At 58.7% G+C, this 115,343-nt stretch carries 102 protein-coding genes and 5 pseudogenes (2 of these 107 running past the window's edge); 68 read left to right on the top strand and 39 right to left on the bottom strand.

The genetic code is table 11. The annotated features are described in order from the left end of the window. The 12 genes from JZX89_RS21590 to JZX89_RS21645 form a co-directional block, all read right to left on the bottom strand. Positions 1-787: the 5' portion of an ABC transporter permease gene (locus JZX89_RS21590; RefSeq protein ID WP_010974859.1), read on the bottom strand. Its footprint begins 248 nt before the window's first position; only the first 787 of its 1,035 coding nucleotides appear in the window; its start codon is at positions 785-787; the stop codon falls past the left edge of the window. A 10-nt stretch (positions 788-797) separates the two neighbouring features. Then, positions 798-2,378 carry a sugar ABC transporter ATP-binding protein gene (locus JZX89_RS21595; RefSeq protein WP_233279039.1) on the bottom strand — a complete coding sequence of 527 codons (1,581 nt, stop codon included), beginning with the start codon at positions 2,376-2,378 and terminating at the stop codon, positions 798-800. Positions 2,379-2,380: 2 nt separating this feature from the next. Continuing rightward, positions 2,381-3,688 carry a sugar ABC transporter substrate-binding protein gene (locus JZX89_RS21600; RefSeq protein WP_172694250.1) on the bottom strand — a complete coding sequence of 436 codons (1,308 nt, stop codon included), beginning with the start codon at positions 3,686-3,688 and terminating at the stop codon, positions 2,381-2,383. 133 nt (positions 3,689-3,821) lie between these two features. After that, entirely contained in the window at positions 3,822-4,652 is an 831-nt protein-coding gene (gene aiiB / locus JZX89_RS21605; protein ID WP_010974862.1) for a quorum-quenching N-acyl homoserine lactonase AiiB, read from the bottom strand. 79 nt (positions 4,653-4,731) lie between these two features. Then, positions 4,732-5,946 (bottom strand): acyl-CoA dehydrogenase family protein, encoded by a 1,215-nt coding sequence (locus JZX89_RS21610; RefSeq protein WP_010974863.1) that lies wholly within the window; start codon positions 5,944-5,946, stop codon positions 4,732-4,734. A gap of 88 nt (positions 5,947-6,034) precedes the next feature. Continuing rightward, entirely contained in the window at positions 6,035-7,630 is a 1,596-nt protein-coding gene (locus tag JZX89_RS21615) for an ABC transporter substrate-binding protein (RefSeq protein ID WP_010974864.1), read from the bottom strand. Positions 7,631-7,687: 57 nt separating this feature from the next. Beyond that, entirely contained in the window at positions 7,688-9,358 is a 1,671-nt protein-coding gene (locus JZX89_RS21620) for a dipeptide ABC transporter ATP-binding protein (protein WP_045023436.1), read from the bottom strand. Then, the gene (locus JZX89_RS21625) at positions 9,355-10,260 is read right to left on the bottom strand and encodes an ABC transporter permease (RefSeq protein WP_233278971.1); all 906 of its coding nucleotides are present in this window, start codon (positions 10,258-10,260) and stop codon (positions 9,355-9,357) included. Before JZX89_RS21625 ends, JZX89_RS21620 begins: the two co-directional genes overlap by 4 nt. A gap of 35 nt (positions 10,261-10,295) precedes the next feature. Next, a complete protein-coding gene (locus tag JZX89_RS21630) occupies positions 10,296-11,282 on the bottom strand; it encodes an ABC transporter permease (RefSeq protein ID WP_046033748.1) in 987 nt (328 codons plus the stop codon). Then, the gene (locus JZX89_RS21635) at positions 11,279-12,718 is read right to left on the bottom strand and encodes a SidA/IucD/PvdA family monooxygenase (RefSeq protein ID WP_244423877.1); all 1,440 of its coding nucleotides are present in this window, start codon (positions 12,716-12,718) and stop codon (positions 11,279-11,281) included. The genes JZX89_RS21630 and JZX89_RS21635 overlap by 4 nt, the downstream gene beginning before the upstream one ends. A gap of 58 nt (positions 12,719-12,776) precedes the next feature. Then, on the bottom strand, positions 12,777-14,003 hold the full coding sequence (locus JZX89_RS21640) for an LLM class flavin-dependent oxidoreductase (protein WP_010974865.1): 1,227 nt from the start codon (positions 14,001-14,003) through the stop codon (positions 12,777-12,779). Further along, on the bottom strand, positions 14,000-15,292 hold the full coding sequence (locus JZX89_RS21645) for an NtaA/DmoA family FMN-dependent monooxygenase (protein ID WP_010974866.1): 1,293 nt from the start codon (positions 15,290-15,292) through the stop codon (positions 14,000-14,002). The genes JZX89_RS21640 and JZX89_RS21645 overlap by 4 nt, the downstream gene beginning before the upstream one ends. Positions 15,293-15,463: 171 nt before the next feature. On the opposite strand from JZX89_RS21645, the gene JZX89_RS21650 reads away from it, so the two are divergent. The 11 genes from JZX89_RS21650 to JZX89_RS21700 all read left to right on the top strand — a co-directional run bounded on the left by JZX89_RS21650 (position 15,464) and on the right by JZX89_RS21700 (position 28,242). After that, positions 15,464-16,426 (top strand): LysR family transcriptional regulator, encoded by a 963-nt coding sequence (locus JZX89_RS21650; protein WP_010974803.1) that lies wholly within the window; start codon positions 15,464-15,466, stop codon positions 16,424-16,426. 81 nt (positions 16,427-16,507) lie between these two features. Beyond that, positions 16,508-17,101, top strand: coding sequence for a DUF6088 family protein (locus tag JZX89_RS21655; RefSeq protein WP_010974802.1), 594 nt, complete (start codon positions 16,508-16,510; stop codon positions 17,099-17,101). Positions 17,102-17,350: 249 nt separating this feature from the next. Further along, a complete protein-coding gene (locus tag JZX89_RS21660; protein ID WP_012655016.1) occupies positions 17,351-18,337 on the top strand; it encodes an AAA family ATPase in 987 nt (328 codons plus the stop codon). Between the two features lie 3 nt (positions 18,338-18,340). Beyond that, complete coding sequence (locus tag JZX89_RS21665) at positions 18,341-20,851, top strand: S8 family peptidase (protein WP_010974867.1); 2,511 nt, start codon at positions 18,341-18,343, stop codon at positions 20,849-20,851. A 351-nt stretch (positions 20,852-21,202) separates the two neighbouring features. After that, positions 21,203-22,555, top strand: coding sequence for an LLM class flavin-dependent oxidoreductase (locus JZX89_RS21670; protein WP_010974868.1), 1,353 nt, complete (start codon positions 21,203-21,205; stop codon positions 22,553-22,555). A gap of 22 nt (positions 22,556-22,577) precedes the next feature. After that, positions 22,578-23,510, top strand: a complete 933-nt coding sequence (locus JZX89_RS21675; protein WP_207135310.1) for an aliphatic sulfonate ABC transporter substrate-binding protein — start codon at positions 22,578-22,580, stop codon at positions 23,508-23,510. Positions 23,511-23,528: 18 nt separating this feature from the next. Next, positions 23,529-24,329, top strand: coding sequence for an aliphatic sulfonate ABC transporter permease SsuC (gene ssuC, locus JZX89_RS21680; protein ID WP_010974869.1), 801 nt, complete (start codon positions 23,529-23,531; stop codon positions 24,327-24,329). Positions 24,330-24,338: 9 nt separating this feature from the next. Continuing rightward, the gene (locus JZX89_RS21685; protein ID WP_178128821.1) at positions 24,339-25,157 is read left to right on the top strand and encodes an ABC transporter ATP-binding protein; all 819 of its coding nucleotides are present in this window, start codon (positions 24,339-24,341) and stop codon (positions 25,155-25,157) included. Then, a complete protein-coding gene (locus JZX89_RS21690; protein ID WP_010974870.1) occupies positions 25,154-26,101 on the top strand; it encodes a LysR family transcriptional regulator in 948 nt (315 codons plus the stop codon). The genes JZX89_RS21685 and JZX89_RS21690 overlap by 4 nt, the downstream gene beginning before the upstream one ends. Before the next feature lie 31 nt (positions 26,102-26,132). Further along, positions 26,133-27,734: a rhodanese-related sulfurtransferase gene (locus tag JZX89_RS21695; protein ID WP_065664466.1), complete on the top strand. Its 1,602-nt coding sequence runs from the start codon at positions 26,133-26,135 to the stop codon at positions 27,732-27,734. Between the two features lie 13 nt (positions 27,735-27,747). Continuing rightward, positions 27,748-28,242 carry a cupin domain-containing protein gene (locus JZX89_RS21700; RefSeq protein ID WP_012654853.1) on the top strand — a complete coding sequence of 165 codons (495 nt, stop codon included), beginning with the start codon at positions 27,748-27,750 and terminating at the stop codon, positions 28,240-28,242. Between the two features lie 291 nt (positions 28,243-28,533). Here JZX89_RS21700 and JZX89_RS21705 read toward each other — a convergent pair whose 3' ends face one another. The 3 genes and pseudogenes from JZX89_RS21705 to ligD form a co-directional block, all read right to left on the bottom strand. Beyond that, positions 28,534-28,677, bottom strand: coding sequence for a hypothetical protein (locus JZX89_RS21705; protein ID WP_174033148.1), 144 nt, complete (start codon positions 28,675-28,677; stop codon positions 28,534-28,536). Positions 28,678-28,839: 162 nt separating this feature from the next. Further along, positions 28,840-29,613: pseudogene (locus JZX89_RS21710) on the bottom strand (SOS response-associated peptidase family protein). A 55-nt stretch (positions 29,614-29,668) separates the two neighbouring features. Further along, positions 29,669-30,730, bottom strand: coding sequence for a non-homologous end-joining DNA ligase (ligD, locus tag JZX89_RS21715; protein ID WP_065664465.1), 1,062 nt, complete (start codon positions 30,728-30,730; stop codon positions 29,669-29,671). A 282-nt stretch (positions 30,731-31,012) separates the two neighbouring features. Between ligD and JZX89_RS21720 the strand changes: the two genes are divergently transcribed. The 6 genes from JZX89_RS21720 to JZX89_RS21745 all read left to right on the top strand — a co-directional run bounded on the left by JZX89_RS21720 (position 31,013) and on the right by JZX89_RS21745 (position 39,651). Beyond that, entirely contained in the window at positions 31,013-31,765 is a 753-nt protein-coding gene (locus JZX89_RS21720) for an ImuA family protein (protein WP_065664464.1), read from the top strand. Next, complete coding sequence (locus tag JZX89_RS21725) at positions 31,686-33,197, top strand: Y-family DNA polymerase (RefSeq protein ID WP_065664463.1); 1,512 nt, start codon at positions 31,686-31,688, stop codon at positions 33,195-33,197. The genes JZX89_RS21720 and JZX89_RS21725 overlap by 80 nt, the downstream gene beginning before the upstream one ends. After that, a complete protein-coding gene (locus tag JZX89_RS21730) occupies positions 33,194-36,460 on the top strand; it encodes an error-prone DNA polymerase (RefSeq protein WP_065664462.1) in 3,267 nt (1,088 codons plus the stop codon). The genes JZX89_RS21725 and JZX89_RS21730 overlap by 4 nt, the downstream gene beginning before the upstream one ends. 234 nt (positions 36,461-36,694) lie before the next feature. Then, on the top strand, positions 36,695-37,813 hold the full coding sequence (locus tag JZX89_RS21735) for a hypothetical protein (protein ID WP_065664461.1): 1,119 nt from the start codon (positions 36,695-36,697) through the stop codon (positions 37,811-37,813). Positions 37,814-38,334: 521 nt separating this feature from the next. After that, on the top strand, positions 38,335-38,511 hold the full coding sequence (locus JZX89_RS21740) for a hypothetical protein (RefSeq protein WP_045024681.1): 177 nt from the start codon (positions 38,335-38,337) through the stop codon (positions 38,509-38,511). Between the two features lie 216 nt (positions 38,512-38,727). Then, positions 38,728-39,651, top strand: coding sequence for a DUF3991 and toprim domain-containing protein (locus JZX89_RS21745; protein WP_065664460.1), 924 nt, complete (start codon positions 38,728-38,730; stop codon positions 39,649-39,651). Here the strand turns inward: JZX89_RS21745 and JZX89_RS21750 are convergent. Next, complete coding sequence (locus JZX89_RS21750) at positions 39,612-40,208, bottom strand: mobile mystery protein B (RefSeq protein WP_065664459.1); 597 nt, start codon at positions 40,206-40,208, stop codon at positions 39,612-39,614. The genes JZX89_RS21745 and JZX89_RS21750 overlap by 40 nt on opposite strands. Beyond that, positions 40,205-40,666: a mobile mystery protein A gene (locus tag JZX89_RS21755; protein ID WP_065664458.1), complete on the bottom strand. Its 462-nt coding sequence runs from the start codon at positions 40,664-40,666 to the stop codon at positions 40,205-40,207. The genes JZX89_RS21750 and JZX89_RS21755 overlap by 4 nt, the downstream gene beginning before the upstream one ends. A gap of 374 nt (positions 40,667-41,040) precedes the next feature. On the opposite strand from JZX89_RS21755, the gene JZX89_RS21760 reads away from it, so the two are divergent. The 3 genes from JZX89_RS21760 to JZX89_RS21770 all read left to right on the top strand — a co-directional run bounded on the left by JZX89_RS21760 (position 41,041) and on the right by JZX89_RS21770 (position 47,276). After that, entirely contained in the window at positions 41,041-41,643 is a 603-nt protein-coding gene (locus JZX89_RS21760; protein WP_065664457.1) for a DUF1419 domain-containing protein, read from the top strand. Positions 41,644-41,655: 12 nt separating this feature from the next. After that, a complete protein-coding gene (locus JZX89_RS21765; protein WP_065664456.1) occupies positions 41,656-42,057 on the top strand; it encodes a DUF3085 domain-containing protein in 402 nt (133 codons plus the stop codon). Between the two features lie 128 nt (positions 42,058-42,185). Continuing rightward, on the top strand, positions 42,186-47,276 hold the full coding sequence (locus tag JZX89_RS21770; protein ID WP_065664455.1) for a helicase-like domain-containing protein: 5,091 nt from the start codon (positions 42,186-42,188) through the stop codon (positions 47,274-47,276). Between the two features lie 95 nt (positions 47,277-47,371). On the opposite strand, the gene JZX89_RS21775 is transcribed toward JZX89_RS21770, so the two are convergent. After that, positions 47,372-47,731 carry a winged helix-turn-helix transcriptional regulator gene (locus tag JZX89_RS21775; RefSeq protein ID WP_045231734.1) on the bottom strand — a complete coding sequence of 120 codons (360 nt, stop codon included), beginning with the start codon at positions 47,729-47,731 and terminating at the stop codon, positions 47,372-47,374. An 82-nt stretch (positions 47,732-47,813) separates the two neighbouring features. Between JZX89_RS21775 and JZX89_RS21780 the strand changes: the two genes are divergently transcribed. From JZX89_RS21780 to JZX89_RS21805, 6 genes are all read left to right on the top strand, one after another. After that, positions 47,814-48,797 carry a zinc-dependent alcohol dehydrogenase family protein gene (locus JZX89_RS21780; RefSeq protein WP_207135311.1) on the top strand — a complete coding sequence of 328 codons (984 nt, stop codon included), beginning with the start codon at positions 47,814-47,816 and terminating at the stop codon, positions 48,795-48,797. 380 nt (positions 48,798-49,177) lie between these two features. Continuing rightward, a complete protein-coding gene (locus JZX89_RS21785; protein ID WP_045231732.1) occupies positions 49,178-50,938 on the top strand; it encodes a ParB N-terminal domain-containing protein in 1,761 nt (586 codons plus the stop codon). Between the two features lie 96 nt (positions 50,939-51,034). After that, entirely contained in the window at positions 51,035-51,508 is a 474-nt protein-coding gene (locus tag JZX89_RS21790; RefSeq protein ID WP_045231731.1) for a UCP036055 family protein, read from the top strand. After that, the gene (locus tag JZX89_RS21795; RefSeq protein WP_045231730.1) at positions 51,505-52,392 is read left to right on the top strand and encodes a DUF7007 domain-containing protein; all 888 of its coding nucleotides are present in this window, start codon (positions 51,505-51,507) and stop codon (positions 52,390-52,392) included. Before JZX89_RS21790 ends, JZX89_RS21795 begins: the two co-directional genes overlap by 4 nt. Continuing rightward, entirely contained in the window at positions 52,389-52,697 is a 309-nt protein-coding gene (locus tag JZX89_RS21800; RefSeq protein ID WP_045231764.1) for a hypothetical protein, read from the top strand. Before JZX89_RS21795 ends, JZX89_RS21800 begins: the two co-directional genes overlap by 4 nt. Further along, positions 52,694-52,903 carry a hypothetical protein gene (locus tag JZX89_RS21805; protein ID WP_045231729.1) on the top strand — a complete coding sequence of 70 codons (210 nt, stop codon included), beginning with the start codon at positions 52,694-52,696 and terminating at the stop codon, positions 52,901-52,903. Before JZX89_RS21800 ends, JZX89_RS21805 begins: the two co-directional genes overlap by 4 nt. A 19-nt stretch (positions 52,904-52,922) precedes the next feature. On the opposite strand, the gene JZX89_RS21810 is transcribed toward JZX89_RS21805, so the two are convergent. Further along, positions 52,923-53,228: an alkylphosphonate utilization protein gene (locus tag JZX89_RS21810; RefSeq protein ID WP_045024867.1), complete on the bottom strand. Its 306-nt coding sequence runs from the start codon at positions 53,226-53,228 to the stop codon at positions 52,923-52,925. A gap of 517 nt (positions 53,229-53,745) precedes the next feature. On the opposite strand from JZX89_RS21810, the gene JZX89_RS21815 reads away from it, so the two are divergent. From JZX89_RS21815 to JZX89_RS21830, 4 genes are all read left to right on the top strand, one after another. Beyond that, positions 53,746-54,345, top strand: a complete 600-nt coding sequence (locus JZX89_RS21815) for a hypothetical protein (protein WP_045231728.1) — start codon at positions 53,746-53,748, stop codon at positions 54,343-54,345. 313 nt (positions 54,346-54,658) lie between these two features. Beyond that, positions 54,659-55,585: an ArdC family protein gene (locus JZX89_RS21820; protein ID WP_045231727.1), complete on the top strand. Its 927-nt coding sequence runs from the start codon at positions 54,659-54,661 to the stop codon at positions 55,583-55,585. After that, complete coding sequence (locus JZX89_RS21825) at positions 55,585-56,523, top strand: hypothetical protein (RefSeq protein WP_045231726.1); 939 nt, start codon at positions 55,585-55,587, stop codon at positions 56,521-56,523. Before JZX89_RS21820 ends, JZX89_RS21825 begins: the two co-directional genes overlap by 1 nt. Before the next feature lie 671 nt (positions 56,524-57,194). After that, complete coding sequence (locus tag JZX89_RS21830; RefSeq protein WP_041699416.1) at positions 57,195-57,512, top strand: DUF736 domain-containing protein; 318 nt, start codon at positions 57,195-57,197, stop codon at positions 57,510-57,512. 91 nt (positions 57,513-57,603) lie between these two features. Here the strand turns inward: JZX89_RS21830 and JZX89_RS21835 are convergent, their stop codons facing one another. The 4 genes from JZX89_RS21835 to JZX89_RS21850 all read right to left on the bottom strand — a co-directional run bounded on the left by JZX89_RS21835 (position 57,604) and on the right by JZX89_RS21850 (position 60,839). Further along, positions 57,604-58,215, bottom strand: coding sequence for an ATPase (locus JZX89_RS21835; protein WP_162936981.1), 612 nt, complete (start codon positions 58,213-58,215; stop codon positions 57,604-57,606). Beyond that, positions 58,196-58,438 (bottom strand): hypothetical protein, encoded by a 243-nt coding sequence (locus JZX89_RS21840; protein WP_003524955.1) that lies wholly within the window; start codon positions 58,436-58,438, stop codon positions 58,196-58,198. The genes JZX89_RS21835 and JZX89_RS21840 overlap by 20 nt, the downstream gene beginning before the upstream one ends. 80 nt (positions 58,439-58,518) lie before the next feature. After that, positions 58,519-59,925: a HEPN domain-containing protein gene (locus JZX89_RS21845; protein WP_010974890.1), complete on the bottom strand. Its 1,407-nt coding sequence runs from the start codon at positions 59,923-59,925 to the stop codon at positions 58,519-58,521. A gap of 62 nt (positions 59,926-59,987) precedes the next feature. Then, positions 59,988-60,839, bottom strand: a complete 852-nt coding sequence (locus JZX89_RS21850; protein ID WP_045024638.1) for a DUF4160 domain-containing protein — start codon at positions 60,837-60,839, stop codon at positions 59,988-59,990. Between the two features lie 131 nt (positions 60,840-60,970). Here JZX89_RS21850 and JZX89_RS21855 point away from each other — a divergent pair. The 3 genes and pseudogenes from JZX89_RS21855 (at position 60,971) to JZX89_RS21865 (ending at position 62,729) form a co-directional block, all read left to right on the top strand. Further along, positions 60,971-61,455: pseudogene (locus JZX89_RS21855) on the top strand (NUDIX hydrolase). Between the two features lie 467 nt (positions 61,456-61,922). After that, the gene (locus JZX89_RS21860) at positions 61,923-62,240 is read left to right on the top strand and encodes a DUF736 domain-containing protein (RefSeq protein ID WP_045024646.1); all 318 of its coding nucleotides are present in this window, start codon (positions 61,923-61,925) and stop codon (positions 62,238-62,240) included. Between the two features lie 318 nt (positions 62,241-62,558). Continuing rightward, positions 62,559-62,729, top strand: a complete 171-nt coding sequence (locus tag JZX89_RS21865; protein ID WP_162936979.1) for a hypothetical protein — start codon at positions 62,559-62,561, stop codon at positions 62,727-62,729. Between the two features lie 41 nt (positions 62,730-62,770). Here the strand turns inward: JZX89_RS21865 and JZX89_RS21870 are convergent, their stop codons facing one another. Beyond that, entirely contained in the window at positions 62,771-63,049 is a 279-nt protein-coding gene (locus JZX89_RS21870) for an HU family DNA-binding protein (RefSeq protein ID WP_010891541.1), read from the bottom strand. Positions 63,050-63,187: 138 nt separating this feature from the next. Further along, positions 63,188-63,445 carry a WGR domain-containing protein gene (locus tag JZX89_RS21875; RefSeq protein ID WP_010974892.1) on the bottom strand — a complete coding sequence of 86 codons (258 nt, stop codon included), beginning with the start codon at positions 63,443-63,445 and terminating at the stop codon, positions 63,188-63,190. A gap of 431 nt (positions 63,446-63,876) precedes the next feature. Between JZX89_RS21875 and JZX89_RS21880 the strand changes: the two genes are divergently transcribed. Next, positions 63,877-64,203: a hypothetical protein gene (locus tag JZX89_RS21880; protein ID WP_045025118.1), complete on the top strand. Its 327-nt coding sequence runs from the start codon at positions 63,877-63,879 to the stop codon at positions 64,201-64,203. A 377-nt stretch (positions 64,204-64,580) separates the two neighbouring features. Here JZX89_RS21880 and JZX89_RS21885 read toward each other — a convergent pair whose 3' ends face one another. The 4 genes from JZX89_RS21885 to traC are packed head-to-tail and all read right to left on the bottom strand — an operon-like array spanning position 64,581 to position 67,455. Next, a complete protein-coding gene (locus JZX89_RS21885; RefSeq protein ID WP_045023315.1) occupies positions 64,581-64,982 on the bottom strand; it encodes a hypothetical protein in 402 nt (133 codons plus the stop codon). Positions 64,983-65,002: 20 nt separating this feature from the next. Next, positions 65,003-66,952, bottom strand: a complete 1,950-nt coding sequence (gene traG / locus JZX89_RS21890) for a Ti-type conjugative transfer system protein TraG (RefSeq protein ID WP_045231723.1) — start codon at positions 66,950-66,952, stop codon at positions 65,003-65,005. After that, on the bottom strand, positions 66,939-67,154 hold the full coding sequence (gene traD, locus JZX89_RS21895) for a type IV conjugative transfer system coupling protein TraD (protein ID WP_045231722.1): 216 nt from the start codon (positions 67,152-67,154) through the stop codon (positions 66,939-66,941). Before traD ends, traG begins: the two co-directional genes overlap by 14 nt. A 4-nt stretch (positions 67,155-67,158) precedes the next feature. Continuing rightward, on the bottom strand, positions 67,159-67,455 hold the full coding sequence (gene traC, locus JZX89_RS21900; protein ID WP_045023309.1) for a conjugal transfer protein TraC: 297 nt from the start codon (positions 67,453-67,455) through the stop codon (positions 67,159-67,161). 256 nt (positions 67,456-67,711) lie between these two features. Between traC and traA the strand changes: the two genes are divergently transcribed. From traA to JZX89_RS21925, 5 genes are all read left to right on the top strand, one after another. Further along, a complete protein-coding gene (gene traA / locus JZX89_RS21905; RefSeq protein ID WP_045231721.1) occupies positions 67,712-71,296 on the top strand; it encodes a Ti-type conjugative transfer relaxase TraA in 3,585 nt (1,194 codons plus the stop codon). Then, the gene (traF, locus tag JZX89_RS21910; RefSeq protein WP_045023305.1) at positions 71,293-71,823 is read left to right on the top strand and encodes a conjugative transfer signal peptidase TraF; all 531 of its coding nucleotides are present in this window, start codon (positions 71,293-71,295) and stop codon (positions 71,821-71,823) included. Before traA ends, traF begins: the two co-directional genes overlap by 4 nt. Continuing rightward, complete coding sequence (locus JZX89_RS21915; RefSeq protein ID WP_045231720.1) at positions 71,813-73,009, top strand: conjugal transfer protein TraB; 1,197 nt, start codon at positions 71,813-71,815, stop codon at positions 73,007-73,009. Before traF ends, JZX89_RS21915 begins: the two co-directional genes overlap by 11 nt. A 13-nt stretch (positions 73,010-73,022) precedes the next feature. After that, a complete protein-coding gene (locus tag JZX89_RS21920) occupies positions 73,023-73,652 on the top strand; it encodes a TraH family protein (protein ID WP_045023302.1) in 630 nt (209 codons plus the stop codon). 525 nt (positions 73,653-74,177) lie between these two features. Then, entirely contained in the window at positions 74,178-74,486 is a 309-nt protein-coding gene (locus JZX89_RS21925; protein WP_010891530.1) for a transcriptional repressor TraM, read from the top strand. A 162-nt stretch (positions 74,487-74,648) separates the two neighbouring features. Here JZX89_RS21925 and JZX89_RS21930 read toward each other — a convergent pair whose 3' ends face one another. The 6 genes from JZX89_RS21930 to JZX89_RS21955 all read right to left on the bottom strand — a co-directional run bounded on the left by JZX89_RS21930 (position 74,649) and on the right by JZX89_RS21955 (position 81,118). Further along, on the bottom strand, positions 74,649-76,388 hold the full coding sequence (locus JZX89_RS21930; RefSeq protein ID WP_045231719.1) for a methyl-accepting chemotaxis protein: 1,740 nt from the start codon (positions 76,386-76,388) through the stop codon (positions 74,649-74,651). 155 nt (positions 76,389-76,543) lie between these two features. Then, positions 76,544-76,819, bottom strand: a complete 276-nt coding sequence (locus tag JZX89_RS21935; protein WP_233278959.1) for a hypothetical protein — start codon at positions 76,817-76,819, stop codon at positions 76,544-76,546. A gap of 29 nt (positions 76,820-76,848) precedes the next feature. Next, entirely contained in the window at positions 76,849-77,553 is a 705-nt protein-coding gene (gene traR / locus JZX89_RS21940) for an autoinducer-binding transcriptional regulator TraR (RefSeq protein ID WP_045023300.1), read from the bottom strand. 217 nt (positions 77,554-77,770) lie between these two features. Beyond that, positions 77,771-79,228, bottom strand: coding sequence for a sucrose phosphorylase (gene gtfA, locus JZX89_RS21945; protein WP_045023299.1), 1,458 nt, complete (start codon positions 79,226-79,228; stop codon positions 77,771-77,773). Positions 79,229-79,279: 51 nt separating this feature from the next. Beyond that, a complete protein-coding gene (locus JZX89_RS21950) occupies positions 79,280-80,932 on the bottom strand; it encodes a Na/Pi cotransporter family protein (protein WP_045231718.1) in 1,653 nt (550 codons plus the stop codon). A 39-nt stretch (positions 80,933-80,971) separates the two neighbouring features. After that, a complete protein-coding gene (locus JZX89_RS21955) occupies positions 80,972-81,118 on the bottom strand; it encodes a hypothetical protein (protein WP_162936978.1) in 147 nt (48 codons plus the stop codon). Positions 81,119-81,473: 355 nt separating this feature from the next. Here JZX89_RS21955 and JZX89_RS21960 point away from each other — a divergent pair, with 355 nt between their 5' ends. From JZX89_RS21960 to JZX89_RS22040, 17 genes and pseudogenes are all read left to right on the top strand, one after another. Continuing rightward, positions 81,474-82,250 carry a DeoR/GlpR family DNA-binding transcription regulator gene (locus JZX89_RS21960; RefSeq protein WP_010974787.1) on the top strand — a complete coding sequence of 259 codons (777 nt, stop codon included), beginning with the start codon at positions 81,474-81,476 and terminating at the stop codon, positions 82,248-82,250. Positions 82,251-82,307: 57 nt separating this feature from the next. Continuing rightward, complete coding sequence (locus JZX89_RS21965) at positions 82,308-83,873, top strand: ABC transporter substrate-binding protein (protein ID WP_045231717.1); 1,566 nt, start codon at positions 82,308-82,310, stop codon at positions 83,871-83,873. Positions 83,874-83,906: 33 nt separating this feature from the next. Continuing rightward, positions 83,907-84,872, top strand: coding sequence for an ABC transporter ATP-binding protein (locus JZX89_RS21970; RefSeq protein ID WP_233279035.1), 966 nt, complete (start codon positions 83,907-83,909; stop codon positions 84,870-84,872). Beyond that, complete coding sequence (locus JZX89_RS21975) at positions 84,869-85,888, top strand: oligopeptide/dipeptide ABC transporter ATP-binding protein (protein WP_010974903.1); 1,020 nt, start codon at positions 84,869-84,871, stop codon at positions 85,886-85,888. Before JZX89_RS21970 ends, JZX89_RS21975 begins: the two co-directional genes overlap by 4 nt. Continuing rightward, complete coding sequence (locus JZX89_RS21980) at positions 85,885-86,811, top strand: ABC transporter permease (protein WP_045231716.1); 927 nt, start codon at positions 85,885-85,887, stop codon at positions 86,809-86,811. The genes JZX89_RS21975 and JZX89_RS21980 overlap by 4 nt, the downstream gene beginning before the upstream one ends. Beyond that, entirely contained in the window at positions 86,804-87,664 is an 861-nt protein-coding gene (locus JZX89_RS21985) for an ABC transporter permease (protein ID WP_010891520.1), read from the top strand. The genes JZX89_RS21980 and JZX89_RS21985 overlap by 8 nt, the downstream gene beginning before the upstream one ends. Positions 87,665-87,679: 15 nt before the next feature. Further along, a complete protein-coding gene (locus tag JZX89_RS21990) occupies positions 87,680-88,480 on the top strand; it encodes a glycerophosphodiester phosphodiesterase family protein (protein WP_045023290.1) in 801 nt (266 codons plus the stop codon). Beyond that, positions 88,473-89,291 carry an inositol monophosphatase family protein gene (locus tag JZX89_RS21995; RefSeq protein WP_010974906.1) on the top strand — a complete coding sequence of 273 codons (819 nt, stop codon included), beginning with the start codon at positions 88,473-88,475 and terminating at the stop codon, positions 89,289-89,291. Before JZX89_RS21990 ends, JZX89_RS21995 begins: the two co-directional genes overlap by 8 nt. A 101-nt stretch (positions 89,292-89,392) precedes the next feature. Next, a complete protein-coding gene (locus JZX89_RS22000) occupies positions 89,393-89,749 on the top strand; it encodes an NUDIX hydrolase (protein ID WP_246746777.1) in 357 nt (118 codons plus the stop codon). Positions 89,750-89,769: 20 nt separating this feature from the next. Further along, positions 89,770-90,753 carry an aldose 1-epimerase family protein gene (locus tag JZX89_RS22005; RefSeq protein ID WP_045023288.1) on the top strand — a complete coding sequence of 328 codons (984 nt, stop codon included), beginning with the start codon at positions 89,770-89,772 and terminating at the stop codon, positions 90,751-90,753. 34 nt (positions 90,754-90,787) lie between these two features. After that, the gene (locus tag JZX89_RS22010; RefSeq protein ID WP_198927928.1) at positions 90,788-90,883 is read left to right on the top strand and encodes an AAA family ATPase; all 96 of its coding nucleotides are present in this window, start codon (positions 90,788-90,790) and stop codon (positions 90,881-90,883) included. A gap of 639 nt (positions 90,884-91,522) precedes the next feature. Further along, positions 91,523-91,867, top strand: a complete 345-nt coding sequence (locus JZX89_RS22015) for a hypothetical protein (RefSeq protein WP_045231714.1) — start codon at positions 91,523-91,525, stop codon at positions 91,865-91,867. 2 nt (positions 91,868-91,869) lie between these two features. After that, positions 91,870-93,129 (top strand): cytochrome P450, encoded by a 1,260-nt coding sequence (locus JZX89_RS22020; RefSeq protein ID WP_010974908.1) that lies wholly within the window; start codon positions 91,870-91,872, stop codon positions 93,127-93,129. A gap of 76 nt (positions 93,130-93,205) precedes the next feature. Continuing rightward, positions 93,206-94,381 carry a cytochrome P450 gene (locus JZX89_RS22025; protein ID WP_010974909.1) on the top strand — a complete coding sequence of 392 codons (1,176 nt, stop codon included), beginning with the start codon at positions 93,206-93,208 and terminating at the stop codon, positions 94,379-94,381. A gap of 275 nt (positions 94,382-94,656) precedes the next feature. Then, positions 94,657-95,765 (top strand): annotated as a pseudogene (locus JZX89_RS22030) (IS110 family RNA-guided transposase). A 710-nt stretch (positions 95,766-96,475) separates the two neighbouring features. Continuing rightward, positions 96,476-97,414, top strand: coding sequence for a hypothetical protein (locus tag JZX89_RS22035; protein ID WP_010891511.1), 939 nt, complete (start codon positions 96,476-96,478; stop codon positions 97,412-97,414). Positions 97,415-98,314: 900 nt separating this feature from the next. Then, complete coding sequence (locus tag JZX89_RS22040; RefSeq protein WP_010891509.1) at positions 98,315-98,749, top strand: VirK family protein; 435 nt, start codon at positions 98,315-98,317, stop codon at positions 98,747-98,749. A 97-nt stretch (positions 98,750-98,846) separates the two neighbouring features. On the opposite strand, the pseudogene JZX89_RS22045 reads toward JZX89_RS22040, so the two are convergent. Next, positions 98,847-99,598: pseudogene (locus JZX89_RS22045) on the bottom strand (type II toxin-antitoxin system HipA family toxin); the annotation flags it as partial. A gap of 454 nt (positions 99,599-100,052) precedes the next feature. On the opposite strand from JZX89_RS22045, the pseudogene JZX89_RS22050 reads away from it, so the two are divergent. After that, a pseudogene (locus JZX89_RS22050) lies at positions 100,053-100,229 on the top strand (transposase); the annotation flags it as partial. A gap of 1,165 nt (positions 100,230-101,394) precedes the next feature. Here the strand turns inward: JZX89_RS22050 and JZX89_RS22055 are convergent. From JZX89_RS22055 to tzs, 3 genes are all read right to left on the bottom strand, one after another. Beyond that, the gene (locus tag JZX89_RS22055) at positions 101,395-102,105 is read right to left on the bottom strand and encodes a hypothetical protein (protein ID WP_045023280.1); all 711 of its coding nucleotides are present in this window, start codon (positions 102,103-102,105) and stop codon (positions 101,395-101,397) included. Positions 102,106-102,567: 462 nt separating this feature from the next. Further along, a complete protein-coding gene (locus JZX89_RS22060) occupies positions 102,568-102,810 on the bottom strand; it encodes a hypothetical protein (protein WP_045023278.1) in 243 nt (80 codons plus the stop codon). Positions 102,811-103,249: 439 nt separating this feature from the next. Further along, on the bottom strand, positions 103,250-103,981 hold the full coding sequence (gene tzs / locus JZX89_RS22065) for a (dimethylallyl)adenosine tRNA methylthiotransferase (RefSeq protein WP_010974913.1): 732 nt from the start codon (positions 103,979-103,981) through the stop codon (positions 103,250-103,252). 835 nt (positions 103,982-104,816) lie between these two features. Here tzs and virA point away from each other — a divergent pair. The 11 genes from virA to virB10 form a co-directional block, all read left to right on the top strand. After that, the gene (gene virA, locus JZX89_RS22070) at positions 104,817-107,318 is read left to right on the top strand and encodes a two-component system sensor kinase VirA (RefSeq protein WP_045231713.1); all 2,502 of its coding nucleotides are present in this window, start codon (positions 104,817-104,819) and stop codon (positions 107,316-107,318) included. Positions 107,319-107,862: 544 nt separating this feature from the next. Continuing rightward, positions 107,863-108,600, top strand: a complete 738-nt coding sequence (locus JZX89_RS22075; protein ID WP_045231712.1) for a type IV secretion system lytic transglycosylase VirB1 — start codon at positions 107,863-107,865, stop codon at positions 108,598-108,600. Beyond that, a complete protein-coding gene (gene virB2 / locus JZX89_RS22080) occupies positions 108,600-108,965 on the top strand; it encodes a pilin major subunit VirB2 (protein WP_010891502.1) in 366 nt (121 codons plus the stop codon). The genes JZX89_RS22075 and virB2 overlap by 1 nt, the downstream gene beginning before the upstream one ends. Next, on the top strand, positions 108,965-109,291 hold the full coding sequence (locus JZX89_RS22085) for a type IV secretion system protein VirB3 (protein WP_010891501.1): 327 nt from the start codon (positions 108,965-108,967) through the stop codon (positions 109,289-109,291). Before virB2 ends, JZX89_RS22085 begins: the two co-directional genes overlap by 1 nt. Then, positions 109,291-111,660 (top strand): type IV secretion/conjugal transfer ATPase VirB4, encoded by a 2,370-nt coding sequence (virB4, locus tag JZX89_RS22090; protein ID WP_045231711.1) that lies wholly within the window; start codon positions 109,291-109,293, stop codon positions 111,658-111,660. Before JZX89_RS22085 ends, virB4 begins: the two co-directional genes overlap by 1 nt. A gap of 16 nt (positions 111,661-111,676) precedes the next feature. Continuing rightward, positions 111,677-112,339, top strand: coding sequence for a pilin minor subunit VirB5 (gene virB5, locus JZX89_RS22095; protein WP_010891499.1), 663 nt, complete (start codon positions 111,677-111,679; stop codon positions 112,337-112,339). Between the two features lie 100 nt (positions 112,340-112,439). Continuing rightward, the gene (locus JZX89_RS22100; protein ID WP_010891498.1) at positions 112,440-113,327 is read left to right on the top strand and encodes a type IV secretion system protein; all 888 of its coding nucleotides are present in this window, start codon (positions 112,440-112,442) and stop codon (positions 113,325-113,327) included. Positions 113,328-113,361: 34 nt separating this feature from the next. Next, positions 113,362-113,529 carry a type IV secretion system lipoprotein VirB7 gene (locus JZX89_RS22105; protein ID WP_010891497.1) on the top strand — a complete coding sequence of 56 codons (168 nt, stop codon included), beginning with the start codon at positions 113,362-113,364 and terminating at the stop codon, positions 113,527-113,529. Beyond that, positions 113,516-114,229 carry a type IV secretion system protein VirB8 gene (locus JZX89_RS22110; RefSeq protein ID WP_010891496.1) on the top strand — a complete coding sequence of 238 codons (714 nt, stop codon included), beginning with the start codon at positions 113,516-113,518 and terminating at the stop codon, positions 114,227-114,229. The genes JZX89_RS22105 and JZX89_RS22110 overlap by 14 nt, the downstream gene beginning before the upstream one ends. Beyond that, positions 114,226-115,107 (top strand): P-type conjugative transfer protein VirB9, encoded by an 882-nt coding sequence (gene virB9 / locus JZX89_RS22115; RefSeq protein ID WP_010891495.1) that lies wholly within the window; start codon positions 114,226-114,228, stop codon positions 115,105-115,107. Before JZX89_RS22110 ends, virB9 begins: the two co-directional genes overlap by 4 nt. Next, positions 115,104-115,343, top strand: the beginning of a protein-coding gene (virB10, locus tag JZX89_RS22120; RefSeq protein ID WP_045231710.1) for a type IV secretion system protein VirB10. Its footprint extends 894 nt past the window's final position; the window shows 240 of its 1,134 coding nt (coding positions 1-240); the start codon lies at positions 115,104-115,106; its stop codon lies beyond the right edge, outside the window. The genes virB9 and virB10 overlap by 4 nt, the downstream gene beginning before the upstream one ends.

The following is a 115,343-nucleotide window of genomic DNA, read 5'->3' on the forward strand; positions in this document are numbered from 1 at the left end:
GGGTAGCGGAACCCAAACGCGACAACAGAAAGAACCCACCGATCGCAGCGAGTGTGCTTGAAAGCACAAACGCATAGGTCTTGTAGCGGTTGATAGCGATGCCGCTCAGTTTCGCGACACGCTCGCCAGCCCCTATCGCGACGATGTACCGGCCGAACCGGGTATGGGACGTTGTCAGGCTCAGCACGAGCCAAAGCAGCAGCGAAAGGAGAAGGACGTTGGGCACCCGCGGGATTATCTGCCCGTTGGCGAGCATCGAAAAGTCGTCGTCGTTGACGAACAGGGCAGTGCCATCAAGCACGTGCAGCATGATGCCCGTAAAGATGGAACTGGACGCAAGAGTTGCAATGAACGACGGCAGCCGCAGGACTGTCGAAAGAACGGAATTGAGCAGGCCGGCAGCGATGCCGAAACCGAGCACGGCGAGGAGGGCCGTTGTGTAACCCGTGCCAAATTTCTGCAGGAGAACGGCGCTGATCGCGGAGGCGAGCGCTGCGACAGCAGCAACGGAGAGGTCGATGCTGCCCATTAGCACGATGAAGGTCGCGCCGAGCGAGATCAAGAGCAGTGGCCCGGCCTGGGCTCCCATGACCGTCAGGTTGAGCGGCGACAAGAATGCGGGCTGCTGGAAAGCGAAGTAGCCAATAAGAATGAGAAGCGCCGATGCTGGCAGCCAGGTCGCCCGGTGTTCGCGCGAAACGATGGCCGTTGCAACACGCGCCTTCCAGGTTTCTATTTTGCCCGTTGCCTGCGGAACTTCAATTTCACTAATCTGCTTCGGGATCATAGGAATCTCTTCAAGGCGCAACAATCGGCGTCTTCTCGTTCGAGGCGGGACCAATCATATCGGCGACAAGGGCGTGCTCGGTCGTGAGCGTTTGGCGGTTGTCGATATCGCTGACGATCCGACCATCTCGCATGATCAGTATCCGGTCGCTGAGCGAGATCAGCTCCGGGAGATCATCTGTAACGTAAAGGATCGAGGTGCCATGAGCGGTAAGATCTCGCAAAAGCGCGTAGATTTCACGCTTGGCTCCCACATCCACGCCAGCGGTTGGATTCTCTATCAGAAGCAGCACCGGCTCGCGATGGATCCAGCGCGCCAATGATACCTTCTGCTGATTGCCACCGCTCAGTGTACGCAGGGGTTGACCTGAAACGGCCTTGATCCGCAGGGACACGATCATCTGTCTGGCGACATTTTGCTCACGAGCAGAACGCCAGATGCCGAATGCGTTGGAAAAACCGCGAGCGCCGGCATGACCGCTCGGCAGAGAAATGTTCGATGCGACATCCGCGGTCACGACTACCGCTTCGTTCGACCGATCACCGGGAATGAATGCGATGCCCTTTTGTTTCCGCTGGGCGATAGATCCTGCAAGCGGCATGCCCCCAAGCTCGACCGTGCCGTCCCGATGGGAGGTTACGCCCGCCAGAACGCGCAGAAGTTGCCCCTTGCCCGATCCCAGAAGACCGCCGATACCGACGATCTCGCCCTTTCCGACGTTGAAGGAAATGTCGGTGAGGTGCGTTAAGCGTTGCCCTGCCGACGGTCGGCTGGAACGTGAAAGCCCCTTGACGACAAGAAAGGGCTCTTCATTGAGCGTCGACCTCTTGCCCGGCGTCGTGCTTTCGAAAGCCCGGCCGACCATCAACCGGTGCAATCCGGCCTCATCGAACTGAGAAATCGGCCCTTCTCCGACGATCGCACCATCCTTCAGGACGATCAGCCGATCGCAGACGTCGAAAACTTCCTGCAGGCGATGCGAAACGAAGGCCACGCCCGCGCCTTGCCTGCGAAGCCTGCCCATGCTTTCCAGAAGCCGGACCACCTCGGCACGGCTAAGCCCGGTTGTCGGCTCGTCGAAGAGTACGAAACCGGAGGGCAACCCCAGCACTTTCGGTAACAGAATTGCCCGACAGACCTCCAGCGATTGCCGGGTGGCGAAGTCGTAGTTCAGCATCAGGTGCTTGACGTCGACCGCGATACCCATGGAACGCACGAGGTCGCGGGCAATATCAATCATCTTCGCCTTATTCAGCACCCCAAAGCGCGTGAAACGCTTTTCATGGCCGAGGAAAAGGCTCTCATAGACAGGCAGGGCCCCGATCAGCGCGGGATCCTGAAAGATCCGCCAGATCCCGCGCTGATTGGCCTCGTAATAATTTTCCAGGGCGACCGGCGTGCCGCCGATCGCTACGGTTCCTCTGGATGGTTTCAATGTGCCGGAAAGCACGTTAAGAAGCGTCGACTTGCCAGCTCCATTTTCCCCAACGATACCGACAACCTCTCCCGACCGGATCGCGAGGTTTATATCGCGAAGGGCGGGCGAAGGACCAAAGGAATGGGTGAGGCTCTCGACGCTCAGAATGGACATTCTCAGGCCTTGATGCCCTTGAAGCTGAAGTCGTCCAGCTTGAGTTTGTAGGCGCTCTCGTAGCGCTTCGTGACAGCGTCGAACTCGCCCGTTTCGATAGACTTGGCATAGTCTGCCTGAGGTCGGTAATCTGCAGGCTTCTCGATGCCGGTGGCAGTGAAGTAGTCGTCGTACCTGATCGGGGCGAGCGGCGCCTGAGGGTCCCATTTGTCGCCGCTGATGACATGCGACAGCAGCTTCGGATCGAAGGGCAGGTTCGGATTGTCCACGTAGCGCGCCAGAACACCATCAACATTGTCTTTGGTGACGAGAAGCCCATTGAACCCCACGAACCTTTCCGGGGCGGACGCCTCATAGCCGTTCAGAGCATCGAAGAGCCGGGCGACAGCCTGGACACCGTAATAGGCCGGAGACTGGAACGCGGTGGCCGCGACTTTTCCGGCCTTGATTGCCCTGAAGATATCGGTTGCGCCATCCGCTCCAACCGTGAGCACTTCCTCACCGGCCTCGATCTTGAGACCGCGCAGCGCTGCCAGAACCCCGGTCAGCGATCCATCATTCTGGGCGATAATGCCGTTGGGCACGCCGTGGCGGGCGATGAGGTCCTCGGTCGCTTTCTGCCCTTCCTCGGCGCTCCAATTGCCTGGCAGACTTCCGGCGATCGTTACACCGGGAAATTCGGCAAGCGCACGCTTCACGGCCGCCGTGCGCAGATTGTCGTAGGATGAACCCTTCGAACCGGTGATATGCAGGAATTTGGCGTCCGGCCCGAACTTCTTCACCGCCAGGCCAATGGTGTATTTGACGGCTTCATACATATTACCGCCGCGATTTCCGTCCTCACGCGCAACGATTGCCTGCGCAAAGCCGGTTCCGGCGTCAATCGGAGATGTCCAGGGAATGTTGTTGCCGACATTGACCACATAGCCGCCGCCTTCTTGCGCTGTCCGGGCAATCCGCTTCAGACTGCTCCCGTCGGCGCTGACGATGAGGAAGAGTTTTGCACCTGCCGCAGCGGCGGACTGCGCCTGCGTAACGGCCGTGCCATCGTTGAGGTTGAACGTCGCCGAACTATAGGGAAGGCCGAGAACAGCTGCGGCCCGCTTTGCCGCATCGTTGATGATGGTGTTCCATTCATTGCTCAGCAGCAAAAGCTGATGCAGCGGAGCGGATTTAAAACTCTGAGCGCGTGCTTCCCAGCTGGGCAGAAATCCACTTCCCGCCACGGCAAGACCCGCCCCTGCCTGGAGCAGACGGCGGCGAGAAAGCGAGCTTGATAAGGGTGAAGAAGTTACTTTAGATGAAGTCATTTGAAGGATCCTTTCATAGGGTGTATTGGCTTATGCGGTTTGAGGTAGAGGCAATTGGGCAGTTCTACTGGGGTAGTTGCCTTGGCGTTTTCACGGCCGCGGCGCGCCGCCAGTTCAAGTCCTGGCGAGCTCCTTATTCATAGAATCCGTCCGTGGATTTGATCAGGCTGGCAAACTGCTCCCGGTCGTGACCGAAGAGGACTGTGAGAGAACGGGATTCGGCGTATTGCCTGATATGGCTGACCGTCCGATCGTAACCGATCGTGTCGTGGAGAACGCCTGCTCGGCGGGCAGGGGGACCATAGTTCGTGGCGGTGTAACAAGCGTCTGAAACGAGCAGAAACCCGGGCTGCTTCTCAAGCCTGACAGCCAGGCCCAGCATTCCTGAAGCATGGCCGGTTCCGAAGTTGAGCAGGTTCACTCCGGGCGCGAGTTCTCTTTCCCTCTCATCGCGACCGACGAGATCCCAGTTTCGCGGGGTCGCAAGCCATGCCTCGATGTCCTTGACGATGTAAGGCGACGAATGATCGCCTGTCGCGAAATACCGGACTGCGGTTGCGAATTCATCTTCATGTGCAATCAGCCTCGACTTTCCGAAATACTCGACGCAACCGGCGTGATCATTGTGAAGATGCGACAGGACCACCGTCGAAATATCGTCCGGTGAAAGGCCGAGCTGCCTCAGCCGTTCCGGCAGATTGCATTCCGACGCCCCGATATAGGGCGCGTTCAGTTGCGATTGCGCGGGCCATCGGCCATTCGTTCCCATGCATTCCGGGTGACATCCTGTGTCGTAGAGGACCGTGGCATCGGTGCATTGGATGAGGTAGGCGGAGACCGGAATGTCGATCAGACGACTACTCACCGTCGGCTTCTGCGGCGTAACAAAAGTGGAGTTGGCGATGATGAAGTTTTCGTCGACACGAATTTCACCCAGGTCGAGAACGAACAGCTTATTTCCCATAAGATCTCCTAATTAAGTCACGCGATCTGGTTCAGCGCCGGCTGAGGTGAGGTTGACCAGCCTCGACGCGAAACATCCGCTAGGCCTTTCCAATGCCGGTGGTCCAAAGATCCGGCGGCAGGCTGCGGTTAACCGCGAAATCACCGATCTGACGCTCCTTGTAGATGACCGGATTGTGGGAGGAGATGGCGCGGGCGTTTCGCCAATAGCGATCCAGCCCCAACTCGTTGCTGAGCGCAGACGCTCCCAGTCCGTCGAAGAGGACGGTCGTCGCATCTAGGATGAGTTGGTGGACGACGACCTGTGCCTGGTAAATCTGCACCTCGAGTTTGCCGATCTCCGTTCTTTCCCTGCAGCCTTTAGCAACAGCGCGGTGATAGGCGTCGGCGGCTGAAAGTACGATCGAGTTTGCCCCGTGCGCATTGGCAAACACCTTACCGACGAGCTGGAGCACCTGCGGATCGTCGCTCGCGGTGCTGGCAGCCGCGTGGGAATATGTCCGTTTGCGTGACCGCACATAGTCCGCAACGGCAGTGGACGCCCCCCGCCCGATTCCGACAAGCGTTGCCAGATGGGCCAATTGAGCGAAGGCCGTCAGGAACGGCCACCGCGATGCCGATGGCGCAATATCGTCATCGTGCAGAAGGACCTGATCGAATACGGCGGTCCCACTGGCGGTCAGTCTCTGTCCGAAACCGTTCCAGTCATCGACAATGGACGTTCCTGGCGCCGTCGTTTTTATAAGCGCTATGATCAGCTCGTCAGCATTGTTCAAGCCGCTGACAGTCATCCATTCCGAGAACAGAGCGCCGGTCGTATAGAATTTCTGGCCGTTGAGACGATGGCCCTCATTGGTTTTTATGATGGAAGTCGAAAATTTGCCAAGCGTGGCATTTCCAACCTCCGTCGCTGCAGCGGAGATGATCTCCCCGGATCCGATGATGTCGATGCAACGCCTCGTCCAGGCGTTGGATGGTTCGTCGAGAAGCTGTCCGAGCAATCCGAAATGGGCGCGGAAGATCTGCGCGACATTCGAGTCTGCCTCTGCAAGCTCGACGAGCAATGCAAGGAGTTCCAGCGGTGTCGCTCCCAAACCGCCTTTATCTTTGGGGAGAAGCAGCGCACCGAATTTGAGCGCTTTCAGCCTTGCGACTTCATCGCGCGGGAGTGTGCGTGTCGCATCTCTTTGGCGCGAGCCTTCGGCGATTTCGGCGAACACCGGCCGGAAAATTGCCACGAGTGTGCGGAATGCGGGTGTGTCGATTGTCGGCCAGGTATGAGGATGATGGGTCAAGGGCGTTCACTTACAATTTGGAAATAATGACGGTGTTGTCGCGCTACGTGGCAGGCGGCGCCTGTGGAGCCCGCCTGCCGGATAAAGCTCAGCTTCCCAGCCACGCAGCGGCGAAGTCGACCGAATGCCCGGACGAATCCTCGGTGTGGTTGTGCAGCGTCTTGCGATAGAGCGTCAGGTTCTGGAACTGAACGAGGTTTACCGCCGGCAGATCGCGGTGAAGGATGTGTTGGAACCTGACGAAGTATTCTTTGCGCTTCGCCGGATCGATTTCGATCGATCCTTTCTCGAAGATTTCATCGACCTCGGCATTGCTGTAGCCGGAGTGATTGGACCACGGCACGCCCTTCTTGATGTTCTTCGACCAGTAGCCGCGCTGGATGCCGTCCGTCGGATCATAACCGTTGGCAAGATGCTGGAGGTCGATATCGAAGGCCGCGTCGGTATAGACGCTCTTGATGTAGGTCGCGTAGTCGTAGCTCTGGATCGCCACGTCGACGCCGATGTCGCCGAAGGCGGATCGGAGGAATTCTGCGCCGACACGGGTTGGCCCGTAGACAGGATTGTAGGTAAGGCGCAGCGCGAACCGTTTCCCATCACCACCACGCTTGTGGCCGGCCTCATCAAGAAGCGCTTCCGCCTTGGCCTTGTCGAAGGCATAGAAGCCGATACTTGGATCGTGATATTCTGCCATCGACGGTGCAATCGCGGTCGGGGACGGCACAGCATATCCCTTCCAGACGAGACGGATGTAGTCGTCGATATTGATGGCGTGAGCGAAAGCCTGGCGAACACGCAGATCGCTGAGAATCGGATGATCCAGACGGAAAAACAACTGGTTCAGACTGCCTTCAAGCTCGTAACCGCGAGTCTCGACGCCGAAGCGCGGATCGTCGCCAAGGCGCTTGATCTCGTCGAGCGGCACGGGTGTGTGATAGCCTACATCGACGTCTCCCGCCTCGAAAGCCGCCCCGCGGGCGCTGACATCAACGATAAACCGTGTCACCACAGCATCGAGCAGGGGCAGATCCTTGATCCAGTAATCGGGATTGCGTTCGAGCAGGATATGGCTGCCGCGTTCCCACTCCTTGAACACGTAGGGGCCCGTGCCTATCGGTTTTGCGTTATAGGGGTTCGCCCGAATATCCGTCTCTTCGTAGAGGTGTTTCGGGATGATGGGCGAAGCGATGCCGGAAAGGGCCGGCAACAGGAATGGAACCGGTGTCTTGAACTGGGCGACGACCGTCAGTGGATCGGGCGTGTCGATCTTTTCGAGCGATGCAAACGTCACACGCCGGCGCGGATGGGTTTCCTTCAACGTCAGCAGCGAGAATGCAACGTCCGCGGAGGTGAACGGTTGACCGTCATGCCACTTGATGCCCGGGCGCAGGTGGAAAGTGTAGGTCTTTCCATCCGCGCTGATATCCCAGCTCTCCGCAAGATGTGGTTTGAAGGTCCGGTCGAAACTGACCTTCAACAACCCTTCGATGACACGGGAACCGACGCCGGCGTTGCCGGTGTTCTGGAACAATTCGATGAGCATGGCGGGTTCGCTGGCGGCGACGATGCGGGCGGTACCGCCACGCACCGGCGTAGTTTGAGCGAACGAAATACCGGGTATGGCGGTACCCAATGCGCCGATTCCGAGGGCGGCGTTGAACGTCCGGCGCGACAGTTTGATCATGAAATTCTCCTGGCTCGTGAAGTTTCGGGTTCTGTTGTTTTAGGGAGTCCGTTGCCGTTACGAAGCTGCTGCGATCAGCTTCCTCGTGTATTCATGGGAGGGATTGCTCCATAAATTTTGGTGGTTGCCGCGCTCGATGATGTGTCCATCCTTCATGACCATGATCCTGTCCGAGATGTATTTCACGACAGCCAGATCGTGGGAGATGAAGAGATAGGAAAGACCGGCTTCCTCCTTGAGATCGGCAAGCAAGTTGAGAATTTGCGCCTGAACGGACACGTCGAGTGCCGATACCGGTTCGTCGCAGATGACGAGCGAGGGCCGCACGATCAGGGCTCTGGCAATCGCGATCCGTTGACGCTGCCCACCGGAGAATTCATGGGGAAAGCGCTCCACCGCCGAACGTGGCAGGCGGACCTGGTCGAGAGCTTCGCTTATGCGCGATTGCCTGTCGGCGGAATTGCGATACTTGTGTGCATGCAGCACGCTATCGAGAATATCTCCAACGGTCCGGCGCGGGTTTAGGGAAGAATAAGGATCCTGGAAGATCATCTGCACGCGCCCGCGGAAGGCGCGCAGGTCGGCTCCACCTGCGTGGGTGATGTCCTGACCTTCGAACAGGATCTGTCCGCCGGCAACGGGTATCAGACGGCTGAGCGCCTTTGAAAGCGAAGACTTGCCGCTACCGGATTCTCCGACCAGCCCGAGCGTTTCGCCGCGCAGGAGTTCGAAGGTCACACGATCGACGGCAGGCGGTGTCTTGCTAGCGGGGTCATAGCGAACCGTGAGATCCTCGACTTCCAGAAGCGCATCTGCCGTTGCATTGGTGCGCGGTTCCGCTGCAACCGGCGGGCTACGGATCTCGAAGCTGGTTGTGCCGTTGCTGTTCCTGTGGGTCCGGATCTCGTTCAGCCGCTCCGATGAAGCGTGGCGTCCATCGCCGAGACGGATCGATGCGCCGATCAGCCCTTTCGTGTAGGGATGCTGGCTTTCCTGAAACAGATGCTCTGCCTTGAGCTCTTCCATCCTTTTGCCGTTGTGCATGACGACCACGCGGTCGGTCCAGCGCGACACCAGTGTCAGATCGTGGGAGATGAGAAGCAGGCCCATGGACAGATCGCGCCGAAGACGATCGATCAATTCGAGGATCTGGCTCTGGATCGTCGAGTCGAGAGCCGTGGTCGGTTCGTCTGCGATCAGCAGGAGCGGCGTGAGCGCGATCGCCTGGGCGATCATGGCACGCTGTCTCTGGCCCCCGGACAGTTCGTGTGGATAGGACGCGATACGACGGTGTGGTTCCGGCATTGACACCAGATCGAGTAATTCCAGAACCCGCGAACGTGCAGCCTTCCGGGACAGCCGTTCATGGGCGTGCAGTACCTCGGCGATCTGGTCTCCGACCGTATAGACCGGATTGAGAGCGCTCATCGGCTCCTGGAAGATCATGCCGATCCGGGGTCCGAGAATGGGCCGCCATGCCTTGGGTGGGAGGCGGAAGAGATCCAGGCCATCGAAGGTCACCTCGCCGCTGCTGGACGCTTCGTCCGGCAGGAGGTTGGACAGCGCAAGGGCAGTCGTGCTTTTCCCGCAACCGGATTCGCCGACCAGAGCGACAGCCTCGCCGGCGGCGATGTCGAAGGAAAGGTTCTCGACGGCAACCGCTTCACCGCTCCGGCTGTGATATCGGACTGAGAGGTCGCGGACACCAAGCAAAGGTATCGCCATCATTCCACTGCTTTCCGCGAGCGGACTTTGCGCCTGATCCGCGGGTTGAGCGCGTCGTTGAGGCCATCCCCGATGAGGTTGAGCGCCAGCACGGTGAGGACGATGCACCCACCGGGCATGAGCGTGAGGTACCAGTGGCTGCGGATCACCTCGCGGCTGGCGCCGATCATTGATCCCCAAGTGACGGTATTCGGATCGCTAAGCCCCATGAAGGACAGCGCAGATTCCATCAGGATCGCCGAGGCAACCATGATCGATGAGACCACGATGAGCGAGGGCAGGGCGTTGGGCAGGATTTCCTGCAGAATGATCCGTGGCGCCGAAATGCCAGACGCCCTGGCAGCCATGACGAAATCCTTCTCCCGGATCGAGCGGAACTCGGCGCGGGTGAGACGCGCGATCATCGCCCAGGACACAAGTGCGATGCCGACGATGACCGTACCGATTGTCGGTGTCGCGAAGGCGACGAGAACGACCAGCAGGACGAAGCTAGGAATGGTCTGGAATATCTCGATGAACCGGACGATGAGATCGTCGATCCAGCCGCCGCAATAGCCGGCGATGGCTCCAATAAGTCCACCGAACACCAGACCGAGAATTGTTGCGGAAATCCCCACCAGCAGCGAGACACGGGCGCCATGTACCAGTCCCGCCCAGACGCTTCGACCGAGTGAATCCGTGCCGAGTAGAAAGTCCGGATTTTCTCCGGGCCAAAGACGCTCAGGGCCGACAATCGACTGCGGATCGCCCGGAGCCAGCCACGGGGCCAACAGCGCCAGGAGCATTATAATGCTGAGTGTCATGAGACCGGCTGTCGCGCCCGGGTTCGAGAGAAAGTCGCGCAGGACCGAGCGCGCAATGACAGGATTGCCGATGTTGCTCCAGGGGGCTTCACCGGCTGCCATGCGTGCGGTTGAGGATTCGATATCGAAGCCGCTCATCAGCGCACCTCGATTCTGGGATCGAGGGCAGCCTGGATGATGTCGACGATAGCGTTGACGCAAATCACCAGGACTGACGAGACCAGCATGATGCCGAGCAACAGCGTATATTCACGCGCCATGACGGCATCAAAGGCAAGCCGACCCATGCCTGGCCAACTGAAGACCGTTTCGATGACGATGGCGCCGCCAAGAATGCCGGCCACGTGGATACCGGCCACCGTGGTGATCGGGATGAGCGCGTTGCGCAGCACGTGGCGAAGGACAACCTGTCGTGGCGCCAGACCCTTCGCCTTTGCGGTGCGGACGTGATCCTGCCCGATGACCTCAAGGATAGAAGATCGGGTGAGACGTGCGTAGATCGCCATGTAATAGAGCGCCAGTGACGTCGCGGGGAGCAATGCATAAGAGACGCGGTCGATAAGCCAGCCAAAGCCCCCCGAGGAAGCGCCGATGGTTTTCATGCCGCCAGCCGGTAGCCAGCCGAGCTTCACCGAGAAGACGATGATGAAGATCAATCCGATCCAGAATGTCGGGACTGAGTAGAACAGCAGCGATGCCACCGAAAGAATGCGATCGGCCGCGCGCGTTGCGTTCAGTGCCATGATCGTGCCAGCTGCGATCCCCACCAGCAGGGCGATGACGATCGCAAGAACCATGAGCGTCAGGGTACCCGGCAGACGCTCCATGATGAGATCGGCGACGGGGACACCGTAGCGGGGAGATATGCCGAGACTGAAATGCGCCAGACTTGTATAGTAGTTCGCAAGCTGATCGAGCAGCGGCAGATCGAGCCCGAAAGCCCGGCGAATGTCGGCCACCGTTTCCTGCGTGGCGGCACCGGATTCGGCCGCCATGTAATCGGCGGCATCCCCAGGCGCGAGCTGCAGCACGAAGAAACCGAGCGTGACGATGACGAACATCGTCGGGACCGCCTGAATGAGGTTGCGTAGCAGACTGCGGCCAACCCGCGTAAGCCTCTTCATGGAGCTGCCTCCCAAGGTCCGGAGACGGGTGAGGGAGCGACGCGGTCGACCGCGATGGACGGCCCGAGGCTCGCAAGCCGCTCGTAGTCCGCGCGAGCATGGATAAAGAGTGAGCGAGCGACTGCCGCGATCAGGCGGGGCAGTGCGATCGCGGCGCTGCCGATATCGCCAGCATGGATGCCGTGACTGATGATCGCCGCGAAGGTATAGACATGGATACGCTTAAGCCATGGCGCCGAACCAGGCTCTATCTCCTGCAATTCAAAACCTTTCCCAAGATAGGGATGCGAAGACCAGCCGCTTTCCCCCTCCGCCGCCGCAACGCGGTCTTGCCAGAGGAGAATGTGGGGAGCCGCGGCGGTCAGTTCCGGCCGGGCATAAACGTTTTGCCTATAGCCGGTCGCGGCAATGACCGTGTCCAGCATTATATCGCCCGTCGTCGTTCTCGCTACGATATCGTCGCCAAGAGCTACAATCTGTTCTGCCGCAACGTTGAAATGGAGATAGTGGTTCGGATGCTGGCAGGCCCGGGCGATGGCCGCATCCGGCGCGGAGCTGCGTCGCCGGCGCTCCAAAATCAAACGCCATCGCATTGCATCATCGAATTCCGGAAAGAACAGCTTGTCAGCCGAGGGTCTGGCGGCGGCCTGATCGTTGGCCTCTACGAGATCGCCGTGTCGGACGAATTGATGCACACTCGCTGCACCATGTTCCAGCGCGACAGCCGCTGCGTCGAACGCGGATGCGGCCGCTCCGACCACACCCACGCTCAAGCCGCGAAGGCTAGAGAAATTAATGAGGTCGTTCGTGTGGACAAGGCGGTCGGGAGGAAGAGTGTGGGAAAGAACCGACGGTATATAGGGTTCGCCCAAGCCGTCCAGGCCAGTTGCCAGTACGATCGTCTGTGTTGACAGATCTATCACGCCCTTGTCCTGCAGTTCAAAGCGCAGATTGAGCGGTGCGTTTTCGGCGTCCGAACGCGGATCGATCGAAATCAGGCGATGCTGCCATCGCACGTCGATCCCCGCCGTTTCGCGATACCAGTTGAGATAGTCGAGCCAGACGGTGCGGGGTATTTCCGCCATTGCGGCAAATGCGGCGTCACCATGAAGCGCAACGTACCAGTGCTCGAATGTCAGTTCAGGGATGCCCTGTTCGAGACCGGTAAATCCCTTGCCCGCGCGAAGCGTGTGCATCCTGGCTATGGTATTCCAGACGCCCGCTGTTTCCGGCGTGGCGGCATCGAAAACCTGCACCCGTCGGATGCCGGCACGGCGCAGTCCAAACGCAATGGCAACACCACTCTGACCACCGCCGATGACGGCAACGTCCATATCTGTGGCGACCGGAGCAACCCAATCCAGAGTGACCGGTTCGAGCTGCGCGATTGCGCGACGCGTCTGTTCACTGAGCTGGTTGAGACGCTCTTGCGACACCGTTCTCCCGCTTGATCGGCCCGACGCGATTTTTTGTTGAACTGTCATCTCATCACCCCTAGAGCCGCAAACCGGCTGCCCGCATCAGCGGGAGAACGGTTCGTCCGAAATGGGTGAGGTCGGGCAGGTAGTCGAAGAAGGAGATGTGGAAACCGTCCACTCCTTCGGCATGCAAAGCGGCAAGCTGTTCGACGATCCGTTGAGGCGAGCCGACGAGCCGGACATTCCCCCCGACAGCGATCGCATCGACCGAGTTTACATCGTTGCTCTTCGCCCACGCCTGCGCGTCGCTGACCAGCCGTTTGTCGAAATCCTTCGTGTCAGCAATGTTATGCAGCCCGCCGACATTCCTCTGCTCGACGGCGGCAACAATCGCGCCATAGTATTCCTGAGCTTCCTGATCCGTGTCGCGACAGACGATGATTGGATTGAGGATGACGCGGATTGTGCGCCCGTTTCGAGCCGCAGCTGCCTTGACGGTGGCGGTATGGGCGCCGAGCGACGCCCGCGCTGCCTCGAAACTGCCCCCGCCGGGGCTAGTGACAAAGACGATATCCGATTGCCGCGCAGCGAAGTCTATGCCGGCGGGCGAGCCTGTCGCGCTGATCAGAAGGGGTCGGCCGAAACGCGGCTTCGGCGTGATGAAGCCCTCTTTGATCCGCCATGGCGATTTACCGGAAAAGGTGACGGGCTCGTCCGAGCGCCACAATGCCTTCAGCGCATTGACGAATTCGTCGGCGAGCCTGTACCGCTGATCGTGCTCGATCTGCGAGCCGCCGAACATCTCGTGTTCAATCCGGCGATGACCGGTCACGACATTGAGGCCCCAGCGGCCATTTGTGATGTGATCGAGGGTGGCGCCGGCGCGCGCCAGATGAAGCGGGTGCCAAGGTCCATACAGGATATGCACGGTCGATGCGAGCAGGATATTCTTCGTCTCTGTCGCCAGCGCAGCCATGGTGACGAAGGGGTCGAGAGAGGTGCCGTTCAGTACTTCGCCGAACCCGCCTTTCGGAAGCCATTGCGACAGTCCAAAGACGATGTCGAAGCCGAGTTCGTCAGCGATTCGTACGAGGTTGCGGTTGTAGCCGAAATCCCATGACGTCGTGCGTGGCAGATGCGACGCACTCCAGCCACCGGCATTGAGTGGCAGAAAGAGGCCCAGCATCGTCGGCTGCCGGAAGATGCGCGCGACTGGGCTTTCGTCAAAATCAGCGGGTGACGGGACCGGATCGTTCTGCGTTAATTCCGTGGATGTGAGCGTGTGGTGAGGGTCGCGCGTCATTCACCGAGCCCCAGGTTTCCGCGCAATGTGCTGTGCCGATATTCCGACCGGAAGATGCCACGTCGCTGCAGGATGGGGATGACGCTTTCCGTAAACGAACTGAAGCCATCGGGAAAATGCGTGGCGCTGACATTGAAGCCGTCAGCCGCACCGCTGCGGAACCACAACTCAATCTCATCGGCGACCTTCTCTGGCGTCCCGGCAATAAAGCGGTTGCGTCCCTGCGAACTGAGCAGGATTTCCCGCAGCGTCGCGCCGGGCCGCCGCTCGATCATCTGCCAGGTGGATTCCGAAATCCCGGTTGAAACCGCAGGTGTGAAGTCAGCCTGAGCGCGGGTCGGAGCCGGTTTGTCGAGGTCCTCGCCACCAAGAGGGACACCAAGACGAATCCCGAACCAGCGCGCATCGGCGGCGAGGTCGCGAAGCGCGTCGAGTCGTTCAACTTTTCTGAGCGCCTCTTCTTCGGTTGAGCCAACGACCGGATAGATTCCAGGCATGAACAGCGTCCGGTCGGGATCGCGCCCCGCCTTGCGCACCGCATCCTTCGTCCTTCTGTAACCCGCCTGGGCCGCCTCGAGGTTGGTCTGGAGGCTATAGATCAGGTCGGCGTGCCTTGCGCCGAAGCTAAGGCCGACCTCGGAGGATCCGGCTTGTACCAGGATGGGCTTTCCTTGCGGGCTGGTCGGCACCTGCAAGGGCCCACGGACTTTAAAATGCATTCCAACATGGTTGAGATGGCTGACCTTCTTCCAGTCGACGAACGTGCCGCCAGCCTGGTCGAGTAATAGCGCACCGTCTCCCCAGCTTGCCCAGAGAGCCTTTGCAACGCTCACGAACTCCTCCGCACGGTCGTAACGCTCGTCATGCGTCGGCAGGTCCATGCCGAAATTCCAGCCTGCTTCCGGAAGATAGCTTGTCACAATATTCCAGGCAGCACGGCCACCGCTGATATGATCGAGCGAAGAGAGCTTGCGGGCGAGTTCGTAGGGCTCGGAAAATGTCGTGGAAACAGTGGCGATCAGTCCCACGGATTCAGTTCTCGCCGCTATCGCCGAAAGTGCCAGCAATGGATCGAGTGCGTGCCACGGTTCGACTGGCGGCTCCATCGGAAGGCTTTGGAAGTCCGATAGAAAAACAGCGTCGAAACCTGCCTTCTCCGCGATCTGCGCGACCTCGATGTGAGCGTTCACATCGAGAAACTGCGCGGGGTTGTCGATGAGGCGCCATCGCGCTGGGTGCAAGCCGAGGCCAAGATTGTAATTTGCGGTGAAATGAAGTTCTCGTTGCATATCGTTCTTTGCTTCAGGAATAAGGAGGTGCCGCGCCCATGACAGACGGTTTCAAATTGCGGGCGGCGGGCCTATTTAGGAAGCAAAAGTCTACTAATTATATAGACTTTGGTGCATATTCCTGTCGATTATATGTTTGTTATCGATTTCACTATTCGAGAGGTTCGAAGAATGCGGGGCACCGACTTTGGCAATCTGCGTGCTTTTATGATGATCGTGGATTCCGGCAGTTTCGTTCGGGCCGCAGCAGCCCTGAAAATCGCGCCTTCCACTCTCAGCTACACAATCCAGGTTCTGGAAGGGCGGCTTGGGACGAAACTGCTGCAGCGTACGACGAGAACGGTCAGATTGACCGAAGCTGGAAGTCGATTGGCCCGGCGCCTCGGGCCAATGATGTCCGAATTCGACACCTTGATGGAGGACCTGACGGAGCCTCGGGAAAAGCCCTCCGGGACGCTGAAGCTTTGCGTCCCGCGTATGCCGATGCGGCTTTATATGGAACCGCTTCTTAATGGCTTCGAAGCCGCTTACACGGACATTACCATCGATCTCACGATTGGAGATGTGCTCGTCGACATCGCGGTGTCCGGGTTTGATGCTGCGGTCATCCCTAACCGGAGCATCCAGGACGATCTGGTCTCTATTCGGTTAGGACCGGAATTAAAGCGCATTGTCTACGCCTCACCAAGATATCTCGCCCGTTTCGGGGCGCCCTCTGAACCGGGAGACCTCGTTCATCATAATTGCATCAACTTTCGAGGCCCCCACACCGGAGCAATCTACCCCTGGGAGTTTCAGCGCGGTCAAGAACGCTTCGAGGTTGCTGTCAGCGGTTCGCTCATCGTGTCGGATTCGACCTACACACTTTCAGCCGCTCTCAGCGGCAAGGGCATAGGCTATGGCATAGAGCCAATTTCGAAGCCTTTTCTGGACGACGGCAGTCTGATTTCACTCCTGGAAGGCTGGGTCGCCCCCCATCCGGGGTTCATGCTGTGTTATCCAAAGAACCGGAATATCTCCGCCGCACTCAAGGCATTGCTTTCGTATGTAAGAAAGCAGAGCCGTGCCGGCAGTAGACTGAACGACGACCGTGTGAATGGTCGCCTTGGATCTACTCATATTGTTCGAACATGAAGCGCGCTCTTGAATGTCAGAAAAATATAGCCTAATTTCTGACGCATGAAACCCCTCGCGACATCAGTTCCAGACCTAATTATGAAGCGTGCCCGTGCCGGCGGGCGCGGCAGTGTCTTCACGCCCAGTGATTTCCTGGACGTGGCCGCGCGCGCGGCCGTCGACCAAGCGCTTTCTCGGTTGGCCAGGAATGGAAAGCTTCGGCGCCTGACGCGAGGCCTGTACGACTTCCCAAAGGTTCATCCGCAACTTGGGGCCCTTTCGCCTAGGCCTGACGATGTGGCGAAAGCGTTGGCGCGGGAGACCGGATCTCAGGTGCAGATCGCCGGTGCGCGCGCGGCGAATGCCCTTGGCCTGTCAACACAGGTCCCCGCACATAGCATCTATCTGACTGATGGCCCGTCGCGCCGTGTTGTGCTCGATAAGCGCGTCGTTGATCTGCGCCACGCTTCGCCCAAGCACCTTATTGCTCCGGGCAGTGCTGCCGGCACAGTTGTTCAGGCCCTTCGTCACGTCGGGGCGGTGCGTGCCGCCGACGTTGCGCAGATCGCCTCGCGTCGACTGTCGGCCAGCGACAAGAAGACGCTAGCATCCAATGCGGTCCGGGCTCCCGCTTGGATGCGTTCGACGCTGGTCTCGATCGCTAACGCAATGCCGAGTGAGATAGATGGATAACCATGCGAATGTATCCATCAAGCTGATAGGAAAGAATTTGCTCTCGTTGCAGTCTCAAATGTTGGGAACTGTTGCTCCGTTCAAATTGCTTTTCGCTATGGCGATCATTAAACTGGATTTTAACCAGTTCTTTGGGAGAGGCGTCTATCTCTCGAAAGTGCCAAAAAGTCACCGCGAGAGGGACACGATGACGCAAATGTGGACCATTCAATCAGAAGGAGCTCGATCTATGAACCGAGCTCAGTCGTCATGACCACGGCGCAGCAGTTGATCTCGCTGCTGAAGAGCCACGTCGAAGGCGACGACGAGCAGTTCCTGACGATTGCATTGCAGGCTGCAGCAAGTGAGGCCCGCAGGGGTCATGGAAAGGTGGCTGTGCAACTCCGCGAGCTTGTCGATGCAGCGCGCGCCAACAAGGATCGTACCTCCGGGCGCAAGAAAGCCCCTGTTCCTATTGCGCAGCCACGCGGTGATCTCGCGAACCTGGTTGCGGTGCGCTACACTGACGTTCGGTTGTCGAGCATGATCCTTCCTGCGGAGCTCGAAGCTCGTTTGAAACGAGTCATTCTCGAGCAGCGACAACAGCATAAGCTTCGCAGCCATGGGCTGGCCCCACGGCGCAAACTGTTGCTCATCGGTCCCCCCGGATCCGGAAAGACAATGACCGCGGCTGCGCTCGCCGGTGAACTCCATACGCCGTTGTTCACCGTGCAGCTCGATGGCTTGATGACGAAGTTCATGGGGGAGACCGCCTCAAAGTTGCGGCTGGTGTTCTCGGCGATGGCTGAAACCAAAGGCGTCTACTTCTTCGACGAGTTCGATGCGATCGGCGCGAAGCGCGCGGAACGCAATGACGTGGGCGAGATCCGGCGTGTCCTCAATTCGTTCCTTCAATTCCTCGAGGAGGATGAGAGTGACGGTCTGGTGGTGGCGGCGACTAATCACCCGGAATTGCTCGATCCAGCGCTCTTTCGGCGGTTCGATGACGTCATCGAGTATGCATTGCCGAGCGTTGAAGTCGCGACCGGCATTTTGCAAGCGCGCCTATCCGGCTTCGACACCCAGGATATCGACTGGACAAAAGCGGTTGCAGATGCTGCCGGTTTGAGCCAGGCCGAGATTGCCCGCGCTGCGGCCGACGCCGCGAAACTCGTCGTCCTGTCCGACCGGGACCGCATCACCCAGAACGATCTGTCCCTCGCGATAGCCGAACGCAAAGGAGCGGCGTCGCAATAATCGATGGCAGAAGAACCACCGCGTCCACTCCCACACGTTTATTTGCCCGGTCACGGGAACATCCAGGACTACACTGCCAGAGGCGGAGGTGGCGGCACAACCGTGCCGGTGCGCGATAGGGCTCAGCATGCTGTAAAGCTGACAGAAGCCCTTACCCGCGCAGTGGCAGACGCGGAAGCGCAATTGAGAGCCCGCGAGCCCGACCTTGCGGGTGGAACGCCAGGTTTCTATCTTGAGTTCGAACTCCCTTCATCCCAGAGCGAGATCGTCGATAAGCTCGAAAACCGCCAGGGCAGGTTTCCGATCGAACTTGTTAGCGTTCGCCCGATAGGGGAGGGAGGGAACGCGATTGCCGCCACCGTCTTCGTCCCCGAGCGCCAGCGCGACTATTACCTCAAGAAGGTGGCCGAATATCGCGACCAGGACCGGATCCAACGGGTCGAGGTGGACGGTGAGATCGTCGAAAGAAACAACGGACCCAAGAATGAAGTGCTCGTGGCCTCACTTGAGACCGCGCGTCTTGCGGTGGCCAGATCCCTCTATACGGATGACGAGGCGTTCTTTCCGGTGCCCGGTACGGCCATCTGGTGGGAGGTCTGGCTGCGTCTCGGGACCAGAGATACCTTTGCGACGGCGGCTGAGCGACTGGAGCTTCCGGTGCGTGAACATGCCCTTCAGTTTCCGGAGCGCGAGGTGTTGATCGTCCACGCGAGCGCCGAAACCCTCGGGCGGATCATTGCGCACACCGACACGATCGCAGAGCTACGAACCGCCCGCGATACACCGGCCTTCTTTATGGAGATGGACGGCGCCGAGCAACGCGCCTGGGCTGCGGAGACGGCGGGCCGCATTGTGGCCCCCGATGGTGACCGTCCCGCCGTCTGCCTTCTCGATTCAGGCTCTACCCGACGTCACCCTTTGATCCTCCCGGCGCTCGCAGCAGTGGATCAGCAGGCATTCGATCCTGGCTGGAACGTCGAAGACACCAGTAATCAGGGGCACGGCGGACATGGCACCCAGCTTTCCGGCGTCGCCCTATACGGTGACCTGACCGATGTCCTCGCCGGAGCCGGGCAGATCATACTGACGCACCGGCTGGAGTCGGTGAAGATCCTGCCTGACCATGGCGCGAATGACCCCGATCTCTTCGGCGCCATCACCGCCCAATCGATAGCGCGTGCCGAGATCGTCGCACCGGACCGGCCTCGCGCGATCTGCCTTGCCCTGACCAGTGACGGCGATCACTGGCGCGGCCGTCCGTCGTCATGGTCTGCGGCTCTCGACGCACTTGCCTATGGCGCCGACAATGCGCCGCGCCTGATTGCGGTTTCTGCCGGCAATATTCGTGAGGACATTCATCAGAACGATTATCTCGTTCGCAACGATATCACGCCGATCGAAAGCCCGGCCCAGGCGTGGAATGTGCTGACGGTCGGAGCATTTACCGAGAAGACGGCGATCACCGACCCGGTCTTCAACGGATGGGGTGTCATGGCCCAGGTCGGCGATCTCATGCCACGTAGCCGTACCTCCGTCACTTGGAACCACGATTGGCCCCTCAAACCCGATGTTGTCTTCGAGGGTGGCAATCTGGGCGTAGATCCGGCGACGCTCATTGGTGATCACCTTGACGATCTCGCGCTGCTGACGACCTATCGGACGCCCGAGCACCGGGCGTTCACGACGACCGGCGAGACCAGTGCAGCAACTGCGCTCGCGGCAAGGATGGGCGCGCAGATCCTGGGGCAGCGTCCTGATCTGTGGCCCGAGACGGTCAGAGCCCTGATCGTCCATTCGGCGGAATGGACACCGACGATGAAAGCCCATCTCGGCGGGATCAACAAGAATGCCTTGATTCGGCGTTACGGTTTCGGGGTTCCATCACTGGTGCGCGCCCTTGGAAGTCTCGATAACGATGTCACCATGGTCATCGAGAACCAGATGCAACCATTCAAGACCGTGGGCAGCAAGATCGAGACCAAGGACATGGTCCTGCACGCGCTTCCCTGGCCAACAGAGGAACTCGAGGCTCTTGGTGAAACCCAGGTTCAGTTGCGGATCACGCTCAGCTATTTCATTGAGCCCAATCCTGGGGAGCGTGGCCAAACACGCCGTCACAGCTACGCTTCGCATGGATTGCGGTTTGCGTTGAAACCGGGCGACGAGCGCCCCGATGTCTTCTTGCGTCGCATCAATGCCGCGGCCGGGGCCAGGCCGCCGGCAAGGGCGGCGGGAGATGCAGGCTGGACGCTTGGTCCCGTTCTTCGCAATCGGGGATCGCTGCATGGGGATATCTGGGAGGGAAACGCCGTCGAGCTCTCCCAGCGTGACGCTATCGCCATCTATCCGACTGGCGGATGGTGGCGGGAGAATACCGGTCAGAGAAGGGGTAATACAGCGGTTCGTTATGCACTTGTCGCAACGTTGCGAACTGCGGCTGATGTCGATCTCTACACCCCGATCAGCACCCCCATCCTTCCAGAGGTGGCGCCCGAAATTCTGATTGAGACTTAGACCCTCCCGCATTGGAGATATCGGTGAACATCCCAGACATGTTGCCTTCCCGTCAGTCACCCGACTCGATAGCTCATACGGGCGGATTCCGGCCCCACCGCCGTGAAGGACAGAAGTTAGCTTTACCCCCGACTGATCAGGGATGCACGCGTGCGACAATTTCGACGCTATCGTGGTAGGCAGCCATTCGCGAGAATTGTTGTCCACTAGGAAATTGTTTCCTCAACCCGCGTATAATTAGTCCCTTGAGGCTTTCTTTCGAGATCAGATATTATTCCATTATTTCTATATTGACGATAGATTGTATATAAATAGTCTTCCTGAGAATGATTATCTCAGGAAGGCGTACGGATGCATCTCGCTCTTTATCTCGAGGCAGGCACACATCTCGGAGGTTGGCGGCTCCCGGAGTCGGCCACCTCCGGCGGCGTCGACTGGGCGCTCTACAAGACCGTCGCCCGCCGCGCAGAAGCTGCGAAGCTGGACATGCTTTTCGTCGCTGACAAGCTTTCGATCGACGACAACTACGGCCAGCACTTTGCCGACACGGTGAAGTATCGTCTCGTCACCCGGCCCGAGCCCTTGACCACACTGGCGGCGCTCGGAGCCGTCACCGATCACATCGGCATAGGCGGCACGATCTCATCATCATATGCCTCGCCTTATGCCGCCGCCCGTATGTTAGCGAACATCGACCATATCAGCGGCGGTCGCGCTGCCTGGAACCTCGTCACCTCCGTAAGCGATGGCGAGGCGCGCAATTTCGGCCGGGAGCAACATTTCGGACACGAGGAGCGCTACCTCCGCGCCATCGAATTTGCGGACGTCATGGGCAAGCTATGGGATAGCTGGGAAGCCGATGCGCTCGTCCTCGACAAGAAGTCCGGCGTCTTCGCGGATTCCACCAAATTCCATTACATCGACCACGAAGGCGACTTCTTCAAAATCCGCGGGCCTATCAACGTACCCCGCCCGCCGCAGGGTCGTCCGGTCCTCATTCAGGCTGGCGTCTCGGACCGGTTCCAGGGGATCGCGGCGCAGAATGCCGAGGTGATCTTCGTCGTCCATGCTGAACTGGAGCGCGCACGAAGCTTCTACAAGAGCTTCAAGGAAAAGGTGGTCGAAGGCGGCCGCTCGGAGAACGCCGTAAAGGTCCTCCCCGGCATCGTCCCCGTGGTCGGTCGCACCCGTAAGGAAGCACTGGACAAGGAACGAGAGCTCAAGGAACTCATTCTGCCCGAGGCAGGCCTCAGCTTCATGTCGGCGAGCATGAACTTCGACCTCGCCCAGTTCCCCCAGAATGCACCCTTCCCCGATATCACCGACAAGATCACGGGCAGCGTCGGCCGTTTCCAATACGTCATCAAGCGCGCCATTGAACAGAAAATGACGGTTGCCGAGGTCGGAAAATGGTACGCTGAAAGCCTCTCCTTCTTCGCGCCCGTCGGTACGCCGGAGGAAGTCGCCAGTCAGTTGGCCCATTGGTACGCCCAGCGTGCGTGTGATGGCTTCGTCATCCTGCCTCCCTACATCCGTCGCGACGAGGACCTGTTCCTCGAAGGCGTCGTCCCTGTTCTCCAGGAGCGCGGACTTTTCCGTCGGGAGTATCCCGGAACCACCCTCCGCGAGACCCTGGGTCTCGAACGGCCAGCCAATCAATTCGAAACACGCGAAACAACCGAGAAAAGGCGCGCTGCGCTCTGACCTCGCATCAAGGAGTATTGTGATGAAGACCAAGTCAATCATTCGCCTGGCGCTGTCGTTAGCGCTGTCCGTCGCGGCAACAGTCGCCTCGGCCCAGGACGTCCTGCGCGTTGGCGACCAGCGCGGCAACGCGCGCGCGGTCATGGACGCTTCCGGCGTGCTCAAGGACGTCCCCTATCAAGTCGAGTGGAGCGAATTCGCCAACGCCGCCCCTCTGCTCGAAGCTCTCGCTGCCGAAGCTCTTGACGCTGGTTCGGTCGGCGACGCGCCACTGACCTTTGCCGCTGCACGTGGTGTCAAGGCAAAGGCCATCTTCGCCACGAAGTACGAAGGCAACGCCATCATCGTAAAGAACGACGCACCTTATCAGGGCATCAAGGATCTCGTCCGCAAGAAGGTCGCTTTCGTGAAGGGTTCGGCGGGCCACGCCCTTATCCTCCAGTCGCTCAAAGAGGCTGGTCTCAAGGAAGACGCCATCACGCCGGTCTTCCTGCCGCCCGCGGAGGCGACGCTCGCCTTGACGAACGGATCGGTCGACGCCGTCTCGCTCTGGGAACCCTACATCTCCTTCGCGACGCTCAAGTCCGGGGCTCGCATCATCGTCGATGGCAAGAACTACCCCAGCCTTTCCTATTTCATCGCTTCCGAGGCTGCTATCGAAGGCAAGCGCGATATCCTCAAGGACTTCGTCGCCCGCAGCGCCAAGGCTCGCGCCTGGGGGCTCGAGCATCCGCAGGAATACTCGAAGATTATCGCCCAGCTCGTCAAAATTCCCGATGACGTGGCGCTCGGCAAGCAGACCCGCGAAAGGCACGCTCCCCAGCTGATCAACGCAGACGTCGAGAAGCTCCAGCAAAGCACGATCGATCTCTATTATGGAGCCGGGATCATGGACAAGAAGCTGAAAGCCAGCGACCTGCTGGATGACTCCTTCTCTCCCAAGCAGACAGACTGACGAACGCAGAGGCTGACGATGATCACGACCAGCGCGAAGACTCCAACCACAGCAGGACGGTATCTGGCCCAGGCGTTTGCTCCGTGGGCGTTTCCTGTAATCGTCGTCATTCTCTGGCAGATCGCCTCATCGGGAGGACTGCTCTCCCAAGGCATTCTTCCGTCGCCGCTCGCCGTCCTGGAGGCCGCCTGGTCTCTGGCGGCAAGCGGCGAGCTTGTGCAGCACATGGCAGCCAGCTTTTGGCGCGCGGCCGTCGGCTTCGGTATAGGTTCGGCTCTGGGGCTGTTCTTCGGTTTTGTGAACGGCCTGTGGCGAACCGGGGAAACGCTCTTCGACAGTTCGCTTCAGATGCTCCGTAACATTCCGTCGCTCGCCATGGTGCCACTCGTCATCATGTGGTTCGGAATCGGCGAGGAAGCCAAGATTTTCCTCGTGGCGTTCGCTACCATGTTTCCGATCTACCTCAACACCTTCCACGGCATCAAATCAGTCGATCAGGGTCTGATCGAGATGGGGCGGAACTACGGACTGACACGAACCGGTCTTGTGCGCGATGTCATCTTGCCTGGAGCCATGTCGTCTATTCTCGTTGGTGTGCGTTACGCGCTCGGGGTGGCCTGGATCGTGCTGATCGTGGCCGAGACGATCGCGGCGAGTTCCGGTATCGGCCTTCTCGCTACCAACGCGCGTGAATTCCTTCAGTCCGATGTCGTGGTGCTCTCGATCATCCTGTACGCGCTTCTTGGCAAGCTGACAGACTGGCTGGCGCGGCTCGCGGAGAACCGTTGGCTACGCTGGCATCCATCCTATCAGAAGTAAGAGAGGTCTCTGGTGACTGTAGTCTCCTTGAAATCGACGCGGCCGAACGTGGCAAAAGAGGTTTCGTTAAGCAACACCTCCGCGGGCGGAGCCGCGCTGGACATCCTCGGCCTGTGGAAGGGCTTTGACGGGACGGAGGTTCTCAAGGGCCTTTCGCTCAACGTACCCGCCGGTCAGTTTCTTTCGATTGTCGGCCGCTCGGGCTGTGGGAAGTCCACTCTACTGCGGCTGATCGCGGACCTCGAAACTATCGATGGCGGGACGATCCAGATCGACGGAAATCCCCTATCCGAAATCTCCGGTGAGGTGCGGATGATGTTCCAGGACGCGCGCCTCTTGCCCTGGAGAACCGTTCTCCAAAACATCGGGATCGGCCTGCCCAACCCATGGCAGAACCGCGCACGCAAGGCGCTTGCCGAGGTTGGTCTTTCCGAACACGCTGACAAATGGCCGTCCCAATTATCAGGTGGACAGAGGCAGCGCGTTGCCCTTGCCCGTGCCCTTATACACCGCCCGCGTCTCCTGCTGCTTGACGAACCGCTCGGCGCACTGGATGCACTGACGAGACTGGAAATGCAGGACCTCATCGAAAGCATCCGCGCGCGCCACGGATTCACTGTCCTTCTCGTCACACACGACGTCGAGGAGGCCATTGCTCTTGGCGATCGCGTCATCGTGATGGAGCAAGGCGAGATCGTTCTCGAGCTGGATATCGAGCTTGCGCGTCCTCGTGTGCGCAGTTCGCAGGCGTTCACGTCAATCGAGGAGAAGGTTCTTTCCAGGGTACTTAACTCCAGAAATGCACCAAGCGGAGACGACTGCAAATGAACCTCGACGACATCGAAGCTTTCATCGCAGTGGTCGGAGCCAGGTCGCTCAGCCAAGCGGCGGCAATTCTTTCGTTGACCCAGTCGGCAATCTCGAAGCGCATCCAGAACCTCGAGAAGGACCTCGGTGTTACCCTGCTCGACAGAAGCGTCAAGCCACCCGTTCCAACCACCGTAGGTCTCGGCGTCCACGAGCAGTGCCTCAATATTCTCAGGGAGGTCGACAAGCTCCGCTTGACGTTGAGTGCCCGCTCGAACCTAACGGGTGGTGCGCGCTTGGGACTGACCCAGGCAGTCTGCGATGTGATTCTTGCCGACATAGTCCATCTGCAACAGGAGCGATGGCCGGAACTGTCTATACGTGCCACCACAGGCTGGGCGAACCAGATTGTTGAAAAGCTCGTCGACGGCCAGATCGATGCCGCGATCGTATTGATGCCCACACGGAAAATCTTTCCGCACAAAGTGACCGCCGTTTCGCTGGCGCAGGTCGAGATGGCGATCGTGGGGCCGCTCGGATCGGGCGGAGACCGTGCCCACCGCCTTGTCACCCTTCACAAATCCGGATGGATTCTGAACCCCGACGGATGCGGTTTCAGGGCAGAACTCCAGCGCGTGCATGCGGTGCTCAATCTTCCGTTCAAGGTCAATCTCGACACCTTTGCTCGAGAGACGCAGTTGGAGATGGTTGCCGCAGGTCTCGGACTTGGACTCGTTCCCGTTCCCCTTCTGGAGATGAGCCCCCACCGTACCAAACTGGAGATCATCACAGTCAGCGACTTTTCGTTGCGCGCAGAACTCTGGCTCTGTCACGCGCCGACTCTCGGTGCTCTCGAACCACCCATCAGCGCATTTGGAGCGAGAGCCGCAACGCTGTTTCAGGGCGCGGCAGCTCCCAGCAGGCTGGTCGACTTTGAAGCTGCCAGCCAGACCATCACCTCGTGAATAGCACACGAGATCGATAGCAGGAGAAAATATGTCAGCCCCGATAACGAAGCACAGCCTCAGGTACGACGAAGTGCGGCAGCATCTTCTGGCCCGCTCGGAAATCCTTCTCGCCGACGTCCGCGAAGAAGATCCTTTCGCGCAAGGGCATCCCCTCTGGGCAGCCAACTTTCCCATTGCCCGGCTTGAACTGGATGCATGGCGCAGGATCCCACAACGCGATACGCTGATCGTTCTGTATGGTCACGATGGCATACGAGACCTCGCTCCCATCGCCGTCGAGAAACTGAAATCGCTCGGCTACACGAATGTCCATATCCTCGAAGGGGGATTGGAAGCGTGGAAGGCCGACGGCGGCGAACTGTTCATTGACGTCAACGTGCCGAGCAAGTCATTCGGTGAACTGGTCGAAGCGAAAAGGCACACGCCGCTCTGGGACGCGACCAAGGTAAAGGCGCTTCTCGATGAAGGAGCCAACGCGGTCGTTTTCGATGCGCGCCGTTTTGACGAATATCAAACGATGAGCATTCCAAAGGGTATCAACGTTCCCGGTGGTGAACTCGTCCTGCGCGCACGGGACCTTGCTCCCGATCCCGAGACCCTTGTGATCGTCAACTGTGCTGGCCGCACACGCAGCATCATCGGGACGCAGTCTCTCATCAATGCCGGGATACCGAACAAGGTCGTCGGTCTTCGCAACGGAACAATTGGATGGACTTTGGCAGGTCAGACACTGGAACAGGGAGCGAGCAGGAGCTTCGCTGACGTCGAAGCCAGGGACCGCTCGGAGGCGCAAAAATCCGCTGCAGCCGTCGCCGCGCGCGCGGGTGTTCGGAGCATTGCTCTGTCGGACATCGGCAGCCTTCAAACCCCGGACCGAACGACTTATCTGATCGACGTCCGCACCGAACCAGAATACCTCGAAGGCCACCTGCCGGGCTTCATGCACGTGCCAGGGGGACAGCTTGTACAGGAGACTGATCACTACGCGCCTGTCCGTGGTGCGCGTATCGTACTAAGCGATGACGAGACAACGCGTGCCAATATGGCAGCGTCTTGGCTCGCGCAGATGGGTTGGGAAGTCTATGTCGTAGAACAGGCTCCGAGTGATGCCTTCAGCGAACAAGGATCCTTCAAGAGCATATCGCCCGAAGTCGAGCCGACCCCGACGATCTGCGTCCGCGATCTTTCTTCCGCGATCTCCAATCCGAATTCCGATATCGTCGTGCTCGATTTCACGACCAGCGCGAACTACCTAAAGGGGCACATCCCGGGTGCGTGGTTAGCGCTACGCTCCCAGCTCCCGGAAGCGATCAAGCGCGTGCCTCCCGCAAATACCTACGTCGTCACATGCGGCACAAGCGCGCTCGCCATTTATGCCGCCGTCGACCTCAAGAAACTGATCGATGTTCCAGTCCTCGTTCTTGAGGGCGGCAACGCTGCCTGGAAGGCTGCCGGTCAAATCCTGGAAACCGATGAGTCCCACCTCGCATCACCCCGCATCGATCGCTATCGTCGGCCCTACGAAGGCACGGACGCCCCCGTGGAGGCTATGCAGGCCTATCTCGACTGGGAATACGGACTGGTCGCGCAGCTCGATCGCGACGGCACGCACTTCTTCAACGTCATCTGAGCAGGACCGCACCATGAGCGACGACCATCACCACGACCACCATCACTCGGACCATTGGAAGCACAACGGGATCCGTGTCATCAAGGGCGACCAGCTCGATTCCAACACGGCCCAGACGCCTGGCATGTTCCGGCAGGCAGCCGTCAATCATGCCCGCGTCGGCGCACAGAAAATCTGGGCAGGCACCGTCGCAATCGAGCCGAACGCCAAGACCGGGGTCCACCACCACGGTGCGCTCGAAAGCGTTATTTTCGTGATCCGTGGCAAGGCCCGTATGCGCTGGGGGGATCATTTGGAATATGTCGCGGAGGCGGGACCAGGCGACTTCATCTTCGTGCCGCCTTACGTACCGCACCAGGAAATCAATGCCGATCCTGACAACGTGCTCGAGTGCGTCCTGGTGCGATCGGACAACGAGGCAGTCGTCGTAAACATCACGGATGTCGATCCTGTAGAGAAGCCGGAAGAGGTTTATTGGGTTGATCCAATACACCGCCATCCGGATTGACAGAGAGAAGCGGCCCACCATGCGCCGCTCACCCCGCTGGACCTCGTCCAGCGACGCTTCGGTGTTGACGGTCGTGAACAAGTCGACAGAGAAGGTTTCGTAGGCCGTAAACCGGCCGGTGATGATCAAAAGCGAACTGCCGATTGCTCCATCGGGCAGTCTGCTCCCATGTTCGACTGCGGTGCGTTGACACGCCATTGCTCAGAATTGTGATAAGCGTGACCCCGAGTAAAGTGCGCTGTGCGGCGCCAACCCCACCCTTCAGCGCCGTCGCGCCGACACCGGCGCGGCTCATCTGATGGTGCGCGTTCGCAATGCCGGCACGGTCGACGAGGCGCGACCCGATCCGGCAAGCTGCTCGCCGTTCTGAGAAAGACGGCGGCGGAAGGCTGCTATGTCTATGCGTTCGATGCCGGAGCACTCAGTGATCGACACGCGCCTGATCCCCATCGCCTTGAATTTTGATCCCGGGTGGAAAGCGAAGGCGACCAACCAGCCTAAACATTAAAATGGCGTTCTGGGTAGGCGGGTTGGTCGCAAAACTGATAACGCTGTCCTGTCTGGCGAGGCGCCATGCTGATCGTCTGAGCTCTAGCCTCAAAGCAGACTGCCCTGTTCCACGGGCTCTCCGGATTTGGACACGATCGTGGATCCGTACGGTTCGCGCGACGAAATGATCAACGCATCATCTGGCAAAGGCCGTGCCAGATCTTTGGCTTCGTCCCATGGCGCCTGCATCCACACCTCGGTCTCCTCTTCGGTCAGGAGAAGAACAGGCATCGCCTTCTCATGGATCGGCTTCACGAGATTGTTGGGATCAGTGGTCAAAAACCCATAGAGGTCGTCGGTCGTCGGCCCATCCTTCACCTTCCGGACGCTCTGCCATTGCGGGACATGGATGCCGGCGAAGAACATCAGCGACTTTTCCTCGTCGCGCGCAAACCAGGCGTTCGGCACGTTCCCGCCGGGTTGCTGGCTGGCGGGATCGGGTTCGGCGAAGCTGGTGACCGGGACGAGGCATCGGTGCTCGACACCAAACCATCGTTTCCAGTGTGGGAAGGTGAGCTTGCGGACGTTGGTCGTGCCGCGGTCCGCCTCCATGCGGATGAGCTCTTCAAGATCGGCGGGCTTCCCTTTGGCTTTCAGTTTTTCGGCCTTGGCTTTGGCGGCCTATTCCAAGGTGAACCGCGGCGAGGGAAGACCCCAACGCGCATGTGCCAATTGTGTCCTTCCATCAGCGGTGTTGCGGACAATCGGTCCCATCTGATCGGGGTTCATTTGATAGGCTGGCATGAGGTTGATGAGGCTCTCGGCGTCCTGAGCCCATTTTGAAACCCAGTCCTTGTCCTCCATCCGATAGAGATTACACATGCGGCCCCTCCGCTTCGACCAAATACGGCTACTCTAGCGCATGTCGCTTGTTTCGCTAGTCGAGCTGGTAAACGTCGGCATTGTCTTGCCGTTCCCGCAGGCCCTTGTACGACGGATGACGGAGTTTCCCGTCCGATGTCCAGGCGCGAAACTCGATCTCGGCGATCAGGGTAGGCTGGACCCAGACAATGTCGGCAGTTCCGGAATGGGGCAGGGGCGGCTGCTTTCGCTTCCATCGCAGCGTGTCCAGTATCTTCCGCAACCGGATGATCTCGGCTCCCTTGAAGCCCGTGCCGACGCTTCCGACGTGGACGAGATCGCCATCGCGGTAGGCGGCAAGCGCTAACGAGCCGAAGCCGGCTGGGTACGATGCGGACCTCTCATAGCCGACGATGAAGAAAGCCTCGCTCTGGATGCATTTGACTTTTACCCAATCCCCGGTCCGGCCCGAACGATAGGGCTGATCGAGGCGCTTGCCGACGAGGCCTTCCAGGCCGAGGCGGCAGACATGCTCAAGCAGGACAGCTGGCTCGGCATCGAGTGTTTCTGATATCCGAATGGCGCTGGCTTCATTCGTTGGGCCGTTTATCGTGTCCTCGAGAAGGTGTCGGCGCGAACGGTATTCAACACCGCGCAGATCGTGCCCATCCAGATAAACAAGATCGAAAGCGTAAAGAACGGCGTGGGAGGCGCGCCTGCCAGCTTGTTTGCCGGATGCACCCAGCGATTGCTGCAGCAGCCCGAAATCCGGCCGCCCCTCATCGTCGAGCACGACGGCTTCCCCATCGATGATCATCGTCGCCGGCCCCAGCGCTCTGGCGGCCTGCTCTATGGCCGGAAACCGATGTGTCCAGTCGTGGCCGCCGCGGGTAAGGATCCGGATCCGCTGGGGCTCGATATGGACCGCAAGGCGATAGCCATCCCATTTCAGCTCCCAACTCCATTCGTTTCCGGTGGGAGGCTTAGCCTTCAATAGGGCCAGCGCCGGCTCGACGCGATCAGGTATGGGATCGAAGAGGAGCTGTGGTTGAGCTGGATTACGCTTCCTGCGCGGCTTTGAGCGGATCGGCGGCTCGGTGTCGCGAAGGAGGGGTTTTGATCTCGGAGGCCTCGTCATCCGGCCAGTTCATCAGAAAAACCTTAATAATACTGTGACTATCCCTATATTGTCCCCGCTATTCACCGATCAGGACATAAGACTGTAGAAGCCAGCGAAATTTCTTGGTCGCAGCTATTCACCTGATTCTCATGAAGAATCTCGAACTTCTAATGTTCGGAACAATACTCGTACGTTTTTGCCGCCTTGACTCCTTTCTCATATGGGAACAAAAACAGAACATTGACATTTGCACGACATGAAGTCGCCCTGCCAACACGACCTTGAAGGGAGCCGTGAACAATGACTGCTGCCCGCGAAAGGGTAATCTGCAATCTGCGGGAGCGTATTGCATCGCTCGAAACCAGCACGGCGAAAAAAGCCGGTTGGTTGCCATTTGGCGTGCCGGATATGGATGCGGTTCTGCCTGGCGGCGGCCTTGCTCATGGCGCGCTTCACGAATTTGCCGGTGGTGGATCGGGCACCGTCGATGGTGCGGCCGCTGCTCTTTTTGCAGCCGGCATAGCGGCACGGACGAAGGGGCCGATCGTGTGGTGTCTGACGCGACCAGATCTGTTTTTCCCCGCGCTTGCGCAGGTCGGACTGCATCACGACCGGATAATCTTCGTCGAGTCCGACAAGGAGGAAGACGTGCTCGCCAACATGGAGGAGGGGCTGTCCTTTGGTGGGCTCGGCGCCGTCGTCGGTGAACTCGTTCGCCTGCCGATGGTCAGCTCGCGCCGCCTGCAGCTGGCGGCCGAGCGCACGGGGACAATGGCATTGGCTGTGCGTCGTTGGAGGCGGCAGACAGAGGCCAATGATTTCGGGCAGCCGACGGCGTCGACCACGCGGTGGCGGGTGAGCGTGATGCCATCGGAGGATTTGCCAGTGCCGGGTGTGGGGAGGGCCCAATGGTTGCTGGAATTGATGCGCGTGAAAGCGGGTGAATGTGCTGAGTTTCTCGTGAGGGCGTGCGATGACAAGGGTTGTCTCGATCTATCTTCCGGATCTGCCGACGGATCGCATTCGTCGCGCCGATCCATCCATTCCGCCTGAACAGGCGATCGCGGTGATCGCCAGGAGCGGCTCGAAACGCTGGGTATCGGCGGCCGACGCAGCCGCCAGACAAGCCGGCGTTCATGTCGGCATGCCGGCTGCGAAAGCACAGGCGCTGTTTCGCGGCCTGATGCTGGTCGATGCGGATCCTGCTATGGATGCCGCAGCACTCGAACGCATCACCCTCTGGGCGCTGACGCTTTATTCCCCAATCGTCGCGGTCGATGGGATCGACGGCATCGTCATGGACACAGAGGGTGCCGATCACTTGCAGGGCGGAGAGCTGCCGATGGTGACGAAGATCGCCAATCAGTTCCTAGCAAGGAAACTCACTCCCCGGGTCGCGATCGCCGACACCTGGGGTGCAGCACACGCCTGCGCCCGTGCCATCAGCCGCGAAACGGTCATAGTGCCTTCAGGTGAGACCGTCCGCGCCGTCGAGAAGCTGCCGATATCGTTGCTGCGCCTTCCCGGGAACGTCGTCAGCGATCTGCGCACGCTTGGCTTCCAGACCGTCGGCGAATTGGCCAACACGCCGCGCGCGCCGCTGACCCTTCGTTTCGGCCCGGAGATTGGCCGGCGGCTGGACCAGATGTTTGGCCGCGCCTGCGAACCGATCGATCCGATCCGCACCGCCGAGCTCATCGAGGTGAGCCGCGCCTTCGCCGAACCAATCGGTGCTGCCGAGACCATCGACAAATATGTCGGCCGGCTGGTCGTGCAACTGATCGAGGAGCTGCAAAGGCGCGGCCTTGGTGTTCGGCGCGCCGACCTGATCGTCGAGAAGGTCGATGGTGTCAGGCAGGCAATCCGTGCCGGCACGGTGAAGCCGGTGCGCGATGTCGCCTGGCTGACGAAGCTGTTTCGCGATCGAACGGAGAAGATCGAGCCCGGGTTCGGGATCGAGAAGCTCACCCTGGTGGCGGTGATGGCCGAGCCGCTGGAGGAGCGCCAAAAATCCTCCTCGCTGGTCGAGGACGAGGTCACCGACGTCACACCGCTGATCGATATCTACGGCAACCGCGGCCAGCGTGTGTATCGGGTGGCGCCGGTCGCCTCCGACGTGCCAGAGCGCTCCGTCCAGCGCATCAGTCCTGCTGCCGATCCGATCGAGGTCACCTGGGTCAGCCATTGGCGCCGGCCGGTTCGGCTGCTGGCCCATCCGGAGCTGATCGAGGCCATCGCCTTGCTGCCGGACCGTCCACCGGTCTCGATCACCTGGCGCGGCAGGCGGCGGAAGGTCAAGCGGGCCGATGGCCCCGAGCGGATTTTCGGCGAGTGGTGGCAGCGCGACGCCGAGATGGAGGCGGTGCGCGATTACTTCGTCATCGAAGATGAGGCCGGCGAGCGTCTCTGGGTGTTTCGCTCCGGTGATGGCATCGATCCTGACACCGGAAGCCACCGCTGGTTCGTGCACGGGATCTTCGCATGAGCTATGCGGAGCTGCAGGTCACAACGCACTTTTCCTTCCTGCGCGGAGCAAGCTCGGCGCAGGAACTGTTCGAGACCGCCAAGGCTCTCGGTATTGAAGCCCTCGGCGTGGTGGATCGCAATTCACTGGCCGGAATTGTCCGGGCGCTTGAGGCGTCGCGCGCTACGGGGTTACGCCTCGTCATCGGTTGCCGGCTCGATCTCGCCGACGGCATGTCGGTGCTGGTCTATCCGACCGACCGGGCTGCCTATTCGAGGCTGACCCGGCTCATCACGCTCGGCAAGTCGCGCGGCGGCAAGAACAACTGCCTCCTGCACTGGGACGATGTCGTCGCCTACACCGACGGCATGATCGGCATTCTGGTGCCGGACCTGCCGGATGACCTTTGCGGGATCCAGCTGCGCAAGATGGCCGAGCTGTTCGGCGATCGCGCCTATGTGTCGCTCTGCCTGCGGCGGCGGCAGAACGACCAGCTGCGCCTGCATGAGATTTCCAATCTCGCCACGCGGTTCAAGGTACGGACGGTCGTCACCAATGATGTCCTCTTCCATGAGCCAGGCCGCCGGCAGTTGCAGGACATCGTTACCTGCATTCGCACCCGCACGACGATCGACGAGGTCGGTTTCGAGCGCGAGCGCCACGCCGACCGCTATCTGAAGCCGCCGGAAGAAATGGAGCGGTTGTTTCCGCGATACCGGCAAGCCCTCGCGCGAACCATGGAGATCGTCCGTCGCTGCACGTTCTCGCTCGAGGAACTCACCTACCAATATCCGGAGGAGGCGATCGTGCCGGGCAAGGATGCTCAGGCCTCGCTGGAACATTATGTCTGGCAATGCGTGCCCGACCGCTATCCGGAGGGACTACCGCCCGACGTGTTGAAGGTCGTGCGGCACGAGCTCGATCTCATCCGTACCATGAAATACGCCCCGTATTTTCTGACCGTCTTTTCGATCGTGCGTTATGCCCGGTCTCAAGGCATTCTCTGCCAGGGGAGGGGCTCCGCCGCCAACAGTGCCGTCTGCTACATCCTCGGCATTACCAGCATCGATCCCTCGACCAACGACCTTCTGTTCGAGCGTTTTGTATCCCAGGAGCGCGACGAGCCGCCGGACATCGATGTCGATTTCGAGCACGAGCGGCGCGAGGAGGTGATCCAGTGGATCTATCGAACCTATACCAGAGAAAAGGCAGCGCTCTGCGCCACCGTGACGCGCTACCGGGCGCGCGGCGCGATCCGCGATGTCGGCAAGGCGCTCGGCCTGCCGGAGGACGTGATCAAGGCGCTGTCATCCGGCATGTGGTCCTGGTCGGAAGAGGTCTGCGATCGCAATGTCCGCGAGCTCAATCTCAATCCAGACGACCGGCGTCTTGTGCTGACTTTGAAGCTCGCACAGCAACTGATGGGCGCCCCGCGCCATCTCGGCCAACACCCCGGCGGTTTTGTCCTCACTCATGATCGGCTCGACGATCTCGTGCCGATCGAACCGGCGACGATGAAGGACCGCCAGATCATCGAGTGGGACAAGGACGACGTCGAAGCGCTGAAATTCATGAAGGTGGACATCCTGGCGCTTGGAATGCTGCTGACCTGCATGGCCAAGGCCTTCGATCTGATCCGCGAGCACAAGGACCGCGATCTTGATCTCTCGAAAATCGAGCAGGAGGATTCTGTGACCTATGCGATGATCCGCAAGGCCGATACGCTCGGCACGTTCCAGATAGAAAGCCGCGCGCAGATGGCGATGCTGCCGCGGTTGAAACCCCGGACCTTCTACGACCTTGTGGTACAAGTCGCAATTGTCCGGCCCGGTCCGATCCAGGGGGACATGGTGCATCCCTATCTGCGCCGGCGAGAAGGCAAGGAGGCAGTCGAATATCCGACGCCGGAGCTGGAAGCGGTGCTCGGCAAGACGCTCGGCGTGCCGCTGTTTCAGGAGTCGGCGATGCGGGTCGCGATGGTCTGCGCCGGCTTTACCGGTGGCGAAGCCGACCAGCTGCGCAAGTCGATGGCGACTTTCAAGTTCACCGGCGGCGTCTCGCAGTTCAAGGACAAACTCGTCTCCGGCATGGTGAGGAACGGCTACGCGCCGGAATTCGCCGAAAAGACCTTCTCCCAGCTCGAAGGCTTTGGCTCCTATGGTTTTCCGGAGAGCCACGCGGCTTCGTTCGCGCTGATCGCCTATGCCTCGAGCTACATCAAATGCCATTATCCGGAAGCCTTTTGCGCGGCGCTCATCAATTCGCAGCCGATGGGTTTTTACGCGCCGGCGCAGATTGTCGGCGACGCGAGAGCCCACGGCGTCGAGGTGCGGCCGGTTTGCATCAACCGGTCGCGGTGGGACTGTACGCTGGAGCGGATCGGCAATTCCGATCGGCATGCTGTCCGGCTCGGTTTCCGGCAGGCGAAAGGACTGGCGGTCGCTGATGCGGCGCGCGTCGTCGCGGCACGCATGAACAATGCCTTTGTCTCGGTTGACGACATGTGGCGTCGATCCGGCGTGCCATCGGAGGCGCTTGTCCAGCTTGCCAAGGCCGATGCCTTTCTTCCATCGCTGAAGCTTGAACGCCGAGACGCGCTCTGGGCGATCAAGGCGCTACGCGATGAACCCCTGCCGTTGTTTGCGGCGGCTGCCGAACGGGAGATGGCTGCAATCGCCGAGCAGCAGGAGCCGGGGGTGGCACTTCGGCAGATGACGGACGGCCATAACGTCATCGAGGACTACAGCCATACCGGCCTGACATTGCGGCAGCACCCGATTGCCTTCCTGCGCAAGGATTTATCAGTGCGCAACATCATCACCTGTGCCGAGGCGATGAATTCGAGGGACGGGCGGTGGGTCTATACCGCCGGCCTTGTCCTGGTGCGGCAAAAGCCCGGATCGGCCAAGGGCGTCATGTTCATCACCATCGAGGACGAGACCGGACCGGCCAACCTCGTCGTCTGGCCGACGCTGTTCGAAAAGCGGCGGCGTGCCGTGCTCGGATCCTCGATGATGGCCATCAATGGTCGGATCCAGCGGGAAGGGGAGGTCGTGCATCTTGTCGCCCAGCAGCTGTTCGACCTGTCAGGCGATCTGACCGGTCTGGCTGATCGCGATGAAGAGTTCAAGCTGCCGGCCGGCAGGGGTGATGAGTTCGCCCACGGATCGCCGGGAAGTTCGGATACGCGGGACAAGTCGAAGCCTGTTGTAGCCCCGCGCGACATTTTCACGCCCGATCTTCACATTGATACGCTGAAAATCAAAAGCCGGAACTTCCATTGACTTTCCCCATCCTGAGGCGCGGTGGCGCCCAGGGAGTTGTCAGTCCGCTCGCAGCAATTTTAAAGCAAAATAAAGCTTGAGCGCAATTTCCAGAACAAAATCGCTGTCTGAACCCGAGGTTAAGTTTAGAGCATCAGATTATTATACAGGAGAGGCCAGTGGAAGCTTGGTATCGACAAGAAGACCCAGATTTCGGGACCGAGAATTCACGCAGAGCATAAAACAGAGAACCTCATGATACGCGCTTTCAAATCGTCGTCGAACTCAACCGAAATTATCAACCTCGACAGGGATGCCATCCGAGAAAACCATCGGAATGGTCGACAAACCAATATTATGTTCGACACCAATATCCTGATTGCAATCGAAAGCGCCTATAAGACTGGCCAGCGACACCAGGAACTTAAGAATGCTGGTGTTCTGGAACTGGCGAGACTCATCGAGAAAACCTCCAGGTACGGCGTATTCATCTCGCCCGCAGCGGCTTACCAAGAACTGCCCCCAGCGCGTCGAGGCGACGTTGAAGCAGCGTTCGACAGGTTTCTTGCAGACTATCTGCCAAATTTCCGTGAGGACCCGAACTCGATAAAGGTTCCGTATGCTGGTGGAAAGATGGACCCTGAGCATTTTAGCGCGCTGTCGCTAGAGCGTCAGAAGGCAATCTCGTGCTCATATGCTTCGCTGCTCGCTATGAACGTCATACATCGATTAGAGGCGTTGAATGGCCTGGAAAAATTCGCCCTCTACATCGATTATTGCGCCGAGGTACTGGATCTCATCAGTCTCAAGGAACTGACGATCGCTCGATATGTCTTCGCCCCCGAAAATGGCTTAACTGACCAACTCAGGACGCGGAAAGTAGCTATCACAAACAACTTCGGGAAACTGAAAAAGGGTGGCGGCAAAGGCTTGACACCCGTCAAAGTACTGGAGCGCATCGCTTTGAATGGAGCCAACGACCTGAAGCTGATTGCTGCTGCAGATATCGTGAACAATTCGCGCGAGCAGTTCAACTTCGGGATCATCGAGCATGATGTCTGGATCGCAACGAGCGACGATAAGCTCTACGAGTTTTGCTGCGCCTGCCCGGGCTACATGGGTCGGGAACGTGGCGGTCCCCTGGCTAGATATGTCGAGACACATACTGACATAAAGGGAACCCGCTACTGGCGGGATTCCATCGAAATACAGCAGCGCAGACTTGAGGAGCGCTATTTCACAGTAGATCGCGAAAAGGAAATGGACTCAATTGTGCAGTCAGCCTTTGATATCGAGGCTGACCTGCTGAACGGCAAAGCTGACGATTATTTCAGACTAAGGTCATGGCGATCCGCGCGAGTGATGCATGACTAATACGGGTCCTCGCTCCGGGCCTCTAGACGCAAGCGTTCGAACCCATGCTTTCGCTCCTGCCCCTTTAGCTGTTGAGGCAGTACGGCAATGTCCTCGCTTTTCATCACGCGTTCCAATTTCTTCCTCTGTCCTGGGACCAAGAACACCAGTGCGTGCGATGGCCCTGTTACCAACACCCCAACGCGCGCACGCTGTTCTCACCAGCTCAATCTTACCGCGCCTCTGAATTGATACCAAAACCGGCCTCTGAGGAGAGCAGATCTCGGCGAGATCCGCATTCGCTATAAGGTTTGCTCCCGCATGATCATTGTCGGTTGAACGAGTTCCATAGGAGACGTCCCATTCCGCTCTTGATGGATGGCTTCCTGGTCCGGCCCCGGATCTCCGACGATCAACCCGCTGCGGGGTCGGCTAGCAAGCTGCCGCCGCTCGGCTACGCCCTCGCGGTGATCGCGACCGGTTCCGGACACTGACTGGAGCCATCGAGCGGGAATGGCCCGCTCCAAAGATGGAGCCCCCAGATGAACACCGATCTTTCCCTTGCGCAGAATCATGCCTTCCAGCTTTCCCGCACCCTGATGGTTCCGGTCACGCTCTTTAGGTCCGGTAACGAGTTCGGCGTTCTGCCGAGCGACGAACTCGACGACGAAGACGATCTGGAGATCGTGCATGAATACGTTCCGGGCGGGTCTCATTGAGACCCTTCTCGCCTTTTTGGTGCCGCTTGCGAGCCGCAGGCGGCAAGGGAAGCTTCGCCGCTGCTGGCACCCCGGCGGCGGCGCAAGGTGCAGATTGTCATCTTGCCAGCCGCGCCCTTGCCTCCTTTGCTCTTCGCGGCGTCCGGAGCAGGCCCCGCAATGTGCGGGGAAAAGAAACAGAAGGAAAGGCGGGCGCAAGGTGCGTCGGGAAGAAAAATGGAAAAGAACGAACTGGAAGAACTGCGGGACCGCGTGCAATGCGCTGCGGTGCTGGAGCAGGCAGGGTTTGCCATCGACCTGAAGGAAAGCACACGCAGGGCGGTCAAATACCGCGGCGGCGGCGGCATCATCATCGTAATCCACGACGGAAGGGGATGGTTCGATCCGTTGTCCGACGCCAAGGGTGACGTGTTCAGCCTTGTCGAGCATCTCGATGGAGTGTCCTTCGTCGAGGCTCTGGATCGGGTAGCGGCACTGGTCGGCTTCGTTCCGACGGAGCCGGTCTGGACCCGCGTTACACGCGAGACAGAGCCGGTGGCCGCCATTCCCGAACGATGGACGAAGCGCCGCAAGCCGTGGCCGGGCTCGATGACCTGGCGTTATCTCCGCGACGAGCGCCATCTTCCATTAGCGATCATCCGCGCAGCGATCCGGTATGATCTCGTGCGCGAAGGTCCGCGCGGCAGTATGTGGGCCGCGCACCGTGACAGCGAGGGCGCCGTCACCGGCTGGGAGGAGCGCGGGCCGGAATGGCGCGGCTTTTCGACCGGCGGGGCGAAAGTCTTGTTCAGGTTCGGCGCGATCCATGCGCCGCGCCTTTGCGTGACGGAGGCTGCCATCGACGCCATGAGCCTTGCCGCGCTGGAGAGTAATCGGCGCGATAGCCTCTATGTCAGTACCGGCGGCGGCTGGGCCCCTGCCACCGATGCGGCGATCCGTTTATTGGCGGCGCGGAAGGGTATGTCGGTGGTCGCCGCCACGGACAATAACGCGCAAGGCGATATCTACGCTGATCGATTGGAAGCAATTGCCCGGGACGCCCACTGCGGGTTTGAGCGCCATCGCCCCCACCACGAGGATTGGAACGAGGACCTTTGCACTCAGCTGCGCGCGAATTCGAGGAGAGGCGCGATGTCGTGATTATCCGCGGCCTGCAGTGCCGCGACGTATCGCGTGCGCAGATCTCCCACGTCGCCCAGGCTTCCGCTACCCCAGCTAAAGGGCTCGGCGCCCAGTTTTTCCACGAGCAGATCGGCGGCCAGCCGCGCGTGACGTCCGTTGCCGTTTGGAAACGGATGGATGGCGACCAGGCGATGGTGGAAACGTATTGCGATCTCGTCGGCTGCGAAGGTCTCATGCTGGACCCAATACCGCACGTCATCCAGCAAAGCCGCAAGTTCGACCGGGATCCGGTAGGCCTGGATGCCAATATTGCGCTCCGTCGTTCGGAAGCTGCCTGCCCATTGCCAGACCTCGCCGAACATGCGTCGATGCAATGTATGCATAAAGTCTTCGGTCAGCATCCTGCCGACCGGCATGCGCCGTCGTCCGCGAGCCCAGGCTGCGCCCTCGACGATATTTTCCTGTTCAGCCTCGTTGAGATCCTGCCTGTGGGTGATCCAGCTTTGAAGCAGGCCCTCGCGCTCCTGAGGCTCGAGCGGTGTTGCGTCCTCTGGCTCCTGGAAGAGGTCGGTCATTTTTCTGACCAGAGATCGCGCTCGGAAAGCTGGTTGCGGATGTAGGCCTGGACGCGGGCCTCGAGATCTCCGTCATCCGTTCCCTGTGCCTCCAGACGCATCGTATGCGCGACCCGCTGGAGTTCGCGCGTTGCGATCTTGCGCGCTCGCTCATCGACGGCGGCCTCGAGCGACGTATTCGGGACCAGTGCGTAGACGAGGGTGCAGTTGAGTGCCTCTGCCGCGCGTCGCAACGTACTGAGCTGGATCGTTCCGGATGCCTCCGACTTCTCGATCGCTTCCACGGTCTGGGGCCGGATTCCCATCCTCGAGCCGAGCTGCGCTCCTGTCATGCCGAGCGCGTCGCGCAACGCCCGGACCCATCCTTTTGGCGGTGCCCTGAAGCCCTCTGCCGGCTGCAGCCCGCGAAGACGCTCGTCAAGCCTTCTGCGCGCTCGCTTTCTTGCGTCGTCCTTCATCGTTCAACTTTCTACTGCGGCTGATCATCAGACAACAGGCTGATTGTTGCGCACAATTTATCAGGTTACAACCTGATTATCAATGCCAAATAATCAGCCCAAAGTATGATAGACCGAGCGATCAAACCAGACTGTAAGCTGATTTCAGCTGAATGAAATAGCAAGGAGGGGAAGGAAGGAGGGAAGGGGAAGGGAAGGCCAGTTGCCGCATGCCCGCCAGCCGCGTCAAGGGTAAAGCTCCGCCCGCTGCGCGGCCCTTGACCCGTCCTTGCGGAGAGGCGGCGCCAAGGAGGGGTCAGGAAGGGCTGAAGAGGATGGCGACATCGCGAGGATGAGCCGCGTTCCTTCCCGACGAGGCTGAAAGGAGCCCGCCGATGACCGTCTCTCCAATACGTAAAGTCTTTGAAGGCATTGCCGACCGCCGGCAGATGTACCGCTTGTTCGACCGCCACGCGCAACGCCTGAACCGCTGGGAGAGCGACGACAGCGCGCTCTATCGAGGCGAATGGTTCGAAGTCGCCCAGGCGCAGCACGATCACATGTTCGAGATCCTGCCGCCGCTGTTCATGCGGGGCGATATGTTCGCCATGCGCGAGTTCCTCACCGACAGCATCACCAGCATCTTTTTCACGCTGAAGATCGACGACCGGATGCGGTATTTCCACGGCTACTGCGACTTGTCCGAGAAGGGCTCGCCGGAGCGGATGCGTGCCGCAATCGTAGAGCGCGAAACCCGGCCCGTTCGGGCAATGACACGCGAGGAACGACTGGACCACATCTGGTCGAGCACCCATGATGACTATCGGGGCTATGCCGGCGAGCGCTGGCCGGAACACGACCACGGCAAGCGGACCGTGCTCTTCTACGGCGGACGCCAAGGCACCGTCCTGAAGCTGCTCGACGATCTCACGGATGCGCAGATCGCATCGAAGCTGCCGGTGCATCTGCGCTACCTCCCTGACGCGATAGCGGCTTGACGGGAGGCGGCGATGTTCACCTTTTCCGTGACGGACATCCACGTCGTCATGATGCGCGGACGGCTGGACGCCTACCTCAACGGCGGTTTCCGCAATCCCCACTACGGAATGTTTCCGGGCCGCGATGAGAAGCCCGGTCTTTGGCTGGTCGGCGACGAGGGCGTCTACATCCTCTCCAACGGTAAGCTCGCCAAAGGGCAGCGGCCGTTCGTCGTCTATGCCGAAGAGTGCGATCCGAAGACCAACCCTGACTACTGGCAATACAAGCGCCAGCATTTCGGCGGCGATGACGGGGTCGAGTTTCTCGACGGTGCCATGCTCGTGAAGCTGATCGCTGCCAGCCCCGGCTGCACGCATCTGAGGATTGCCTTCCACGAGGATTCGATGCAACTCACCGTGATCGCGCGAGATTAGCGATCCGTCGACGCTCGCTGTCTGGGGGCCGTCCATCCCACCCAGTCCTCTTTATCCCCGCACGTCGTTAGCCGACAGGAACCTTCCTTCGGGACGGCGACGCGCGCCTTCATCCAGGAGATTCCAGCATGTCACATGACGATCCCTTCACGATCGATCTTTTCGGCAACACCGCGCATTCGTCCGGCCTCGGCCTTGGCGTGACGGCCTTCGCCAGCAACTTCGAGCCCGACGACGATCCGGATCCCACAACTCCGGCGCCGGCTTTGCCGATCGCCGCGGTCGTGCGGCCGTCGTTCCCGGCGGGCCGTGCCCCTGGCCTGAACTTCCATCTCGCCGATGACCGTGGTCTCGCCCGCAGCTGGAAGGACCGTGCGCGCGACAATATTGCCGCGATCCGGCTCGCGGCCGAGATCGAGGCGGGCGAACGTCCTGCGACGCGCGAGGAACAGGAGACGCTGATCCGCTTCACCGGCTTCGGTGCGTCCGATCTTGCCAACGGCGTCTTCCGCCGTCCGGGCGAGCCCGAATTCCGCAAGGGCTGGGACGAGATCGGTTCCGATCTCGAGGATGCGGTCGGCGAGACCGACTATGCCTCGCTTGCCCGCTGCACCCAGTATGCCCATTTCACCCCGGAGTTCATCGTCCGGGCGATCTGGTCTGGCCTTCAGCGTCTCGGATGGCGCGGGGGCCGGGTGCTGGAGCCGGGGATCGGTACGGGCCTGTTTCCGGCGCTGATGCCGGAAGCGCTTCGTGATCTGTCGCACGTCACCGGCGTCGAGCTCGATCCCGTAACGGCACGCATCGTACGGCTTTTGCAGCCGCGAGCGCGGATCCTCACCGGAGATTTTGCGCGCACGGAGTTGCCGGCGAGCTTTGACCTTGCCATCGGCAATCCGCCTTTCTCGGACCGGACCGTCCGTTCCGACCGCGCCTATCGCTCGCTCGGGCTGCGATTGCACGACTATTTCATTGCCCGGTCGATCGACCTGTTGAAGCCCGGGGCTTTCGCAGCCTTTGTTACCAGCTCCGGCACGATGGACAAGGCGGATTCCTCGGCGCGCGAGCATATTGCCAAGACGGCGGACCTGATTGCCGCCATCCGCCTGCCGGAAGGCAGCTTCCGGGCCGACGCGGGAACCGACGTCGTCGTGGACATCCTCTTCTTCCGTAAACGCAAGGTCGCCGAGCCCGAGGGCGATCTTTCCTGGCTCGACACGGACGAAATCCGGCCCGCCACGGAGGATGAGGGCGCCATACGTGTCAACAGGTGGTTCGCCCAGCATCCGGAATTCGTGCTCGGTACCCACGCGTTGACCGCCGGTCCTTTCGGCGAGACCTATACATGCCTTCCGCGTGACAGCGAGGATCTCGCCGCGGCGCTGTCGGCCGCCGTCCATCTTCTTCCGGAAGGCCGCTATGACGGCGAGCCCACCGCGATCGATCTCGATCTTGAGGGCGCGACCGAAGATATTCCTGCCGATCGTCCGTCCGGCCAGCATGTCCGCGAAGGCAGCTTCTTCTTCCACAACGCCCGAGGACTCATGCAGGTGATCGATGGCCAGCCGGTCACTATTACGGTCCGAAAGGGCCGCAGCGCGGACGGTATCCCGGAGAAGCACGTCCGGATCATCAGGAAGCTGATCCCGGTCCGTGACGCGGTACGTCAGGTGCTGAAGGCCCAGGAGCTGGACCAACCCTGGAAGGATCTGCAGGTCAAGCTGCGCATTGCCTGGTCGAGCTTCGTGCGCGACTTCGGCCCGATCAACCACACCACGGTCTCGATCAACGAGGATCCGGAGACAGGCGAGACGCGCGAGAGCCATCGCCGGCCTAATCTCCAGCCGTTCGCAGACGATCCCGATTGCTGGCTGGTCGCCTCGATCGAGGACTATGACCTCGAAAACGATACGGCAAGGCCCGGGCCGATCTTCACCGACCGTGTCATCTCGCCGCCCGCGCCGCCGGTGATCACCAGTGCGGCGGATGCGCTCGCCGTGGTGCTCAACGAACGTGGGCACGTCGATCTCGACCATATCGCGGAACTTCTGCACCGTAATCCCGAAGACGTCGTCACTGAGCTTGGCAGCGCGATCTTCCGCGACCCCGCCGACGGGTCCTGGCAGATGGCCGACGCCTATCTGTCCGGTCATGTCCGCGAGAAGCTCAAGGTCGCGGAAGCTGCGGCCGCGCTCGAGCCCGCCTATGAGCGCAACGTCTCGGCGCTCACTGCCGTCCAGCCGGTCGATCTGCGCCCGTCGGACATCACCGCGCGCCTCGGCGCTCCGTGGATACCGGCTGGAGATGTCGTCGCCTTCGTCAAGGAGACGATGGGAACCGATATCCGGATCCATCACATGCCCGAACTGGCGTCATGGACCGTCGAGGCCCGCCAGCTTTCCTACCTCGCCGCCGGAACATCCGAATGGGGAACGGACCGCCGCCATGCCGGCGAACTGCTGTCCGATGCCCTGAACAGCCGGGTGCCGCAGATCTTCGATACGATCAGGGACGGCGACAGCGAAAAGCGGGTTCTCAACGTCGTCGATACCGAAGCGGCCAAGGAAAAGCTTCACAAGATCAAGCAGGCCTTCCAGCGCTGGATATGGTCCGATCCCGATCGCACCGACCGGCTGGCACGCGTCTATAACGACCGCTTCAACAACATCGCGCCGCGAAAGTTCAACGGCGATCATCTCAAACTTCCAGGCGCCTCAGGCGCCTTTGTTCTCTACGGGCATCAGAAACGCGGGATCTGGAGGATCATCTCGGCCGGCTCGACCTATCTCGCCCATGCCGTCGGCGCCGGCAAGACCATGACGATGGCAGCAAGCATCATGGAGCAGCGGCGTCTCGGCCTGGTCGCCAAGGCGATGCAGGTCGTGCCGGGGCATTGCCTTGCGCAGGCCGCGCGCGAGTTCCTGGCGCTCTATCCCACGGCTCGCATCCTCGTTGCGGACGAGACAAATTTTTCGAAGGACAAGCGCGCCCGGTTCCTGTCGCGCGCGGCGACGGCAACCTGGGATGCGATCATCATCACGCATTCCGCCTTCAGGTTCATCGGTGTGCCGGCGGTGTTTGAACAACAGATGATCCACGACGAACTGGAGCTCTACGAAACCCTACTCCTAAAGGTCGAGGATGAGGACCGCGTCTCTCGCAAGCGCCTCGAGCGCCTGAAGGAAGGGCTGCAGGAGCGGCTCGAAGCGCTTTCCACCCGCAAGGACGATCTCCTCACCATCGCCGAGATCGGCGTCGACCAGATCATCGTCGACGAGGCGCAGGAGTTCAGAAAGCTCAGCTTCGCAACCAATATGTCGACGTTGAAGGGCGTCGATCCGAACGGCTCGCAGCGGGCCTGGGATCTCTATGTGAAATCCCGTTTCATCGAGACGATCAATCCCGGCCGGGCGCTTGTCCTCGCTTCGGGCACGCCGATCACAAATACGCTCGGCGAAATGTTCTCTGTCCAGCGGTTGATGGGCCACCCGGCGCTGATGGAGCGCGGCCTGCACGAGTTCGACGCCTGGGCGTCAACCTTCGGCGACACCACCACCGAGCTGGAGCTTCAGCCTTCCGGCAAGTACAAGCCGGTCTCCCGCTTCGCGAGCTTCGTCAACGTGCCAGAACTGATCGCGATGTTCCGCAGCTTCGCGGATGTCGTGATGCCGGCGGACTTGCGCGAGTATGTAAAGGTGCCGGCGGTCTCGACCGGCAGGCGCCAGATCGTCACGTCGAAGCCAACACAGGCGTTCAAGCACTACCAGATGGTGCTGGCCGAGCGCATCAAGGCGATCGAGGAGCGCGACCGGCCGCCCGAACCCGGCGACGACATCCTGCTTTCCGTCATCACCGATGGCCGGCATGCGGCGATCGACCTGCGCCTCGTGGATGCCGACAATGACAATGAGGCGGACAACAAGCTCAACAGTCTCATCTCGAATGCCTTCAATATCTGGAAGGCGACCGAGGGCAGCACCTATCTCCGCCATGATGGCAAGCCGTTCGAACTGCCAGGTGCTGCGCAGATGATCTTTTCCGATCTGGGCACCATCAGCGTCGAGAAGACCAGAGGCTTTTCCGCCTATCGCTGGATTCGTGACGAACTGATCCGCTTAGGCGTGCCGGCATCGGAGATCGCCTTCATGCAGGACTTCAAGAAATCGGAGGCGAAGCAGCGGCTGTTTGGCGACGTCCGGGCAGGCAGGGTCCGGTTCCTGATCGGCTCGTCGGAGACGATGGGGACCGGCGTCAATGCGCAACTGCGGCTAAAGGCACTCCATCATCTCGACGTGCCCTGGCTCCCTTCCCAGATCGAGCAGCGCGAGGGCCGCATCGTGCGCCAGGGCAACCAGCATGACGAGGTCGATATCTTCGCCTACGCCACCGAAGGCAGCCTCGATGCCACGATGTGGCAGAATAATGAGCGCAAGGCCCGGTTCATCGCGGCGGCCCTTTCCGGTGATACCTCCATCCGGCGTCTCGAAGATCTCGGCGAGGGGCAGGCGAACCAGTTCGCCATGGCCAAGGCGATCGCCTCGGGCGACCAGCGCCTGATGCAGAAGGCGGGGTTGGAGGCCGACATCGCGCGGCTGGAACGCCTGCGCGCGGCACACATTGACGACCAGCACGCCGTTCGCCGCCAGCTTCGCGACGCCGAACGCGATATCGAGTATGCCACGCGGCGGATCGCAGAGGTTGGCCAGGATATCGAGCGTCTGCTTTCGACCGCTGGCGCCGCCTTCTCGATGACGGTCATGGGCAAGGTCTATGCCGAGCGCAAGGAGGCCGGTCGTGCCTTGATGAAGGAGATCCTGACCCAGGTACAACTCCAGCAGGACGACGAGACGGTGATCGCGTCGATCGGCGGCTTCGATTTGGAATATCGCGGCGAACGCTTCGGCCATGACAATTATCGCTACACCACCATGCTGATGCGCACCGGCGCGGATTTCGAGATCGATCTGCCCGTGACGGTCACGCCGCTCGGTGCCGTCTCCCGCCTCGAGCACGCGCTTGATGATTTCGAGGGTGAACGCGAGCGCAATCGCCAGCGCCTTGCTGACGCCCGCCGCAGGCTCGCGTCATACCAGACGCGCGACGATGGCGGCGACTTTGCCTTCGCCGGCGAGCTGGCCGAGAAACGCTTGCAGCTTGCGGAGGTGGAGGCTTCACTGGCCGCGGATGTTGAGGGCGCGGCACCGCCAATGGCGGCGTAAAATTTTAACAGTGAGACAAAATCGCCGGCGTTGAATTTTCATGGGAGTTTCTATCGCGCAAGTGAAAGTCTCGCGACAGTCCGACCTTGATCGCCCTATGCGTTTTCCTCGTTTCTTTGAAGTCGCTCTCCCCAATCCCGCATCGCTATCAGGACGGGAGCAAGGGAAATGCCCGACGCGGTGAGTTCATATTCCACCTTCGGCGGCACCTCCGGGTAAACAATCCGGTTGATGACCCCATCCGCTTCCAGCTCGCGCAATTGTAAGGTCATCATGCGGGGGGTAGCGGCCGGTACGAGGCGACAAAGCGCATTGAAGCGCAGCTTTCCTTCCAGGAGGTGAAACAGGATAACCGGCTTCCAGATGCCGCCGATGACCGACAGGGTTGCCTCGACCGCGCACCCCGTCTTGTCGGCGCGGCGGCGTGTGCGCTTAATGGGGATACTATCATTCATGATACTACATGCGTAATTTGTGTGTACTTCATAGATATGACTTGTATCCCTATGGTGGATCTCTCAAAAGGAGATATCTCACATGCACCGATACATTCTGACCGGAAACGAAACCCGCCATCTCAAGCTCACGCAAGGCGACGTGCGCCAGCCCGAAAAAGGCGAGGTTGCCGTAGACGTGCGATCTGCTTCGCTGAACTACCGGGACCTGGTTATTGCCAGGAACTTCAAGGACGTTGTTCCGCTCTCGGACGGCGCGGGCGTTGTAGCAGCTGTTGGCGAAGGCGTGGAAGACTGGAAGGTCGGCGATCGCGTCGTAATCGGCTTCATGCCCGGATGGGTGGAAGGCCCGATCACCCCCGCGAAGAAGGCCACAAGTCTCGGCGGCCAGACGATGGACGGCGTGCTGACGGAACGTATCGTTGTTCCATCGAACAGTATCGTGCGCATTCCCGATGCCATGACGTTCGAGGAGGCCGCGACCTTACCATGCGCCGGGGTGACCGCATTTTCGGCCCTGTTCGAGCGTCGGCCCTTGCAGCCAGGTGAAACGGTCCTCCTGCTCGGAACTGGTGGCGTTTCGATCTTCGCCCTTCAACTCGCAAAACTGGCGGGCGCCCGTGTCATCATCACCTCCAGTTCCGACGAAAAGCTTGAGCGTGCCCGCGCGCTCGGGGCGGATGAAATGATCAACTGTCGCCGCACAACGGCCTGGGAGGACGAAGTGCTGCGTCTGACGGACGGTGTCGGTGCTGACCTGGCGGTGGATGTGGCAGGCCCCGCGACGCTCAGTCAAACGCTCAAGGCCACCCGGTTCGATGGGCGTATTTCACTCATGGGCGTGCTGACCGGCTTTGACGGTCATATCGATACAGGGGCGATTCTGGAAAAGAGGATCACGCTGCAAGGGATCTATGTCGGTCCGGTCGCGACACTCGCCGCCTTGGTGAGAACCGGCATCAAGCCGCAAGTCGATCAGGTCTTCCCGTTCGCCGAAGCCGAAGCTGCCTATAATGCACTTCGTGATGCAGGACACTTCGGCAAACTGGTCGTGAACATCGCGTAAAAACACCAGCACCCGCAGAAGGCTCAAAGCGCCTACCGCATATCTCAGGTCGATTTTCTGTATCCGGTCTTCGCAAATCGCGACCGATTATTTTGAATTTATATAATCGCTCTCCTGAAATGAGAAAATAGGGAAAGGGGGAAGCTTGCTCGCAGATCGGGCAGGCCGCTGACGCTTGCGCTCAACCGCGCCACTCGCGATCCCGGCCCGTCGCCCTGCGCAGGGCTGTCAGCCCTGCTTGACCAGCCGGGCAGGGATGCTCAGCCGCAGTTGCACCGGCCCGTCCGCTCCGCGGTCTGGGAAGTGTCTTCGGAAAGAACTGAAGACGAAAAAGGGGCTGGCAAGGCGCCGGCTCAGCAATCCCCGAAGGAGCCAATCTCATGCAAATCCTTAAACTCGACCCCCGCGGGCTGAAGGACAATCCCGACGATGCGCGCCGCTCGAAATCGTCCCCACAAGCCGATGCACTGCTGCTGGCTACGGTGAAGGCTGTCGGCATTATCCAACCTCCAGTGGTCTCACCCGAAACCGATGGCGGCAACGGCTATATCATCCAAGCAGGCCATCGCCGTGTCCGGCAGGCCATCGCCGCTGGCCTTGAGGAAATCGAGGTGATCGTCCGCGAGGCTGCCAACGACAATGGCGCCATGCGCTCAATGGTCGAAAATATCGCGAGAGAGCCTCTTGGCGCCGTCGACCAATGGCGTGGCATCGAACGTCTCGTCGCTCTCGGCTGGACCGAGGAAGCGATCGGTATCGCGCTCGCCCTGCCGGTCCGGCAAATCAGGAAGCTTCGGCTTCTGGCCAACGTGCTGCCGGCCATGCTCGACCATATGGCGCTCGGCGATATCCCCAACGAGCAGCAGCTGCGCACCATCGCGGCCGCTTCGCTCGACGAGCAGAGGGAGGTGTGGAAGGCGAACAAGGCCAAGAAGACCGAGCGGGCGGACTGGTACAACATCTCCCGGTCTCTTTCAAAGACGCGCATGTTTGCCAAGGATGCGAGCTTCGGCGACGATCTTGCCAGCGCCTACGGAATCGAATGGGTCGAGGATCTGTTTGCACCAGCTGACCAGGACAGCCGATACACCACTAACGTGGAAGCGTTTCTCGGCGCCCAGCAGGAATGGATGACGACGACGCTTCCGAAGCAGGGGTCGATCGTCGAGGTCAACAACTGGGGCCAGCCGGAGCTGCCCAAAAAGGCGGAACGCGTCTACGGCAAGCCTTCGAAATCCGACCACGTCGCCATGTATCTCGACCGTGACGGCAAGGTGCAGTCGGTCGCCTTCCGCATGCCCGAGGACAAGAAGAAGGGCAAAGGCGGCGCGGCGACCGCGGGCGGTCTAGCCGAAGCCGATGATGCAATCGTCGACACGCCAAAGCCGCGCCCGGATGTGACCCAGAAGGGGCAGGACATGATCGGCGACTTCCGCACCGACGCCCTGCATGAGGCGCTTGGACGCGCCCCGATCGAGGACGACATGCTGATGGCCCTGCTCGTGCTTGCATTCGCCGGCCTGAACGTCCGCGTGGATTCCGGCGCGACCGATACCGTGTTCGGGTCGAAGCGCTTCAAGCGCCACGCCGCCCGGCTGATCGGCGAAGACGGCAGGCTCGCCTTCGACGTGGAGACACTGCGCGTGGCCGCGCGTTCGATGCTGATCGATGTGCTGTCGTGCCGGCGGGGTATGTCCAACAGCGGGGTGATCTCCAGGATCGCAGGTCACGCGATCGGCGCCGACAACTTCCTGCCGAACATGGGCGCGGAGGACTTTCTGCTGTGCCTGTCTCGCCAGGCGATGGAAGCAGCGGCGAAGGAGGCGAACGTGCTTGCGCGCCAGAAGGTGCGGGAGACTCGTGCGGCTCTCGTTGATCATTTCAGGCAAGAGCGCTTCGTTCACACGACCGCACTCTTCGCGCCCGATCCGCAGGACATCGTGGATCTCATCAAGAGTGGCGAGGTTCTCGATGCCGACGACAGCGCGGAAGAAGCAGACGTCGATGAGTCCGACCTTGATAGAGAAGAGGGCCTCGCCACCCCCGAAGACGAGGCCGACCTTCCAGACAGCGCCGACGATGCTCCCGAAGCCGTCGATCCTGACGAAGAGCAGGATGCTTACGGGATCGCCGCGGAGTAGCCGCGTCCCTCCTTCTCCTTCCGAATGATTGTGCGCCGCCGGTGATTTCCACTGGCGGCGGCTTCGTTTCCAACTCTAAAGATCAAGGAGATCAACATGTCCGCACATCTCGCATTCCTGGCGCCGATCGGCACCGTTCTGGCGTGGTCCAACGGCCAGCCGCGCCCGCCGGAGCGCCATCGCAAAAAGCTCTCCGCGTGGAAGACCAACAACAGCAGAGGCCGGCTGATACGCAAGCAGGACGAGCGCGGCGCCGGCAACATCAGCCTGCCGCCCAGCTTCACGCTCCACGAAGGCGACTATGGCAGCGGCGGTGTTATTGCGATCCGCGTCCACCGCACATTTTCGCTGGAAACCAGCCTGATGTTCACCATCGTCGAACGTCCGGCGGTCGGCAGTTACCGTGTCTTCGACCGCCCTGGCGACAGCGCCGAGCTCGTCCATCTCGCGGCGAGCCGGCAGGCTGCCGAGGAATGGCTGACCACCCATGGCTATCCGTTCGCCGTTCTCGAGGACGTCACGGCGGATGAGATCGCCGCCGATGTTGTGGAAGGGAGGGCTGCCGCATGATCGATCTTCCCAACACGAACATGCCCGACTGCACCCCCGGATTTCCGGGGGTTTTCTTTGGTCTGTCCTGCGAAGGGTTCCCCGTCGCCCGCGTCGGCGATCACGCCTTTGCCATGCTGCCAGGTCAGGCCGGGCGGCATTATCTGGCCACCGGCTGGAAGATTGGACGTCCGCTTCCCGAGTGGCGACGGGGAGACTTCTACGGTCATTGCGGCGAACTCGCCGATGAGGCGGCTTTTAGTGCACACGTCCTCGAACAGGCCGAACATCAGCGCGAAATACAGGCGCTCGGACGTCGGAATACCGCCCCCCATGTGCATACGCCATGGGGTTCGGCCCAGCACTCGACAACCTATGCCGAGGGGATCGAATTCCACTCCACTGCAAGCCACGGCGGCTTCAGGCTCTCGGCCGACCGAAACCGCGCGGTCCATCCGCTGCTCCGGGCGGACGACGGGTTCTACGAGGAGGATTGCGCTTGGGCTGCCGTGGCGCACACCTTCCCTGAACTGTTCACCAGCTTCGAGAAGCGTTGCGCCAGCGAGACGCTAAAGGATTGGGAGCCCGATGCGTGGGAGGCGATTTTTGCGACTGTGCTTGCTCACGGCGAATCTCATGTGAAGGATCGCCGCGCGTTCGAGCTCGAGCACGCCAGCGACTGGATCGTGATCTCGGCACTTCGATCGGATCATCATCCAGGCATGACCGAGGTAATCGCCACGCGCGCAGGCAGGCGCGATCATGGCGGCGAGGAACGGCGATTTCTCGTGCCGTCACCCGAATACGAAGCGGGCCGTTTCGGCTTCATCATCGATGAAGCGCGCCACGCAGCCTACGACGGTCCATCAAGCTTTGCCTCATGGACGAGGAGGACGGCGGCATGAACCGGTCCATCGATCGACAGGCGGAATTGCGGCGCATGGAAGAAGCGTGCCGGCAGACGCGGCATCAGCTCGACATGATCGACCGCCAGATCATTCGCAGGATGACCGCGCTGATCCCATCGCTTGGACGGCGCAAATACGGATATCGCCGCGTCAGGCCTCCTGAACCCGAAGCCTTCCTCACCCGCTACCGCTCCAATCTTGCGGCGATCACCGCGCAGCGCCAGCCAGAGATCGATGCTCTGGCGCGCAAGCTTATGCGGCAGCAGTCCGCGATTGCGGCATTGCAGGAGACGATACCATGAAGCGCCATGAACCGCTTCCGTCCCTCACGGATCAGGAGGTAAAGGCGCTTCAGCATTACGCAGCGAGGCACGGCCGATCATGGAAGCGCATCCTCAACACCGTCTGGATGGGCGAAGCGCGCTGCGATGACGGCCAGATCCTTCGCAAGCTGCGCAACACGCACGGCCCGACCTGGCTGGACCGCTATCGGCTGCCGAAACCTTGAGCAATCGGCACAGCCCTGATCAACGCTTGCGCACGAACTCGGTGCGCAGGACCAGGCCTTTGATTGCATCATGCCGGCAGTCAATCTCTTCCGGATCGTCTGTCAGCCGGATCGAGCGGATGACCGTGCCCTGCTTCAAGGTCTGGCCGGCGCCTTTGACCTTCAGGTCCTTGAGCAGCACGACGGAGTCGCCATCGGCCAGCACGTTGCCGGAGGCGTCGCGCACTTCTGCGGCTTTTGCTTTTTCGGCGGAAATCTCGGATGCCGGACGCCATTCTCCGGTTGCTTCGTCATAGACATAATCGTCGCCGCTATGATCGCTCATCTGCGGTGTTCCTTTCGCGAATACTGTTGGTCGGTCGTAACGCCAGATGCGCGTCTATCGGGGAAAGGCGGGGCAAGCAAATCAGAGTGATCTGACAGGCACATCGGGCATATCGGCGATCCATTCTGGCGACGTGGAGCACCAGTGACGTCAGCATGGAAAGACCAGCTTGCAGGTGCGGGCCTGGCGCGCATTTTGCATGACCTCCTTTCCGGCTTCGGCATCCGGGATCAGCCCCTTGGCCGTTCTGTCCTTCGGTTTCGTGGCGGTCTGAACCAGCGCCCGTCCGGTTCAAGGCCGCTGTCGCGCCGCGGGACGGCCGGTCATGCCGCTCTCGACAAAACAGGAACGCGGGCTTCGCAGAACCGTGGGTTCCGCTTGCCCGCCCACCTGCTTCGCTCGATCAGGCCTGCCCGGACCCTGAACCGCCCGGCTTGCGCCGGTTCTTTTCGACCGCACCGAAGGACAGAACGGCCAAGGGGCCGATCGCTTCGGGCAAACCGAAAAGGAAACCATCATGGCAAAGCCCGCAACCTCTTCACGTCAAGCTTCTCGCCCTGCCGCCCGTGTCGTGCAGCTCCGCAAGGGCGCCACGATCGAAATGGTCCGCCTAACATGCCCCGATGAAGCGCAGGCGCTCCGGATCGCCGAAAGCTTCGGAACGGCCATCCTCGACAGCGACGGCATCCGCGACATGCACGAGCGCCTTATCGTCGAAACCGCGACTGGCCTCTCCGAGGGCCTCGGCGAACGGGCGATGCAGATCCATCTCCAGCGCATCGTCGGCGCCTATGTCGGATCGGCCCATGGCGCTGGCCAGTTCTACAGCAAGGCCGTCACCGAAGCACGCGATGCGACCGCCAAGGGTGCGTCGGACGCTCGCGACGAGGATATCGATGGCCCGGTCGGTTACGACAGCGCCGCCCAGCGCAAGCGCGAGTTCGCAGCCGACATGGGTATTCAGGCCCACGCGCTCCGCCTGGCAGCTGAAGGCGCCGTCGCAGCCTACGAACAGATTGTCGGCGAAGCGTGGAAGCCTTTCGATCGGCCGGTCGACAATCCCGGCCAGACGCTCGACCGCAAGGCGGCCGCAGCGCAGATGGACGCTCTTGGCTGAGACGTCTCCGGCGGAGCATCCAGCTCCGCCTTCGTCGGGACGAGGCCGTCTCACTCCGAGGCGGCCATTTTTTGTGTCGCCGTTGGAGTAAAGCTCAATGGGGAAACAGAGGAAAGACGAAGAGACGCGGGGCGACATCGCTGCCCCGTCCCGTTCGTCGGTCCTGCAGGATCCGGCGGCAAGCCGCAACGGCTGCGCCGTCCTCCACTGGCGTTCCGGCCGTTCCGGTGCGCCTTCCCCCTGATCGCTCCTGCTTTCGGCCCTCCGCGACGGGGCCGCGATGGGCGCGGCCTCCTGAAACGGAGGTTTGGAAATGAGCAGGAAAACAGCAAACACGCGGACCGATATCTATGCACGCATCACCGACAGGATCGTCGCCGATCTGGAAAAGGGCGTGCGCCCATGGGTGCAGCCGTGGAGTGCGGCCAATCTATCGGGCCGGGTGAGCCGGCCGCTTCGTCACAACGGACAAGCTTACACCGGCCTCAATGTTCTGCTTCTGTGGTCGGAGAGCGTCGCCAGTGGTTTCATGTCGTCAACATGGATGACGCTGCGCCAGGCAAACGAACTCGGCGCTCACGTGCGCAAGGGCGAGAGCGGCGCGACCGTCGTCTATGCCAGCCGCTTCACCAAAACCGAGACGGACGCGGGCGGCGGAGAGGTCGAGCGCAATATTCCCTTCCTGAAGGCCTATACAGTTTTCAATTGCGATCAAATCGATGGCCTTGCAGATCATTATTACAGTCGCCCCGAACCGATCGCGAAACCGCTCGAGCGTATCGAGCATGCCGATCGCTTCTTCGATAACACGGGCGCTGTCGTCCGTTACGGCGGCGACAAGGCCTATTATTCTCCTGCCTCCGACCACATCCAGCTGCCGCGGCCCGAACAGTTCCGGGACATGGCCTCTTTCGTTGCGACGAGAGCGCACGAAACCTTGCATTGGGCGGGCGGTCCCGCCCGACTGAACAGGGACCTGAGCCGCTACCACAAGGATCGCCGTGAGAGGGCGTTCGAAGAGATGCTGGTGGAGCTTGGGGCAGCGATGATCTGCGCCGATCTGGGTATCGTGCCAGAGTTGGAGCCTCGGCCGGATCATGCCGCCTATATCCAGAGTTGGGCCGAAATCCTCGGATCCGACAAGCGGGCGATCTTCAATGCGGCGGCGCATGCGCAGCGCGCTGTCGCCTATCTGCACGACCTTCAGCCGCAGGCAGCTTCCGGAAAGGAGGCGGCCTGATGCTCCAGGTGTCGAACTTTACCGGGGATGGCGCGTCCTCCCCGATCCGGCTGCGGGCGCTTTCGCTCGGCGCCGGCGTCCAGTCCACCACCATGGCGTTGATGGCAGCGCATGGTGAGATCGGGCCGATGCCCGATTGCGCGATCTTCGCCGATACTGGTTGGGAGCCAAAAGCCGTCTACGATCATCTTGAATGGTTGATGTCGCCGAATGTCGTTCCGTTCCCGATCCATGTCGTCTCGGCCGGCAATATTCGCGACAATCTCATGGACGCCGCTGCCGGCAAACGGTGGGCTTCGATTCCGGCTTTTGCAAAAACCGTGACGCCAGCCGGGAGCGCACGACCGGTTCTCGATGAGGACGACGACGGCGAACTCGTCCAGATCGGTTCCCGCGCGACATCGCGCGAGACCGTATCGATCGGCATGATGCGCAGGGCCTGCACTGCGGATTACAAGATCGTGCCGATCCGGAGGAAGGTCCGGGAATTGTTGGGCCTCACGCGCAAGCGATCACCTGATCATCCCGTCGCGGAGCAGTGGATTGGCATTTCGACAGACGAGGCCAGCCGGATCAAACCCTCGTTCGAGGACTGGCAGATCAATCGTTGGCCGTTGATCGAACAACGCATGAGCAGGCGCGATTGCCTGGCCTGGTTGCGCCGTCATGATTATCCGACGCCCCCGAAATCGGCCTGCATCGGATGCCCGTTTCACGATAACGGACGCTGGCGCCACATGCGTGATCATGATCCGGAAGCCTGGGCAGACGCGGTGAAAGTCGATCGAGCGCTGCGGACCGGCATTCGACGCATCCGTGGCGAAGTTTATCTTCATCGCTCATGTGTTCCTCTTGACGAAGCCGACCTGTCGACGGCCGCCGATCATGGCCAACTCGATCTCTGGCCCATCGAATGCGAAGGCATGTGTGGCGTCTAGGGCAGCCTTCCGGCGCTGCGGTAACGGCTGACCGCTCCATTTGGAGCGGAAGAGGCACCGCCATATGGTGGAACTCTGCCGTGAAAGACGCCGGCCCAGTCAGTTTCTGAAGTGGGGGACACGTTCCATGCCGACCAGCCGTTGCGGTGTGGGGCGCTGAGGGCAAGGGGGATCGCAGCATAGCGGAGGCCCTTGCCGGTTGGGAGGAGACACCATCCAGTCGAAGATGGCTCTGATGTCGAACGGTCGGTAATGCAGACGCACCCATCGGCGATGGCGTCGAAGGGAACGGCAGCTCCGCAGCCGTGACGTGGTGTGAGCATGGTCCCGAAAACGATTGTGCCAGCGGCGTGCTGGTGGTGAGTTCAACGATTGGTCTCGCGGCATGTCGTGGTCGATCCGGTTCGGACAGGCCACACCCACGCAGACCTCGATGAATCTGTTGTGACCGAAGGACGCCTTCGTCTCGATCGCCTTGGCCGCAACGGCCATACGCAACTTTCTTCCCCTGCGAACAGGTTCGCATTCCTCGCGGGCCAAGAAAGCCGCTCCCGGCCGTCCTCCACTTCGTTCCGGCCGCCAGCGGTGCGGCGTCGATCGCCGTCGGTCTTAACACCGTCATCGAGGACGCGATGGGCGCGGCCCGAGCAAACCGGAAAAGGAACACGACAATGGCAGTCATCGGCGAATTCACCACCAACGGCAACAACTCCATCATCGGCAACGTGCGCACGCTCACCGTCAGCATGAAGGCCCGCCTGAACCCCATCGAGCGCGTCTCGCGCGACGCTCCGGACTTCCGCATCACCGCCGGCAACGGCGTCGAGGTCGGCGCGGGTTGGAACAAGGTCTCCAACGACGGCGAGCCCTTCATCTCCGTCAAGCTCGACGACCCGAGCTTCAATGCCCCGATCACCGCAGCCCTTTGGCCGGGCGAGAAGGAAGGCGAATACGCCCTCATCTGGAACCGCCCGAAGCGGGAGGCCTGAGCACCCAGAGGAGCTCCGCTCGACAAGGCGGGGCTCTTTTTCGTCTTTTTCTCACATGGTGAAGCCGGAGGTGGGCATCGAGCCCATTTCATCACTCGGTCGCGATGGATTTCACAGCTGAAGCGACGACGGCGAGAGCATTCTCATCAAGGCCGATCACACCATCCTGTTTTTCGCCGATCAGCTTGGGCGTCGCACCGCTATTGTCCCAAATCCAGGCTCTGTCAGCTCGTTCGAGAAACCACGGAAGTTGATCGAGCGATCTTGCGTAACGGGCACGCACTTTATCAGCCGGAACGTCGTGTCCACCCTTCGCAACGCGAAGTTTGATACGTTCGATCGACCGCTCCGGGCTGTCCAAAACGGTGTAGAAAAGCCAGATGGCAAATCCCACGGCTTCAGCCGCCTCAACCAGACGGCGGTACTTATCCGTCGATAAAACGGTCTCTACCCCGATCGTCTTATGAACGGATATCGATGACTGAATCCAGGCCTCAATGCGCTGAACAGCAACCAAGTTGGCTTCCGGAAGTGGTTTGTTTTCTACCTCACTGATCCGGCCGGCGAGAAGATCGGGGTTGACGATCCATACGGAGCGCCCTTCCAACTCGAGATCCGCATTTGCGTAGACGCTGCTCTTACCGGATCCGTTCGGGCCAGCAACAATCAGAAAGACGGGCTGCTCAAGCTTTTTCAGGCGCACGATCGACAACGCCAGTCACGGCCTTATTATCACGGCGGGCCTTGGCGACATTCCTGCTGAAGACATAGGTAAGATCTTGCCCGAAAGTTTGGCTTTTTGCGTCGATCGTCCGCACAGTGACGAACTGCCCGCTGCTCGAATCCCGAACCCGTTTCTCCGTAACCGCTTTGCCACGCACTCCGGACTTAGGGCCATTAAGCTTTTTGACGACGACTTTTGCCATGTCTGCTCCAATTTTTCACCTTAATATAGCAAGCATCATAGAGCACGAAAAGACCAGTCCTCCTAATGCGTACTCTCGATTCATCCGGTGTCGCCGAGCAGGTTGCGAACAGGATCGCTGTTCGGTAGCCGACCGCTTGGGAGGCGAGAGACGAGACTGCAGAAGCATCGCGCAAACGCTGCCTGAGCACGTTCTACGTTCGCGGCTTGGCCAAGTTCCCCCGTGTGAACGATGCTGCCGCGGGCGTGGTAGAGTTCAATGATACTTTGCTGATAGGAGGAAACGCGGGGAACGCCTTTCATGCAAATTCCAGCCCGGCGCTTGATGCGTTCCGCCACGCCTGGCTGATAGTGGTCGGTGAGCAACGTTTCGAACGCCACCGCAAGAGCGACAATCGCCTCCGACTCGTTGGCATGTGAACCGAATGACTGTCGGAACCAGTCGAGCGCGGTGACGATGCGCTTGTAGAACCTCGCCTCCATCTTTGAGCCGGCCGTGAGATGGACGTGCCGGAAATATCCCTGCTCGACAGTCTTGAGCGCAGCCACGATTTGTCTTTCGAAACGCTTCATCGTGTTCGTCTCCATCGCCTCTGTCGAGACTACGGCGGCGACATCCGACAGTCTCGCGAGATCCAGCGCCGACACGTTCATGGGGACGCGCCGGGTGGCAATCTTTCCAGAGCGTCGACCTTCCCCGATCAGATAGTGGCGGATGTCGAGTGTTTCCCAGTTGTTGACGTGAGCGGACGAGCTGAATTTGTCGATCGAGCCGTCCCGCTCGACCGACAGCGCGTGAAGCATCAGTAGCGCGGACGCAGCCGACCGGATCTTGAGAGTGTAGACAAACTGGTTTTCATACATGTCTCCCGTGTGCGATGTCAGCTTGACGAGCAGCAACGGGTTAGTTTTAAGCCATTGCGCAGCATGCGAGAAATGTTCGATGTCGCCTCGCTCTATACGTTGCCGTATGCCCAACCCGCGTGCCATTTCGATCAGGCGGTCATGTGCCCGCGCGACTGAATTGGTCTGGGCGCTGACGGCAAACCCGGCCGCACGAAACAGGATGTGGCTTTTCAGTCCCGAATTCCTCCAGGGCAGCATCTCCATCTTCATGCCGAAGCTGGTTAGCGGATAAAGGACGAACCCGGGACGCTCGACTCCGGCCGAAGCGAGATCACTCAGCATTTTTCCGGGAACGCCACCCCCACCTTGCTTAGCGCATGCGAGAACATGCTCATCCAAGAGAGACGTACCGACATAAATTTCCTTTGACCACAGCGATCGGGCGATAGCCGCGCGAATATTTACGATATGGTGTTCGATTGCGCCCCGTTCACTGTCGCTGAGTTTCTTCTCATCCGTAACCAGATGATCGATCGAGTTGAACAGATTGAGCTGATTGTGTTTGCTGGCAAGGAAGGCGTCGGACTGGTTGACCGACTTTGACTGCGGAGTGACGACCGTGGCGATTGAGGGATGGCGCAACTGCTCACCATGATGGAGTTTGGACAGAGAAGGTTAATCGAAGCGGCAAAAATCGCCGAATTTTACGAGTAGCTGATGAGCTGCGTCCGGCTTTTCTGCCAGGCCTCGTTGAGATCCAAACGATGCCGTTCAATCCAGGCTACAATCTCCTCCTCGTACGGGCCGGCGCTACCTTCAAGTCGCCGGAGGGTGTCGAGGTTGAAAGCCACGTTGATTCCTCCGCCACGAACGACAACGTTTGCCGGCATCGCGAGATCAGCACAGGTTACGACAGCACTTGCACGGTCATACCCGTGTCGCGACGCGACAACCTCGCGCAATTCCTCCAAGGCCGCTTTCCCTGCCGAATAAATTCCCACGTTCTCAAGCTCGTGGCGGCCGTGAAGTTCGAAGTCATACGGGATGTAGCCGTCCTCCGTCCGGTATAATACTTCTTCAAATTCCTTAGGATCGATGGGCCGGAACGAGAGATACCAGGTCTCTTCTTTCGTCGCTGTCATCAACATCACTCTTTCCAGCTCCGAAGCGTTCAGACCCGCCACGGACTCGACGCAGGAAAGGCCCATGAACTTCGCGAACCTCGGACCGTCGTTTTTCCGGGACCAGGCAGAATAGTTGAAAAGCTTGCGGTCCCGCGTCGGAATTTTGACCTTAATTCTGATGCGCGTCTTATCGGCCGTCCACACACGCCCCTGGCGAAGCTTCGTTTGCTCGACTTTTTCAACATAAGAACGGTGCACTGGATCGAGTTGTTCTCCCGTCGTCAGTCCGTGCCCCTCGTGCCTTTCATCGGTCGTCAGCCATACGACGTCGCGCAATGGCTCTCCGGACCGCCTGGTGACGTGACCCTGGTTGAGCTGAGATGCCAAAATTCCCTCGGCAAGGGAAACAGAAGTATGATGAAAAAGGATCATTGTTATTCCGGGAGACAAATGACTGGAAGTTGCAAACTGCTATAGACCATCGAAATGCGAATGTTTACCCCTGATGGATTGATGTCGCTTAGGTCTGCCGGAAACTATGTGAGTGAAGGGAAGCGCAGCAGATGGCTGAAATTCCGATCCGATTTTTGCCGTATCCGTCGTACTTCTTCGCAGCGTCGCCGCTGGACCCGAGGTACTGCTTTTACGCCGGAATCGCACGCTGATCGGCGAGTGGTGCCAGATTGCCGGTGGAATTGAAGAGGGGGAGAAAGCATGGGAAGCAGCGCTGCGCGAAGTTCGTGAAGAAACCGGCCTGACTTGTGGTCAGCTCTATTCGGCAGACATATGTGAGCAGTTCTATGAGGCGGATCGCGACGCAATCAGCATGCTGCCGGTCTTCGTTGGTTTCGTGGATGCTGGGGCAACTGTTGTCATCAATCACGAACATAGCGAATTTCGATGGGTGCCGTTCGAAACGGCCTTGGGGATGGTGCCTTTTGCGGGTCAACGCCATGTGCTGAAGCATGTGCAGGCCGAGTTCGTACAGCGACAGCCGGTTCGACACCTCCTTATCTATTCGACGCGTGGAGCAATGCGATGTTCATGACGTCGAGTCAGAGCCGTCTCGGCATCGCTCGACTGTCGAACGACAGGTAGTTCAGACGCACCCATCGGCGATGGCGTCGAAGGAACGGCAGGTCCGCAGCCGTGACGTGGTGTGAGCAGGGTGCCGAAAACGATTGTGCCAGCGGCGTGCTGGTAGTGAGTTCAACGATTGGTTTCTCGGCATGTCGTGCGCAATCCGGTTCTGGCTGGCCACACCCACGCAGACCTCGATGGATCTGGTGTGACCGAAGGACGCCTTCGTCTCGATCGCCTTGGCCGCAACGGCCATACGCGACTTTCTTCCCCTGCAAACAGGTTTGCATTCCTCGCGGGCCAAGAAAGCCGCTCCCGGCCGTCCTCCACTTCGTTCCGGCCGCCAGCGGTGCGACGTCGATCGCCGTCGGTCTTAACACCGTCATCGAGGACGCGATGGGCGCGGCCCGAGCAAACCGGAAAAGGAGCACGACAATGGCAGTCATCGGCGAATTCAACACCAACGGCAACAACTCCATCATCGGCAACGTGCGCACGCTCACAGTCAGCATGAAGGCCCGCCTGAACCCCATCGAGCGCGTCTCGCGCGACGCTCCGGACTTCCGCATCACCGCCGGCAACGGCGTCGAGGTCGGCGCGGGTTGGAACAAGGTCTCCAACGATGGCGAGCCCTTCATCTCCGTCAAGCTCGACGACCCCAGCTTCAATGCCCCGATCACAGCAGCCCTTTGGCCGGGCGAGAAGGAAGGCGAATACGCCCTCATCTGGAACCGCCCGAAGCGGGAGGCCTGATCACCGCAACGAGCTCCGCCGAAAGGCGGGGCTCTTTTCGTGTCGCGAGGGAGAGCCGGGCGCAGGCATCGAGCCTGCTTCCGGCTTTTCCGGTGCCATACGAGGAGTTGTGGGCTGCTCAGTTCGTCCAAGGGTGCCATGGCGAAACGAAGGCGTCCAGCACGAGCGGCGCCTCCAATTTGCTCCTTCCGCCTATGGCGGCTCCCGCAAATCGGTTCCTCCCCTCGCCGCCTCCGGCGGTCGCGTCCCGCGATGCTGGACCCCTCCGCTCCGCCATGACGCGCGGCGTCGTCTTTCACAAACGTCAAGGAGACGACGATGACGATTTCTCTCGAAATTCAGCGCGAAGAGCTTCGGGCCGAATTCAGGAATGCCTGCGATCCGGCCGAGCGCCGCCGGATTGCGGCGGAGCTGGAGATGGTACAGGCGGAGCTTGCAACGATCGAGGCCGAACAGGACGGACGCATCAGCGCGGAGCCTCCTTTCTAGGAGGCTTCCATCATGCTGCCGTTTCCGGCGGCGTGGTCGCTTCAGCCGTTCAGTGCGTCCTTGACCGCTTTGCCGGGCGTAAAGGTCAGCTTCTTCGATGCCGCGATCTTGATCGTAGCACCCGTCGCCGGATTGCGTCCCTCGCGCTCCGGAGTGTCCTTCAGCTTGAACTTTCCAAATGATGGGATCGACGTTTCTGCGCCAGCAAGCGCCGCGTCGGTGATCTGCTTGAAGACGCTCTCGACGATCGTCTTGGCCTGCGCCTTGGTCAGGCTCTGTTCGGCTGCGATCTTGTCGGCGATTTCGTTGGTCGTGGTCATATTGGACATTCCTCATGTTGTTTCGGTCCCTCAGCTTTGGCAATGAAGATGTGGCGAAGAAAGGGGCAGAAAGGCAGGAATCCCCGGAAGGAGCGCGTAAGCCACAGGAAATGCAGCAATGCGGTCGATTGAAACCGGCTATTCGGTGTTGCCCGCGTCCCGATAGCCACGTCGTCTCTTCGTTCGTTCGAGACAGGAGAGTGCTGTGTTCGCATCATCCGGATGATCGAAGGTCTGCATCATCGTCTGGCCGCCCGATCCGATCCGGCCCCAGTTGCGGATGACCGAAGCCCCGCCGAACAGTGTCGGCTGGATCGCCAGAATGTAGAAGCGTCGCATGTTCTGCGCCGTCTCGATGCGGTGAAGATGAACCGGGCATGTCTCCTTGTCTTCCATGCCCTCATTGTCGCTATCTCGGCAAGCAGCGTCCAACGAGTTATCTGAATCGATCCGGTGTCACCGATTCATCGCCGTGATGATTTCAGACAGGGAACTGGGCGAGGCGGCTTCAACGCATGGCTCTATGCGCAAGCGCACCGAACCCGCAAGCGGTTTCGGCCATCCGGTTGCGATCCTCTCGCGGCCGGTTCTACCGGCAGACGGACGCGCCCTGCAGGCGCGGGTCTCTCTTCTCTCTGACTTTGTATTTTGCACCCGCCACTCCGGCGTCAAGGACGTCGTAGCACCTCCAATTTGCAGCCGCCGTCCGCGACGGCTCTTGCAAATCGGCTCCTCCACTCGCCGCCTCCGGCGGTCGCAATGCGATCCCTGACCCCTCGCGTCTACGGCGCAGCCTCCTTGCGTCAGAAAGACGAAAGGAGATTGTCATGACAGAGCAGAAAATCAAATACATCGATGGTGGCAGCCCGGAATACTGGCGTCAGCGGGAAGAGGGTTTTCGGTTGATTCGAGAAGCCGAGCGTGCACATGACCGCGTCACGCGCGCGCCAATGTACATCTCAGGCGCCTATGACGATGACGGCGACGTCATCCCTGTCGAAAACCTCGGTCCATGGGATGCGATGGACGCGGCGATCAGTGCTATCGAGGCGAACGAAACGGCCGTCGATATTCTGGTTGCCCAGCGACGAACCGAGATTGGCGACTGGCGCATCGACACGGTGATCCGTGAACTCAACGTTAGCCCCGATTAATGTCGAGGACGAAAGGTGGTGGTGCCACCTTTCGTCCGTATCCCTGTCTGCGAGCCTCGTCAGCCGGATCGACCGGCCGGCATGGCTAACGAAAGGGGGGCTGCGCCGCCCCTCTCGCCGCTCACCCCATGAGGGAAGGGCAAGCCCCTCCCTCAAACACCCTCCCATGGGGAAAGGGGACGGTTCCCTCCACCCTTTCCCCAAACCCCTATCCCTCTCCCGGGTGCGGCCTGCGGCCGGCTTAAAGCTCCGGGAGATCGGCGTCGCTCATTGGTGATTTTATGCACCGGTGATAGCCTCTCCCCCTGAATTCAGCAGCTTGTCGCAGTGTGCCGGATACAGGTCCCGTACGGCATCCGGGGACGCGCTTTCGGACGTCATGCGATGGACGGCTTCGCATCGCTGGCAGCGGCCCCCTCCTTCTCTTCCTCCCGCTTTCGTTTTCCGGTTGTGGACCGAATCCGGTTCAGCACCGGTGGCAGAAACGGAACATCTTCCCAGGCGACATCGCCTTCGAAGAGCATCTCTCTGTTTCTGTTGCGCCAGGCCACCTCTTCTCTCGTCACAAATGGCGGCGCGATCTCCGTGAACGCCGCCAGTGGCCCAAGCACCAGAGCGCAGAAAAGGCCAACCGTCTTCACGATCGTATCGCCGATCGCTGGCAGAATGGCCATGCTGACGATCGCCCCGGCGCCGAGAAACGGAATGGCGATGATGAACGCCACCCAGGTCATCAACGGCCCCATCAACGAGTACCAGTCTTTTCTCCAATGCATCATGCGCGCTTCCTTTCGTTCTGTCAGGGTGTGGAAGGTTCCGGCCCCTTGGCCGGCGCATCGCCTTGATGGAACCTGTTCTTGCCGACGATCCTCGTCATCTCGTCGCGGCGGAACCAGATGGCGCGGCCGCATCTGAGCGGCGCGTTGCCAGCCGTGAACACGATCTGCTCGTCGGTCCGCATGCGCATCACCTCATGCGGCAGGATCAGCCGCCGGTTCGAAAGCTGCTTCGACCGCGAGCGCGACGATCCCTTCATTCCGGTCGACCGGTTCGTCTGGTCGACCTCGATCGTCGTGTCGCCGCATCGCTTCGAGATGTAGTCGGCCGTGTCGGGATCGTTGATCGCCGCGAACGAGATCCATGACGCCGACTCGAACCATTTGCTCGTGGCGTCCCGACCGCCATAGGCCTCGCGCATCTGCCCGAGGCTCTGGAAGATCAGCGTCAGCGTGATGCCGTATTTGCGACCGGCATCGCGCGCTGTCTCGAGGATGCGCAGATAGCCGAGACGGGCCACCTCGTCGAGCAGGAACAGCGTCCTGCCCTCGACCTCGCCGTTGCGATTATAGATCGCGTTCAGGAACGCGCCGATCACGACGCGGGCAAGGCCCGGATGTGCCTCCAGCACTTTCAGGTCGAGTGCGATGAAGATGTCCGTCTCGCCCTTGGCGAGATCGTCCGTCGAGAAGCTGTCGCCGGACACCAGGGCGGCATAGTTCGGATAGGAGAGCCAGTGCGTTTCCTTGACGGCGTTGGCATAGACGCCGGAGAACGTCTCCGGCGTCATGTTGACGAACACCGCGACGTTCTCCCGGACGAATTCGGATTCGGACTGCTCGTAAATCCGCGTCAGCCGCTCGCGCAGTTTCGGTTCAGGCTCCGAGAGATTGGCGCGCACCCGGCGCAGCGTCTGGTCCTGTTCGTCCGTATGCCCTGACAGGCACACGTCTGCGATCAACGCGGTCAACAGCTGCATGGCGGAAGCCCGGAAGAAGTCGTCGCGGGCGGACGCAGTCCGCGCGTTGTCGGTCATGATCCAGGTCGCGACCGACACGATATCCTCCTCCTTCGTTCCGCCGAACCGCCCGATCCAGTCGAGCGCGTTGAAGCCGATGGCGGGCGTGGCGGGATCGAGCACGATCACTTTTCGGCCGGCCTTGCGCCGGTGTTCCGAGACCATCGGCGCCACCTCGCTCGACGGGTCCAGAACCACAAGCCCGCCACCCCATTTGAGCGCCGTCGGGATCGTCAACGATGTCGTCTTGAAACCGCCGGAGCCGGCAAAGACGATGCCGTGCGACGAGCCGAACGAGCCGTCGAAGCAGAGCAGCGGGGACTTGCCGCCCGCGCCCCATGTCTCGCGCTGATCGGCGCGGAACGACATGCCCGCCACACTGTCGCGATCGACGCGATAGCGTTCTCCGATGACGATGCCGCCCGCATCGGGAAACAGTCTTCCCGCTTCGACCACGCCCATCCAGTCCGCCTCGCCATGCACGGCCCGCTTGCCGCGGACACGGCGCGGCGCCGGACTGGCAAATGCAGCCTTGCCCTTGATGACGACGCGAAGTGCGAAGACGCCGGCGAGGAATGGGCCGGCCGCACCGAGCGCTGTCGCCGGGTCCGTGTAGGCGAGGACGGACTGGTCCGTGGGGACGCTTCCGGCGATGCCGGAAAGACGAGCCGCCTCGCGGATCATCGCGATGATAATCGCCGCGACGTTTCCGCTGACGACGCTCCATCCAGCCGTCTTTATGTTGGCGGCACCGTTGGCCGCGAACAGGAACATCGTACCTATCGCAGCCGCTGCGATGTAGGGCAGGGCGATGCCGAACCGCCCGAGCATCAGCTTCGCCTGCGCCGTCCTTCCGAACGCCGCCAGCCAGTGCTCGATCCCCGGCATCAGGATCACCGCGGCGATCATCGTCGTGGCGGGGACGACGGCGAGGAGAATTCTATTCGCCGTCACGACCAAAGGCCTCCGCCCCTATCGTGGTGAGGCGCGATCGCTCGGCATCGTCGCCCTTGATGCGGCGACCTGCATCGATCAGCATGCCGAGCAGCAGTGCCCGTTTCTCGTAGCGCAGCCCGGCCTTGACGATCAGGCCACCCAGCTCGATCTTCTCGCGGGTGTCCTTCTTTCGGGCGTCGGTCGATGAGGTCCGGTGCATCCGCTCAAGCCTCGCCACGGCTGCCCGCATCCGAGCCAGATGCGAGCGTCGCGCCCGGCTCGCCGGCGGTCCGGCCGTCATCGGCATTTTTCCTTCCGGATGTCCCTGCCTTACCTCCGCGAAAGCGCCCGGCGATGTCCTCGAACGCTGCCTGGAGTTCGGCCTCCTCGATCTCGATCTCGCCAAGACCGGCCTTCAGCGCGACGCGGCCGATGCGCTCGGCCTCCCGCGTCTCCGCCTGTCTGAGCTGGTCCTGAAGGCGGGCGATTTCTTCACGTATCTTCGATGACGGTTTCTTCATTCCGGTCGGATCTCCCTGGAAGTCTCGCGGTGATGTTCTCGCCGCCAGACTTCCTCAAAAGCACGTCCGAAGGAACGTGCAGATTTGCACGTCGGCAAAGCCGACACTTTGGAAGATGATCCCGCCGTTCCGAAGGAGCGGATCCAAGGGCGCAATTATACGTCGCTGGCGCGACGCGTTGCTCAATGACCCTGGCGGGGCCGCTATTCGCGACGAGCAGCTTGTTTCGACCGATTGACCGGGAGTATTCGCCGCCGTGGCCATCGCCCACTTCTCAGCCAGCATCGTCAGCCGCGGCGACGGCCGCAGCGCGGTGCTGTCGGCGGCCTACCGGCACTGTGCGAAGATGCACTACGAGCGTGAGGCGCGCACCATCGACTACACCCGCAAGGTTGGGCTCCTTCACGAAGAGTTCCTTTTGCCGGACCATGCGCCGAAATGGGTCCGGATGCTGATCGCCGACCGCTCTGTCGCCGGCGCTTCGGAGGCCTTCTGGAACAGGGTCGAGGCTTTCGAGAAGCGGATCGACGCCCAGCTCGCCAAGGACCTGACGGTGGCGCTGCCGCTGGAGCTCACAGCCGAGCAGAATATCGCGCTCGTCCGTGACTTCGTGGAAAAGCACATTCTCTCCAGAGGGATGGTTGCCGACTGGGTTTATCACGACAATCCCGGCAATCCGCACATCCACCTGATGACGACACTGCGGCCGCTGACCGAATACGGTTTTGGCGCGAAGAAGGTCGCGGTGATCGGCGAGGAGGGCGAACCTCTGCGGACGAAAGCCGGGAAGATCGTCTATGAGCTATGGGCCGGCGGAACGGACGACTTCAACGCGTTTCGCGACGCCTGGTTCGAACGGATGAACCATCACCTGGCGCTCAACGGCATCAATTTGCGCGTCGACGGGCGATCCTACGAGAAGCAGGGTATCGATCTGGTGCCGACCATTCATCTCGGCGTCGGCGCCAAGGCGATCGAGCGTAAGGCCGAAGGGGAGGGACGCAAAGCCGAGCTCGAACGCCTTGAGCTCAACGAGGAGCGGCGCGAGGAAAATGCCCGCCGCATCCGGGAGAATCCCGAACTCGTGCTGGATCTCATCACCCGCGAGAAGAGCGTCTTCGACGAGCGCGATGTCGCCAAAATCCTGCATCGCTATATCGACGATGCGGGCCTGTTCCGCAACATGATGGCGCGCATCATGCAGAGTGGGCAAGTGCTGCGGCTGGAGCGCGAGCGGATCTCGTTGGCAACCGGCAAGCGCGAGCCGTCGAAGTTCACGACGCACGAGCTGATCCGCCTCGAAGCGACGATGGCCCGGAGCGCGATGTGGCTTGACCGACGCTCCTCGCATGGTATCGGCAAGGCCGTTCTCGACGCGACCTTCGCGCGCCACGACCGGCTGTCGCAGGAACAGCGGACAGCGCTTGCGCATATCGCCGGCGCCAATCGCATAGCCGCCGTCGTTGGCCGTGCCGGAGCGGGCAAGACCACAATGATGAAAGCGGCCCGCGAGACATGGGAAGCCGCCGGATATCGCGTCGTGGGCGCAGCGCTTGCTGGCAAGGCGGCGGAGGGTCTGGAGAAAGAGGCCGGCATCATCGCGCGCACGCTGTCGTCGTGGGAACTACGCTGGCAGCAGGAGCGTGACCGCCTCGACGACAGGACCGTCATGGTGCTGGATGAGGCGGGCATGGTGTCGTCGCGGCAGATGGCGATGCTTGTCCAGGCAGCGACCGAGGCCGGGGCCAAGCTGGTGCTGGTCGGTGATCCCGATCAGCTCCAGCCGATCGAAGCGGGCGCCGCATTCCGCGCGATCACCGACCGCATCGGCTATGCCGAACTTGGCACGATCTATCGTCAGCGCGAGGCGTGGATGCGTCGCGCCTCGGTCGATCTTGCCCACCGTCAAGTCGGGTCGGCGCTCGCAGCCTATGACCGCGCGAACCTGATCCATTCGCACTGGTCGAAGGACGAGGCCATAGCCTCGCTGATCGAAGACTGGAACCGCGACTACGATCCGGCGAGGTCTTCTCTCATTCTCGCCCATCGACGACTCGACGTGCGCGCACTCAACGAACTCGCCCGCGAAAGGCTGGTCGGGCGCGGTCTCGTCGGCGAGGGCTTCGCCTTCCGGACAGAAGAGGGCGAGCGTCGCTTCGACGCCGGCGACCGGATCGTCTTCCTGAAGAACGAGGGATCGCTCGGCGTCAAGAACGGCATGCTGGCGAAGGTGGTCGAAGCCGCACCCGGCAGGTTTGTCGCCGAGATTGGCGAAGGGGAGGATCGCCGCCAGGTGACGGTCGATCAGCATCTCTACGCCAATGTCGATCATGGCTATGCGACCACCATCCACAAATCGCAGGGCGCGACGGTCGACGTCGTCAGGGTGCTCGCCTCCGGCACGATGGACCGCCATCTGACCTATGTCGCGCTCACCCGTCATCGTGATGCAGCCCGGCTCTATGTCGGCATGAACGAGTTCACCAACCGCGGCGGCGTTCTCGTCGATCACGGAGAGGCTCCCTACGAGAACAAGCCCGAGAACCACGACAGCTATTTCGTCACGCTCGAAACCGGCGAGGGGAAGCAGAACACCATCTGGGGCGTCGACCTGAAGCGCGCGATGGCAGAGGCGGCGCCTCAGATCGGCGACCGCATCGGCCTCGACCACAAGGGTTCCGAAATGGTCCGTCTTCCCGACGGCAAGAAGGTCAAGCGCCATACCTGGAAGGTCGTCGACATCCGCGAGCTGGCGCTGTCGCGGATGACGGAACGCATGTCGCGCGACGCAGCGAAGGAAACGACGCTCGACTACGAGAACGCCAGCTTCTATCGCGCGGCACTCCGCTTCGCCGACACGCATGGCCTGCGCCTCATGAACGTCGCCCGGACCATGATGCGCGACCGGCTCGACTGGACGGTCCGGCAGAAACAGCGGCTTGCCCGTCTCGGAAGCCGGCTGCTCGCCATCGGCGGCAAGCTCGGTCTCGTTTCCAGCACTCAGCAGCAACAATCGCTTTCCAGCAACATGAAGGAGGTCAGGCCGATGGTTGCCGGCATCACCATTCATCCGAAATCCCTCGACCAGGCGGTCGAGGACAAGCTCGCCGCCGATCCCGGTCTGAAGAAGCAATGGGAGGAAGTCTCCTCCCGTTTTCATCTGATCTACGCCCAGCCCGAAGCCGCCTTCCGCGCGGTCGATGTCGACGCGGCGTTGAAGGATCCGGCGACTGCGAAATCCACGCTCGCGAAGATCGCGAACGAGCCGGAGAGTTTTGGAGCGCTCAAAGGCAAGACCGGCCTGTTCGCCAGCCGCGTGGAGAAGGAGGACCGCGATATTGCACACGTCAATGCGCCGGCGCTTTCGCGTGACCTCGAACGTTATCTTCAGATGCGAACGAACGCCATGCAGCGCCTTGAAACGGAGGAGAGGGCAATCCGGCATCGCGTCTCGATCGACATTCCGGCACTGTCGCCGTCCGCCCGCACGGTGCTCGAACGGGTGCGCGATGCGATCGACCGCAACGACCTTCCCGCAGCACTCGGATATGCGGTCAGCGACAAGGAGGCCAAGCTCGAAATCGACGGATTCAACAAGGCTGTATCGGAACGCTTCGGTGAACGCAGCCTGCTGCCGAACGCCGCGCGCGAACCGTCCGGGCGGCTGTTCGAGCAGCTCGCCAAGGGGCTCCAGCCCCAAGAGAAGGAGCACCTGGCCGAGGCATGGCCGGTGATGCGCACCGCCCAGCAACTCGCTGCCCACGAGCGCACCGCCGCGACCTTGAGGCAGGTCGAGGACCTGCGGCTATCGCAGCGCCAGACACCGGTGATCAAGCAATGACGCCGCGCCGGGCGATCATCCTGATCCGTGCCTCTGTGACCGTCATTCTCTGCGAATCGGTCGTCGCCGCGGTCGGCGGCTATCGCCTGAACCTAACACCAAGCGAGCCGCTCGGGCTCTGGCGCATCGAGGCATTGAACCGCTCCCCTGAGGTCGGGGATCTGGTGTTCATCTGCCCGCCGTCGAACGCGCCGTTCATCGAGGCGCTAGAGCGCGGATATCTCCACCGCGGGCTTTGCAGGGGCGGTTTTGCGCCGCTGATCAAGACCATTGTCGCTCTTCCCGGCGACCGGGTCGAGATCGCCGGCGAGGTCATCATCGACGGCCGCCCGGTACCCGCATCCGCTGTGCGGGCGACGGATGGTGCCGGCAGGGCGATCCATCCCTATCCCGGCGGCGTCGTGCCACCCGGCCATCTCTTTCTTCACTCATCCTTTGCGAGCTCCTATGATTCACGATATTTTGGGCCGATCCCGGCATCCGGCCTTCTCGGTCAGGCGCGGCCGGTGTTCACGTTTGACCCGTGACCGCTGGCGTGTGGCGCTCCTGATCCTGCTTTCGATCGCCGTCGGAGCGGTCGGCTGGAGCGGCGAGGCCCTCCTTCTTCCGACAGCCATGCTCTTTCCGTTGCTATGGGCGCAATCTCCATCACGACTGGTTGCGGGCGCGGTGTCTGCCGGGTACTTCCTCACCGCCTCGCGCGGCCTGCCGCAGGGTGTGGCGAACTTCTACGCCGCCGATTTCTGGCCCGGCCTCCTGCTATGGCTGGCGGCCTCGGCCGGCTTTGTCGCCGTGCATGCGGCGTTCTGGCCCGCGCGCTTGCAAAAGAGGCTCCCGGGAAGGGGCGCTCTGGGTTGGGGAAAGCCGGTGCGCTACCTTGCGGCCGCGGTGCTGATGGGGCTGCCGCCCTTCGGCATCACCGGGTGGGCGCATCCACTGACCGCAGCGGGCATTCTGTTTCCCGGCTTTGGATGGTGGGGGCTGGGTGCGACCACAGCCGGCCTCGCGATGATGACATCGCGATACTGGCCGGCTGCTGCCATTGCCCTGGGAGGCTTCTGGTTCTGGTCCGCCGCTACGTGGACGCAACCTGTCCTACCGGATGGATGGAAAGGCGTCGACCTCGAACAGGGTCAAACGCTTGGACGTGATGGTTCGCTTGACCATCACCGTGACCTGATCGCAACGGTGCGCGCGGCGGCAGGAGCGGAAACCCGTGTCATCGTTCTTCCCGAAAGCGCCCTCGGCTTATGGACCCCGACTGTCGCACGGCTTTGGCAGGCGGGCTTGCGAGGGGCGGACGTCACCGTGATCGCCGGCGCGGCCGTCATCGATCCGGGCGGCTACGACAACGTCATGGTGACGGTCTCGGAGGGTGAAGCACGGATCCTCTATCGCGAGCGCATGCCGATCCCGGTATCGATGTGGCAGCCATGGTTGCAATGGACCGGGCAGGGCGGTGGCGCTCAAGCGCATTTCTTCGCCAACCCGGCCGTGGATCTCGCTGGCACGAGGATCGCGCCGCTGATCTGCTACGAGCAGCTCATCGTCTGGCCCATACTGCACTCGATGCTGTTTTCCCCCGCCGCCATCGTCGCCACGGGCAACGGATGGTGGACCGAGGGAACGTCGATCGTCGCCATCCAACAAGCAGGCGTGATCGCCTGGGCGAAACTCTTCGGGCGACCCGTCGTCACGGCTTTCAACACATAAGGAGACTTTCGCGATGGTCGATTCCGCCCTCATCAAGGAATGCAGCGATCCCGGCCTGAAGCCCGCGATCGTCGAAGAGTTCATCGAACGGGCAGGGGCGCCGGACCCGCTCGCGGTCACTGTCCGCTCCGGCAACCGCATCGTTCTGGTGCCGAAGCCGACAACGCCGGACGAAGCGCTCGCATTGATACGCCAGAACCTCGGCCGCAATATCGTTCGCGTCGGCTTGACGCAGTATCCCGCCGGCCTCGGTATCGTCGAGGCGGGCCAGTTGAAGCCGGACCTGATCGAGCCTTGCGAAAACATCAAGATGGGCACGGCCCTGTTCGCCAAAGTCTATCGTATCGTCACCAAATGGTACGGTAACCCTCCCGAAAGCGAGGTCCTTCCGCAGGTTTTTGAAGACGCGATCATCGCATGGCAAACGGGGTATTTCGAGGGGACAGCGGTGTTCCGGGCAGCCGATCCGGGCGACGTGAAGCTGCCAGAGCCGGATCCAGGGGTGGAAGCGGAAACGTCCGAAGCCGGTAGTGACAAGATGAAGGGCGGCAACGTCGATACTGCACTCGAGGCGGAACCAGCTGACCCGAACAAGGCCGGTATTCGGATCGACCTTTCCGGCATCGGCGCGCGCGGGAAGTGAGGAACAGGTTCCTCGCGTCTGCGTGGATGAACGCGGGCCAGGAGGGAAAAATCGCTCGGTCCGTGGGCCAAGCGAATCGCACTTAATGAGACCATGGCGGAAAACAACTAAGTGTCGTCACGCTTCAACAATGCATTCTATCCCTGGTCGCAAGTCGCGTTGATTTCTTCTTCGAAAGCATAGGCCTTGAGGTATTTTGTGCCTTGCATCGAGATGGGCATGTGAAGATTTGCACCGTCGTTCTGTCGATCGGCGCTGGCATCTCTTTGGAATGGCTCTTATAAGGGGCATGACGCAGTACGCGCTGTGTTGCGGCTTAGAATCCGCAGATGAACGGTTGGCGCTGACCGAAACGGTGCCAGGAACCCTCTGACCTTGTGGCCGGGGGCCTGTGACTCATGTCCAGGCGCCTCGGTGCTAAAGGTCTCAGGGCCGATTCATCTCGGATTCTAACCCCCGGCTAGGGTTCAAAGGGTTCAACGTCGGCGGGGGCGCACCGCAGACAAAACCAGGGTTAGGTCAGGAATGGAATCGGAAGATGCAACATTGACGAAAAAAGTTGAGCTCCGGCCACTGGTCGGCTTAACTCGTGGACTACACCCGGCTGACCTCGAGAAACTGACCATAGACGCAATCCGTGCACATCGGCGACTTGTCGAAAAGGCCGACGAACTTTTCCAGGCCCTGCCGGAAAGCTATAAGTCGGGAAAGGAAGTCGGAGGCCCACAGCATCTGTGTTACATCGAGGCCAGTATCGAGATGCACGCGCAGATGAGCGCTGTCAGCACGCTAATCAGCATTCTTGGCTATATCCCGAACGCCTCCGTGAACTGAACCGGCTTCCGTTTGTCTCATGGCGAATTTTTATAGCGGGCTATGATGTCATATCGGTCCTGAACTATTGCGGCAGCTCAGACCCGCTATCTTCATCGGAGGCAAGGCGGCGTGACACGAGCTCCTCCGTTCGGTCTCTTTGATACCGACCGCGGTGGAACCCTACGCAGCGAAGACCTGGGCAGCGCGGCTCGACGGTTTGGCGACTGGCGCGACGGATGGCCGATGAACCTGGCCAGCAAACGCTTGCGTTCGGCCGGTGTCATCGAACCTGAAATGCTCCAGCAGCTCGAATAGCGCGGCGGCCTCGCGAGCAAGGCTGTGGCTGGCCGCCGTCTGCTCCTCGACCATCGCGGCGTTTTGTTGCGTTCCCTGATCGACGCTGTTCACGGCCTTGTTGATCTCACCGAGAGCGTTCGACTGCTCGCGTGCCGCTTCGACAATCGCGACGACATTCGTGTTGATGTCGTGGACCTGGGTCGCGATTTCCTGCAGCGCGGAACCGGCTTTCGTGACAAGCGATACCCCGCTCTGGACCTGGCTACCCGACGCGGTGATCAGCGTCTTGATTTCCTTGGCGGCCTTGGCCGATCGCTGCGCGAGCTCGCGGACTTCCTGCGCGACGACCGCGAATCCCTTGCCCGCTTCGCCGGCACGGGCCGCTTCGACACCGGCATTCAGCGCCAGGAGGTTGGTCTGGAACGCGATCTCATCGATGACACCGATGATGTTGGAGATCTCGCGAGAGGACGTTTCGATCTGATCCATGGCGCCGATCGCGTCGCGCACCACCTGCCCGGAATGCTCTGCATGTTCGCGGGTGCGTGCAACGAGTTGGCCAGCCTCCTCCGCCCGACGACTGGAATCCTTGACCGTTGTGGTGATTTCCTCGAGCGCAGCGGCGGTCTCCTCGACCGAGGCGGCTTGTTGCTCGGTGCGTTTTGCCAGCTCGTCGGCGGCGGTCCGAATCTCGCTGGATCCCGCGGAGATCGCCCTGGCGTTGTCGGCGACAGTCGCCATCGCGCGCTTCAGCTTGTCGGAGGCGGCGTTGAAATCGGTGCGCAAACGTTCGAGCGAGGGGATGAACGGTTTTTCGATTTGCTGCGCCAGGTCACCGTCCGCCAGACTGTTCAGGCAGCCCGCGAGCTGTTCGACGTTTTCGACCCGGGCCGTCACGTCGGTCGCGAATTTCACGACTTTGAAGACTCTGCCGTTCATATCGAAAATCGGATTGTATGAGGCCTGGATAAAGACCTTGCGACCACCCTTGCCGAGCCGCATGAACTCGTCCGCCATCAAATCCCCGCCTGCAAGCATCTTCCAGAAATTCCGATAGTCGGGCGACGCGGTATAGGATGGTTCGCAGAACATCGAATGGTGTTTGCCCTGGATCTCGCTCAGAGAATATCCGAGGGCGGACAGGAAATTCTCGTTGGCGGTCAGGACGTCGCCGGTCGGCGTGAACTCGATAATCGCCTGCGCCCGCGACAAAGCCTCGATCTTGCCGGCATCTTCTGCAACTTTCAGCTTCTGGGCGGTGATGTCGGTGGCGATCTTGACAACCTTGACCGGCTTGCCACGGCGCATGACAGGGTTATAGGACGCCTCGATCCAGACTTCCTTGCCGCCCTTGCCGATGCGCTTATATTGCTGCTGGTCGAAGTTGCCGGCGGCGAGTTTCGCCCAGAACGCCTTATAGTCTGCCGATTTCACAAATGCCGGTTCAACGAACATGCTGTGATGTTTGCCGATAATTTCTGATAGCTCATAGCCAAGCGCCCGGCAGAAATTGTCGTTGGCAGTGAGTATCCTGCCGGACAGATCGAATTCGATCATGGCCTGAGACTTAGAGAGGGCAGCAAGTACCGCGCATGCATTGGCACCACGATTGAGAATATTCACTAGGCGACCTCCCAAGGATACTTACCGGACCGAAGGTCGCGGCAGAGCGCGAATAGTTGCATACGATGTTTAATCTTCATTTAAACATGGAACTGGCATCCATCAATTATGCCCGCTTAAAGCGCTCGAAGAGAAGGAGGAGATTGTATCAACAATCATGTGCCGCTCGATAAGGGCTTCCATGTTGCGATTGAGCAAAGACAGCAGCAGGTCTTTTGTGACGGCCCGGGTCTCGCTTTTTCGAGATAGAGCGGACGCCACGTGAGGTCGAGATCCTGGCTTAGGTCTTCGTGCAACTTGACTATCTCCTGCCGGGCCGCTTCCAGGCTATCGAAAAACTGAACGGTGGTGTGCCCGTGCAGCCAGTGCGCCTGGTCATCGGCAGTCGCCTGAGAATAGGTGTAGAACGTATAGGAAGTTACTGACATCATTCCTCTCCCCTGGTTTGTCTGTCACGTTTTCAGATCAGCTTTCTTCTGATTGCGAGGGCGGTGAGATGGGCCTTACTGCGAACGTCGAAGCGCTTCATGGCCTCGCGGAGCTTGACACGGACGCTGTTGTACTTGACGCCCTCCACGTCTGCGACTTCCTCCATCGTCATGCCGACGGCGATCCATCTGAGATAGGTCGCCTCTTTCGGATCGAGCCAGGCGGCATCTTCCACTGTCGGAGTGGTCTGAAGGAAAGAGATGCGGGCGTGGAGCTGCCCGACGGCGCCCGCGGCTGCGACCGCGTCGATCTCACGGTCGAGGTCGATCGCCGGCCTTTCCGACGCCAGCGTGAACATCGACATCGATCCGTTGGCGGTCTTGATCGGAATGGTGATGCCGGAGCGGATGCCGAAATCGGCCGCATGCGCGTAGAAGGCACGCTCTTCCTTCGATAGCCGCGATCGTTCCTGTTCGCCGGACCAGGCAAAGACGTGCTTCCTGGATTTCGCGCGCTTGACGACCGGATCGAGCTTGTCGAAGTTGTTCTCGAAGTAAGCCGATCGCCAGTCACGATGATAATTGGTGACCGCGATGGTGTGTTTGTGCTGGATATGGAGATAGGCATAGCCGGTGAAGCCGAAATGTTCGGCAAGGTCGGCAAGGCCATCCTTCAGGATGCACTCGTCGCCCTGAATTGCGGCAAGATCGGTCAACTTGTCCAGCCAGTGCTGCATTCCATACCCCCATATGCTGGTGTGCGATGCCTACTCTAACGTTTGCTCCCAGCAGCCGACCGCCGGGCTGAATCTGCTTTCATCCTCTTTTACCCAGACAACTCAGGCTGAGCCGAAGCATTTTTCCACGAGGCATACATGCTCCAACGCTTCACGAATATCCGTACTATCCCCCTGTACATGCTATCGAGCCGGGGAAGCGGCACTTGCGTGCAGTTCACTCGACGATCTGCATCTCGCTCTGACCAGATGCGGCAATGCTCGCCTTGCGGTCGGCAAATGAGATCTTCAATTCAGCAAAAGCATCGCCGTGTTGCCATGAAAGCACCAACGCTCCGGCATCAGCAATGGTGGCCTTGAGCGCTCCACCGAAGGCGGGATGGGTGTTCCTGAAACGGATCAGATTTGAAAGGCGATGGAAGAGCGGCGTCTCAAGGGCCGTACCGATTTCGTCGTTGCCGTAATAGTGCCGGTTAATGTCACGCCCCACGCCCGTTTTGGCGAGCAGGTCCATATCGTTTACACCGCCCAATAAACCGACATAATAGACTTGCGGAATTCCTGGAGCAAAAAACTGAATTGCCCGAGCGATGAGATAATCATTATCGTTGCGACCAAGCGCGTCATAGTAGGTGCAGTTTACCTGATAAAGGTCCAGATTCGATGCAGCGGCCCCCGTCGCCTGGCGGCTCTGGCCATCCGATCGCCTATGGATCTCTTCCACAAGATTGTCGATCGCCTGGGGTTCGAGGAGGCCCGCCCGGCCGTCGCTATGGGCACCGACATCTATAACGCCGATCCCGTCATGGGTGTCGAGAACGGTGATCGCGTTACGGGGGCTTATTGCCAGCCACTTTGCCAGCGGCGTGGCGTCTCCCGTAAACAATGCATGCAAGATGAGCGGTGGTAGTGCGAAATCATAGACCCGGTCGACCTTCTTCGCGATCTCGATTTGGTCACGATGATAACTATGAATCTCAACCAGAACCTCCATGCCGCGGTTGCGGGCCTTTCCAGCCACTTCTTCGAGGAATGCGTAGGTATCGTCGATCATGAAGCAACTGCTGCCCGCTTTCTTGATCGCGTATCCCGCGGCGTCGAGGCGGATCGCCGTCACATTCGCCTCCGAAAAGCGATCGAGGATCGTTTCGAGATAGGTTGTGCCTTTGGCGCTGTGGACATCGATGTCGATCTGCTCCGGTGTGAAGGTTGTCCAGAGCATCCGCTGAGTACCATCAGCCAGGGTCACCTTCGAAAACGGTAAACCGGGGCGCGGTCGATAGATCCTCAGAAGGTCTTCTTCGGTGGCGCCATCGGGAAATACCTTATCGAACGTCATGAACATGTCGGCAAATTCGGACGCCGAACCCTTGGCAATGAAGTCCGTGAATGCGCCGGATTGCGATGAGACATGGTTGACGATAAGATCGGCCATGATTTCCACGGATCCCGACAAAGCCCGCACATCCTCCCAGTCGCCGAGGCGCGGATCGACGATCGTGTGATCTGTTGGATCGAATCCGGCATCAGCGCCATCGATCGGATTGAAGAAAGGCAAGACATGGACGCCGCCGAACAGGCCAGCGAACTTGCCATCGACCAGTTCCTTCAATTGCCTGAAACCACCTCTGGTCAGGCGGTCAACATAGGTGATAAACTGCACTTTGTTTTGCATTTCAATTTCCAGTATGTGTCGTCTTACGAGGACGAGTTGATTTTCTTTCACTCAGTCTGCAGAGCCGCCCGCGATGAGACGGCTCTCGCCCAGTAATCCTTGCTCGTCCATGATCGGGTGAGCAACCGAGACGATATGCGCGTTGATCCGCTTGAGATCACGCAAGATGTCGAGGTGAAGCGAGCTGGTTTGAAGGCTGTCGGTGCGCCCGTCGCGCAGACGTTCCAGGTGGCGCTCGGAAGACTGTTTTTCCATGTGCCGGACTTCGACTTTCCGCTCCATGAGCTGACGCGCGAGATTGATGTCCCGGGTGATAAGGATTGTTTGTGCGATCCGGAGATTATCGACGGTGAGCTGGAAGAGTTGTGTTAGTTCGGAGAAGCCGTCATCAGAGAATTTCAAACCGTGGGCGATCTTCTTCGTGACCTCGGGCAGCAGACCTTTCTCGACAATATCCCCGATATGTTCGAGGTTGATGGCGTAGTCGATGATGACGATCGAGCGGCGGCCTTCGTCTTCCGACAGTCCAGTACGGCCGAGTTTCGATAAGTAGACCTTGACCTCCTGCTGTAACCGGTCGACCTGGCGCTCAAGCTGCGCAATATCCTTCAATCTCGCGGCATTGTTCTGCTGGAACGCGTCCGACACTCTCAAGAGCATTCTTTCGATCAGGTCTCCAACGCCAAGCACTTCGCGTGCAGCACTCGTCAGTGCTACGACTGGTGTTGATAGCTCATCCGGATCGAGGAATTTCGGTGTGTTGTCAGCCTGTTCGGACGCGGGGATGAGGACCCCCATCCACCGTGCAAGAAGGCGGGAAAACGGCATGGCCAGGAGAGCCAGGCCGATATTTAACGCGAGATGCGCGTCCACGGGAAGTTTGGACGCTGGGACCGGCAACATCGAAAGCCAGCTGGCCAAAATATCGGCCACTGGCAGGATCAGCAGGCAGCCGATTGCCCGGACAATCAGATTGCCTAGTGTGACCCGCCTGGCCGCCGCCGATGCTGATAACGACGCGATCACCGGAGGTATTGCGCCACCGAAATTGGCTCCAAGAACCAGCGCTACGACAAGCCCGCCAGAGAGGATTCCGGTGGAGGTCAACGACAAAATCAGAACGACCGCAGCCAAGCTTGAAGATGAAGCGAATGCGATGGCCGCGGAAAAGATCATCGCGACCGGCCAGGCGTTTTCAAGCAGGCCGATAAACGCTGCGAGCGCCGGCGAATGGCGAAGCGGCTCGGTCGCGTTGCTGAGTAGGTGTAGTGACAGCAGCATCAGCGCGATACCGAGCAACGCTGTTCCGGCGCCCTGCCTGGAGGTCGAACCGCCTCGATAGAGAATGATGCCGATGAAGAGTAGGGCAGGGGACACCCATTCGATGCCCGTTGCGACGATCCAGGCGGTGACCGCCGTTCCGACATTGGCGCCGAGGAGGACGACCTGCGCCATGCGAGGCTTGATAAGCTCTCGTTCCACAAACGAGGAGACCATCAGCGCCGTCGCTGTAGAACTCTGAAGCGCGACTGTGGCGACGAACCCTGATAGAAACGACCGGGCGCTGCTTTTCGTGCCGGAGGCGAGGCCCGTTCGCAATCTGGCCCCAAGCGCACGGGAGGCTCCGTCCTTCACCTGGGCCAGGCCGAACAGCAGCAACGCGACGGCGCCGCAGAGATTTATGAGAACGATTATCGATTCCAAGTCGCGCCTCTCGCTAATTCTGTTGGAAGTAAGCCTTGATCAGCGAAGCGGCTGCTCGCAACAGAGATCGGCCAGACGGGTGCCGTCTTGATTTGTCTCGAGAGGGAAGCGGTTCTCGTCGCAGACCTTGTCCAGCTTGCGGTTGATGAGGGTGCCGGTGGGCGAGCAGGGAGGAGAGCTGCCCACCGGCATCTTGCCCGCGCCGTATCGCAGGCAAGATGAATTCCAACTGGTTTCGTATTGTTGTCGTGCGGAGTAGCGCTGATCCGCGCCGGTTTTGTTGACGGCAGTTCGACATCGAATGAGTCATCACTCCTCCTAGAAGCTTACGATCTTGGTGCGGTGCGAAAGTGAGCGATTTCGATCACACTAACAAAGGCTTCCGCTTAGCTACCCGAAGCTTCTTGATCCCCAACAATGCGTAATCACTTGTAATGTATCGTTGCGATGCAACAAAACTGTCACCAAACTTTCATTTGACGAAGAACGATTACGCTCATAGTGTGAGCGATATAGACCATTTCTTGTTGGAAGGGAAGCGTTGGTGTTCAACTCGACTCAGGACCGCCAGGCGAAAATCGTTGAGCTTTTGCGCGATGAGCAGTTTTTGGCTATCGGCAGATTGACGGAGCACTTCCAGATTTCGGTGGCCACTGCGAGGCGCGACTTGAGCGAACTCCACGAGGCCGGACTCTTGCGTCGAACTCACGGCGGTGCGGTCAGCGTCACGCAGGTTACACAGGACAAGCCGAACGCTGCCCGCGCCGTCTGGAATCGGGCGGAGAAGGCGGCCATAGCCGGAGTCGTTGCCGGTATGATCGTCGAGGGTGACACGGTTCTTCTGGACGCCGGTACAACTGCGCTGGAAGTTGCCAAGAAGCTCGCTGACCGCAGAAACCTCACCTTCATCTCGAATGGTCTCGACATTGTCGAGGAATTGACGAGAGGGGAGGGCAAAAGCATCTATTCGGTCGGGGGCGAGTATACCGAAACGAACCGCTCCTTCCGCGGCCCTTTGGCGGAGCAGTTTATCCGCCAATTCAATGTCGACAAACTCATTCTCAACGCGGCGTCGATCGATGTTGATCGCGGATTGATCTGTACGTCGTCGCCCGTGAACGCGAGTGTCGCTCGCGCCATGATCGAAGTTTCGAGCCGCGTGATCGTCGTCGCGGATCATTCGAAATTCACAAAATCGAGCCTCTCGGTGACGGCCAGGATCGAGGATGTCGGCGTGATCGTCACCGACTCTGGAACCCGAACCATCATTGAGACAATACCGGAAAAGCTGCGGAAGAAGTTCGTTGTTGCGAACTAGGTTCGACGGCCGCGGGCGAATTAAACCCTCATTCAACAGAGCTGGGAGGAAAACCACATGCTTAAGACCAATCGCAGGAATTTTATGATGGGCACCGCGGCGATAGCGGTCGCTTCAACTGCCGGTGCGAAGTTCACCTTCGCGCAAGAACGCCGGGCGCTTCGCCTGGGTGTGAACGGATTGCCGAACTCGCTGGAGCCGGTCAATGCAATCAGCAATGTCGGCCCGCGTATCGTCAACCAGATATTCGACACGCTGATAGCGCGCGATTTTTTCGCGAAGGGAGCTCCCGGCAATGCCATCGACCTCGTTCCGGCACTTGCCGAGAGCTGGGAGCGCATCGATGAGAAATCGGTTCGCTTCAAGCTGCGGCAGAAGGTCATGTTCCACGATGGTGTTGAACTGACCGCGGACGATGTCGCATACACCTTTTCTTCCGAACGCCTTTGGGGTCCCGAAGCGATCAAGAAAATCCCGCTTGGGAAATCCTATTCGCTCGATTTCGATGAGCCCGTGGTCGAGGACAAATACATAGTCACACTTCGCACAAAGACCCCGAGCTATCTCATCGAGACCTTCGTCGCATCCTGGATGAGCCGCATTGTTCCCAAAGAATACTACAAGAAACTGGGAGCAGTAGATTTCGGTAACAAGCCCGTTGGAACAGGCCCGTACAAGTTCGTGGACTTTGTTGCCGGTGACCGTGTGGTGCTGGAAGCCAACGACGCCTACTGGGGTCCAAAGCCGACTGCATCGAAGATCACCTACCAGATCGTCGCAGAGCCAGCCACACGCGTCGCGGGTCTGATCAGCGGTGAATACGATATCATCACTACCCTGACGCCGGACGACATTCAGCTGATAAATAGCTATCCGGACCTCGAAACGCGCGGGACGCTCATCGAAAACTTCCACATGTTCACCTTCAATATGAACCAAGAAGTTTTCAAGGATAAGAAGCTTCGGCGCGCTCTTGCTCTGGCTGTCAACCGGCCAATCATGGTTGAAGCGCTCTGGAAGAAACAAGCATCTATCCCGGCCGGCTTCAATTTCCCGAACTATGGGGAAACCTTCGATCCAAAGCGTAAGGCCATGGAATATAATGTCGAGGAGGCCAAGCGTCTCGTCAAGGAGAGCGGCTACGATGGAACGCCGATCACCTATCACACGATGGGCAACTATTATGCCAACGCCATGCCTGCGTTGATGATGATGATCGAAATGTGGAAGCAGATCGGTGTGAACGTGGTCATGAAAACCTACGCACCGGGTAGCTTCCCCCCGGACAACCAGACCTGGATCAGAAACTGGTCCAACGGCCAATGGATGACCGATGCCTACGCCACGATCGTCCCCGAATTCGGGCCGAATGGTCAGGTTCAAAAGCGTTGGGGTTGGAAGGCGCCGGCCGAGTTCAACGAATTATGTCAGAAGGTCACGGTTCTGCCGAATGGCAAGGAGCGCTTCGACGCCTACAATCGCATGCGGGATATTTTCGAAGAGGAGGCGCCAGCCGTCATTCTCTATCAGCCGTATGACGTTTATGCCGCGCGCAAGGATGTCCACTGGAAGCCCGTGAGCTTCGAGATGATGGAATTCCGCAACAATCTCAGCTTCGGCTGAACTCGTTAATCGAGAAGGCGGCGCGCGCGAGGTGTGCGCGTCGCCCTGGAGGAGCCTAAGTTGTCAAATCTACTAACAGTTCGCGACCTGGTCGTTCAGGTGCCGGCGCGCGATATCACAATCATCAACGGTGTCAGTTTTTCACTGGATGCAGGGCAGACGCTTGGACTCGTCGGGGAGTCGGGCTGCGGAAAGAGCATGACATGTTACGCAATAGCCAAGGCATTGCCGCGAGGGATTTCGCAGACGGGCGGAACTATTGAGCTGAACAGTGGACCAAAGGCTGATGGCAAGCCGGCTATTGCCATGATCTATCAGGACCCGACCAGCAGCCTCAATCCGGTTCATTCGATCGGTTATTATCTCGAGAGCAGCCTTTATCGCCATCAGGGTCTGGAGGGCAACGATGCACGGCTCGAGGCCATGCGTCTTCTCGAACGTGTCGGTATCGACCGCGCCAAAAGTCGGCTGCGATCCTATCCTCATGAGTTCTCGGGCGGTATGAACCAGCGCGTCATGATTGCCCACGCGCTCGCTGCGAAGCCCAAGCTGATGATCGCCGACGAGCCCACGACAGCGCTCGATGTCACGACGCAGGCGCAGATCCTTCATCTTCTGGAGGAACTCAGATCTGAAACAGGCATGGCGCTTTTGATCGTGTCGCACGATCTCGGCGTGATCGCCCGCCTCGCGGATCGTGCGGCGGTCATGTATTGCGGAAAGATCGTCGAAACGGCGCCGGTTGCGGAATTGTTGGAGCGTGCAGCGCATCCTTACGCTCGCGCCCTGATCGGCTGCATGCCAACGATCGATGCGGACGACCTGGAGCCGCCAGTACCAATCCCGGGTTCTGTTCCTCTTCTCGATAACCTGCCTGCCGGATGTTATTATCACCCACGCTGTCCCCGCGCGAGCGAACAATGTTCCGTGAGCTTTCCCGGGCCTGTCAACGTCGGCGCGTTCCATGACGCGGCGTGTTACCATCCGGTGAGCCCATGAGTGCGCCTCTTCTTCAGGCCCGCGGGGTCACCAAGGTCTTTCGCCTGAAATCCGGGCTTTTCGTAAAGCCATCGGTACATGTGGCGGTTAATTCAATTGATCTCGAACTTGCGCCGCGTGAGCGGGTAGGTGTGGTCGGTGAATCTGGGAGCGGGAAATCGACACTCGGTAGACTTCTGCTCGGCTTGACCTCCACCACCGAGGGAGAGGTCTTGTTCGAAGGACTCGCGCACACAGATCGTAGCGCGCGAGACTGGTCGACGTTCCGAAAGGAGACCTCCCTGGTCCAGCAAAACCCGCTGTCCGCCCTTAATCCACAAATGACGATCGGCGAGCAAATCGCTGAAGCCGTCTGGGTTCACCGGGTTGCCAACCGCGCGGGCGCGCGTGATCGGGCGGCAACCATGCTGGACCGGGTCGGCCTCTCGAGCGCGATGATGAACCGCTATCCACATCAGATGTCGGGAGGGCAGCGACAAAGAGTTGTTATTGCCCGAGCTTTGATCCTCGACCCCAAATTGGTCGTATTCGATGAGGCGGTATCTGCGCTCGACGTCTCTGTGCAAGCCCAGGTCGTTGCGTTGCTTCGGCAGCTCTGGCAGGAGCTTGATCTGGCGTATGTGTTCATCACCCACGACCTGCGCATCGTTCGCCATCTCGTTGATCGTATTGTCGTGATGTATCTTGGCCGCGTCGTCGAAACCGGCGATATCAAATCTGTGTATGCGTGGCCACGCCATCCCTATACCCGCGCATTGCTTGCCTCCGTCCCCACTATGGACCCGACGGTCCGCAATATTGAACCACCGATCAAGGGGGAACTCGACGCTGGCAAGGTAATGACTGGCTGTGCCTTCCGGTCACGCTGTCCTTTTGCAATCGAAAGATGTGCGAAAGAAACGCCGCTGCTTCGGCCTGCGGGCGGGCAACTGGCAGCGTGTCATAGAGCGGAAGAGTTTCCGAGATCTATAGTCGCGCAGACTGATCCGGCGCAGATGATGGAGGTGGCGCGATGATTAGTTTCATCCTTGCACGCCTCGTTCGAGCGATCATTGTCATGATGCTGACCGTGACGTTTGTCTTCATCATTCTCAGGTTGGGTGGAGATCCAGCTCGGGCCATGTTGGGCGAGAACGCGACGCCAGAGGCGCTGGCAGCATTCCGAACAGCATGGGGCCTGGACAGATCCATTCCTGAACAGTTCCTGATCTATCTCGCCAGCGCGCTCAGAGGCGACTTCGGGGTATCGGCAGCCGACGGTCGTGAGGTATTCACCGTCATCGCCGAACGTATACCCAAGACATTGACGCTGACGATTTCAGCGTTCGTGCTAAGCGTACTCGTCGGTATCCCCGCGGGAATCATTGCAGCAGTCCGCCGCGACAGTGCCGCCGACAAATCCGTCATGGCAGGCGCTGTTCTCGGCTATAGCGTACCAAATTTCTTGCTCGGACTGACGCTCATCTTCGTGTTTGCCGTCTGGTTTCGTGTGCTGCCGAGCTCGGGAAGTTCCACCTGGCAGCATGCGATCCTGCCCGTTGCGACATTCGGTCTTGTCAATGCGGCTGCGATTGCGCGCTTCGCACGTTCCGCGCTGATCGAAGTTCTGGAACAGCCCTATATCGCAGCGGCTCGCGCCGATGGTATTCCCAAGTGGGAAGTGGTTATCCGCCACGCGCTCCCGAACGCGGCGATCCCGATGGTGACCATGCTGGGTTTCGTTGCAGCTGGCTTGCTGGGGGGGTCGGCTATCGTAGAGACCGTATTCGCCTGGCCCGGGCTTGGTAGCGGTTTTGTTCGAGCAATCACGCTCAGCGATCTCAATGTCGTTCAGGCAATGATCCTTCTCTTCACGGCGTTCATGGTCACGATCAACTTGATCGTCGATGTTCTCTATGCGGTGCTGAACCCGAAAATCAGGCTTCAAAAAAATGGCTAATACGACACTCTCATTACCAAAGCGGCAATTCCTGAAATCTGCCCGCCGCATTCCGATCAGTATCTGGCTATGCCTGATCTGGATTGCGGTTGTCGTCTTCGTGGGCATCACGGCGCAATGGTTGGCACCGTTCGACTATCTGCAGCAGTCACCTCTGGCGCGATTTGCGCCGCCGGGTGCGCCGGGACATTTGCTGGGAACTGATTATCTCGGTCGTGACGTGCTCAGCAACATTCTGGTCGCTACCCAGACGTCTTTGATGATCGCTCTTGTCGGTTCTCTCATCTGCGCGTTCATCGGTACGACCCTCGGATTTCTTGCGGCACATTTCGGTGGCTGGGTCGACAATCTCATTATGGGCTTCGCAGACGCGAAGGCTTCCGTGCCCTTTATAATCTTCGCGCTTGGTGTCCTGGCGTTTCTCGGGTCAAGCCCGCTGATACTTCTTATGCTCGTTGGTGTCGCATCATTCGAGCGTTATGCGCGGCTGACGCGTGGCCTCGTCTTGAGTGCGAACCAGGAGGGATATGCGGAGGCGGCGCGCATCGTCGGCGTGCCATCGCTTCGGATCTATGTGCGCCACGTCCTTCCAAACATTGCTGGACCGCTCATCGTTCAAATCACCCTGAATTTCCCGGATATCATCCTGCTCGAAAGCGGATTGAGCTTCCTTGGGCTTGGGATCCAACCGCCGGAAACGAGCCTTGGGCTGATGGTCGCAGACGGCAGAAACTATATCGCGATTGCCTGGTGGCTCATCGCGTTGCCCGGCGTTGTTATTGTTCTCACCACCCTGTCCATCAGCCTGCTCGGCGACTACTTGCGCGATCGCTTCGACGCGCGCCTGCGATAAACGAAAGGAATGAAAATGAACCCTCTCAGAATGACACCGGAGACGATCCGCCTGGGCGGCCATCGCGGCCACAGCGCCGGCGCCCCCGAAAACACGCTCGCGGCGTTTCGGAAGGCGTTTGAATTCGGCGGACGTAACGTCACATGCGAAACCGATCTCGGAATTACCCGCGATGGAGAACTTGTGCTGATTCACGACAAGACCGTCGACCGCACAACAGACGGTCACGGCATCGTTCACGACATGACCTATTCGGAGTTGTCGAAACTCGACGCAGGGAGTTGGTTCAGTTCGGAGTTTGTCGGAGAGCGTGTGCCGCTACTTAAGGACGCGCTTCAGCTCGCCCGTGAGCTTGGCATTATCTATCAGCTTGAACTGAAGATCTACGACGCGAACGACGTCTTCTTCCCAAAGTTGAGGACGCTCATCGATGAATTGGGCTGTGCGGATCTCCTCCAGTTCTCTTCCTTCGACTACGTTCAGCTGAAGGCCGTCAAGGAAGCAATTCCCGAGGTACCGACCGTTGGCCTGATGCATTCGCGCCTCATCGATCCAGCCGCCCTTGCCCGTCAGGCCAATCTCGATGCCATGAACATCGAGATCTACCATTTCGCCAGCGGTGAAGCCCGCCAACTCCACAACGAGGGATTTGCCGCTTTTTGCTACCTACCGACGGGGTACCATGAAAAACTCGCGCAGTACGGCGTGGACGTGGAAACGCAGGTCGTTCAGTGGGTTCGTGAAGGTCAGTTGGATCAGTTGCTCGGAGACGACGTCGCACAGGTCGCCAGGCTCAAGGACCGTGCAAATGGCTGATCGGGACACATCGACATCTCACGCAGGAGAAACAGCTTCGATTGTGGAAGAGATCGCGCGCAAGGCAGGCGACCTTGCCCTCGCTCATTTCCGCTCCCTATCGAGCCTGTCGGTCGAGACCAAGGGACATCTCGATCTTGTGACGAAGGCGGACAAGGAGGTCGAAACATTTCTTATCGCGCAGTTGCGGGAGGCGTTTCCCGCAGACGGCATATTTGGAGAAGAAGGGGGCGAAATCAAAGGGCGTTCAGGTCGTATCTGGGTGATCGATCCGATTGATGGGACATTCAATTTCGTCCGCGGCGGTCAGAACTGGGCAATTTCCATCGGTCTCTATGAAAACAAGCGTCCTACATTCGGGGTTATCTTCGCTCCAGTCCGAAACCTGATGTTTGTTGGAGGGAAAACGGTGGAGACGAAGCTCAACGGCATGGCGGTCAAGCCACTTCCGCCGCTCGATATGTCGCGTGCATCGACCGGGTTCAGCTACCATCCTTCGGCTTCGACAGCGGACAGGCTCGAAGTCATCCGTTATATCTCGGATGATCTCAATATCAGCTTCCGTTTCTGCGGCGCTGCGACACTCTCGATGGTCGAGGTGGCCATGGGCGAGACAGATGGCTACGTTTCATTGGGAGACTCGACGTGGGACGTTATGGCAGCGTTGCCTATTTTGAGCAATCTGGGTGTTGCGGATACGATCGACTGGGACAGGACCGACTTGTCGGCCAAACTCCGGTTTGCTTGTGGCAGCCACGACTTCCTGGAGAAGGTGAAGCCGTTGCTCGATAAAGTGGCGCTGGCCGCATAATGCGGCGCGCCTCTGACAATAACGGTCACAGATCGCCACTGGTCGACGCGGACCAATGCGGCGCGATTTGCGTACGCTCGACAAGCCTTGTTAACAGCGAGATGGAAGCGCTTCTGATCACCAGCCGCGAAACTGGCCGCTGGGTAATCCCCAAGGGCTGGTCGGAGGGCAGGAAAAAGCTTCATCGAGTCGCACGGGAGGAAGCTTGGGAAGAAGCCGGCGTGCGGGGAAGAGCCTGCAAAAACCCGTATGGTCACTACCGCTATGACAAGAAGGTATCACATGACGAATTCATCCCTTGTCTGGTTCAGGTTCACCTGCTGACCGTATCGACCCTGAAGGATGATTTCCCCGAGAAAGGACAACGCCAGATCAGGTGGTTTTCTCCGGAGGAAGCTTCTGGATTGGTTATCGAGCCGGAGCTCAAACAACTGCTTTTAAAGCTGCGACAGCAGTGACCCACACAATTGAGGACGACATGGACATCGAACTTCTCAAGAAAACACCCGACCTAAGAGCCATAGCAGATATCCGGCTGGCGACCCTCGAGGACGGTCCGGCGCGTGGCCAACGGCTGTTGATCGCTCGAAATGCAACAGGAATTGCGTTCGAAGTGGCGTTGGATCGCGGCTTCGATATTTCCAGCCTTTCGTTTAGGGGGACCAATATTGGTTGGAACTCGCCGATTCAGATGCGTTTTCCAATGGTTGATCCAGGCTCCGAAGGCGGCTGGGCTTTCATGCGCAACTTCGATGGCTTCCTTGTGACATGCGGGCTCGACCACATCAGCCGTCCTCTGGAAGTTGATATGGCCCACTATAATCATCCGCACCTGAAGACGAAAAGCATGCCTCAGCATGGCAGAATCTCGACCGAAAAAGCAAGATTGGTCGGATATGACGTCGACCCAGAATCCGGTGAGATCTTCTGTGAGGGGATCGTCAGGCAGGCAAGTGTCTTCGGCGAAAACCTGGAGCTGAGACGGAGGATCACTTTACCAGTCTTTGGTCAGGTGCTGCGGATTGACGACACAGTGACAAACCGGGGGTTTCGCCCGTCTGGACATGCAATAATCTATCACCTGAACTACGGCTATCCGTTTCTGGATCAGAACCTCGAGATCACGGGTCTTCCTGAGCTCCTTGCGGCAAAATTGGTCGTGGATCCACCTCGGCCAAGTGACGATTACGGCGAATACGTCGACTCGGTCGATAGCCTAGAGATTCCGGAAGCGGATCCGATCGTTGTCAGCAACCGTGAACTCGACATATCCGTCGGCCTGACGTTCACTCGCGACCAACTGAACAAGCTTGCTATCTGGAGAGCTTATCAGTCTGGAGTGTTTGCGCTCGGCGTCGAACCCCGCACCGACCTGGCACAGGACAGACCTTTGCTTCTGCCTGGCGAAAGCTGCAAGAACTCGTTGCAAGTTGAACTGACCGATTGCTGTTGTTCCAACTAAAGGAGCTGGTAGGGCCTCAAACGGGGGACAGGAAATGAAACGCGTCTTGATCGTCGGTTGCCCAGGTGCTGGAAAATCCACGCTTGCGAAGCAACTCGCCAAGATCACCGATCTTCCTCTCGTACAGTAGCTCGACGCGCCGAGCACGCCGAGGAACAGTTCCGCCTCGCGGATCTCACCGGTCTTGCGATCGACAATCGGCACCTTCTTGCCGGAATAATCAACGAAGACTTTGTCGCCGGCGATGTGTTCCTGGCGCATCGTCGGTGACAGGCGCTTCTCAAAGCCGCGGAACAGCTGGCAAAAACGGCTATATCCATACCCATCCGGATGGGCGCTGCGGTATTCCTCCCAAAGAATCAGCAGCGTCACGCCTGGCTTCTTCAGCTCGATTGAAAGCGGTCCCCAGTCGGGCTCTTGGCGCAGTCGCTGGCCCCGCTTGACGCCGGGGTGAACGAAGAGCTTGGCCTCGAGAACATCGTCTGTCAGGCCGCTGGCGAGGGCCCAACTCAGCCCTGCCATCGCAGCCCGCTTCAAGTTGTCCTGCACGGTGCTGCGAGCAATGCCAAGCATTACAGCGATCTCGCGGCTACTCGTTCCGCTACCCGCAAGCCGCAGCATTTGTCGTATGTGTCGCATGGTCAGCTTTCTTTTTGCAGGCATTAAATTCCCCTCGTGGATATCGAGGGGACACATGCCAATGTTGCTGACCCAGGGGAACTTGAGTGCCGGAAACTGACCGGTTATTGATAGGAATGGTGGCCGGTCAATGATTGGAATGGCGGCCGGGTTCAGAGTGGAATTCGCACATCTAACTTTTGTGCTTAAAATGGACAATGCCTTTGCGGCAAACTTAGGCGCAATCCCTACAGCTTTCCACCAATTCCGCGACGGACAAAGTTGGTCGACGGTAGCCTGCGGCCTGTGCGACGAGCGCCTCAAGCACCAAAGCCGGAAATATAATTTCGACCATATTACAGATGAAACGAGATTCAAATTTGTCGACATATCTTTTGTTGCTACGTTAAACCGAAGGCTTATTATTGAAGCTAAGGCTTTGAATTCCCATACGGTTTACGTCGATTCTGGTATCGACTTCGATGAAAGTATGTAAAAATGATCACGAGCAGCATTTCTGGGACCGACCAGCAGTTTCAAAACGCCACGCAGCCAAAAGAGCTCGATCCTGATGCTGTTCCTGTAAGCAGGCTTGATTCTGAAGGCCATGAAATTTTTGCTGAATGGCGACCTAAGCGCCCGTTCCTTCGGAGGGAGGACGGCGTCTTTTTGGTTCTCCGCGCGGATGATATCTTTCTGCTGGGCACCGATCCTCGTACGAGGCAAATAGAAACAGAACTCATGTTAAATCGAGGCGTAACCCGCGGCGCCGTTTTCGACTTAATCCGCTACAGCATGCTCTTTTCAAACGGCGAGGTCCATGTGAAACGGCGCTCAGCCTTTGCGAAGACCTTTGCATTCCGGATGATCGACGCGCTACGCCCGGAGATCACGAAGTTAACGGAGCATTTGTGGGACGATGTACCGAGAGTTGACGATTTTGACTTTGCTGAAATGTACGCGTCGAAATTGCCTGCGCTAACGATTGCCAGTGTACTTGGTTTGCCATTTGGGGATGCACCTTTCTTCACACGACTTGTTTACAACGTTTCGCGCTGCTTAAGTCCTTCGTGGGGAGAAGACGATTTTCCGGAGATTGAGGCTTCTGCCGTCGAGCTCCAGGATTATGTCCGGGCAGTGGTAGCGGATCGCAGCCGACGTATAAGCGATGACTTCCTCTCTTGCTACTTGAAAGCGGTGCGGGAAGAAGGAACGCTTTCACCCATCGAGGAGATCATGCAATTGGTGTTTCTCATACTCGCCGGAAGCGATGCAACTCGTAACGCGATGGTGATGCTGCCGACTCTTTTGCTGCAAAATCCTGTTGTCTGGTCCTCTCTATGCCACGATCAATCCGGCGTCGCGGCCGCAGTGGAGGAAGGGCTTCGCTTCGAGCCATCAGTTGGGTCTTTCCCGCGGTTGGCGCTCGAAGATATTGATCTGGATGGGTACGTATTGCCAAAGGGAAGTTTCCTAGCCCTAAGCATCATGTCCGGCCTGCGGGACGAGAGACACTACGAGCATCCTCAGCTTTTTGACATAAAACGCAAACAAATGCGCAGGCACCTCGGATTTGGCGCGGGTGTGCATCGGTGCCTCGGCGAAGCTCTGGCGCGGATTGAATTGCAAGAAGGACTTAGAACACTTCTGCGCCGCGCGCCGAGCCTTAGGGTGACAGGCGACTGGCCACGGATGATAGGTCACGGGGGTGCACGGCGCGCCACGGGGATGACAGTCAATCTGGGCGTCGATCGGTGAGGTCACCGTTCCGTTCGGTTGACGGAGATGACGTTGAGTATCACAGCCAGGATTAAATGAACCGGGAGAACTCCCAATGCAATTGGCACCAGTGGATCGCGTAACCACAATCGACGACCTTACACTTGATCCCTATCCGATTTATCGCCGAATGCGCGCGCAGACCCCGGTGGTGCGGGTCGCCTCAGTGATGCGAACGTTTCTGACCAAGGCCTCCGATACGAAGATGGTGAAGGATCAGCCCAGGCGCTTCAGTTCGGATGACCCCAACACGCCAATGAAGCCGGCCTTCCAGGCCCATACTCTAATGCGCAAGGACGGCGCGGAACACGCCCGCGAAAGAATGGCCATGGCTAAGGCCTTTGCTCCCAAAACGACCGCGGAGCATTGGGCGGCGATCTATCGGGACATTGTAAACGAGTATCTTGATCGCCTATCCCGCGGCAGCACAGTAGATCTGTTCGCGGAGATCTGCGGCCCGGTGGCTGCCCGTATCCTGGCTCATATCCTTGGAATTAGCGAAGCATCCGACGCAGAAATGATACGTTGGTCGCAGCGGCTAATTGAAGGGGCGGGCAACTTCGGATGGCGGCCTGAGCCTTTCGAGCGGGCAAACGAAGCCAATGCGGAGATGAACCGGCTCTTCGACAACTTGGTCGAAAAGCACCGGGCGGAACCGAACCCCTCGGCTTTCGCGATCATGGTGACCGCGTCTGATCCCATACCCATGAGCCAGATTTACGCCAACATCAAAATCGCCGTCGGCGGAGGCATCAACGAGCCTCGCGACGCTCTTGGCACGATCATCTATGGATTGCTGACCAATCCGGAGCAGTTCGAGGAGGTTAAGAGGCAGCAGTGCTGGGGGCAAGTCTTCGAGGAGGGCGTGCGCTGGGTTGCTCCGATCCAGGCGAGTTCGCGCCTCGTCCTGGAGGACACGGAAATTCGCGGTTTTCTTGTCCCGAAGGGCGATACCGTGATGACCATCCAAGCCTCTGCCAATCGTGATGAAGATGTCTTTGACGACGGAGAGCGCTTCAATGTCTTCCGCCAGAATAATGCGCACCAGTCCTTCGGCTCGGGGCCGCATCACTGTGCCGGTGCGCAAATCTCGCGTCAAACCGTCGGGGCGATCATGTTGCCTACGCTGTTTGAACGTTTTCCGAACATGACGCTGACTAACCCGGACGCGGTGCAATGGCGCGGCTTCGGCTTCCGCGGACCGATTAGTCTACCGGTTACGCTTATATAATCGTAACCACTGTCGCTTGGCATTAAGCCGTAGAAAGGGATCAGAACAAGATTAGTGCGAAATCGTACGTTTGGCCGGGAAAGTGATGATCGAGATGGATATCCGTTCCCAAAACTGAGTCTTAAATAGCATTTCACCCTAAAACTTCTTATTCAGCACAGGCCGCAAACTACGGGAAATATGCACGAATTCGGTTAGACCAGATGAGCGATTTTTGGCGGTAAAGCCGCTAGGTTTTCCTTGCTGAGCCAATATTGGTTTCGAAGGGAAAAGCCATGGAGAAAATAGTTTATGTAGGCCTCGACGTTCATGCTGACACGATAGCTGTCGCCATTGCTGACGACGGTCGGAATCGAGAGATCCGATTTCACGGTGTGATTGAAAATACTGCAGATAGTGTTCTAGGTCTCACCAAGCGGCTTGTTGCCGCAAACACCCAACCCATCTTCTGCTATGAAGCAGGCCCATGCGGATACGGTCTGCATCGCTTGCTCACGAAGCTTGGATTTGATTGTGCTGTCGTCTCTCCGGCCATGATCCCTCGTCGTGCAGGCGACCGGATCAAAACCGATCGACGCGATGCGGAAATGCTGGCGCGGCTGTGGCGAGCAGGCGAATTGACCCCGGTCTGGACACCGGATGAAGAACAGGAAGCTATGCGGGATCTGATCCGAACCCGCAAACAGTCCCTGGATGCGCTGAAGATTGCAAAACAGCAGCTCCAGAGCTTTCTGCTGCGGCATGGCCTTCGCTACAATCGACCTACTTACTGGACCAAAATCCATTGGCGCTGGGTCAATGAGCTGCGCAAATTCCGCTTTCCACATCAGCAACTGGCTTTTGAGGAACTGAAGCGAACCATCCGCCAGATCGAAGAGCGCATCGCCACGTTGGATCAGGCCATTAAAGATGCTGTAAAGGATTGGCGTTTTGATGCACTGGTCGATGCCCTGCGATCATTGCGCGGCGTCAACACGATCATCGCTGCGACACTGGCCGCAGAGATCGGCGACATCAACCGCTTCGACAATCCACGCCAGCTCATGGCCTGGTTGGGGCTGGTGCCAAGTGAGCATTCCAGCGGCAGGACAGTCAGACGGGGGCGCATTACAAAGACAGGTAATGCCCTGGCCCGAACCATGATGGTTGAAGCTAGTTGTCGTATCGACACCCACCTCGAGAAAGACATCCTTTTTTGAAGCGCAGTCAGCATCAGCCTCAAGAGATTAAAGATATTGGCTGGAAAGCGCAGACGCGATTGTGCAAGCGGTACCGGGACCTTTCAAAAACCGGGAAACCACAACCTCGTGTTCTGACCGCTATTGCGCGCGAACTTGCTGGCTTTATCTGGGATATTGCCCGGCACGTGCCGATCCCAGCATAGCCCGAGACGTACCGCACCTTTCTGCCTGTGCAGCATGCTGGAGATGACGGCCAAAGAACAGGGAACCCTCGACTTACGTTGGGATAGATATCCGTCCTTAGAGAGAGGCAAGCCCGCATCGAATATGGTCAGGCGGTGAAAATCCGCGGATGAGAGTATGATAACCATCGGTTCGGATCGCCATCTCCAGCACCGTGCACAGGCTGCATCAATTGACTGACCTCGCGAAAACGGGGTAGTTTAAATGCGCCCGGAAAACCTAAATCGCTTATGAGAGCGTACGATTTCGCACTAATCTTGTTCTGCCCCCAGGAATGCGACCGTTTCGACGTGGTTCGGTATCTTATTCGAGAATCGAAATGTAAAGATTCTCTTTATAATCAGTCAGCCTGCAGCATGTGCGTTAGGAGAAAAATCATGCTATAGTCTGATTAATATTACTCTATAAGATCGACCATAAGCTATTTTCTTATATCATTCCGCCTGTGGCAATCGGAATCGCTTGGCGCTTAAACGTGAGGGTGACCATCTACGGCGCTAAGACACTACTCCAGCTTTGGTTTCGGAAAATGACTACTTCAACATCGTGCATTTTCACCAGGTCAATTGAATCACAGGTTGTTAATTGCAAAAGTAATACAATAAAAATTGAGGCTCTCTCTTTATCACAGTAGGTTCCGACCGATTGAGAGAAAGAAGGAGCATGCACGATGGAGCCCAGCCAACGAAGCTTAAGTGATGAATCCGAAGCGTCCCGTACGGAAGTCCATTCTACATCGACAAATAGGGATATGCCTCCCGAGCTTTTGGCTAAGGTGGCAACTTATATTCCTACCCAGGACCCGGTAGAAACGGCACGAAATCTTGGAAGCCTGGAACGTACAGGGCGTGCAGGTCGTGAAGCCGTTACAAGTGATCCCGTCGGAAAATATCACGCGCGAATGAAACGAATTGGCGCCTCCGCCAAAACCGTGTTCGATACGGTCATTCCCGGAAATCAATTACCTGAGTGGGAGACGAACCGACCCTCTCCGACGGCCAGAACGCGAGCCGTTGGCCCAATTCTTAAGTTCCAGTCTGAAGCGGGAAAATCGAGATTTGTCACCAATATACTCAATTTGCCTGAATCTGCTCAGTGCGACGCAATTCTTAGTGTCATAAAACACTTGAATGATCTTGGTGAAGCAAACAAGACGCGACTTATCGAACGCTCTATCGAAATTTTGCGGCTAGAACCCCCTTTGACCTGGAATATGGGCCAGAAATGCCCTGCGGTCGACGTGCTGGTCCAAGGCGAAAAGTACCTAAATGCGGATCAACTGGCTCGCATACAACAAGAGAGGAGCAGCCGTCCGCGACTGTCTCCCCTGTTTGGCCGAGCCATAGCCGATTTCGAGGTTCAAAAAACCATGGACGCAAATCCTAGACGATATAGGGACGCGGCGGGGCCTGAGGTCAGAGCTGTAGACACAGTAATTGAGACAATTGAGAGATATAGTGCGTCGTTAGCAAGAGGCGGTCCAAATGCAGTGGGACTCCTAACGACGAACGAAAGCTTTGAGAAAAATATCAATGAGGTCTACAACCGTACGCGAGCCGAGCTAGACGCTTCTTCACGTGACAGAAGTCGCTCTGGACTATCGCGATAATTTCCTGGATCCACCGCGCTGTTGTAAGTTGACACATCGCATCGTCTTGCCGCTGACGGGACTTTTGGGGACGTCTTTAGTTGAACCGCCCCATGACGCGAATGCTGTTTGATCCCGTATCACTTCCCTCACAAATTCTGAAGGGACATCAGGTCTCGAATGTACGGCCCCATTTGTTTCAAATGAAGCTTTCGCCGGCGTTTCTGAAATCCTTCTGAAAACGTCCGACCCTACGTTCGTCTGTAGGGGCCGTGTCAACCGGACGTGATAGGGATGGTAGACGCAGCGGTTTTTCCGGTTTCACGCTGCGGCCTAAAACGCCTAGGTTAGAAAGCATTACCTATCCGGCCCCACCCCTCTGGTTGCGATCTGGTGCAACACGGTGATGCAACGTCGACTGCACTGAACTAAAAAATGCAAAGGGATATCAATTGAGCCGATCTTCCCTGAGTGCAGCCTTTGGAAAAGAGGACGGTTTCGGAGCCTTGTCCATGCGCGGAAATAAACAGGCGAATACGGGGCCTGAAAATTCTCAAAGTGGCGATAGTGCAACGGCGCGGCCCGCCTCCGGGGTTGCGTTTTGCTGTCCGTGAACTGCAATGTCTCGAAGCACCGGAGCGCGTGCGAATGAGCGCGTGGATCACCTCATGGCGCTCGGAGCTTCAGGGGAATCCGCCGCCCTCAACACTTCATACCAAACAGAAACATGGAGATGCCGAAAACGCCATCCTAGTGGAATCATCGTCCGCGCTGAGAGATTGCTTCTCATCAAGCAGACGGGGCGACTGCAAGGCAGGGCTTGCTAGGCGACTGACTCCTCATCTCAAAGCTCAACGTAACAGCAATTCCATAGTATCGGAATGGCTTACCTTCTTTTAGTCAATCTAAATAGGATCACCTATGAAACTTATGCTACCGACCCTGTTTGGGATACTTTTGGCTACGGCTGCAAACGCTGCCAATGATAGTCATGTACTAGCAACCTTTCCCGAGATTGCGCTTGCACTGACTACCGGCAAGCCAGTGGACGTTATGGTCGATTTAAGTTTGTGTACTCCGGGGACCGACGATACACCGCCGACGAAGACGCGCGGAGGCATTCGCATAGATGGGTATAGAATCACTTCTGACGGCACCCTCGCTTTTGCGGATCAGCACTTTACGATTGATCGTGACGGTAAGCCTATTCTTCAGTTTCTTCGCTACCAAATCCGGTTGGACGGTGACGCCGAACTGACTATGGTCGTATTCAACATGCCAAGCTACGAGAGAAAAGGTACCAGCTTGGCCTACAAGTGCGCGATCAGTCACGGGTTGAGTTTCTTCGCTCCATAGTGATCTCTGACTCCTGTGTGACGCCAATCAGAGTTGGCTTAATCTGCCCGGCGAGGCAATTTGCAGGTGGTGGTTCGAGTTATGAAAAAGGTACTCGTCATAGCGCAAGCGCTCGTTTTAAAATAAAGGCGCTGGCCATGCGATTGATCTTGGCTGAGCGGGCGCCGATCGCCTTGGCGGTATCGCGCCAGGTTGCGGTCATGGTCGCGACCTCTTTGATTATCGCGCGGGCCTGCGGCAGCGTGAGAGCGCGAAAAACTCCGACGCGGCTTCCAGCAGATCGAGCGAGCAGGTGCCCTCGTCGAGATGGATGTTCGCCGTCAGCTCCCGAGCCTTCAGATCGGTCGGAACGGGTTTGAGGTCGTATGCCGGCGAGAGCGACCAGTCCGCCTTTCCCAGTCACAGGAAACCGTGATTGCGCAGGTGATCGTCGACATTGGAAATCAGCACATGGAAGACGACACGCCGATAGAGGACATGGGCGTCCGTCTTACCTTGGGCGCCGTGTTTAGCAAGGGCATCGACGATCTCCGGAGAGCTGCCGCGCTCGCCGCCCATCGTCGCCATCGTCGACAGGAACGGGGTGCGGATCGCCCCTTCGCGATCGAAGCGTCGCGACAACATGACGGCCTTGCCGGCGAGGTCGATCAACTCGTGCCGAGGAGTGGCGATACCTGCCTGGCCGGCCAGCCGCAGCGCGATCTCTTCCCAGCTCTCCATGCTGTAGTCGTTGGTCTCCTTCGGGAATTTCGCGATTGAGAGTCGACCATGTTGGTCGATGACCGAGGCCTTCGGGCAGGCATCGCCAAGGGAGGAGCCTGGGGCAAAGATGAGCTGCAGGCCTTCATCTTAGCGGCATAATTGCGGGTGATAGCAATGAAAGCTCAATTCATGAGGTTTCTTTCCGCATCCTTCAACGAATCCCTGCCTCGACGAGGGTGCAATCTCAAATGTATCGTGAAAGCGGTTCGGCCGACCAGGCCCAAGTGGTAGAGCCGGAGCCATATTGGAGGCTGATCTACGAAGGGAGAAAAGCAGCAGACTGGCATCCCACAAGGCTCTCTCGGCGTTGGATGCAATGCCGAACGAAAAACTCATTTTCCGCCTGAATTGCTCGCCGAATTCGCGACGCACTTGCCATTCGGCAATCCATTGGAAACGGCAGATAATCTCACGAATTTTTCAGCTCGCAAGTCGCCAAGTGCGGGTGCGGTTTAGGGTAAGCGCGCAATACCCCGCACCTTTTTCCGTTGAATGAGCTGAGGCATTTGGTGTCCACCTAAAATGAGGTGGACGCCAAATCATGGAAGATGATCAGAAACTGCGTGTGAGGCTTATAGGCCGGAACGGGCGACGTCGTTTTGATCCGGTATCGAAGGAGCGGCTTGTCGCAGCCTGCCTTGAGCCGGGGGCATCGGTATCGAGACTTGCGCTCGAACATGGGGTCAATGCCAACCTCCTTTGGAAATGGATAGGCAAGTGAGTACTGACCGGCCCAATGCGCTTCGGACCGAGGAAGCTAAGCGCTTGAGCACCGAACGTCCGGTTTAAATGCGCAAAAAATGTCGCCAAGGTTGTACTCATGATCCGGACGCCAAGGTTTCTTGGATAGCAGGTCGCATATTTCGCATGAATCTTGCGATCAGAGCGGATGTTCATCGGACTTCTTTTGGGGTATTGGCATTTTGCCCTGGTCGTTGACACTATCGCCACCCCGTGTCAGCGATACGCCCTGTCACCAACTTAACCTTTGGTGACAGGGCTAATATTCAATAGATCCCCCGACCCTCAATTAGTTTGGCTAAATAGAGCACAAGCTGCGCTTGGCGGCTGGCCATCAGTTCTTTTGAACGTTTTCGAACGGCGCCTGCTCAAAATTGCGAGCTTCGATCAGCGCTTCAATAATCGCAATAGTCAGGCGCATGGTACAATAATCGGTGCTCCATCGATGACCTTCGGATGTCGAGCGCAGCAAATCCAGTCCCTGGCCGACACAATCTCCTCGGCCCGATTAATCGCCCATTCCATAAAGGTTTTTGAACCTGATCGTTTTTCCCGATAACCACAACTATCCGTGTTGCCTCCGCATTTCTAGGACGGGAAGAAAAACAAGCAGTTAAGGCGCAGCGCGTCGTCCGCTGCATGCCGGGTAACGCTATTGCTCTAAGATCACGCAGCACCAGTTCCACACCTTGCTGCTTTCAGCGAAGGCACCGGTCCGCGACGCACAACCGACCTCATCTAGCTTTAGATCAAACAATATCAGATGCACCAACCTGCCATTGTAAAAATAGGGTTCCTCTTCGTTGCTAATTGCGTTCGCGTTTCTTGTAAGGAGATGGAGCCGCTGGCCGATAGCGGCGCGAACAGTTTCTGCAATCCGACTGGGGACCTATTGACGTATCGTGGGAACATGAGTGCCAGCCGTCCAAGACAGCCCGTTCATGAATGATGCGAGGGGCGAGCGCGGCAGAATGGCCAGCCCCGCTCAAAGATGTTTTCAGCCAGCTGTTCAACACGGTTACGACGAACCGATCCTGTGCAGCACGCCTTTATAGCGAGCTCCTGAGCTTGAAAAGCGATCTGGATGACTCGTATCGATCCGTTCTCTTTCGAGCAGTGAATCCGGTAGCCGTCGCAAAACACTACTGAGCAAGCGAGCGTGGAACCGGAAAGTCTAATACTTTGCTTGTGTAACTTTCTACCAAGGTACTAAACGGCGTGCCGTCAGGAAGTTTCAGCACAGCACGATGTTCGAGCAGGAATGGCGGCAGGGTAGGAGATCCCCTTCCAGACGCAATCAAGCCGTCCATGTCCCAGCCTTCTGATAGAGGAGACCAGAGTAACTTGGCAGATAGATTGGTGCGTGTGAAATTGAGAGCCAGAACGGCTCTGCCAAACGCGATATCGCTGGTATTCAATGCCTGATTCATCTCGGCCGTTAATCTTGCCGGCACATACCAATTGTCGGCCTCGGACAAGACGCGGTCGCCGCAGACTAGGCGAACGCGGCGATAAGCGATCGGCTCGTCGGGTCCGACGGTCAGTAGTTCACGGATATGATCATCGGCCGGCTTGGCTTGCCCGCGCACACGCTGAGCTAGGATCTTGGAACCTTCCGGTGCGAGCTTGTGCCCGGCGCACCAGCGGTCAAGGGTCAACGTAGCACTGGCGTTACTCAGGAGATTGGCATTCAAGGTCTGGAGAACCGCAAGCGCTTCCACTTGAGATGCCGGCGTGTTCAACCACTGAGACCCTATAGACGGTTCTTGCGCAATTGCGATCTGGGTGCCCAGCACGATGGAGGCCGCTGCAAGTGCGGCGATTCGAAAGCATTTCGAAGGGCATAATGACACGGAGAATGAAATCCTTTGTGGAGCAAATTTGATGGGCGAACCCTGCGGTCAAATTGCGTTGATTTTGGGAGGCGAGCGCGCGTTGTCAGCATATATGATACCGGCAGCAAGATCTGGCCTGCGCCTTGGGCGCACCGTATACCGGTCAGGTTCCCGATTGACTTTCTTACCATCTTTTGATGTTCCTGCCGCGCAGGTTCGCACCTGTTGAAGCCTAGGTGCCCGAGCCGTTCTTTGCTTGCGTCACATCGATGTTGTCCATGATATCCTCCGTCCACTCGCCGACCTATAGTTGGAATTTGCAGGTGTTGACGAGTGAGATACCACGTTGGTTTTCGTCCAGCGTGGCGACAATTTTCATCATGGCACTTGGAAATCCAATGGACTTGGGTTTCAAACCAGGAGCGCGGCGGCTGGTTGGATTTCTCCCAAATCTATCGAATCGTTATTCTCACTTGCGAGTCAGCGCTCTTGGTCTTCCCCCTCGCGCGTTGCAAGATGCTCGTATAGCTGGATCGGATAAAATAGTTCGCAACCGAACGCAAAATCCAAGAGCAGTTGCTCGAAAAAGGACCTCTTCGTCGAAGTCGGGCGCTGCTGCCGGTCGGGCGATAGTTGTAGATCAGGCAGGGATACGCCGTCGATAGTTGCCAATCGCAGATGCGAGTAGCCCAGGCGCTTATCTGATTTCTTTTGGTGCCCCATGTCATCGTACTCCTTATGTAAGCTTACCGACGATATGTGCAGTCCATCAGCAGTATAATGATTACAGGAGACCAAAGATTGGTTTCAAATGTAACCGAATAAGCCTGCTGTACGTAATGGCAATCGGTCGATATCAGTCGGCACAGCCACTCGTCTTGCTGAGATGCAATGTCGACGTGTAACCAAAATGACTTTGATGGAAGTCGACTTTGAAGCCTGACCGACGCCGGCTAATCGAAATCTGCAACTGCTGGAACTCGGAAGCGGCCAAATCCCTCGAGGACCGAGCGCCGGCCGAGGTGCTTCGAAAGAAATCACTTATTCAAATAAGATGTGCGAATAGCTTTGGCGCGCCGCATGTCGCGCTTGGAGGTGACGCCGACCGATGCTGCGCCGCCGATGGCCATCCAACGCGCAGGTCAAATGATGAAGCGGCGAATCACCGAATTCGCGTCAGCGTGACCGGGCAAACAGGCTGTCCTGCGCCATCTTCTGGCCACTGAGGAAAATCGCGCTCCTGCGAGAGCGCATGTTCAAGATATTCATTAGCTATGGCCTCTATGAGCTCTACGTGCCGCCCTGCATCAATATTTGGCAACTGGCTGATTGCGAGATCGTGTTTGCGCGCAAAACGAATTGCGCAGCGATATCCGTCGATATCTTCCAAAATCGGTCGAGCGGCAGGGTAGTTCCAGAGTTCCGCCAACTCCTCCAACAACGAGGGGCGATCTTCCCGGATGGCAAACATTTCCGCAACGCGTTGCTTGGCTCGGGTGAGAAAGGCGTCCGAATCCCCAAGACGTAGCCGCTTGACATGCCATTGAAAACCCGATCTCCAAAACGGACTTTTAGCCATGCAATTGAGAAGCGAAATCGACCCGCCCTCGAGAATAAGACCCTCTTCGGACTTCCGCCAATCCACTTCGAATATGAGTCGACGATGGGCACTCTCAGCGTCAAGGATGCCCTCGGTGAGGGGGCGGGAATCCAAATATATTCTCCGCGTTGATTGCAATTCCGATTCCAAAGGTCTTCCGCTACCTGTCGCGATTTGAGGACAGCATTGCACACGATCAAGGGCAACCACCGGCCACCCGGTTTCTTGTGCGATTTGGATCGCCATGTCCGTTTTGCCGCTGCAAGTCGGTCCGTAGATGAGATGGAGTAACATGTGCGCCTCATATAAATTTAATGGGATATCCCATCTGTTCCAAACCAGATTTTTCAATTCGGATTATGATGTTTTACTGCATGATTTTTACCAGCTTTACGCAATCTGCTGAACTAATATCGCGCTACATTTGTAATCGTACATTTTTGACGTTGCCGGCTCATTCGGCCATGAGAGTTTCCATCCCGTTGTCCTCCTGAACAATTGAGGAGTTTGGCCCCGACACCTGCTTATGGTGAATGCAGCGGACCCCGTTAACGCAACGTCGAAAAGCGGATAGGCGATTTGAGTAGGGAAGCCACATCGGCCGCGCGGTATGCTCCGTCAGCACCTGACAGTTCGTGTTGCAGCTTTGCTTGGTCACTGAAACGAAAAATGCCGCTGAAGAATATTTAACGGATATGCACACGAAAAAGCCGGTTGGGTCTCATATGCGCTGACGTCCTGGCTTCGTTTCGAAGCCGACAGCCTCTAAGGTGGTACGAACACAGACCTAATATCCGCTAGTGTCCGCGGCAGCCGCCACGGCAGTTCTCGCTGCGCATAGCATAGCAACTTGCCCTGTCGACGCATGATCAGCCATATTGTTAATGTCGACGATTTCATTTTTCTCGGTGCAAACGGCGACATCCCGACCATATCGATCCTACCAGCCACCGCGCGGAGTCAAAGAACACCTCGGCAACCGGAAACATCCATTGGAATGCCGAGGCTGTGTTTCATTTGAAACACACTGAGTCGACGTTTGTTGCTTCAAACCCATTTACAAACCCTACTGTGCGGCCTAAGGGCCACCGGGGTGGGACTGAGCGCTGGTACGAGGACGTAAGTGCGGATGAATGGAAGGTATTCACCGTCTCGGCAAGATTTCAAGACAGGCGCCAAGCCTTGGTCTATCCTGGCCTTGGTAGTTGCTGCAATGATTTTTGCCTTGATGGCGATTACGTCTTGGCAGGACAATGAAACCAATCGGGCGATCCTGACCCAATTGCGAGCTATTAACATCGACAGTGCTTCGCTGCAGCGGGATGTACTCCGCGCGGAAGCGGGTGTGGTGGCGAACTACCGGCCCATTATCTCCAGGTTGGGAGCTTTGCGGAAGAACCTGGAAAATTTGAAGCGACTATTTAAACAATCTCATCTTGTGATCGGCAATGATTTCTCTCAACTGCTCGACAAGCTAAAGGTGTCCGTGGATACGACCGACGCGGCCGTTGCAGCCTTCGGAGCGCAAAACGTGCTCCTGCAAGATTCGCTTGCCAGCTTCACTCGCGCGCTTAGTATTCTTCCCAAAATGTCGTCGACGGATCAGACGGTCGAAAATTCGAACGAATTGGGCAGCCTGATGCTGCAGTTTGTGCGTCAGCCAAGCCCAACACTCTCGTTGGAGATCAGTCACGAACTCGACATGCTCCAAAAAGCTAGCGGTGGGGCTGAAGTTCCTATCCGTATACTTGCACGCGAGGGTCGCGTCATCTTGTCGCTTTTGCCCCGTGTGAACGATGCCGTAAACATGATTCAGACCTCCGACACCGCTGAAATTGCCGAAAGATTGGAGCGCAAGTGTTTGGAGGCCTATAGCTTGCAAAGCGTGAGGGAGCAGCGGGCACGGATCTTCTTGGGTTCCGTTTCGGTGGGCCTTTGCATCTACATCATCTCACTGGTCTATAGGCTGCGTCGGAAAACGGCTTGGTTAACGCGGCGTTTGGATTACGAAGAGGTAATCAAAGAGATTGGGGTTTGTTTCGAGGGGCGAGGGGCCACAGCGTCGTCCCTCAATTCGTCCGCGCAAGCTGCGCTTGGAATTATTCAACGCTTCTTTAATGCGGAATCGTGTGCACTAGCATTGGTGGACCATGGTGACAGGTGGGCTGTCGAAAGTTTCGCTGCGAAGCTGCCTGAGCCCGTCTGGGAGGACCTCGCGCTACGCGAGATGGTTTCTCTTGCCAGAGCGGATGAGCGTGCGTCAGTATTCCGCATCATGTCGACGCGAAAGGTCAGCTGCCTTCCTCCGGAGACTCCGGGCGTTTCTATGCTGCTGGCACACAAATCTACGGATCAACTGATAGCGATTTGTTCCCTCGGTTACCAGGGCTATCGTCTGAAATCTTGTCCAGGCGAAGTTCAGCTTCTTGAACTCGCCACCGCCTGCCTCTGCCACTATATCGATGTTCGGCGTAAGCAGACCGAATGCGATATTCTGGAGAGGCGATTAGAGCATGCGGAACGTCTTCAGGCAGTTGGTACACTTGCTGGTGGAATAGCGCATGAGTTCAACAACATTTTGGGAGCAATCCTCGGGTACGCTGAAATGGCGCAAAACATGCTGCGTCGGTCATCTGTCACCCGAAGACACATTGACCAAATTATTTCGTCGGGTGACAGAGCCAGGCTCATTATCGATCAGATCTTGACTCTAAGTCGAAAACTAGAACGCGTGACAAAGCCGTTCAGTGTCTCCGAACTCGTAATGGAAATTGCTCCCTTATTGCGTGTTGCATTGCAGCGCAACATCGAGCTGAAGTTCAAGTTTGACGACAAGAAGAGCGTAGTCGAAGGAAGCCCGCTAGAGGTTCAGCAGATGCTGATGAATCTTTGCAAGAACGCTTCCCAGGCGTTTACCGCCGATGGTCAAATCGACATCATCGTTAGCCGAATTTTTGTATCTCGACAGAAAGTACTGGCGCATGGTGTTATGCCAGCTGGCGACTATGTTCTTCTTTCTGTCAGCGACGACGGTGAAGGCATTGCCGAAACTGTGCTCCCCCACATTTTTGAGCCTTTCTTTACAACACGCTCTTGCAGCGGCGGCACGGGTCTAGGTCTTGCTGCCGTGCACGGTCATGTCAGCGCGCTTGCAGGATATATTGACGTTACTTCAGCCGTAGGGCGAGGGACGCGCTTCGACATTTATCTACCTCCTTCCTCGAAGAAGCCCGTCAGCCCGGACGCGTTTTTTGGGCCCTGTAAAACACCGCGAGGCAACGGAGAAATTGTGGCATTGATTGAGCCAGATCCTGTCTTGCGGGAGGTGTACGAAGACAAGATCGCCGCTCTGGGCTATGAGCCGGTGGGCTTTAAGACATGTGCAGACCTTTGCAATTGGATATCAAAAGGCAAGCAAGCCGATCTGGTTCTAGTTGACCAATCGTCTCTTCCCGAGAATCAGAGTGCTACTGCTTTGCACGCAGCCTTCAAGACGGCGTCCATCATCATTGGAGGAAGTGATCTTAAAATGTCACTTTCCAGCGATGACATGACGTCCGCGCTTTTTCTGCCCAAACCTATATCCTCCAGGACGATGGCCTACGCGATTCGTACCAAGATCAAAGCCTAGAGTTGAGGATGTTTTTCAGGAGACTCGACCAGGGTAATCAGCACGTCTGTTCGGCGCGCCTATAGCTATGGTTTCTCGCAATCGCTTTGGGCAGTCGGTTGTGGCGGTGCGTCTTCTGAGACCCGAAGGTTGGCGATTATCTGCTGGAGGTCTTCGATACCGTCTTCGAAGAACAAGACATATGTTCGCTGAGCTCGGACATAGGATAGTCGGCATAGGCGGATACCCTCGCCACGCAAATGGCGCGATCGACACCCTGATCGGAGCCTGCGAAGTGCCACAGTTTATTGAAACCATCCCCCGTTCATTCCGCCCTGGAATTTCACTTCGACGGCATTCTAGATCCTCGCCGTTGTCTTAGAGAGCCATCTTTCGTCGCCGCACCCTTAAGTGCATGGAAAGCCGTTTTCGCTTCAAATGAAATCGAAAAGAAGAAAACAAAAATCCTAGAGTAACCGACCCTCCCGATAATCGTGAACATCAGATGACAGCATTTCTTCCGACCGAAGTGGCTGTGTTGGTTATGAGCTTGGGGAGATGGGGAATGTTGAAGGCAACAGGGCCGCTGTCGATTATCTTACTGGCCTCCACGTGCCCGTCGAGCGGTGCTGCCCCACTTTCATTTGCTGAGTTCAATAATTTTGCACGCGAATGCGCTCCATCCGTTGCTCCATCTACGCTTGCAGCGATCGCTCAGGTCGAAAGTCGCTTTGATCCGCTTGCTGTGCATGACAATACCACCGGCGAAACGCTTCACTGGCAGAACCAGGCTCAAGCAACGCAAGTCGTGATGGACCGTCTCGAAGCACGGCATTCGCTGGATGTTGGGCTCATGCAGATCAATTCCCGGAATTTTTCCGTGCTCGGTCTGACACCTGACGGAGCCCTTCAACCTTGCACGTCATTATCTGTCGCCGCAAACTTGCTTGGGAGCCGCTACGCTGGCGGCAACACGGCTGACGACGAGCAATTGTCGCTTCGTCGGGCAATCTCCGCCTATAACACCGGTGATTTTACGCACGGCTTCGCGAACGGCTACGTGCGAAAAGTTGAAACGGCCGCTCAACAGCTCGTCCCCCCGTTAACCGCGCGTCCAAAAGATGATCGTGAGAAGCCGGGATCCGAGGAAACATGGGATGTTTGGGGGGCATATAAGCGTCGTTCCCCGGAGGGCGGATCTGGCGGATCATCCGGTCCGCCTCCGCCGCCAGACGAGGACAACCGCAAATCCGAAGACGACGATCAACTCTTGTTCGACTTAAATCAAGGAGGTCCGCAATAATGCGATGCTTTGAAAGATACCGTGTACATCTGAATCGCCTCTCGCTCTCGAACGCGGTGATGCGCATGGTATCCGGCTATGCGCCGAGCGTGGTCGGTGCAATGGGGTGGAGCATTTTCTCCTCTGGGCCGGCCGCGGCCCAATCTGCAGGTGGCGGCACTGACCCAGCCACAATGGTTAACAACATATGCACGTTTATCCTTGGTCCGTTCGGCCAGTCACTCGCTGTTCTTGGCATCGTGGCCATCGGAATCTCCTGGATGTTCGGTCGCGCTTCACTCGGTCTCGTTGCCGGCGTCGTCGGCGGCATTGTCATCATGTTTGGAGCCAGCTTCCTGGGCAAAACGCTGACTGGAGGTGGCTAATGAATGATCGTCTGGAAGAAGCAACCCTTTACTTGGCGGCGACACGGCCCGCATTGTTTCTTGGCGTGCCGCTGACGTTGGCGGGGCTACTCGTGATGTTTGCCGGCTTTGTCATCGTCATCGTTCAGAACCCGCTGTACGAAGTCGTTCTCGTGCCCTTGTGGTTCGGAGCGCGGCTTGTGGTGGAACGAGACTATAACGCGGCCAGCGTCGTTCTTCTTTTTTTGCAGACGGCGGGAAGGAGCGTTGATGGTCTGATTTGGGGCGGCGCAAGCGTTAGCCCAAATCCAATCAAGGTTCCCGCGCGAGGGAGAGGAATGGCGTAATGCTCGGAGCAAGTGGCACAACCGAAAGGTCTGGCGAGGTCTATCTACCCTACGTCGGGCACCTCAGCGACCAGATTGTCCTTCTAGAAGATGGATCGATCATGACGATGGCGCACGTAAGTGGCATGGCCTTCGAACTCGAAGATGCCGAAATGCGCAATGCACGTTGCCGTGCATTTAATACGCTCTTGCGCAATATCGCTGATGATCATGTGTCAATATATGCTCACCTCGTACGTCATGACGATGTGCCGCCGTCACCCGCGCGACATTTCCGCAGCGCTTTTTCCGCCAGTCTGAGCGAAGCTTTTGAGGAGCGCGTTCTCTCCGGCAAACTCCTTCGCAATGACCACTTCCTTACGCTGATCGTGTCTCCCCGGGCCGCGCTTGGCAAAGTGAGGAGAAGGTTCACCAAACGCTACAGACAAAAAGAAAACGATCTCACAGCTCAAACCAGGAACCTGGAAGATCTCTGGCATCTTGTCGCTGGCGCTCTCGAAGCGTACGGCCTGCGTCGTCTTGGTATTCGTGAGAAGCAAGATGTGCTTTTTACGGAGGTTGGAGAAGCTCTGCGGCTGATAATGACTGGTCGATTCACGCCGGTTCCCGTCGTTAGCGGTTCGCTCGGCGCCTCGATCTATACCGACCGAGTTATTTGCGGCAAGCGGGGACTCGAGATCCGAACACCAAAAGATAGTTATGTGGGATCTATTTACTCGTTTCGCGAATACCCCGCAACGACGCGACCGGGTATGCTCAACGTGCTACTGTCTCTCGATTTTCCGCTTGTTCTGACGCAGAGCTTCTCGTTTCTGACTCGCTCGCAAGCCCACTCGAAGCTCAGCCTCAAGTCCAGCCAAATGTTGAGTTCTGGCGACAAAGCCGTCACCCAAATCAGCAGATTATCCGAGGCGGAGGACGCACTAGCGAGCAACGAATTCGTTATGGGGGCGCATCATTTGAGTCTTTGCATATATGCAAATGATCTCAATAGTCTTGCAGATAGAGGTGCCCGCGCCCGGACGCGATTGGCGGATGCGGGAGCTGTTGTTGTCCAAGAGGGCATCGGCATGGAGGCGGCTTATTGGTCGCAGCTGCCAGGCAACTATAAGTGGCGCACGCGTCCGGGAGCGATCACATCGCGCAACTTCGCTGGTTTAGTCTCATTCGAGAATTTTCCCGAGGGATCCGGCTCAGGTCACTGGGGCAACGCGATTGCGCGCTTTCGTACCAATGGTGGAACCCCTTTCGACTACATCCCGCACGAGCACGATGTCGGCATGACGGCGATATTCGGTCCCATCGGGAGGGGTAAAACGACGCTCATGACCTTTATCCTCGCGATGCTCGAGCAGAGCATGGTCGACCGCGCGGGTGCGGTTGTCCTCTTCGACAAGGACCGCGGCAGTGAGCTGCTGGTTCGCGCCACCGGGGGAACATATTTGGCGCTCCGTAGAGGAGCGCCGAGCGGATTGGCGCCATTGCGTGGCCTGGAAAATACAGCGGCTTCACATGATTTTCTGCGCGAATGGATCGTGGCGCTCATTGAGAGCGATGGCCGTGGAGGAATATCCCCCGAGGAAAATCGCCGTCTGGTGCGGGGTATCCATCGGCAGCTCTCGTTTGATCCCCACATGCGCTCAATCGCGGGGTTACGCGAATTTTTGTTGCATGGACCCGCCGAAGGGGCGGGAGCGAGACTCCAACGCTGGTGCCGTGGCAATGCACTAGGCTGGGCGTTCGACGGCGAGCTCGACGAAGTAAAGTTGGATCCTTCGATTACTGGTTTCGACATGACGCATCTTCTCGAATATGAGGAAGTATGCGCTGCCGCCGCAGCATATCTTCTGCACCGCATTGGAGCCATGGTTGACGGCCGTCGGTTTGTGATGAGTTGCGATGAGTTTCGCGCCTATTTGCTAAATCCTAAATTTGCGGCGGTCGTCGACAAGTTCCTGCTTACTGTCCGCAAAAACAATGGGATGCTGATACTGGCAACGCAGCAACCTGAGCATGTCCTGGAATCGCAGCTAGGCGCCAGTCTCGTCGCGCAATGTATGACGAAGATTTTCTATCCTTCACCCACGGCAGATCGATCGGCTTACATCGATGGACTGAAATGTACTGAAAAGGAATTTCAGGCGATCCGTGAAGACATGGCAGTAGGTAGCCGGAAGTTTCTGCTTAAACGAGAAAGCGGAAGCGTCGTCTGCGAATTCGATCTGCGGGAAATGCGCGAATATGTCGCCGTACTTTCGGGGCGCGCCAACACGGTGCGCTTCGCGGATCAGCTTCGCAAAGTACAGGGGGACAACCCATCAGCCTGGCTCAGCGAATTTATGGCTCGTTACCACGAGGCAAAAGATTGATCAAAGGTGGGGAACTATGAAGATCATGCAACTTGTTGCTGCGGCCATGGCCGTCAGCCTTCTTTCGGTCGGGCCCGCGCGGGCGCAGTTCGTTGTCAGCGATCCGGCGACGGAAGCTGAGACGCTGGCGACGGCGCTCGAGACTGCGGCAAATCTCGAACAGACCATAACGATGGTGGCGATGTTAACCTCGGCTTATGGCGTCACCGGCCTACTAACTTCGCTCAACCAAAAAAATCAGTATCCCTCGACCAGGGACTTGGACACGGAAATGTTTTCGCCGCGAATGCCAATGTCGACCACGGCACGTGCGATCACCACCGATACAGATCGCGCCGTAGTTGGTGGCGACGCTGAAGCGGATCTGTTGCGATCGCAGATCACCGGTTCCGCAAATAGCGCGGGCATTGCGGCTGACAACCTGGAGACGATGGACAAACGCTTAACAGCGAATGCCGAGACCTCGACACAGCTTTCTCGCTCTCGCAATATCATGCAGGCAACCGTTACCAACGGTTTGCTTCTCAAGCAGATCCATGACGCAATGATTCAAAATGTACAGGCGACCAGCTTGTTAACGATGACCACCGCGCAGGCTGGCCTTCATGAGGCGGAAGAGGCGGCCGCTCAACGTAAGGAGCATCAAAAGACTGCGGTCATCTTTGGGGCCGTCCCCTGAGACTGGGCGACTTATTCGTGCCGCCCATCTGCACATTTCAGGATGCGAGTTCATTGTATCCGACATTCTGCGACAAGCCAGTCAAGGTCAGGTCCAAACGATGAATTTCACGATCCCGGCGCCGTTTACGGCCATTCATACGATCTTCGATCTAGCCTTTACGACAAGCCTGGACACAATGCTTGGGACGATCCAAGAGGCGGTGAGCGCGCCATTGGTCGCCTGCGTCACTCTTTGGATTATCGTTCAGGGTATTCTGGTCATGCGTGGCGAAATCGACACGCGCGGCGGTATCACTCGGGTGATCACGGTCACCGTCGTTGTTGCCCTTGTCGTCGGGCAGGCCAACTACCACGACTATGTGGTTTCAGTCTTTGAAGAGACGATTCCAAACTTTATTCAGCAGTTTAGTGGCAGCGGCCTGCCTCTGCAGACCATTCCCGCTCAGCTCGATACAATGTTCGCCCTAACCCAGGCTGCATTTCAGAGAATTGCATCTGAAATCGGCCCGATGAATGACCAGGACATCCTTGCTTTCCAGGGGGCTCAGTGGGTCTTTTATGGCACGCTCTGGTCTGCCTTCGGAATCTACGACGCCGTCGGAATTCTCACGAAAGTGCTTCTGGCGATCGGCCCTTTGATCCTCACGGGATATATCTTTGATCGCACGCGCGACATCGCGGCAAAGTGGATCGGGCAACTTATCACCTATGGTCTCCTACTTCTCCTGCTAAACCTCGTGGCGACAATAGTCATCCTAACCGAAGCGACTGCACTCACGCTTATGCTTGGTGTAATCACCCTTGCCGGTACGACCGCGGCCAAGATCATTGGTCTTTACGAACTCGACATGTTCTTTCTGACTGGTGACGCACTCATTGTCGCTTTGCCGGCAATCGCCGGCAACATCGGAGGCAGTTATTGGAGCGGCGCGACCCAATCTGCCAACAGCTTGTACCGTCGCTTCGCTCAGGTCGAGCGTCGTTAGGTCCCGCAAAAAATTCACGTCGGTGGAGAACTCTATGAAATATTGCCTGCTGTGCCTGGCTCTCGCTTTAGGCGGCTGCCAGACAAACGATAAATTGGCGAGCTGCAAAGGCCCAATATTCCCGCTGAATGTGGGGCGATGGCAGCCTACGCCGTCAGATCTTCAGCTCAGCAACGTAGGTGGTCGCCATGAAGGGGTCTGAATACGCCTTGCTAGTAGCGCGGGAAACCCTGGCTGAGCACTACAAGGAAGTGGAAGCTTTCCAAACTGCGCGTGCGAAATCAGCGCGGCGCCTCTCCAAGGTCATTGCAGCTGTCGCAACCATCGCGGTTTTGGGGAATGTTGCGCAAGCCTTCACAATTGCCACCATGGTGCCGCTGATCAGGCTTGTGCCGGTATATCTATGGATACGGCCGGATGGCACCGTTGACAGCGAGGTGTCCGTCTCCCGATTGCCTGCAACTCAAGAGGAGGCCGTCGTTAACGCCTCACTGTGGGAGTATGTTCGGCTGCGCGAGAGCTATGATGCCGATACCGCCCAGTACGCCTATGACCTGGTCTCGAACTTCAGCGCCCCAATGGTGCGCCAAAATTATCAGCAATTCTTCAATTATCCCAATCCAACTTCGCCTCAAGTCATCCTCGGCAAACACGGCAGGCTAGAGGTCGAACACATCGCTTCGAATGATGTTACTCCGGGTGTGCAGCAAATTCGCTATAAGCGAACCCTCATCGTTGACGGCAAAATGCCGATGGCGAGCACTTGGACTGCTACGGTTCGTTATGAAAAGGTGACCAGCTTGCCCGGCAGATTGAGACTGACCAACCCGGGAGGCTTGGTTGTCACCTCCTACCAGACATCGGAAGATACCGTTTCGAACGCAGGCCACAGCGAACCATGACGAAAAAAGCATTTCTCACTCTGGCATGTTTACTTTTTGCGGCGATTGGCGCGAGGGCTGAAGACACGCCAACGGCGGGCAGACTTGATCCGCGCATGCGTTATCTCGCTTACAATCCCGATCAAGTGGTGCGCCTTTCAACGGCGGTTGGAGCCACTTTGGTTGTTACTTTCGGGGCTAACGAAACGGTGACAGCTGTTGCCGTTTCCAATAGCAAAGATCTCGCGGCCCTTCCACGCGGAAATTATCTTTTCTTCAAGGCTAGCAAGGTTCTCCCACCCCAGCCAGTGGTCGTGCTAACTGCGAGTGACGCCGGTATGCGACGCTACGTTTTCAGCATCTCTTCCAAGACGCTGCCGCACCTCGATAAAGAGCAGGCCGATCTCTACTATAGCGTACAATTCGCTTACCCTGCCGATGACGCAGCGGCTCGCCAGAAGGCGGCACAAGAGAAGGCTGTTGCAGACCGTATACGTGCGGAAGCGCAATATCAACAGAGAGCAGAGGGTTTATTGGAGCAGCCTGCCACGACCGTTGGTGCCGAGGACAAGAATTGGCACTATGTCGCTCAGGGCGATCGTTCGCTGTTGCCGCTCGAAGTCTTCGATGATGGATTTACGACGGTATTTCACTTCCCAGGTAATGTACGCATACCCTCCATCTACACGATAAATCCGGATGGAAAGGAAGCTGTCGCTAACTATTCAGTCAAAGGGAGCTATGTCGAGATTTCTTCGGTTTCCCGTGGTTGGCGTCTGAGGGATGGCCACACGGTATTATGCATTTGGAATACCGCCTACGATCCCGTCGGCCGCAGGCCGGAGACGGGCACTGTGAGGCCCGATGTGAAGCGCGTCCTAAAGGAGGTGAGAGGGTGAACGACGACAATCAGCAATCGGCGCATGATGTCGATGCGTCGGGGTCCCTGGTCTCCGACACACATCACCGGCGCCTTTCGGGGGCTCAAAAGTTGATCGTAGGAGGTGTAGTTCTCGCGCTATCACTTAGCCTCATTTGGCTTGGCGGGCGTGAAAAGAAGGAAAACGGGGACGCACCCCCGTCAACCATGATCGCCACGAACACCAAGCCATTTCATCCGGCTCCGATTGACGTT

It is taken from the genome of Agrobacterium burrii, from assembly GCF_017313405.1.
In the GTDB taxonomy this organism is placed as follows: Bacteria; Pseudomonadota; Alphaproteobacteria; order Rhizobiales; family Rhizobiaceae; genus Agrobacterium; species Agrobacterium burrii.

Coding starts and splice junctions, on each gene's coding strand:
- JZX89_RS21595 (WP_233279039.1), bottom strand. CDS start 2,378: ATGTCCATTCTGAGCGTCGAGAGCCTCACCCATTCCTTTGGTCCTTCG.
- JZX89_RS21600 (WP_172694250.1), bottom strand. CDS start 3,688: ATGACTTCATCTAAAGTAACTTCTTCACCCTTATCAAGCTCGCTTTCT.
- aiiB (WP_010974862.1), bottom strand. CDS start 4,652: ATGGGAAATAAGCTGTTCGTTCTCGACCTGGGTGAAATTCGTGTCGAC.
- JZX89_RS21615 (WP_010974864.1), bottom strand. CDS start 7,630: ATGATCAAACTGTCGCGCCGGACGTTCAACGCCGCCCTCGGAATCGGC.
- JZX89_RS21620 (WP_045023436.1), bottom strand. CDS start 9,358: ATGATGGCGATACCTTTGCTTGGTGTCCGCGACCTCTCAGTCCGATAT.
- JZX89_RS21625 (WP_233278971.1), bottom strand. CDS start 10,260: ATGGCAGCCGGTGAAGCCCCCTGGAGCAACATCGGCAATCCTGTCATT.
- JZX89_RS21630 (WP_046033748.1), bottom strand. CDS start 11,282: ATGAAGAGGCTTACGCGGGTTGGCCGCAGTCTGCTACGCAACCTCATT.
- JZX89_RS21640 (WP_010974865.1), bottom strand. CDS start 14,003: ATGACGCGCGACCCTCACCACACGCTCACATCCACGGAATTAACGCAG.
- JZX89_RS21645 (WP_010974866.1), bottom strand. CDS start 15,292: ATGCAACGAGAACTTCATTTCACCGCAAATTACAATCTTGGCCTCGGC.
- JZX89_RS21650 (WP_010974803.1), top strand. CDS start 15,464: ATGCGGGGCACCGACTTTGGCAATCTGCGTGCTTTTATGATGATCGTG.
- JZX89_RS21655 (WP_010974802.1), top strand. CDS start 16,508: ATGAAGCGTGCCCGTGCCGGCGGGCGCGGCAGTGTCTTCACGCCCAGT.
- JZX89_RS21660 (WP_012655016.1), top strand. CDS start 17,351: ATGACCACGGCGCAGCAGTTGATCTCGCTGCTGAAGAGCCACGTCGAA.
- JZX89_RS21665 (WP_010974867.1), top strand. CDS start 18,341: ATGGCAGAAGAACCACCGCGTCCACTCCCACACGTTTATTTGCCCGGT.
- JZX89_RS21670 (WP_010974868.1), top strand. CDS start 21,203: ATGCATCTCGCTCTTTATCTCGAGGCAGGCACACATCTCGGAGGTTGG.
- JZX89_RS21675 (WP_207135310.1), top strand. CDS start 22,578: ATGAAGACCAAGTCAATCATTCGCCTGGCGCTGTCGTTAGCGCTGTCC.
- ssuC (WP_010974869.1), top strand. CDS start 23,529: ATGATCACGACCAGCGCGAAGACTCCAACCACAGCAGGACGGTATCTG.
- JZX89_RS21690 (WP_010974870.1), top strand. CDS start 25,154: ATGAACCTCGACGACATCGAAGCTTTCATCGCAGTGGTCGGAGCCAGG.
- JZX89_RS21695 (WP_065664466.1), top strand. CDS start 26,133: ATGTCAGCCCCGATAACGAAGCACAGCCTCAGGTACGACGAAGTGCGG.
- JZX89_RS21700 (WP_012654853.1), top strand. CDS start 27,748: ATGAGCGACGACCATCACCACGACCACCATCACTCGGACCATTGGAAG.
- ligD (WP_065664465.1), bottom strand. CDS start 30,730: ATGACGAGGCCTCCGAGATCAAAACCCCTCCTTCGCGACACCGAGCCG.
- JZX89_RS21720 (WP_065664464.1), top strand. CDS start 31,013: ATGACTGCTGCCCGCGAAAGGGTAATCTGCAATCTGCGGGAGCGTATT.
- JZX89_RS21725 (WP_065664463.1), top strand. CDS start 31,686: ATGACAAGGGTTGTCTCGATCTATCTTCCGGATCTGCCGACGGATCGC.
- JZX89_RS21730 (WP_065664462.1), top strand. CDS start 33,194: ATGAGCTATGCGGAGCTGCAGGTCACAACGCACTTTTCCTTCCTGCGC.
- JZX89_RS21735 (WP_065664461.1), top strand. CDS start 36,695: ATGATACGCGCTTTCAAATCGTCGTCGAACTCAACCGAAATTATCAAC.
- JZX89_RS21740 (WP_045024681.1), top strand. CDS start 38,335: ATGAACACCGATCTTTCCCTTGCGCAGAATCATGCCTTCCAGCTTTCC.
- JZX89_RS21745 (WP_065664460.1), top strand. CDS start 38,728: ATGGAAAAGAACGAACTGGAAGAACTGCGGGACCGCGTGCAATGCGCT.
- JZX89_RS21750 (WP_065664459.1), bottom strand. CDS start 40,208: ATGACCGACCTCTTCCAGGAGCCAGAGGACGCAACACCGCTCGAGCCT.
- JZX89_RS21755 (WP_065664458.1), bottom strand. CDS start 40,666: ATGAAGGACGACGCAAGAAAGCGAGCGCGCAGAAGGCTTGACGAGCGT.
- JZX89_RS21760 (WP_065664457.1), top strand. CDS start 41,041: ATGACCGTCTCTCCAATACGTAAAGTCTTTGAAGGCATTGCCGACCGC.
- JZX89_RS21765 (WP_065664456.1), top strand. CDS start 41,656: ATGTTCACCTTTTCCGTGACGGACATCCACGTCGTCATGATGCGCGGA.
- JZX89_RS21770 (WP_065664455.1), top strand. CDS start 42,186: ATGTCACATGACGATCCCTTCACGATCGATCTTTTCGGCAACACCGCG.
- JZX89_RS21775 (WP_045231734.1), bottom strand. CDS start 47,731: ATGAATGATAGTATCCCCATTAAGCGCACACGCCGCCGCGCCGACAAG.
- JZX89_RS21780 (WP_207135311.1), top strand. CDS start 47,814: ATGCACCGATACATTCTGACCGGAAACGAAACCCGCCATCTCAAGCTC.
- JZX89_RS21785 (WP_045231732.1), top strand. CDS start 49,178: ATGCAAATCCTTAAACTCGACCCCCGCGGGCTGAAGGACAATCCCGAC.
- JZX89_RS21790 (WP_045231731.1), top strand. CDS start 51,035: ATGTCCGCACATCTCGCATTCCTGGCGCCGATCGGCACCGTTCTGGCG.
- JZX89_RS21795 (WP_045231730.1), top strand. CDS start 51,505: ATGATCGATCTTCCCAACACGAACATGCCCGACTGCACCCCCGGATTT.
- JZX89_RS21800 (WP_045231764.1), top strand. CDS start 52,389: ATGAACCGGTCCATCGATCGACAGGCGGAATTGCGGCGCATGGAAGAA.
- JZX89_RS21805 (WP_045231729.1), top strand. CDS start 52,694: ATGAAGCGCCATGAACCGCTTCCGTCCCTCACGGATCAGGAGGTAAAG.
- JZX89_RS21810 (WP_045024867.1), bottom strand. CDS start 53,228: ATGAGCGATCATAGCGGCGACGATTATGTCTATGACGAAGCAACCGGA.
- JZX89_RS21815 (WP_045231728.1), top strand. CDS start 53,746: ATGGCAAAGCCCGCAACCTCTTCACGTCAAGCTTCTCGCCCTGCCGCC.
- JZX89_RS21820 (WP_045231727.1), top strand. CDS start 54,659: ATGAGCAGGAAAACAGCAAACACGCGGACCGATATCTATGCACGCATC.
- JZX89_RS21825 (WP_045231726.1), top strand. CDS start 55,585: ATGCTCCAGGTGTCGAACTTTACCGGGGATGGCGCGTCCTCCCCGATC.
- JZX89_RS21830 (WP_041699416.1), top strand. CDS start 57,195: ATGGCAGTCATCGGCGAATTCACCACCAACGGCAACAACTCCATCATC.
- JZX89_RS21840 (WP_003524955.1), bottom strand. CDS start 58,438: ATGGCAAAAGTCGTCGTCAAAAAGCTTAATGGCCCTAAGTCCGGAGTG.
- JZX89_RS21850 (WP_045024638.1), bottom strand. CDS start 60,839: ATGATCCTTTTTCATCATACTTCTGTTTCCCTTGCCGAGGGAATTTTG.
- JZX89_RS21860 (WP_045024646.1), top strand. CDS start 61,923: ATGGCAGTCATCGGCGAATTCAACACCAACGGCAACAACTCCATCATC.
- JZX89_RS21865 (WP_162936979.1), top strand. CDS start 62,559: ATGACGATTTCTCTCGAAATTCAGCGCGAAGAGCTTCGGGCCGAATTC.
- JZX89_RS21870 (WP_010891541.1), bottom strand. CDS start 63,049: ATGACCACGACCAACGAAATCGCCGACAAGATCGCAGCCGAACAGAGC.
- JZX89_RS21875 (WP_010974892.1), bottom strand. CDS start 63,445: ATGGAAGACAAGGAGACATGCCCGGTTCATCTTCACCGCATCGAGACG.
- JZX89_RS21880 (WP_045025118.1), top strand. CDS start 63,877: ATGACAGAGCAGAAAATCAAATACATCGATGGTGGCAGCCCGGAATAC.
- JZX89_RS21885 (WP_045023315.1), bottom strand. CDS start 64,982: ATGATGCATTGGAGAAAAGACTGGTACTCGTTGATGGGGCCGTTGATG.
- traD (WP_045231722.1), bottom strand. CDS start 67,154: ATGCACCGGACCTCATCGACCGACGCCCGAAAGAAGGACACCCGCGAG.
- traC (WP_045023309.1), bottom strand. CDS start 67,455: ATGAAGAAACCGTCATCGAAGATACGTGAAGAAATCGCCCGCCTTCAG.
- traF (WP_045023305.1), top strand. CDS start 71,293: ATGACGCCGCGCCGGGCGATCATCCTGATCCGTGCCTCTGTGACCGTC.
- JZX89_RS21920 (WP_045023302.1), top strand. CDS start 73,023: ATGGTCGATTCCGCCCTCATCAAGGAATGCAGCGATCCCGGCCTGAAG.
- JZX89_RS21925 (WP_010891530.1), top strand. CDS start 74,178: ATGGAATCGGAAGATGCAACATTGACGAAAAAAGTTGAGCTCCGGCCA.
- JZX89_RS21935 (WP_233278959.1), bottom strand. CDS start 76,819: ATGATGTCAGTAACTTCCTATACGTTCTACACCTATTCTCAGGCGACT.
- traR (WP_045023300.1), bottom strand. CDS start 77,553: ATGCAGCACTGGCTGGACAAGTTGACCGATCTTGCCGCAATTCAGGGC.
- gtfA (WP_045023299.1), bottom strand. CDS start 79,228: ATGCAAAACAAAGTGCAGTTTATCACCTATGTTGACCGCCTGACCAGA.
- JZX89_RS21965 (WP_045231717.1), top strand. CDS start 82,308: ATGCTTAAGACCAATCGCAGGAATTTTATGATGGGCACCGCGGCGATA.
- JZX89_RS21975 (WP_010974903.1), top strand. CDS start 84,869: ATGAGTGCGCCTCTTCTTCAGGCCCGCGGGGTCACCAAGGTCTTTCGC.
- JZX89_RS21980 (WP_045231716.1), top strand. CDS start 85,885: ATGATTAGTTTCATCCTTGCACGCCTCGTTCGAGCGATCATTGTCATG.
- JZX89_RS21985 (WP_010891520.1), top strand. CDS start 86,804: ATGGCTAATACGACACTCTCATTACCAAAGCGGCAATTCCTGAAATCT.
- JZX89_RS21990 (WP_045023290.1), top strand. CDS start 87,680: ATGAACCCTCTCAGAATGACACCGGAGACGATCCGCCTGGGCGGCCAT.
- JZX89_RS21995 (WP_010974906.1), top strand. CDS start 88,473: ATGGCTGATCGGGACACATCGACATCTCACGCAGGAGAAACAGCTTCG.
- JZX89_RS22000 (WP_246746777.1), top strand. CDS start 89,393: ATGGAAGCGCTTCTGATCACCAGCCGCGAAACTGGCCGCTGGGTAATC.
- JZX89_RS22005 (WP_045023288.1), top strand. CDS start 89,770: ATGGACATCGAACTTCTCAAGAAAACACCCGACCTAAGAGCCATAGCA.
- JZX89_RS22010 (WP_198927928.1), top strand. CDS start 90,788: ATGAAACGCGTCTTGATCGTCGGTTGCCCAGGTGCTGGAAAATCCACG.
- JZX89_RS22015 (WP_045231714.1), top strand. CDS start 91,523: ATGATTGGAATGGCGGCCGGGTTCAGAGTGGAATTCGCACATCTAACT.
- JZX89_RS22020 (WP_010974908.1), top strand. CDS start 91,870: ATGATCACGAGCAGCATTTCTGGGACCGACCAGCAGTTTCAAAACGCC.
- JZX89_RS22025 (WP_010974909.1), top strand. CDS start 93,206: ATGCAATTGGCACCAGTGGATCGCGTAACCACAATCGACGACCTTACA.
- JZX89_RS22035 (WP_010891511.1), top strand. CDS start 96,476: ATGGAGCCCAGCCAACGAAGCTTAAGTGATGAATCCGAAGCGTCCCGT.
- JZX89_RS22040 (WP_010891509.1), top strand. CDS start 98,315: ATGAAACTTATGCTACCGACCCTGTTTGGGATACTTTTGGCTACGGCT.
- JZX89_RS22060 (WP_045023278.1), bottom strand. CDS start 102,810: ATGGGGCACCAAAAGAAATCAGATAAGCGCCTGGGCTACTCGCATCTG.
- tzs (WP_010974913.1), bottom strand. CDS start 103,981: ATGTTACTCCATCTCATCTACGGACCGACTTGCAGCGGCAAAACGGAC.
- virA (WP_045231713.1), top strand. CDS start 104,817: ATGAATGGAAGGTATTCACCGTCTCGGCAAGATTTCAAGACAGGCGCC.
- JZX89_RS22075 (WP_045231712.1), top strand. CDS start 107,863: ATGTTGAAGGCAACAGGGCCGCTGTCGATTATCTTACTGGCCTCCACG.
- virB2 (WP_010891502.1), top strand. CDS start 108,600: ATGCGATGCTTTGAAAGATACCGTGTACATCTGAATCGCCTCTCGCTC.
- JZX89_RS22085 (WP_010891501.1), top strand. CDS start 108,965: ATGAATGATCGTCTGGAAGAAGCAACCCTTTACTTGGCGGCGACACGG.
- virB4 (WP_045231711.1), top strand. CDS start 109,291: ATGCTCGGAGCAAGTGGCACAACCGAAAGGTCTGGCGAGGTCTATCTA.
- virB5 (WP_010891499.1), top strand. CDS start 111,677: ATGAAGATCATGCAACTTGTTGCTGCGGCCATGGCCGTCAGCCTTCTT.
- JZX89_RS22100 (WP_010891498.1), top strand. CDS start 112,440: ATGAATTTCACGATCCCGGCGCCGTTTACGGCCATTCATACGATCTTC.
- JZX89_RS22105 (WP_010891497.1), top strand. CDS start 113,362: ATGAAATATTGCCTGCTGTGCCTGGCTCTCGCTTTAGGCGGCTGCCAG.
- JZX89_RS22110 (WP_010891496.1), top strand. CDS start 113,516: ATGAAGGGGTCTGAATACGCCTTGCTAGTAGCGCGGGAAACCCTGGCT.
- virB9 (WP_010891495.1), top strand. CDS start 114,226: ATGACGAAAAAAGCATTTCTCACTCTGGCATGTTTACTTTTTGCGGCG.